The 113860-nt window shown below is 66.9% G+C and carries 105 protein-coding genes and 1 riboswitch (1 of these 106 cut by a window edge); of the genes, 77 read left to right on the forward strand and 28 right to left on the reverse strand.

Translation table 11 applies throughout. The annotated features are described in order from the left end of the window. Positions 1 to 439 (reverse strand): contractile injection system protein, VgrG/Pvc8 family (locus BM144_RS02650; RefSeq protein ID WP_281246078.1); only part of this gene is annotated, 439 nt, incomplete at its 3' end. 246 nt (positions 440 to 685) lie between these two features. Between BM144_RS02650 and BM144_RS02655 the strand changes: the two genes are divergently transcribed. Continuing rightward, complete coding sequence (locus tag BM144_RS02655) at positions 686 to 1573, forward strand: CorC family transporter (protein WP_092949585.1); 888 nt, start codon at positions 686 to 688, stop codon at positions 1571 to 1573. A 2-nt stretch (positions 1574 to 1575) separates the two neighbouring features. After that, positions 1576 to 3195 (forward strand): apolipoprotein N-acyltransferase, encoded by a 1620-nt coding sequence (gene lnt / locus BM144_RS02660; RefSeq protein ID WP_092949588.1) that lies wholly within the window; start codon positions 1576 to 1578, stop codon positions 3193 to 3195. Positions 3196 to 3204: 9 nt separating this feature from the next. Here the strand turns inward: lnt and BM144_RS02665 are convergent, their stop codons facing one another. Next, complete coding sequence (locus tag BM144_RS02665; protein WP_092949590.1) at positions 3205 to 4140, reverse strand: LysR family transcriptional regulator; 936 nt, start codon at positions 4138 to 4140, stop codon at positions 3205 to 3207. 142 nt (positions 4141 to 4282) lie between these two features. Here BM144_RS02665 and BM144_RS02670 point away from each other — a divergent pair, with 142 nt between their 5' ends. The 3 genes from BM144_RS02670 (at position 4283) to fabB (ending at position 7404) form a co-directional block, all read left to right on the forward strand. Next, on the forward strand, positions 4283 to 5371 hold the full coding sequence (locus BM144_RS02670) for a type II asparaginase (RefSeq protein ID WP_092949593.1): 1089 nt from the start codon (positions 4283 to 4285) through the stop codon (positions 5369 to 5371). A 264-nt stretch (positions 5372 to 5635) separates the two neighbouring features. Beyond that, positions 5636 to 6178, forward strand: coding sequence for a 3-hydroxyacyl-[acyl-carrier-protein] dehydratase FabA (gene fabA / locus BM144_RS02675; RefSeq protein WP_092949595.1), 543 nt, complete (start codon positions 5636 to 5638; stop codon positions 6176 to 6178). Continuing rightward, positions 6175 to 7404 (forward strand): beta-ketoacyl-ACP synthase I, encoded by a 1230-nt coding sequence (gene fabB, locus BM144_RS02680; protein WP_092949597.1) that lies wholly within the window; start codon positions 6175 to 6177, stop codon positions 7402 to 7404. The genes fabA and fabB overlap by 4 nt, the downstream gene beginning before the upstream one ends. Here the strand turns inward: fabB and BM144_RS02685 are convergent. Then, positions 7398 to 8444 carry a c-type cytochrome gene (locus BM144_RS02685; RefSeq protein ID WP_092949599.1) on the reverse strand — a complete coding sequence of 349 codons (1047 nt, stop codon included), beginning with the start codon at positions 8442 to 8444 and terminating at the stop codon, positions 7398 to 7400. The two genes, fabB and BM144_RS02685, sit on opposite strands and share 7 nt — an antisense overlap. Before the next feature lie 286 nt (positions 8445 to 8730). Here BM144_RS02685 and glyQ point away from each other — a divergent pair, with 286 nt between their 5' ends. From glyQ to BM144_RS02720, 7 genes are all read left to right on the forward strand, one after another. Beyond that, positions 8731 to 9678 (forward strand): glycine--tRNA ligase subunit alpha, encoded by a 948-nt coding sequence (gene glyQ / locus BM144_RS02690; RefSeq protein WP_092949601.1) that lies wholly within the window; start codon positions 8731 to 8733, stop codon positions 9676 to 9678. Positions 9679 to 9711: 33 nt separating this feature from the next. After that, positions 9712 to 11838 (forward strand): glycine--tRNA ligase subunit beta, encoded by a 2127-nt coding sequence (gene glyS / locus BM144_RS02695; protein WP_092949603.1) that lies wholly within the window; start codon positions 9712 to 9714, stop codon positions 11836 to 11838. 16 nt (positions 11839 to 11854) lie between these two features. Further along, complete coding sequence (locus tag BM144_RS02700) at positions 11855 to 12547, forward strand: hypothetical protein (RefSeq protein WP_245783499.1); 693 nt, start codon at positions 11855 to 11857, stop codon at positions 12545 to 12547. Between the two features lie 8 nt (positions 12548 to 12555). Then, entirely contained in the window at positions 12556 to 13116 is a 561-nt protein-coding gene (gene gmhB, locus BM144_RS02705) for a D-glycero-beta-D-manno-heptose 1,7-bisphosphate 7-phosphatase (RefSeq protein ID WP_092949605.1), read from the forward strand. A gap of 105 nt (positions 13117 to 13221) precedes the next feature. After that, positions 13222 to 13977 (forward strand): lysophospholipid acyltransferase family protein, encoded by a 756-nt coding sequence (locus BM144_RS02710; protein WP_092949607.1) that lies wholly within the window; start codon positions 13222 to 13224, stop codon positions 13975 to 13977. Next, complete coding sequence (locus tag BM144_RS02715) at positions 13977 to 14927, forward strand: M48 family metallopeptidase (RefSeq protein WP_092949609.1); 951 nt, start codon at positions 13977 to 13979, stop codon at positions 14925 to 14927. Before BM144_RS02710 ends, BM144_RS02715 begins: the two co-directional genes overlap by 1 nt. Before the next feature lie 47 nt (positions 14928 to 14974). After that, a complete protein-coding gene (locus BM144_RS02720) occupies positions 14975 to 15427 on the forward strand; it encodes a rhodanese-like domain-containing protein (RefSeq protein WP_092950089.1) in 453 nt (150 codons plus the stop codon). A 24-nt stretch (positions 15428 to 15451) separates the two neighbouring features. Here the strand turns inward: BM144_RS02720 and BM144_RS02725 are convergent, their stop codons facing one another. Further along, positions 15452 to 17599 (reverse strand): OmpA family protein, encoded by a 2148-nt coding sequence (locus tag BM144_RS02725; RefSeq protein WP_139225621.1) that lies wholly within the window; start codon positions 17597 to 17599, stop codon positions 15452 to 15454. A gap of 160 nt (positions 17600 to 17759) precedes the next feature. Then, positions 17760 to 18257 carry a peptidoglycan-binding protein LysM gene (lysM, locus tag BM144_RS02730; protein WP_092949614.1) on the reverse strand — a complete coding sequence of 166 codons (498 nt, stop codon included), beginning with the start codon at positions 18255 to 18257 and terminating at the stop codon, positions 17760 to 17762. 200 nt (positions 18258 to 18457) lie between these two features. Here lysM and BM144_RS02735 point away from each other — a divergent pair, with 200 nt between their 5' ends. Beyond that, positions 18458 to 19228, forward strand: a complete 771-nt coding sequence (locus BM144_RS02735) for a type III pantothenate kinase (protein WP_092949616.1) — start codon at positions 18458 to 18460, stop codon at positions 19226 to 19228. Between the two features lie 44 nt (positions 19229 to 19272). Here BM144_RS02735 and BM144_RS02740 read toward each other — a convergent pair whose 3' ends face one another. From BM144_RS02740 to BM144_RS02750, 3 genes are all read right to left on the reverse strand, one after another. Continuing rightward, positions 19273 to 20049: a tetratricopeptide repeat protein gene (locus BM144_RS02740; RefSeq protein WP_092949618.1), complete on the reverse strand. Its 777-nt coding sequence runs from the start codon at positions 20047 to 20049 to the stop codon at positions 19273 to 19275. 41 nt (positions 20050 to 20090) lie between these two features. Continuing rightward, positions 20091 to 20759, reverse strand: a complete 669-nt coding sequence (locus BM144_RS02745) for a TetR/AcrR family transcriptional regulator (protein WP_092949620.1) — start codon at positions 20757 to 20759, stop codon at positions 20091 to 20093. Between the two features lie 189 nt (positions 20760 to 20948). Beyond that, positions 20949 to 21434 carry a phasin family protein gene (locus tag BM144_RS02750; protein ID WP_092949622.1) on the reverse strand — a complete coding sequence of 162 codons (486 nt, stop codon included), beginning with the start codon at positions 21432 to 21434 and terminating at the stop codon, positions 20949 to 20951. Positions 21435 to 21559: 125 nt separating this feature from the next. On the opposite strand from BM144_RS02750, the gene rfbB reads away from it, so the two are divergent. From rfbB to rfbC, 4 genes are all read left to right on the forward strand, one after another. Continuing rightward, on the forward strand, positions 21560 to 22645 hold the full coding sequence (gene rfbB, locus BM144_RS02755) for a dTDP-glucose 4,6-dehydratase (RefSeq protein WP_092949624.1): 1086 nt from the start codon (positions 21560 to 21562) through the stop codon (positions 22643 to 22645). After that, on the forward strand, positions 22642 to 23532 hold the full coding sequence (gene rfbD, locus BM144_RS02760; protein ID WP_092949626.1) for a dTDP-4-dehydrorhamnose reductase: 891 nt from the start codon (positions 22642 to 22644) through the stop codon (positions 23530 to 23532). The genes rfbB and rfbD overlap by 4 nt, the downstream gene beginning before the upstream one ends. Before the next feature lie 25 nt (positions 23533 to 23557). Beyond that, entirely contained in the window at positions 23558 to 24433 is an 876-nt protein-coding gene (rfbA, locus tag BM144_RS02765; protein ID WP_092949628.1) for a glucose-1-phosphate thymidylyltransferase RfbA, read from the forward strand. A 122-nt stretch (positions 24434 to 24555) separates the two neighbouring features. Then, positions 24556 to 25101 carry a dTDP-4-dehydrorhamnose 3,5-epimerase gene (gene rfbC, locus BM144_RS02770; protein WP_092949630.1) on the forward strand — a complete coding sequence of 182 codons (546 nt, stop codon included), beginning with the start codon at positions 24556 to 24558 and terminating at the stop codon, positions 25099 to 25101. A gap of 25 nt (positions 25102 to 25126) precedes the next feature. Here the strand turns inward: rfbC and BM144_RS02775 are convergent, their stop codons facing one another. After that, positions 25127 to 27010, reverse strand: coding sequence for a hypothetical protein (locus BM144_RS02775; protein WP_245783500.1), 1884 nt, complete (start codon positions 27008 to 27010; stop codon positions 25127 to 25129). Between the two features lie 166 nt (positions 27011 to 27176). On the opposite strand from BM144_RS02775, the gene gspE reads away from it, so the two are divergent. The 17 genes from gspE (at position 27177) to BM144_RS02865 (ending at position 45584) form a co-directional block, all read left to right on the forward strand. Then, positions 27177 to 28913, forward strand: a complete 1737-nt coding sequence (gene gspE / locus BM144_RS02780; protein WP_092949632.1) for a type II secretion system ATPase GspE — start codon at positions 27177 to 27179, stop codon at positions 28911 to 28913. After that, positions 28906 to 30177, forward strand: a complete 1272-nt coding sequence (locus tag BM144_RS02785) for a type II secretion system F family protein (RefSeq protein WP_092949634.1) — start codon at positions 28906 to 28908, stop codon at positions 30175 to 30177. The genes gspE and BM144_RS02785 overlap by 8 nt, the downstream gene beginning before the upstream one ends. Before the next feature lie 28 nt (positions 30178 to 30205). Continuing rightward, positions 30206 to 30661, forward strand: coding sequence for a type II secretion system major pseudopilin GspG (gspG, locus tag BM144_RS02790; RefSeq protein ID WP_092949636.1), 456 nt, complete (start codon positions 30206 to 30208; stop codon positions 30659 to 30661). 26 nt (positions 30662 to 30687) lie between these two features. Next, positions 30688 to 31134 (forward strand): GspH/FimT family pseudopilin, encoded by a 447-nt coding sequence (locus BM144_RS02795; protein ID WP_092949638.1) that lies wholly within the window; start codon positions 30688 to 30690, stop codon positions 31132 to 31134. Next, the gene (locus BM144_RS02800) at positions 31131 to 31538 is read left to right on the forward strand and encodes a type IV pilus modification PilV family protein (protein WP_092949640.1); all 408 of its coding nucleotides are present in this window, start codon (positions 31131 to 31133) and stop codon (positions 31536 to 31538) included. Before BM144_RS02795 ends, BM144_RS02800 begins: the two co-directional genes overlap by 4 nt. Beyond that, on the forward strand, positions 31538 to 32212 hold the full coding sequence (locus BM144_RS02805; RefSeq protein ID WP_245783502.1) for a prepilin-type N-terminal cleavage/methylation domain-containing protein: 675 nt from the start codon (positions 31538 to 31540) through the stop codon (positions 32210 to 32212). Before BM144_RS02800 ends, BM144_RS02805 begins: the two co-directional genes overlap by 1 nt. Positions 32213 to 32256: 44 nt before the next feature. Beyond that, positions 32257 to 33072 (forward strand): general secretion pathway protein GspK, encoded by an 816-nt coding sequence (locus BM144_RS02810; protein ID WP_245783503.1) that lies wholly within the window; start codon positions 32257 to 32259, stop codon positions 33070 to 33072. Positions 33073 to 33077: 5 nt separating this feature from the next. Beyond that, a complete protein-coding gene (locus tag BM144_RS02815; RefSeq protein ID WP_092949646.1) occupies positions 33078 to 34391 on the forward strand; it encodes a PilN domain-containing protein in 1314 nt (437 codons plus the stop codon). Continuing rightward, positions 34388 to 34948, forward strand: coding sequence for a type II secretion system protein GspM (gene gspM / locus BM144_RS02820; RefSeq protein WP_092949648.1), 561 nt, complete (start codon positions 34388 to 34390; stop codon positions 34946 to 34948). The genes BM144_RS02815 and gspM overlap by 4 nt, the downstream gene beginning before the upstream one ends. Positions 34949 to 35697: 749 nt before the next feature. Further along, entirely contained in the window at positions 35698 to 38064 is a 2367-nt protein-coding gene (gspD, locus tag BM144_RS02830) for a type II secretion system secretin GspD (protein ID WP_353615064.1), read from the forward strand. A gap of 99 nt (positions 38065 to 38163) precedes the next feature. Beyond that, positions 38164 to 38502, forward strand: a complete 339-nt coding sequence (locus BM144_RS02835) for a hypothetical protein (RefSeq protein ID WP_245783504.1) — start codon at positions 38164 to 38166, stop codon at positions 38500 to 38502. Positions 38503 to 38994: 492 nt separating this feature from the next. Then, complete coding sequence (locus BM144_RS02840; RefSeq protein ID WP_092949656.1) at positions 38995 to 40608, forward strand: cell surface protein; 1614 nt, start codon at positions 38995 to 38997, stop codon at positions 40606 to 40608. A 100-nt stretch (positions 40609 to 40708) separates the two neighbouring features. Further along, a complete protein-coding gene (locus tag BM144_RS02845; protein WP_092949658.1) occupies positions 40709 to 41608 on the forward strand; it encodes a peptidylprolyl isomerase in 900 nt (299 codons plus the stop codon). Positions 41609 to 41697: 89 nt separating this feature from the next. Then, positions 41698 to 42498, forward strand: coding sequence for an ABC transporter permease (locus BM144_RS02850; protein ID WP_092949660.1), 801 nt, complete (start codon positions 41698 to 41700; stop codon positions 42496 to 42498). Continuing rightward, positions 42495 to 43772: an ABC transporter ATP-binding protein gene (locus BM144_RS02855; RefSeq protein WP_092949662.1), complete on the forward strand. Its 1278-nt coding sequence runs from the start codon at positions 42495 to 42497 to the stop codon at positions 43770 to 43772. The genes BM144_RS02850 and BM144_RS02855 overlap by 4 nt, the downstream gene beginning before the upstream one ends. A 4-nt stretch (positions 43773 to 43776) precedes the next feature. Then, entirely contained in the window at positions 43777 to 44730 is a 954-nt protein-coding gene (locus BM144_RS02860) for a hypothetical protein (protein WP_175525928.1), read from the forward strand. Continuing rightward, the gene (locus BM144_RS02865) at positions 44727 to 45584 is read left to right on the forward strand and encodes an SAM-dependent methyltransferase (protein ID WP_092949664.1); all 858 of its coding nucleotides are present in this window, start codon (positions 44727 to 44729) and stop codon (positions 45582 to 45584) included. The genes BM144_RS02860 and BM144_RS02865 overlap by 4 nt, the downstream gene beginning before the upstream one ends. 82 nt (positions 45585 to 45666) lie before the next feature. On the opposite strand, the gene BM144_RS02870 is transcribed toward BM144_RS02865, so the two are convergent. Continuing rightward, positions 45667 to 49578 carry a methyltransferase domain-containing protein gene (locus BM144_RS02870; RefSeq protein ID WP_092949666.1) on the reverse strand — a complete coding sequence of 1304 codons (3912 nt, stop codon included), beginning with the start codon at positions 49576 to 49578 and terminating at the stop codon, positions 45667 to 45669. Positions 49579 to 49752: 174 nt separating this feature from the next. On the opposite strand from BM144_RS02870, the gene BM144_RS02875 reads away from it, so the two are divergent. The 16 genes from BM144_RS02875 (at position 49753) to BM144_RS02950 (ending at position 67993) form a co-directional block, all read left to right on the forward strand. Further along, positions 49753 to 50463 carry a glycosyltransferase family protein gene (locus BM144_RS02875; protein ID WP_092949668.1) on the forward strand — a complete coding sequence of 237 codons (711 nt, stop codon included), beginning with the start codon at positions 49753 to 49755 and terminating at the stop codon, positions 50461 to 50463. Continuing rightward, on the forward strand, positions 50460 to 51563 hold the full coding sequence (locus BM144_RS02880; protein ID WP_092949670.1) for a glycosyltransferase family 4 protein: 1104 nt from the start codon (positions 50460 to 50462) through the stop codon (positions 51561 to 51563). Before BM144_RS02875 ends, BM144_RS02880 begins: the two co-directional genes overlap by 4 nt. Positions 51564 to 51690: 127 nt before the next feature. Continuing rightward, a complete protein-coding gene (argB, locus tag BM144_RS02885) occupies positions 51691 to 52581 on the forward strand; it encodes an acetylglutamate kinase (protein WP_092949672.1) in 891 nt (296 codons plus the stop codon). A gap of 76 nt (positions 52582 to 52657) precedes the next feature. Continuing rightward, a complete protein-coding gene (locus BM144_RS02890; RefSeq protein ID WP_092949674.1) occupies positions 52658 to 53377 on the forward strand; it encodes a response regulator transcription factor in 720 nt (239 codons plus the stop codon). A gap of 92 nt (positions 53378 to 53469) precedes the next feature. After that, positions 53470 to 54921: a sensor histidine kinase gene (locus BM144_RS02895; protein WP_092949676.1), complete on the forward strand. Its 1452-nt coding sequence runs from the start codon at positions 53470 to 53472 to the stop codon at positions 54919 to 54921. Between the two features lie 64 nt (positions 54922 to 54985). Further along, complete coding sequence (slmA, locus tag BM144_RS02900) at positions 54986 to 55672, forward strand: nucleoid occlusion factor SlmA (protein ID WP_092949678.1); 687 nt, start codon at positions 54986 to 54988, stop codon at positions 55670 to 55672. 144 nt (positions 55673 to 55816) lie between these two features. After that, complete coding sequence (locus BM144_RS02905) at positions 55817 to 56479, forward strand: TetR/AcrR family transcriptional regulator (protein ID WP_175525929.1); 663 nt, start codon at positions 55817 to 55819, stop codon at positions 56477 to 56479. Between the two features lie 73 nt (positions 56480 to 56552). Further along, positions 56553 to 58358: an acyl-CoA dehydrogenase C-terminal domain-containing protein gene (locus tag BM144_RS02910; RefSeq protein ID WP_092949683.1), complete on the forward strand. Its 1806-nt coding sequence runs from the start codon at positions 56553 to 56555 to the stop codon at positions 58356 to 58358. Between the two features lie 49 nt (positions 58359 to 58407). Further along, on the forward strand, positions 58408 to 58842 hold the full coding sequence (locus tag BM144_RS02915; RefSeq protein ID WP_092949685.1) for a DUF2147 domain-containing protein: 435 nt from the start codon (positions 58408 to 58410) through the stop codon (positions 58840 to 58842). Between the two features lie 137 nt (positions 58843 to 58979). Then, positions 58980 to 61400 (forward strand): 3-hydroxyacyl-CoA dehydrogenase/enoyl-CoA hydratase family protein, encoded by a 2421-nt coding sequence (locus BM144_RS02920; protein WP_092949687.1) that lies wholly within the window; start codon positions 58980 to 58982, stop codon positions 61398 to 61400. Between the two features lie 107 nt (positions 61401 to 61507). Beyond that, positions 61508 to 62704 (forward strand): acetyl-CoA C-acyltransferase, encoded by a 1197-nt coding sequence (locus tag BM144_RS02925; protein ID WP_092949689.1) that lies wholly within the window; start codon positions 61508 to 61510, stop codon positions 62702 to 62704. An 87-nt stretch (positions 62705 to 62791) separates the two neighbouring features. After that, on the forward strand, positions 62792 to 63643 hold the full coding sequence (locus BM144_RS02930; RefSeq protein ID WP_092949691.1) for an acyl-CoA thioesterase: 852 nt from the start codon (positions 62792 to 62794) through the stop codon (positions 63641 to 63643). 94 nt (positions 63644 to 63737) lie between these two features. Beyond that, positions 63738 to 64511, forward strand: a complete 774-nt coding sequence (locus tag BM144_RS02935; protein WP_092949693.1) for an enoyl-CoA hydratase — start codon at positions 63738 to 63740, stop codon at positions 64509 to 64511. 215 nt (positions 64512 to 64726) lie between these two features. Further along, complete coding sequence (gene purB, locus BM144_RS02940; protein ID WP_092949695.1) at positions 64727 to 66112, forward strand: adenylosuccinate lyase; 1386 nt, start codon at positions 64727 to 64729, stop codon at positions 66110 to 66112. Positions 66113 to 66207: 95 nt separating this feature from the next. After that, positions 66208 to 67221, forward strand: coding sequence for a tripartite tricarboxylate transporter substrate-binding protein (locus BM144_RS02945; RefSeq protein WP_092949697.1), 1014 nt, complete (start codon positions 66208 to 66210; stop codon positions 67219 to 67221). A gap of 181 nt (positions 67222 to 67402) precedes the next feature. Next, positions 67403 to 67993: a bactofilin family protein gene (locus tag BM144_RS02950; RefSeq protein ID WP_092949699.1), complete on the forward strand. Its 591-nt coding sequence runs from the start codon at positions 67403 to 67405 to the stop codon at positions 67991 to 67993. A gap of 147 nt (positions 67994 to 68140) precedes the next feature. Here BM144_RS02950 and BM144_RS02955 read toward each other — a convergent pair whose 3' ends face one another. Then, positions 68141 to 68596, reverse strand: a complete 456-nt coding sequence (locus BM144_RS02955) for an acyl-CoA thioesterase (RefSeq protein ID WP_092949701.1) — start codon at positions 68594 to 68596, stop codon at positions 68141 to 68143. 43 nt (positions 68597 to 68639) lie between these two features. On the opposite strand from BM144_RS02955, the gene BM144_RS02960 reads away from it, so the two are divergent. Continuing rightward, a complete protein-coding gene (locus BM144_RS02960; protein ID WP_092949703.1) occupies positions 68640 to 70460 on the forward strand; it encodes an ABCB family ABC transporter ATP-binding protein/permease in 1821 nt (606 codons plus the stop codon). A gap of 11 nt (positions 70461 to 70471) precedes the next feature. Here BM144_RS02960 and BM144_RS02965 read toward each other — a convergent pair whose 3' ends face one another. From BM144_RS02965 to BM144_RS02975, 3 genes are read right to left on the reverse strand one after another with little or no spacing between them, the layout of a single operon-like run. Then, positions 70472 to 71506: a DctP family TRAP transporter solute-binding subunit gene (locus tag BM144_RS02965; RefSeq protein WP_092949705.1), complete on the reverse strand. Its 1035-nt coding sequence runs from the start codon at positions 71504 to 71506 to the stop codon at positions 70472 to 70474. Positions 71507 to 71564: 58 nt separating this feature from the next. Then, on the reverse strand, positions 71565 to 72863 hold the full coding sequence (locus tag BM144_RS02970) for a TRAP transporter large permease (RefSeq protein ID WP_092949707.1): 1299 nt from the start codon (positions 72861 to 72863) through the stop codon (positions 71565 to 71567). After that, positions 72860 to 73432: a TRAP transporter small permease gene (locus BM144_RS02975; RefSeq protein WP_092949710.1), complete on the reverse strand. Its 573-nt coding sequence runs from the start codon at positions 73430 to 73432 to the stop codon at positions 72860 to 72862. The genes BM144_RS02970 and BM144_RS02975 overlap by 4 nt, the downstream gene beginning before the upstream one ends. 191 nt (positions 73433 to 73623) lie before the next feature. Here BM144_RS02975 and BM144_RS02980 point away from each other — a divergent pair, with 191 nt between their 5' ends. The 8 genes from BM144_RS02980 to BM144_RS03015 all read left to right on the forward strand — a co-directional run bounded on the left by BM144_RS02980 (position 73624) and on the right by BM144_RS03015 (position 80849). Further along, the gene (locus tag BM144_RS02980; RefSeq protein WP_092950092.1) at positions 73624 to 74562 is read left to right on the forward strand and encodes a LysR substrate-binding domain-containing protein; all 939 of its coding nucleotides are present in this window, start codon (positions 73624 to 73626) and stop codon (positions 74560 to 74562) included. Between the two features lie 183 nt (positions 74563 to 74745). After that, positions 74746 to 75636 (forward strand): amino acid ABC transporter substrate-binding protein, encoded by an 891-nt coding sequence (locus BM144_RS02985; RefSeq protein WP_092949712.1) that lies wholly within the window; start codon positions 74746 to 74748, stop codon positions 75634 to 75636. Between the two features lie 123 nt (positions 75637 to 75759). Next, the gene (locus BM144_RS02990; RefSeq protein ID WP_092949714.1) at positions 75760 to 76662 is read left to right on the forward strand and encodes an amino acid ABC transporter substrate-binding protein; all 903 of its coding nucleotides are present in this window, start codon (positions 75760 to 75762) and stop codon (positions 76660 to 76662) included. A 121-nt stretch (positions 76663 to 76783) separates the two neighbouring features. After that, a complete protein-coding gene (locus tag BM144_RS02995; protein ID WP_092949716.1) occupies positions 76784 to 77515 on the forward strand; it encodes an amino acid ABC transporter permease in 732 nt (243 codons plus the stop codon). Position 77516: 1 nt separating this feature from the next. Then, positions 77517 to 78185: an amino acid ABC transporter permease gene (locus BM144_RS03000; protein WP_175525930.1), complete on the forward strand. Its 669-nt coding sequence runs from the start codon at positions 77517 to 77519 to the stop codon at positions 78183 to 78185. A gap of 22 nt (positions 78186 to 78207) precedes the next feature. Continuing rightward, positions 78208 to 78945 (forward strand): amino acid ABC transporter ATP-binding protein, encoded by a 738-nt coding sequence (locus tag BM144_RS03005; protein WP_092950094.1) that lies wholly within the window; start codon positions 78208 to 78210, stop codon positions 78943 to 78945. Positions 78946 to 79232: 287 nt separating this feature from the next. Further along, complete coding sequence (locus tag BM144_RS03010) at positions 79233 to 79664, forward strand: hypothetical protein (protein ID WP_434802639.1); 432 nt, start codon at positions 79233 to 79235, stop codon at positions 79662 to 79664. Positions 79665 to 79886: 222 nt separating this feature from the next. Next, positions 79887 to 80849, forward strand: coding sequence for a Bug family tripartite tricarboxylate transporter substrate binding protein (locus BM144_RS03015; RefSeq protein ID WP_092949718.1), 963 nt, complete (start codon positions 79887 to 79889; stop codon positions 80847 to 80849). 44 nt (positions 80850 to 80893) lie between these two features. Here the strand turns inward: BM144_RS03015 and BM144_RS03020 are convergent, their stop codons facing one another. From BM144_RS03020 to BM144_RS03055, 8 genes are all read right to left on the reverse strand, one after another. Continuing rightward, positions 80894 to 81784 carry an HAD-IIB family hydrolase gene (locus BM144_RS03020; protein ID WP_175525931.1) on the reverse strand — a complete coding sequence of 297 codons (891 nt, stop codon included), beginning with the start codon at positions 81782 to 81784 and terminating at the stop codon, positions 80894 to 80896. Beyond that, the gene (locus BM144_RS03025) at positions 81781 to 83682 is read right to left on the reverse strand and encodes a beta-galactosidase (RefSeq protein ID WP_139225622.1); all 1902 of its coding nucleotides are present in this window, start codon (positions 83680 to 83682) and stop codon (positions 81781 to 81783) included. Before BM144_RS03025 ends, BM144_RS03020 begins: the two co-directional genes overlap by 4 nt. Before the next feature lie 14 nt (positions 83683 to 83696). Beyond that, the gene (locus BM144_RS03030) at positions 83697 to 85511 is read right to left on the reverse strand and encodes a glycosyltransferase family protein (RefSeq protein WP_092949720.1); all 1815 of its coding nucleotides are present in this window, start codon (positions 85509 to 85511) and stop codon (positions 83697 to 83699) included. After that, positions 85508 to 86509 carry a glycosyltransferase family 2 protein gene (locus BM144_RS03035; RefSeq protein ID WP_092950098.1) on the reverse strand — a complete coding sequence of 334 codons (1002 nt, stop codon included), beginning with the start codon at positions 86507 to 86509 and terminating at the stop codon, positions 85508 to 85510. Before BM144_RS03035 ends, BM144_RS03030 begins: the two co-directional genes overlap by 4 nt. Before the next feature lie 20 nt (positions 86510 to 86529). After that, positions 86530 to 86883 (reverse strand): DMT family transporter, encoded by a 354-nt coding sequence (locus BM144_RS03040; RefSeq protein ID WP_092949722.1) that lies wholly within the window; start codon positions 86881 to 86883, stop codon positions 86530 to 86532. A 34-nt stretch (positions 86884 to 86917) separates the two neighbouring features. Continuing rightward, positions 86918 to 88396, reverse strand: coding sequence for a hypothetical protein (locus BM144_RS03045; protein WP_175525932.1), 1479 nt, complete (start codon positions 88394 to 88396; stop codon positions 86918 to 86920). A gap of 18 nt (positions 88397 to 88414) precedes the next feature. Beyond that, a complete protein-coding gene (locus tag BM144_RS03050; RefSeq protein WP_092949724.1) occupies positions 88415 to 90055 on the reverse strand; it encodes a peptide chain release factor 3 in 1641 nt (546 codons plus the stop codon). 194 nt (positions 90056 to 90249) lie between these two features. Beyond that, complete coding sequence (locus BM144_RS03055) at positions 90250 to 91281, reverse strand: acyltransferase family protein (RefSeq protein WP_092949726.1); 1032 nt, start codon at positions 91279 to 91281, stop codon at positions 90250 to 90252. A gap of 124 nt (positions 91282 to 91405) precedes the next feature. Further along, a riboswitch (S-adenosyl-L-homocysteine riboswitch) is annotated at positions 91406 to 91487 on the forward strand. Positions 91488 to 91556: 69 nt separating this feature from the next. On the opposite strand from BM144_RS03055, the gene ahcY reads away from it, so the two are divergent. The 5 genes from ahcY to BM144_RS23355 all read left to right on the forward strand — a co-directional run bounded on the left by ahcY (position 91557) and on the right by BM144_RS23355 (position 96318). After that, entirely contained in the window at positions 91557 to 92984 is a 1428-nt protein-coding gene (ahcY, locus tag BM144_RS03060) for an adenosylhomocysteinase (RefSeq protein ID WP_092950099.1), read from the forward strand. Between the two features lie 123 nt (positions 92985 to 93107). Continuing rightward, a complete protein-coding gene (locus BM144_RS03065) occupies positions 93108 to 94109 on the forward strand; it encodes a TlyA family RNA methyltransferase (RefSeq protein WP_092949728.1) in 1002 nt (333 codons plus the stop codon). Next, positions 94106 to 94954, forward strand: coding sequence for a methylenetetrahydrofolate reductase [NAD(P)H] (gene metF / locus BM144_RS03070; RefSeq protein ID WP_092949730.1), 849 nt, complete (start codon positions 94106 to 94108; stop codon positions 94952 to 94954). The genes BM144_RS03065 and metF overlap by 4 nt, the downstream gene beginning before the upstream one ends. 289 nt (positions 94955 to 95243) lie before the next feature. Next, the gene (locus BM144_RS03075; protein ID WP_245783507.1) at positions 95244 to 95693 is read left to right on the forward strand and encodes a hypothetical protein; all 450 of its coding nucleotides are present in this window, start codon (positions 95244 to 95246) and stop codon (positions 95691 to 95693) included. 142 nt (positions 95694 to 95835) lie between these two features. Continuing rightward, positions 95836 to 96318 carry a septal ring lytic transglycosylase RlpA family protein gene (locus tag BM144_RS23355; RefSeq protein WP_245783508.1) on the forward strand — a complete coding sequence of 161 codons (483 nt, stop codon included), beginning with the start codon at positions 95836 to 95838 and terminating at the stop codon, positions 96316 to 96318. 34 nt (positions 96319 to 96352) lie between these two features. On the opposite strand, the gene BM144_RS03085 is transcribed toward BM144_RS23355, so the two are convergent. Further along, positions 96353 to 97249: a 23S rRNA (adenine(2030)-N(6))-methyltransferase RlmJ gene (locus BM144_RS03085; RefSeq protein ID WP_092949732.1), complete on the reverse strand. Its 897-nt coding sequence runs from the start codon at positions 97247 to 97249 to the stop codon at positions 96353 to 96355. Positions 97250 to 97468: 219 nt separating this feature from the next. On the opposite strand from BM144_RS03085, the gene BM144_RS03090 reads away from it, so the two are divergent. The 7 genes from BM144_RS03090 to mdtD all read left to right on the forward strand — a co-directional run bounded on the left by BM144_RS03090 (position 97469) and on the right by mdtD (position 103646). Continuing rightward, positions 97469 to 99376: a serine/threonine protein kinase gene (locus tag BM144_RS03090; protein ID WP_092949734.1), complete on the forward strand. Its 1908-nt coding sequence runs from the start codon at positions 97469 to 97471 to the stop codon at positions 99374 to 99376. A gap of 162 nt (positions 99377 to 99538) precedes the next feature. After that, positions 99539 to 99967: a 50S ribosomal protein L13 gene (gene rplM, locus BM144_RS03095; protein ID WP_092949736.1), complete on the forward strand. Its 429-nt coding sequence runs from the start codon at positions 99539 to 99541 to the stop codon at positions 99965 to 99967. Between the two features lie 9 nt (positions 99968 to 99976). Then, positions 99977 to 100369, forward strand: coding sequence for a 30S ribosomal protein S9 (rpsI, locus tag BM144_RS03100; RefSeq protein WP_092949738.1), 393 nt, complete (start codon positions 99977 to 99979; stop codon positions 100367 to 100369). 122 nt (positions 100370 to 100491) lie between these two features. After that, complete coding sequence (locus BM144_RS03105) at positions 100492 to 101202, forward strand: DUF6776 family protein (RefSeq protein WP_092949740.1); 711 nt, start codon at positions 100492 to 100494, stop codon at positions 101200 to 101202. Positions 101203 to 101295: 93 nt separating this feature from the next. Then, positions 101296 to 101697, forward strand: coding sequence for a bactofilin family protein (locus BM144_RS03110; RefSeq protein ID WP_092949742.1), 402 nt, complete (start codon positions 101296 to 101298; stop codon positions 101695 to 101697). 66 nt (positions 101698 to 101763) lie between these two features. Beyond that, positions 101764 to 102129 carry an iron-sulfur cluster insertion protein ErpA gene (gene erpA / locus BM144_RS03115; RefSeq protein ID WP_092949744.1) on the forward strand — a complete coding sequence of 122 codons (366 nt, stop codon included), beginning with the start codon at positions 101764 to 101766 and terminating at the stop codon, positions 102127 to 102129. A 65-nt stretch (positions 102130 to 102194) separates the two neighbouring features. Further along, the gene (gene mdtD, locus BM144_RS03120) at positions 102195 to 103646 is read left to right on the forward strand and encodes a multidrug transporter subunit MdtD (RefSeq protein ID WP_092950101.1); all 1452 of its coding nucleotides are present in this window, start codon (positions 102195 to 102197) and stop codon (positions 103644 to 103646) included. A gap of 34 nt (positions 103647 to 103680) precedes the next feature. Here the strand turns inward: mdtD and BM144_RS03125 are convergent, their stop codons facing one another. After that, the gene (locus tag BM144_RS03125) at positions 103681 to 104805 is read right to left on the reverse strand and encodes an anhydro-N-acetylmuramic acid kinase (RefSeq protein ID WP_092949746.1); all 1125 of its coding nucleotides are present in this window, start codon (positions 104803 to 104805) and stop codon (positions 103681 to 103683) included. A gap of 175 nt (positions 104806 to 104980) precedes the next feature. After that, positions 104981 to 106342 (reverse strand): peptidoglycan DD-metalloendopeptidase family protein, encoded by a 1362-nt coding sequence (locus BM144_RS03130; RefSeq protein WP_092950102.1) that lies wholly within the window; start codon positions 106340 to 106342, stop codon positions 104981 to 104983. Between the two features lie 185 nt (positions 106343 to 106527). Between BM144_RS03130 and tyrS the strand changes: the two genes are divergently transcribed. Further along, positions 106528 to 107760: a tyrosine--tRNA ligase gene (gene tyrS, locus BM144_RS03135; protein WP_092949748.1), complete on the forward strand. Its 1233-nt coding sequence runs from the start codon at positions 106528 to 106530 to the stop codon at positions 107758 to 107760. A gap of 61 nt (positions 107761 to 107821) precedes the next feature. Here the strand turns inward: tyrS and BM144_RS03140 are convergent, their stop codons facing one another. Together BM144_RS03140 and BM144_RS23070 are read right to left on the reverse strand one after the other, a co-directional pair. Continuing rightward, entirely contained in the window at positions 107822 to 108814 is a 993-nt protein-coding gene (locus BM144_RS03140; protein WP_092949750.1) for a LysR substrate-binding domain-containing protein, read from the reverse strand. Beyond that, complete coding sequence (locus BM144_RS23070; RefSeq protein ID WP_175525933.1) at positions 108811 to 109041, reverse strand: hypothetical protein; 231 nt, start codon at positions 109039 to 109041, stop codon at positions 108811 to 108813. Before BM144_RS23070 ends, BM144_RS03140 begins: the two co-directional genes overlap by 4 nt. A 39-nt stretch (positions 109042 to 109080) precedes the next feature. Between BM144_RS23070 and BM144_RS03145 the strand changes: the two genes are divergently transcribed. Together BM144_RS03145 and BM144_RS03150 are read left to right on the forward strand one after the other, a co-directional pair. Continuing rightward, entirely contained in the window at positions 109081 to 109476 is a 396-nt protein-coding gene (locus BM144_RS03145; protein WP_245783509.1) for a DUF2917 domain-containing protein, read from the forward strand. 138 nt (positions 109477 to 109614) lie between these two features. After that, the gene (locus BM144_RS03150) at positions 109615 to 109986 is read left to right on the forward strand and encodes a DUF2917 domain-containing protein (RefSeq protein WP_092949754.1); all 372 of its coding nucleotides are present in this window, start codon (positions 109615 to 109617) and stop codon (positions 109984 to 109986) included. A gap of 138 nt (positions 109987 to 110124) precedes the next feature. On the opposite strand, the gene BM144_RS03155 is transcribed toward BM144_RS03150, so the two are convergent. Continuing rightward, positions 110125 to 110538 (reverse strand): BLUF domain-containing protein, encoded by a 414-nt coding sequence (locus BM144_RS03155; protein WP_092949756.1) that lies wholly within the window; start codon positions 110536 to 110538, stop codon positions 110125 to 110127. A 135-nt stretch (positions 110539 to 110673) separates the two neighbouring features. Between BM144_RS03155 and BM144_RS03160 the strand changes: the two genes are divergently transcribed. From BM144_RS03160 to BM144_RS03170, 3 genes are all read left to right on the forward strand, one after another. Continuing rightward, on the forward strand, positions 110674 to 111447 hold the full coding sequence (locus BM144_RS03160) for a Crp/Fnr family transcriptional regulator (RefSeq protein ID WP_092949758.1): 774 nt from the start codon (positions 110674 to 110676) through the stop codon (positions 111445 to 111447). A 185-nt stretch (positions 111448 to 111632) separates the two neighbouring features. Further along, complete coding sequence (gene glmU, locus BM144_RS03165) at positions 111633 to 113063, forward strand: bifunctional UDP-N-acetylglucosamine diphosphorylase/glucosamine-1-phosphate N-acetyltransferase GlmU (protein ID WP_092949760.1); 1431 nt, start codon at positions 111633 to 111635, stop codon at positions 113061 to 113063. Between the two features lie 17 nt (positions 113064 to 113080). Beyond that, on the forward strand, positions 113081 to 113860 hold the 5' portion of the coding sequence (locus BM144_RS03170) for a sensor histidine kinase (RefSeq protein ID WP_092949762.1). It continues 60 nt past the right edge of the window; only the first 780 of its 840 coding nucleotides appear in the window; its start codon is at positions 113081 to 113083; the stop codon falls past the right edge of the window.

The raw sequence follows: 113860 nt of genomic DNA on the forward strand, positions 1-113860 counted from the left end.
CGCTCTCCCCATATTGCACGCAGTAATCCCACGTGCGGTAACTGCGGCTGAGTTTCTTGTCCAGCGGATATCCGTAGACCCCCAGCACCTCCTCGATGATCTGCGGCACGCTCTTGTTCTGGAATATCCGGAAGTCGCTCTTGCGCGACGCCAGCCACACCCACGGCTGCAGCCTCAGCCGGTACGAGTAGTACCGGTGGTCCTGACCCTGCATCCCGAACCGCGTCACGATCCCGTCGATGTAGCGCCGCCCACCACCCTCCGTCTCCACCACCACCGTCGCGTTCTTGCCCAACAGCGCCTTCGGGTCCACCTCCCGGCTCTCGCTTTGCAGGTCGATCTCCAGGCTGTACACCTCGCTCAACCCCTCACGGCCCCGCATCTCCCGGAAATGCAGCGCATCCCCTACCGGCGTTTGTATGGTGACTCGACGTGTCATGGCGTGTGCAACCTCCCGTGCTCTTGTGGCGTACCCGGAAAAGGCCGGGATCATAGGCAGCGTTGCGGGTTTTCCGCATCCTTCCGGGGGCGGAAGTTTGTGTCCGAATGTGAGGGGTCGGAGGGCAGGGCGGTGCGCACGGCGGGCGCCGCGGGCGGCCCGGCGGATGCCGGCGGGGGGAGGCGCCGCGGGCATCCGCTATCCTTGGAGCCCTGTCCACCACCGCACGTCCTGCGCACCAAGACCGTGTCCGACCCCCACCCCGCGCGCCCGTCCGAACGCGAAGACAAGCGCACGTTCCTCCAGCGGCTCATCGAATTCATCCATCCCGGGCCCGATTCCAAGGATGAGCTGATCGCCACCCTGGCCGAGGCCGAGGACAACGACGTGATCAACGCCGATGCCCGCGTGATGCTCGAACGCGTGCTGCGCATGGCCGAGATGACGGCCAGCGACGTGATGGTTCCGGCCACGCGCATGGACCTGATCGACATCGATTCGCCGTTCGAGGCGCTGCTGCACCACGTCATCGACACGGCGCATTCGCGTTTCCCGGTCTACCAGGGCGAGCGCGAGAACATCATCGGCATCCTGATGGCGAAGGACCTGCTCAAGCTGCAGCGGGCGCCCGAGCTGAACCTGCGCGCGCTGCTGCGCACGGTGGTGTACGTGCCCGAGAGCAAGGGCCTCAACGACCTGCTGCGCGAGTTCCGCGCGAACCGCATCCACATGGCGGTGGTGATCGATGAGTTCGGCCGCGTGGCCGGGCTGGTCACCATCGAGGACGTGCTGGAGCAGATCGTGGGCGAGATCGAGGACGAGTTCGACATCCCCGAGGACGAGGGCGACATCTTCGCGCTGGCCGACCGCACCTACCGCGTGAGCGGCGACACGCCCGTGGAGCGCGTGGCCGAGGCCTTCGACGTGCCCGCGATCGAGGGCAGCGACCGCGACGAGGAGTTCGAGACCATCGGCGGCCTGATCGCGCACGAGCTGGGCCACGCGCCGCGCCGCGGCGAATCGCTGGACCTGGCCGGGCTGCGCTTCGTGGTGCTGCACACCAAGGGCGGGGCGGTGCGCTGGTTCAAGGTGTCGCCGGTGCCGGCGGATGCCGTGGGCCCGGACGCCGACTGACCATGTCCACCCTTCACGCTTTCGGCGGGCGCGCCTCCCGTGCGCCCGCGGCGCTCCTGTGGACGGGCGCGGTGCTGGCCGGGCTCGCCCAGGCGGCTTCCATCGCCTGGCCCTGGGGGGGCGAGCCGCTCTGGTGGCTGCAACTGGCATCGCTGGCCGCCTTCGCGCGCATCCTGCTCGCCGCGCGCGGGGCCTGGCAGGCGGCGGGGTTCGGCGCAGCCTTCGCCACGGCCTGGCTGGCGGGCACGTTCTGGTGGCTGTTCATCTCGATGCACACCTACGGCGGGCTGGCCGCGCCGCTGGCCGTGCTGGCGGTGCTGGGCCTGGCGGCCTTCCTGGGCAGCTACTACGCGGCAGCCGCCGCGGCGTTTCAGCGTTTTCATGCCCATGCCGCCGGAAACAGGACCTTTCTAGCTATCATTTTCGGAGCGTTGTGGCTGCTGGCCGAGCTGGCGCGCGGCGTGTGGTGGACGGGTTTCCCCTGGGGCGCCGGAGGCTATGCCCACGTGGAAGGTCCGTTCGCCGTGCTGGCGCGCTGGGTGGGCGTGTACGGCATCGGTGCCGTCGCGGCCGGGCTGGCGATGCTGGCGGTGCAACTGCGCTGGGCAGACCTGCGCCGGCCGCGGTGCTGGGCGGCGGGTGCCGCGCTCGCGGTCGCCTGGACCGGGCTCGCGGCGCAGCGCCACTGCGCGGTGGAGCTGTGCCACACCCCGATGCGCGCGCCCGCGAAGCTGTCCGTGGCGCTGCTGCAGGGCAACATCCCGCAGGACGAGAAATTCCAGGCCGGCAGCGGCGTGCCGCTGGCGCTGCGCTGGTACGGCGACGCGCTGCGCAGCGTGCAGGCCACGCTGGTGGTGGCGCCGGAGACGGCCGTGCCGCTGCTGCCGCAGCAATTGATGCCGGGTTACCTCGAATCCATCGCGGCGCATTACACCGGCAGCGCAGGCGAGGGCGGCGGCGCCCCGCCGCGCGCGGCGCTGCTGGGCATTCCGCTGGGCGATGCGGAGCAGGGCTACACCAATTCGGTCATCGGCTTCGCGCCGGGGCAGCCCGTGCGCTACCAGTACGACAAGCACCACCTCGTGCCGTTCGGCGAATTCATCCCGCCGCTCTTTCGCTGGTTCACCGAGCTGATGAACATCCCGCTGGGCGACTTCAACCGCGGCGCCGTGGGGCAAGCGCCGTTCGCATGGGCAGGCCAGCGCATCGCGCCCAACATCTGCTACGAGGATCTGTTCGGCGAGGAACTAGCGGCGCGCTTTCGCGACCCGGCCGCCGCGCCCACGGTGTTCGTGAACGTGAGCAACATCGCCTGGTTCGGCGATTCGGTGGCCATCGACCAGCATCTGTCGATCAGCCGCATGCGGGCGCTGGAGTTCGAGCGGCCGATGGTGCGCGCCACCAACACCGGCGCGACGGCGCTGATCGACCACCGCGGCGTGGTCACGCGGCGGCTTGCGTCCCTGGAGCGCGGCATCCTGCTGGGCGAGGTGGAAGGCCGCGATGGCGCGCCCACGCCCTTCGCATGGTGGGCTGCCCGCGCGGGCCTCTGGCCGCTCTGGGCGCTGGGCGCGCTCGTGGTGGCGGGCGCCTTCCTGGCGGCCCGGCGCCGGCAGCGCTGACCGGGCGCGTCAGCCGGGCATCCCGCCCGTGTCGGCATGCTGCGGCCGTGCGAGCACGGCGTGCAGGAGCCCTGGCAGCAGGCCCAGCATGCGCGTTGCGTGCCGGTCGGGCGGGCGGTGTTCGGCGTGGTAGGCGTAGAGCGGGATGGGCGCCAGGTCGCGCAGCGGCACGGCCACCACGGCGGCCGGGTCCAGGTTGCCGGCCGTGAGGAAATCCACCACCGTCCAGCCCAGGCCCCGCCGCACCAGCTCGACGGCCAGCTGCGAGGTCTGGACCTGGATGCCCAGCTCGGTGTGCACCCCGAGGCTGCGGGCCAGCTCGGTCATCGGAGCGCGCATGGGGTCGTCCCCCAGCAGCTGGATCATGGGCGTGTTGGCCAGGAACGAGATCGGGTCGTTGCGGTTCACGCGCACGGCGCGCTGCCAGATGTCGCGGCCCACGGCGATCGAGAGCGGCCCGCTCACCAGCATGCCGCTGCCCACCTGCGGGTGCGGATGCGGGTAGAAGCCCAGCGCGAAATCCACCGTGCGCGTGAGCAGCGCCTGGGCCATCTGGTCGGGGTGCAGGGTCCGCACCTCCACCTTCACGCGCGGCGATTCGCGCGCATGCAGTTCCAGCACCGTGGGCAGGAAGGTGTGCGTGATGGACGGGATCGCACCGAGGCGCACCTGCCCGCCCTCGGGCTGGCGCAGGTTGAAGGCGGTGCGGCGCAGTTCGTCGAGCTGGCGGTGGATCTGGCCCGATGCCACGAACAGCGCCTGCGCTTCGGGGGTGGGCACCAGGGCCCCGCGCACCCGGCTGAAGAGCGGGTAGCCGAGCTGCAGTTCCGCATGGGCGATGGTCTTGCTGACGGCCGAGGGCGTGATGCTGACCAGGCGGGCGGCGGCGCTCATGTTGCCCGCCTGCATGACGGCCTGGAAGACTTCGAGTTGCCGGAGGTTCATGGCATGGAAAGGGGGGATCGGAAGGGTATGAATTCCATTCATACCTCGCGGCGGATTATTCCCCACTGCCGTGTTGCCGCCTTCCTACCATACGGCACCCCTGCAACGGGGCGTAACAAGTACTCTAGGAGATGACCAAGCCATGTTCTCGCAACTGAATTTCAAGCACCTGCTGGCCGGAGCGGCCTTCGCCGCGTGGGGCCTCGTCGCCGGCGCGCAGACGACCGCCCAACAGCCTCCGGCCAAGCCCAACGTCGTGGTGCTGGCCACCGGCGGCACCATCGCCGGCGCAGGCGCCACGGCCGCCAACAGCGCCTCGTACGCCGCGGCCAAGGTGCCGGTCGACAAGCTCCTGGCAGGCCTGCCCGAGCTGGCCAACGTGGCTGCCGTCAAGGGTGAGCAGGTCTTCCAGATCGCCTCCGAGAGCTTCACCAACGACCACCTGGTGCAACTGGGCAAGCGGGTCTCCGCGCTGTCCAAGCAGTCCGACGTGGACGGCATCGTCGTCACCCACGGCACCGACACCCTCGAAGAGACCGCCTACTTCCTGAACCTGGTCGTGCACACGAGCAAGCCCATCGTGGTCGTGGGCTCCATGCGCCCCGGCACGGCCCTCTCGGCCGATGGCGCGCTGAACCTGCTGGAGGCCGTTACGGTGGCCGCCAGCAAGGATGCGGTCGGCAAGGGCGTGCTCGTGACGATGAGCGACGAGATCCAGAGCGGCCGCGACGTCACCAAGGGCGTGAACATCAAGACCCAGGCGTTCCGCAGCCAGTGGGGCCCGCTGGGCATGGTCGTGGAAGGCCAGACCTACTGGTTCCGCGCCCCCGTCAAACGCCACACGATGCAGTCGGAGTTCAACATCGACGAAATCACCGCGCTGGCTCCGGTGGACATCGTCTACGGCTACGGCAACGTGCCCCGTTCGATTCCCGACTTCGTGGGCAACTCGGGCGTGAAGGCGCTGATCCATGCCGGCACCGGCAATGGCTCCGTGGCCGACCGCGTCGTCCCCTCCCTGCAGGAGCTGCGCGGCAAGGGTGTGCAGATCGTGCGTTCCGCCCGCGTGGCCGACGGCTTCGTGCTGCGCAATGCCGAGCAGCCCGACGACAAGTACGACTGGGTGGTGGCGCATGACCTGAACCCCCAGAAGGCCCGCATCCTGGCGGCCGTGGCCCTGACCAAGCCGCAGACCAGCAAGGAACTGCAGCGCATCTTCTGGCAATACTGATCGGTGATGGCGCCCCGCGGGGCGGCGGCTTCGGGCCGCCGTGCCCGGGGCCCCAAGCCGCTTTCCACCCCCTCCAGGCCGCTCCATGCGGCCTTTCTTTTTGCATCGCATGAATCCGCCGCGAGGCTGCGGCGCGTGGTTTGTCGCATTGGCAAGGGGGGAGGACTCTCCGCAGACTGGATAATGCGTGTTTGCGACCGCCGGTCCACCGGCTCGCGCGCACACGAAACGCGGCGCCCGCGCCCATCTGGAGCACGACTGACAATGGCTGAATCCTTTTCCTATGAACAACTGATCGCCTCGGGTGAAGGCCGGCTGTTCACCCCTGACAGCGGACGACTGCCGCTGCCGCCCATGCTGATGTTCGACCGCATCACGCACATCGACGCCGACGGCGGCGAACACGGGCTGGGAAAGATTCGCGCCGAACTCGACGTTCGCCCCGACCTCTGGTTCTTCGACTGCCACTTCCAGGGCGACCCCGTCATGCCCGGCTGCCTGGGCCTGGATGCCATGTGGCAGCTCATCGGCTTCTACCTCACCTGGCTGAAACTGCCGGGCCGCGGCCGTGCCCTGGGCGCCGGCGAGGTCAAGTTCACGGGCGAGGTGGGCCCGGGCGTGAAGCTCGTCACCTATGAAATCGACATCAAGCGCGTCATCAAGCGCAAGCTCGTGATGGCCATCGGCGACGCCCGCCTGCTGGCCGACGGCCAGGAAATCTACGTGGCATCGGACCTGCGCGTGGGCCTGTTCAAGCGCGACGAAGGCGGGAAGGACGGCGCACCCGCGGCGGGAGCACAGGCATGACCACGAAGAAGCGCGTCGTCATCACGGGTGCGGGCATCGTCTCGTGCATCGGCAATGACCAGCAGGCCGTGACCGCCTCGCTGCGCGAGGGCAAGTCCGGCATCCGCGCGATGCCCGAGTTCGCCGAACTCGGCCTGCGCAGCCAGGTGGCGGGCGCACCCCAGATCGACCTGGACGCGGTCATCGACCGCAAGCAGCGCCGGTTCATGGGCGATGCGGCGGCGTATGCCTACCTGTCGCTGAAGGACGCCATCGCGCAGTCGGGCCTGGCGCCCGAACAGGTCTCGAACCCGCGCACCGGGCTCATCATGGGCTCGGGCGGCGGCTCGCCGGCCAACCAGATCGAGGCGGCGGACACGCTGCGCTCCAAGGGCATCCGCCGCGTCGGGCCCTACCAGGTGACGCGCTGCATGGGCTCGACCGTGTCGGCCAACCTGTCCACCGCGTTCGCCATCAAGGGCATCAACTTCTCCATCACCTCGGCCTGCAGCACCTCCGCGCACTGCGTGGGCATGGCGGCGCAGCAGATCGCCTTCGGCCTGCAGGACGTGATGTTCGCGGGCGGCGGCGAAGAGCTGTCCTGGGGCCTGGCCACGCTGTTCGACGGCATGGGCGCCATGTCCAGCAAATTCAACGGCACGCCCGAGAAGGCCTCGCGCCCGTACGACGCCGAGCGCGACGGTTTCGTGATCGCCGGCGGCGGCGGCGCGCTGGTGCTCGAAAGCCTCGACCATGCGCAGGCCCGGGGCGCCACCATCCTGGCCGAGATCGTCGGTTTCGGCCTCTCGTCGGACGGCGAGGACATGGTCGCGCCGTCGGGCGACGGGGCCATCGCCTGCATGCGCCAGGCCATCGCGGAAGCGGGCGGCGGCACGATCGACTATGTGAACACGCACGGCACCTCGACCCCCGTGGGCGACCTGCCCGAACTGCGCGCGCTGCGCGAGGTGTTCGGCGATGCCGTGCCCCCGTTCTCCAGCACCAAGTCGCTCACCGGGCATTCGCAGGGCGCGACCGGCGTGCAGGAAGCGATCTACTGCCTCTACATGCTCCAGGGCGGCTTCATCGCGGGCTCGGCCAACGTCGAGACGCCCGACCCCGCCGTGGGCGACCTGCCCCTGGTGACGGCCTCGCGCGAGGCGCCGCTGCGCACCGTGCTGTCCAACAGCTTCGGCTTTGGCGGCACCAACGCCAGCCTGGTGCTGCGGCGCTGGGATGGTCAGTAGTTCTCGTTGACGTCGCGGAACGGCCCGAACTTCGCCCGGCGGTAGGCCTCGGGCTGCCCCGGGAAGTGTTCCGGGATCGCGAAGCCCTGCGGGCGCAGCGCGGGGTCCGGGTAGAGGCGCTGGCGGTTCGGGTTCTGCAGGCGGGGCGTCGCGTCGTCGTTCAGGAACGCCGCGATGTCCAGCGCCTGCTCCGGCGTGAGCTGGGGCCTCTCGTGCGTGGTACCCAGGGGCATGGACGCGCGGATGTAGCGTGCGAGCAGCGGCACCGCGAACATGTGGCCTGCGTTGTCGTAGGTATCGGTGCCCGCGATCGGCGGGAACAGGTACCCGCCCCCGGCGTTGAAGTCGGGGCGCCGCTGGCCGGCGGCGTCCGCGCCATGGCAGGCGCTGCACAGCGCAGCGAACTGCTTCGCTCCGCGCACGGGGTCCGCCGCACGCGCAACGGCGGGCAGGGGCTGCAGGCCCGTGCGCTCCATGGCCGAGTGCGGCGGCGTGCCCAGCGCCAGCCAGCGCAGGTAGGCTACGATGGATTTCACTTCGGGCGATTCCGGCGTGACCGGTACGCTGCCGGGGCCGAACATGCCGATCACGCGCTGCTCCAGCGAAATGATCTTGCCGGACTTGATGTCGAACTTCGGATAGTCGTTGACGGCGTTCACCAGCGGCAGCGCGAAGGGCTTGGTTCCGGGCAGGCCGGACGGGCCTGCCGCGTGGCAGTGCACGCAGTTCAGGCTGTTCCAGCCCATGCGCTTCGATGCATCGGGCGCGAGCTTGCCGACGCGGGACGCGGTGCGGTTCAGCAGGTCGATGCCCTCGCGCACCGCATCGCCCTCTGGCCCCTCCGGGATGCGCGCCGCATCGGGCTCGCGCCAGGGCTGGGGCGGGCGGGCCGCGTAGCGCTCCAGCAGGGCGCGTGCCTGCGGCGTGGGCAGGGCATCGCCGACCCGGTGCGGCGCGATGTCGAAGGCGCCCGCAGAGAGCGCGAAGGTCCAGAGGCCGAGGAAAAGCGGCAGTGCGCCCACCCGTTTCATGCGTGTCATGGTTGTGGTTTTTTCGAGGAAGGCCGAGCCTTGCGGGGCATCCGCCGGTCGGATCGTGGATTCTGCACGGTGGAATGTTGGATTTTTCGATGCCGATGCGCAAATACCACGGTGCGCCGCGGGCCCTGCCGGCCGGGCCGGGGCGGTGCGCCGCGCCCCCTGCAGGCTGCCAGGGCCTGCGGCCCGCCCCCGTAGAATCTGCGGTCCCGCGCTTGGCGCGGCCCATTCTCATGACCGCGCCCGGGCCCCTGGCCATGCAGTCCCGCGCGCCAGGACACACACACGCATGTTGACCTTCCAGCAAATCATCCTGAAGCTGCAGTCGTACTGGGACGCCCAGGGCTGCGCGCTCCTGCAGCCCTACGACATGGAAGTGGGCGCGGGCACCTCGCACACCGCCACGTTCCTGCGCGCGCTGGGCCCCGAGCCCTGGAAGGCCGCCTACGTGCAGCCCAGCCGCCGCCCCAAGGACGGCCGCTACGGCGAGAACCCGAACCGCCTGCAGCACTACTACCAGTTCCAGGTGGTGCTCAAGCCGGCGCCGGCCAACATCCTGGAGCTGTACCTGGGTTCGCTGGAGGCCCTCGGCTTCGACCTGAAGAAGAACGACATCCGCTTCGTCGAGGACGATTGGGAGAACCCCACGCTCGGCGCCTGGGGCCTGGGCTGGGAGGTGTGGCTGAACGGCATGGAAGTGACGCAGTTCACCTACTTCCAGCAGGTGGGCGGCATCGACTGCAAGCCCGCCACAGGCGAGATCACCTACGGCCTGGAGCGCCTGGCGATGTACCTGCAGGGCGTGGACAACGTCTACAACCTCGCCTGGACCGACACGCTCAAGTACGGCGACGTCTACCACCAGAACGAGGTGGAGCAGTCCACCTACAACTTCGAGCATTCGGACGCCGACTTCCTCTTCGTCGCCTTCGCTGCGCATGAGAAGCAGGCCAAGTACCTCATGGAGCAGCAACTGGCGCTGCCGGCCTACGAGCAGGTGCTCAAGGCCGCGCACAGCTTCAACCTGCTCGACGCGCGGGGCGCCATCTCGGTGACGGAGCGGGCGGCCTACATCGGCCGCATCCGCAACCTGGCGCGCGCCGTGGCCCGCAGCTACCTGGACAGCCGCGCGCGCCTGGGCTTCCCCATGGCGCCCAAGGCCTGGGCCGACGAAGTGCTGGCCGAGATCGCCAAGGCCGGGCAGCAACAGCAGCAGCAGAAGAAGGACGCCGCCTGAGGCGCCGCCCGCGGACCGAGAGACACCACCACCATGACCCATCCGAATCTTCTCGTTGAACTGTTCGTCGAAGAGCTGCCCCCGAAGGCGCTGCAGAAGCTCGGCGATGCGTTTGCCGGCGTGCTGCTGTCGCAGCTGCAGGCCCAGGGCCTCGCATCCTCCGCCTCGCGCGTGACGGCCTACGCCTCGCCGCGCCGGCTGGCGGCCCACATCACCGAAGTCGCGCCGCAGGCCGCCGACAAGGCCGTTTCGCAGAAGCTCATGCCCGTGACCGTGGGCCTGGACGCGGCCGGCAATGCCACGCCCGCGCTGCTCAAGAAGCTCGCTGCGCTGGGCGCCGATGCGTCCGCCGTGCCGGGCTTGCGCCGCGCGCCCGACGGCAAGGCCGAGGCACTGTTCCACGACAGCACGGTGCGCGGCGCCACGCTGTCCGAAGGGCTGCAGAAGGCATTGCAGGAATCGGTGGCGAAGCTGCCGATCCCCAAGGTGATGCGCTACCAGCTGGAATCGGGCTGCGAGCAGCCGGGCTGGACCAGCGTGAGCTTCGTGCGCCCGGCGCACGGCCTCGTCGCGCTGCACGGCACCGAGGTGCTGCTGTCGGTCTCGGTGCTGGGCCTCACGGCCGGCAACGCCACGCACGGCCACCGCTTCGAGGCCGCCGTGGACCCGGTGGTGGTGCGCAGCGCCGACACCTACGCGCAGCAGCTGGCCGAGGAGGGCGCCGTGATCGCCGGCTTCGCCGAGCGCCGCGCCGAGATCGTGCGCCAGCTGCAGGCCGCCGCCGAGCGCGTGGGAGGCGGCGTGCGCCCCATCGACGACGACGCCCTGCTCGACGAAGTGACGGCCCTGGTCGAGCGGCCGAACGTGCTCGTGTGCGAGTTCGAGAAGCAGTTCCTGGATGTGCCGCAGGAATGCCTCATCCTCACGATGAAGGCCAACCAGAAGTATTTCCCGCTGCTCGATGCCGAGGGCCGGCTCACGCACCGCTTCCTCGTGGTGAGCAATATCCGCCCCGACGATGCGAGCGCCGTGACGGGCGGCAACGAGCGTGTGGTGCGCCCGCGCCTGGCCGACGCCAAGTTCTTCTTCGACCAGGACCGCAAGAAGACGCTCGAATCGCGCGTGGCCTCGCTGGCCAAGGTGGTCTACCACAACCAGCTCGGCACGCAGGGCGAGCGCGTGGAGCGCGTGCGGGCCATCGCGCGCGCCATCGCCCAGCAGATCGGCGACGTGGAGCTGTCGCGCCACGCCGACCAGGCCGCGCAGCTCGCCAAGGCCGATCTCGTGACCGACATGGTGGGCGAATTCCCCGAGCTGCAGGGCACGATGGGCCGCTACTACGCCCAGGCCGACGGCCTGCCCGCCGCTGTGGCCGACGCCATCGAGGACCACTACAAGCCGCGCTTCGCGGGCGACACGCTGCCGCGCGGTGATGTGGGCGTGGTGGTGGCGCTGGCCGACAAGCTCGAGACGCTGGTGGGCATGTTCGGCATCGGCAACCTGCCCACGGGCGACCGCGATCCGTTCGCGCTGCGCCGCCACGCGCTGGGCGTGATCCGCATGCTGGTCGAGAAGGACCTGCCGCTGGATCTGGAGACCCTGCTGCACAGCGCCTTGCCGGCCTTCGGCGACAAGGTGCAGGACGCGACCGCCGCGCTGGCCGATTTCATCTACGACCGCCTCGCCGGCAGCCTGCGCGAGCAGGGCTACAGCGCCCAGGAGGTCGATGCCGTGCTGGCCCTGCGCCCGCAGCGCCTGGCGCTCGTCGAGAAGCAGCTCGCCGCCGTGCGCGCCTTCGCCGCGCTGCCCGAGGCGCCCGCGCTCGCCGCGGCCAACAAGCGCGTCACCAACATCCTCAAGAAGGCCGGGGACGTGGATGCGCACGTCAACCCCGAGCTGCTGCGCGAGCAGGCCGAGAAGGACCTGTACGCGGCCCTGCAGCGCTTCGTGCCCGAGGCCGACGCGCTCTTCGCCCGCGGCGACTACACGGGCAGCCTGCAGACGCTGGCCGTGCTGCGCGCGCCGGTGGACGCGTTCTTCGACGACGTGATGGTCAATGCCGAGGAGCTGGACCTGCGGCTCAACCGCCAGGGCCTGCTGCAGAGCCTGCACGCGGCGATGAACCGCGTGGCCGACCTCTCGCGCCTGGCCGCGGCCTGACGGCTCCCTCCTGCCCATGACCCCGCCGCCGGCCCCGCTCCTGCCGGGCGCCCCGGAGGGCGCCACCCGCACGGCGTGGTGGCTGTTCGCGCCCCCGGCCGCCCTCATGGGCCTGCGCTGGCTGCTGGAGTGGCACGGCGACCGCTGGCCCGGCCCGGATGCCTGGGCGCTGGCACCGTTCGCCGGCACGCGCGATCCGGGGCTGGGCTTGGCCGCGCTGGGTGCCGGTGCCGCCGCCATCGCGGCGGTGGGCGTGCTGCTGCGCTGGACGGCGCGCCGCCGGGGCCGCCCGCATGCACGGCGCGTGGCGGCCGGATTGTGGGTGCTGGCCTGCGTGGGCGGCGCGCTGGCGATGGCCGCGCGCCACTGGGATGCCCGCTGGCTGCAGCCGCTGCCGGAGGCCCGCGTGTCCGTGGCCGGCAGCCGGGTGCAGCCGCCCAGCCTGCGCGGCCCGGGCGGCACGCAGGTCGTGCTGCGCTGGGAGGATGCCGACCCGTCCGCGCCGGTGGCTCCAGGCACACCGCCGGAGGCGGGTGCCGCGCCGGTGCTGCGCCAGGCCACGCTGCCCGGCAGTGCCGCTGCCGCGTGGCGGCCCGGCCAGGCACTGCGGCTGCAGTGGGCGCGGGGCCGCTTCGGCGGCCTCTACGCCACGGGCTGGCAGCCGCTGGCGGCGGGCGGCACCGCGCCCGCGGCGCCGCATCTTCCATAATCGCGCGCATGAAACTCGCCATCCTCGACCGCGACGGCACGCTCAACGCCACGGGCGAGGGCTTCATCTCCACGCCCGACGAATGGGTGCCCATGCCCGGGGCGCTCGAAGCGGTCGCGCGGCTCAACCATGCGGGCTGGCACGTGGCCGTGGCCACCAACCAGCCGGGCCTGGGGCGCGGTCTGTTCGATGTGCTGGCGCTCAATGCCGTCCACGCGCGCATGCACCGCCTGCTCGCCGCGGTGGGCGGGCGCATCGACGCGGTGTTCTATTGCCCCCACGCGCCCGACGAAGGCTGCGCCTGCCGCAAGCCCGCGCCCGGCCTGCTGGAGCAGATCCGCGACCGCTACGGCATGGAGGGCGAGGACATCCTCGTGGTCGGCAACTGCGCGGAGCACCTCCAGGCGGGCGCCGCCATCGGCGCGCAACTGCATGCGGTGGGCGCGGGCGCGCACGAGGGCCTCGGCGACCCCGCCGCCTGGCCCGGGCTGCAGCGCCACGCCAGCCTCGCGGACTTCGCCGACCGCGTGCTCGCGGGCGGCACGCGGCTTCCGCCGGCCGGGGGCTGACCCGGACGCAGCGCGCATACGCTATGTTTTTAATAGCAGCATGTCCAGTGAATACGGCGGCATGCAGGCAAAAAGACCTCTGAAACTCTCTCTTTTCCGATCCGCATGGCCCTGATCCGCTCCATCGCCCATCTGCTCTGGATGGCCCTCACCGTCGTGCCCTACACGCTCGCCATCCTGGTGGCGCGCGCCTGCGGAGCCCGCACGCGCACCCGCTACCGCATCGCGCGTGCGTGGCTCAAGCTCAGCGTGGACGCGGCCAATGCCATCATGGGCATCCGCCCGCGCGTCACCGGCATGGAGCACCTGCCGCAGGATCCCCAGCAGGGCGTGGTGCTGCTGGTCAAGCACCAGTCCACCTACGAGACCTTCCTGATGCCGGCGATCATGCCGCGCCCCCTGGCCTACGTCTTCAAGAAGGAGCTGCTGCACATCCCGTTCTTCGGCTGGTCCATCGGCAGCCTGGACATGATCCACATCGACCGCAGCCAGCGAGCGCGCGCCTTCGTCAAGGTGCTGCAGCAGGGCCGCGCGCTGCTGGCGCAGGGCACGTGGGTCATCATGTTCCCCGAGGGCACGCGCATCGAGCGCGGCCAGAAGGGCGAGTACAAGAGCGGCGGCTCGCGGCTGGCCATCGAGGCCGGCGTGCCCGTGGTGCCGATCGCCGTCACGTCGGCGAAGGTCTGGCCGCGCAAGGCCTTCGTCAAGCGGCCCGGCACGGTGGATGTCTCGATCGGCCGCCCGATCCCTTCCACGGGGCGCAAGCCCGACGAACTCATGGCCGAGGCCGAGGCCTGGATCGAGGCCGAGATGCGCCGCCTGGACCCCGAAGCCTACGGAGCGCCCGGCGCGCGGCCCTGATGCAGCGGCTGGTGCAGCTCGCGCTGGATTTCTTCGGCGGCGGGGCGGAACCCGCGGCCCCGGCGAAGCCGCCGCGGGTTTCTGTGCCAAAACGCACGGATGCCGCCGGATCCATTGAAAAGTTTGCTCCTGAAATAATAGCAAATCCGCACGCGCCGGCGCCTGCCGTGCCGCTGGACACGCTGCTTTCCCCGGCGCAGTTCCGCCACCCCCGCGCGAACCGCGAGGTGCTGCTGGGCGAGGCGCTGGTCGCCTACGCGCTGCAGCGCTCGCGGCGGCGCACCATCGGCTTCACCGTAGGGCCGGACGGGCTCGCGGTGCGCGCGCCCGGCTGGGTGTCGCTCGCGAACGTGGACGAGGCCGTGCGCGGCAAGGCCGACTGGATCCTGCGCAAGCTCGGCGAGGCGCAGGAGCGCCAGCGCCGCCAGGAAGATGCGCGCATCGCCTGGGGCGACGGCGCCGTGCTGCCCTACCTGGGCGAGCCGCTCACCGTGGTGCTCGACCCCACGCACGGTTTCCGGGGGCAGGGCGGGGCGCTGGTGCCCGGCCCGGACGGCGGGCGCTGCCTGCACGTCGGCCTGCCGCACGCGGCCACGCCGGCCCAGGTGCGCGACGCCGTGCAGGCCTGGCTCATGCGCGATGCACGCCGCCACTTCATCGCCCGCCTCGACCACTACGCGCCCCTGCTGGGCGTGCAGTGGCGCACGCTGCGGCTGTCCAGCGCCCACACGCGCTGGGGCAGCGCGCGCGCCGATGGATCGATCCGCCTCAACTGGAGGCTGCTGCACTACCGGCCGTCCATCATCGATTACGTGGTCGCGCACGAACTCTCCCACCTGCGCCACATGGACCACAGCCCGCGCTTCTGGGACACCGTCGCCACCGTGGTGCCCGACTACGCCGCGCTGCGCGACCGCCTGCGCGACGAGCCGGCGCCGCGCTGGGAGTGACGCGGGACGCCGCCAGCGGCCGGCCGGGATTGGCACAGAATGCGGCCATGACTGCTTCTTCCTCTTCCTCTTCCTCTTCCTCTTCTTCTTCCATCACCGCCATTCCCGCCGAGGGCTACGCCGGCGACGTCCCGCCTCCGCTCGCCTGGCAGTGGGTGCAGAGCGGGCAGGCCGTGCTCATCGACGTGCGCACCGACGCCGAGCGCGACTGGGTCGGCTTCGTGCCCGGCGCCGTGGCCATCCCGTGGAAGGTCTATCCCGGCATGGCCCTGAACCCCGGGTTCGACGAAGCGCTGCGCGCCGCCGTGCCCGAGGGCGGCCGGGCCGTGCTGCTGTGCCGCAGCGGCGTGCGTTCGGTGGCGGCGGCGCGGCGCGCCACCGAACTGGGCCTCACGGCCTTCAACATCCTCGAAGGCTTCGAGGGCGACGCGGACGCCGACGGCCACCGCAACCGCACGGGCGGCTGGCGGTTCCGCGGGTTGCCCTGGCGGCAGGGGTGAGGCTCTGACCGCTGTGCCCCGCTTTCAGAAGCGGGGCCTGCTGCGCCTGTTCGACGTGCACGCCACGGGCCTGTCCGCCTCGGCAGATGCCCGTTCGGCCTGCCTGAACAGCGCATGCTGCACATCGTCGGAGAGGGGCGGCTTCCTGGCCAGGATCAGGCGCACGGTCACTCTGCGGTTCTTCTCGTGGCATTCGTGGAGATTCGCAGTGCGGCCTTCCTGCGGACACTGCCCGGCCGACAGGTCGCGGCTTCCTCGGCCTGGTGTTTCGAGCCGGTAGTCGCCCGTCAACTGCGTGCCTTTCAATGCCTTGCGGGTCACCCATTCGGCCACGCAGGCCGCGCGGCGCTCGGACAATCCCTGGTTGCCCGCATCCGACAGAGGCAGGGGGTCCGAGTGGCCGGTGACCACCACCTTGTCGAGGCGCCATGCGTTTCCGCGGGAGTCGCCGGGTGACGCGAGTGGCGACAGCGACTCCTGCACGCGCGCCACTTCGTCGACGAGGTCGTCGATGCTGTTCACGGCCTTCACGGAGTCCGACTGGAAGTAGACGGCGTGTTCAATGTCATGGCACCGCGCACGCGCGTTGCGCACGATCTTCACCTCTTCGCTGCTCACCTCGATGTCGGTGCGCGGGTCTGCCCGGCCCGATTTTTTTCCGCCGTCGGGTTCTTTCCCGATCCGCAGCAGCGATCGCGTACCCATGCCGTGCCAGAGCGCATCCACGGGCGTCACCAGTGCCGCACCGCCGGGCTCCGCACAGAAGCTGAGGAAGATCCCTGCATGGTCGGCTTGCGAGCGCACGAGCGCGAGCGCCTCGCCTTTCAGCCGCAGCGTCTGCTGCTCGGCGCGCAGGCCCAGGCTGCGGAAGATTCCGGAGCTCAGCTTTCCATCGATCTGGGAGTCCACCCAGAGTACGGTGCCATAGATCACCAGCAGGAGCAGCAGGGAAAAATAGATCCGCGATTCCAGCGCATAGGCGTTTTGGATGGGCGGCATTGCCACAGGCTCACCAATGGCCTCGGGGAGAGTCGCTCCACCGCTTTCCGGCGCGTGGGTAGGGCGGTCGGACGCGCCTGCGCTCTCCGGCCGGGAGACCGTCTGGGCAAAGAAAGCCCCGAACAATGCCATGAGTGCGGCGCAGGAAAACCAGAAATCCAGGGATCCGTGCGTGGTGCCGTTGTCTGCGTGTGCCGGCGCGGGCTCGAACGGCCATGCCATCGTGCCAGCAGCCATCGCCAGGATCAGCGCGACGCCTCCAAGGAAGAGCGCGACGATCGCCGCGGGTGGGCGTGGGCGGCGTGTGGGTTCGTCACCGCCCGTGTCTTTTTTCAGGGCGCCGGTGGGGCGTGTCCATGCCGAGATGAACACCCATGCCAGCAGACCGGCGATCCAGGGAAACACGAGAACATAGAACGCATACTGGGGCAGAACCACACCGAGCCAGGGCAGCAGCCACAGTTCGACGACTCCGTAGCAGCAGCCCAGGAAGATCCATTCGGAGCCCTTCAGGATGCCCGCGCCCGTTCCGCTTCTCCAGGCGCACCCTGCCATCAGGCCTCCCAGCGCCATGGCGGCGAACGCATGGCTGGCAATGAGTCCAGAAGTGGCGGAATCCGAAGGCGCAAACGGTGACGCGTAGAGCGTCCAGAGGAACAAAAACGAAGCAGCCTTGGAGAGCGCAGGGGCCAGGATCCAGAACTCCGCCTGGCCCTGCCAGCCTTTTTTGGCCGCGTTCCTCTTCTCCGCAGCCTCGAAGATCATGAACGGGATGAAAGCGGCGAGCCCCAGCCCCGCCAGGACCAGGGCCAGCAGCCCGAATCCCAGGGCCACGAACACGAAGAGCAGGTTGTCCCCCACCGACAGCCCCGAGGGAAAGAATTGGATGGCCATGAAGCAATACAGGAACGTGGCCAGTACGCCGTACCCCGCAGCGATGAGCGGAATGGCCGTCTTCGCGGTATCGATATATCCCGTCAACCGCTTCGAGTGGCTCTCCAGCGCCTGCCTGCGCTCCTTCTCCGCGGTGGCTCTGCGCAGCTCGGCCTCTGCCAACTGATTGGCGGCGCGGGCCTCGCGCAACCGGTCCATGACCCCGGATGGCGGCATGGCAGACGGTGCGGCCTCGCCCAGCGCGGCACGTAGCAGCCATGCGCGAATGCGTCGCAGCATGTATTCCTCCCTCTCGTATCGTTTCTTTTTGGGTTGCCGTCATGCGGCGGACGGCCGAGCAGGAATGTAGCCGGGACGTGCACGGCGGCTGATGTCCCACCGTGCGACGGCATGAAAAAAGGGACCGCAAGGTCCCTTTGGTGCCGATCCGTACCGTTCTTCAGAGCGGTGGAATCCGCAGCTTCTGCCCCGGATAGATCTTGTCCGGGTGCGTCAGCATGGGTTGGTTGGCTTCGAAGATGCGGGGGTACTTGTTGGCATCGCCGTAGTACTTCTTGGCGATGGCCGAGAGCGTGTCGCCGCGCACCACGTCGTGGTACTGGCCCTCGGGTTCGGGCGTGTCCACGGCGAGCTGGTTGTCCACGCTGGTCACACCGGAGACGTTGCCGCAGCACAGCGTGACCTTCTCCTTGACGGCCTGCGAAGGCGCTTCGCCCTTGACGGTGACCTTGCCCTCGGGGCCTGCGAACGTGACCTGCACATTGCGCACGCCGAGGTTCTGGGAGGCGATGTAGGTTTCGATCGCCTTGCCCGCCGTGGCGTTGAGTTGATCCTGGCTCGGTGCGGCGGCTGCGGGGGTGGCGGCCGGCGCAGCGTGCGCCTCCTTGCCGCCGAACAGCTTTTCTCCGGCTTCCTTGACGAAGCTGAAAAGACCCATGGCATTGCTCCTTTTTCTCTGGTGAAGACCGGCCTGGTAGCGGCCGGCGCCAACCAATGTAGCGTCCGCCTCCGCGGGGGCCGTGTCGGACATCGGCCCGACCCCGCCGCGGGCCGGTGCATGGCCGGGAGTGTGATGCGGTGTCCCTCGCGTGTCGGCGCGAAGGGGACGCGTTCGTAAAACTCGTGATAATCCGCCGCATGACTTTTCTGGCCATCGACGTCGGCAACACGCGCCTGAAATGGGCCATGTACGACGCTCCCCAGCCAGGTGCCGCCGTCCTGGCCCATGGCGCCGAATTCCTCGACCACATCGAACGCCTCGCCGATACCGCATGGGCAGGGCTGCCCGCACCCACGCGCATGCTGGGCTGCGTGGTGGCGGGTGACGCGGTGCGCCGCCGTGTGATAGAGCAGATGGAGTGGTGGGACGTGCCTGCGCATTGGGTCGTGCCTTCGGCGCAGGAGGCCGGGCTCGTCAACGGCTACGACCATCCGACGCGCCTGGGCTCTGACCGCTGGGTGGCGATGATCGGTGCACGCCACCGGTTGCTGAGCGAGGGCCCCGCGCGGCCGCTGGTGGTGGTGATGGTCGGCACGGCGGTGACGGTGGAGGCGATCGACGCGCAGGGCCGCTTCCTGGGTGGTCTGATCCTGCCGGGGCACGGCATCATGCTGCGCGCGCTGGAGTCCGGCACGGCCGGCCTGCACGTGCCCACGGGCGAGGTGACGCTCTTTCCCACCAACACGAGCGATGCGCTCACCAGCGGTGGCACCTATGCCATCGCGGGGGCGGTGGAGCGCATGGTGCAGCACGTCATGCAGCACTGCGGCGCGGAGCCGGCGTGCATGATGACCGGCGGTGCGGGCTGGAAGATGGCGCCCAGCATGACGCGGCCGTTCGACCTCATCGAGAACCTCATTTTCGAGGGCCTGCTCGCCATTGCCGCCGAACGCTTTCCGGAAGGCTGAGGCGGCGGTTCCCGGGTTGCCCGGTGCGCGCGTCGGGGCGTGCCTCAGCCGTCGGCGAGTTCGAGGCGCGCCAGTTCCACCGCCAGGCGTTCGGCGGCATCGGCCGCCTCGGCCTGCGCGGCGTCTTCGTAGAGCCGCGTGGCTTCGGCCCCGCGGCCCTCGCCTTCGAGCATGACCAGGGCGTTGGCGTACTCGATGCGTCCGATCACCGAATGCGGGTTGAGCGCGAACGCTTCCTCGAACAGCCGCAGGCTTTCTTCACGGCGCGCGCCGTGCGTGATGCTGCCCACCATCTCGCCCACCTTGTCGATCACTTCGGCGTGGAACACCGCGAGCGCGAGCCGCGCGTCGGCATGCCGGTCGCTCAGATCGATGGCCCGGCCCAGCGCGCTGCGCACTTCGCGCGGGAGCCCCTGCGCCAGCGCCTTCGCAACGCTGATGCCCTGGCTGTAGCGGCCCAGCGCGTAGGCATGCCAGAACCATGCGTTCGCATTGCCGGGCTCGGCCTGCGCCTGTGCCCGGGAGCGGTGCGAGGCCTCTTCCAGCAACTGCAGCCGCGTGGCTTCGCTGGGTTCGAGGTAGGTGGCATACACGATGGTGGCCTTGTTCGCAGCCGTGACGCCCGCACCGCCGGCGGCCAGTCCGGCGCGCGCGGCTTCCTCGAACCGGCCGCTGTGGAACAGCGCCCAGGCCTGCAGCACGGCGGGGTCTTCCGGGCAGGGTTCGGCATCGCCCTGGTGCAGGCGGCTCCACTGCCGGCGCACCTCGTCCGGTGTGAAGGGATAGTCGTCGGCGTGGGGAAAGGGGGACCAGGATTCCATGGTGTCTCGTAAGGGGCGGCGAAGAGGCGCTGCGCCGGCGGTCATCCGGTGACGGCGGGTGTGCCGTAGCCTTCCGACAGTGCCTTCAGGTGCGTGCGCTGGCCTTCGTCCAGATAGGGGAGCAGCAGGCCTAGCACCTGCTGTGCGCCGCGCAGCAGCGCGGTCTGTTCGTTGCCGGGCTCCAGGGCGTGCCGCGGATCGCGCACGTATTCGAAGCTCAGCCAGTAGGTGATCACCACCATGGTGCTTTCGGCGACCGTGTCGAGGTCGCGGGGCGCAATGCGCAGGGCACCCGAGCCCTCCATGCCGATGAGCATCGCACGTACCGCGCGCGCCTTGCGCGCCAGCAGGTCCTGGAAATGCGTCTCCAGATGGCGGTTGCGGGAGAGCAGGTCGTTCAGGTCGCGGTAGAGGAAGCGGTACTGCCAGATGCGCTCGAACAGCGAGTGCAGCAGAAACCATGCGTCTTCGACGTCGCGCACGCCGTCGGCGGCAGCCAGCAGTTCGCCCAGTTCCGCTTCATAGCGGGCATAGAGCGCCGTGACGAGTTCTTCCTTCGCGGCATAGTGGTAGTAGAGATTGCCGGGGCTGATGCGCAGTTCTGCCGAAATGGCCGTGGTGGACACATTGGGTTCGCCGAAGCGGTTGAACAGCTCCAGCGTCGTCTCCAGGATGCGCTCGGCGGTGCGGCGCGGCGCTTTTTTGGCCATCTCTGCCTCCCCTTGTCTCGTGGGTGGTTGTTCGAGGGCCTGCACGCTCGCCAAGCCCGGGGGCTGTGAATCGCCCTCTCTCTCTCTTTCTATCTCTCTCTCTGCCGTTCACTCTAACCGACCCCGCGGAGCCCGCTCTTTTGCAGTGCACCATGCGGGGTCTTCGGGGCGCAGCCCGGGGGCGGATCGTCAATCCGCGGAGGATTTCGCGGAAGGCGGTGCGGAGGGGGATGGGCCGCCATTCCCTGCCTGCGTCGCCTCCAATGCCCGGGTGAGTGCATCGATGCGGTCGTGAAGCGCCTGCAGTTCCTGGCGCGTCGGCACGCCCAGGCGGGAGAGCGCCTGGGCCACGCGGTCTTCGAAGACCGATTCCAGCTGGCGCCAGGGGCCGGCCGCGCGCGCTCCCAGTTCGCTCGCAACGCCGCCCACGCGGGAGGCGGCTTCGGCCAGATGCTGCTGTGCCGTCGATTGGGTGCGTTGCTGTAGTGCCAGCCCCTCCTGGACCAGCGCCTCAAAGACCTTGCTGCCCTCCTGCTGCGCCTTCGCGAAGGCGCCCAGGCCTGCCAGCCAGACCTGCTGGGCGGAGTCGCGCGCCGAGCGCGCCGCGGCGGAAGCGTTGCCGCCGGCCTCGTCGGCCGGCGAAGGGGGGGCATCATGCGGAGGGCGAGGGATCATTTTCGGGGCTCCTTTTCCGGTGCGCCCGACACTCTACGCCCGTCCTTTGCGCTTCGTTACGGCGGTTTGTAACGCGATGGGATAATGACCCGCTTTGCCACACGGCACTTTTGCAAGAAAAACCCATGATTCTGGTCACCGGCGGCGCGGGCTTCATAGGCGCCAATTTCGTCCTCGACTGGCTGGCCTGCGGCAATGAGCCCGTGGTCAACCTCGACAAGCTCACCTACGCGGGCAATCTGCAGAATCTCGCCTCGTTGCAGGGCGATGGGCGGCATGTCTTCGTTCAGGGGGACATCGGCGACAAGGACCTCATCGACCGGCTGCTGGCCGAGCACCGTCCGCGCGCGGTCGTGAACTTCGCGGCCGAATCGCATGTGGACCGGTCCATCCACGGCCCGGAGGACTTCATCCAGACCAACGTGGTCGGCACCTTCCGGCTCCTGGAGTCGGTGCGCCAGCATTGGCAGGGCCTGCCGCAGGAGGAGCGGGATGCCTTCCGATTCCTGCACGTTTCGACGGACGAGGTGTATGGAACGCTCGGCCCGAAGGATCCCGCCTTCACCGAAACGCATGCCTGCGAGCCCAACAGCCCGTACTCCGCGAGCAAGGCCGCCAGCGACCACCTCGTGCGCGCATGGCACCACACCTACGGCCTGCCCGTGCTCACGACCAACTGCAGCAACAACTACGGGCCCTTCCATTTCCCGGAAAAGCTGATCCCTCTCATGATCGTGAACGCGCTGGCCGGCAAGCCGTTGCCGGTGTATGGCGACGGCATGCAGATCCGCGACTGGCTCTACGTGCGCGACCATTGCAGCGCGATCCGCCGCGTGCTGGAAGCCGGCCAGCCCGGCGAGACCTACAACGTGGGCGGCTGGAACGAGAAACCCAACATCGAAATCGTGCAGACGATCTGCGCGCTGCTGGACGAGCTTCGGCCGCGTGCCGACGGGCAGCGCTACGGCGGCCAGATCAGCTACGTCAAGGATCGCCCCGGACATGACCGGCGCTACGCGATCGACGCACGCAAGATCGAGCGCGAACTGGGCTGGAAGCCGGCGGAGACTTTCGAAACCGGCATCCGCAAGACCGTGGAGTGGTATCTCCGCCATGGCGATTGGGTCGAGGCCGTGACGAGCGGCGCCTACCGGGACTGGGTCGATCAGCACTACCAGCAGCCTGCCGCTCAGGAAGCCGCCGCGGCATGAACATCCTTCTCTTCGGCAAGGGCGGGCAGGTGGGCTGGGAATTGCAGCGCAGCCTCTCCGTGCTGGGCACGGTGACGGCGCTGGACTTCGACAGCACCGGCCATTGCGGCGACTTTTCCCGGCCGGGCGATATCGCAGACACCGTGCGGGCCGTGCGTCCTGACGTCATCGTGAATGCCGCAGCCCATACCGCGGTGGACAAGGCGGAGAGCGAGCCCGAGCTGGCGCACACCCTCAATGCCGCCACGCCGGGCGTGCTGGCCGAAGAGGCCGCGCGGCTGGGCGCCTGGCTGGTGCACTACAGCACCGACTACGTTTTCGACGGCAGTGGCACGCGGCCGTGGGTGGAATCCGATACCCCCGCACCGTTGTCGGTGTATGGCCGGACCAAGTTCGAAGGCGAGCGGCGCATCCAGGCCAGCGGTGCGCGCCACCTGATCCTTCGCACGAGCTGGGTGTACGGGGCCAGGGGCGGCAATTTCGCCAAGACCATGCTGCGGCTGGCACAGGAGCGCGACCGCCTCACCGTGATCGACGACCAGTGGGGCGCCCCGACGGGTGCCGACCTGCTGGCCGATGCCACCGCCCATGCGATACGCCATCTGCAGCAGCGGCCCGAGGACGCCGGCCTCTACCACCTCGTGGCCGCCGGCGAGACCCATTGGCATGCGTATGCGAGCTATGTATTGCAGGAAGCGAAGCGGCTGCAGCCGGGCCTCCAGCTTGCAGCCAGGGACGTGGTCGCCGTGCCCACCAGCGCCTTCCCCACGCCCGCGGTGCGGCCGCACAACTCGCGGCTCGACACGCGCAGGTTCCAGACCGCTTTCGGCCTGACGCTGCCGCACTGGCAGGCAGGCATCGCCCGCATGCTCGCGGAAATCCTTTGAGACGCAACCTCTTTCACACAGCACCATGACCGCACGCAAGGGCATCATCCTGGCCGGAGGCTCGGGCACGCGCCTGCACCCCGCGACGCTCGCCATCAGCAAGCAACTGCTGCCGGTGTATGACAAGCCGATGATCTACTACCCGCTGAGCACGCTGATGCTCGCGGGCATCCGGGAAATCCTCATCATCAGCACGCCGCAGGACACACCGCGGTTCGAGCAGCTGTTGGGCGATGGCAGCCAGTGGGGTATCCAGCTCAGCTACGCCGTTCAACCCAGCCCCGATGGGCTGGCCCAGGCTTTTCTCATTGGCGAGAAGTTCCTGGACGGCAGCCCCAGCGCCCTGGTGCTCGGCGACAACATCTTCCACGGGCACGATTTCGAGGATCTGCTGCGCAGCGCCATGGGCCGGGACGACGGCGCGAGCGTCTTCGCATACCACGTGCATGACCCCGAGCGTTATGGCGTGGCCGAATTCGACGGGCGCGGGCGGGTGCTTTCCATTGAGGAAAAACCTACTGCACCCAAGTCGAGCTACGCGGTGACGGGACTGTATTTCTACGATCGGCAGGTGGTCGAACTCGCCGCCAGCCTCAAGCCATCGGCGCGCGGCGAACTCGAAATCACCGATCTCAACCGCCTCTATCTGGAGCGGGACGCGCTGCATGTGGAGATCATGGGGCGGGGCTACGCCTGGCTCGACACCGGCACGCACGAAAGCCTGCTGGAGGCCGGACAGTTCATCGCCACGCTGGAGCATCGCCAGGGCCTGAAGATCGCCTGCCCGGAGGAGATCGCGTGGCGCAACGGGCTCATCGACGATGGGCAGCTTCAACGCCTCGCCGCACCGTTGGCCAAGAGCGGCTACGGCGCCTATCTGCTGCGCTTGCTGGGGGCCTGAGCCCTGTTCGTTGACCGGTTTCGGCCTGCGGCGGACGCGGCGCGGGTGCCGGCGATGCAATGCCTGCTTTCCTGTTTCCGTATGTCCGCCCCAGTCCTGTTGAACGTCCGATTGCCACACCCATGAACGCCATTCCCACCCGCATCCCCGATGTCGTCGTCATCGAGCCCAAGGTCTTCGGCGACGCACGGGGCTTTTTCTTCGAGAGTTTCAACCAGCGCGCCTTCGACGAAGCCACGGGGAGCCGCCATGCATTCGTGCAGGACAACCACAGCCGCAGCACCCGCGGCGTGCTGCGCGGCCTGCACTACCAGATCCAGCAACCCCAGGGAAAGCTCGTGCGCGTGGTGCGAGGCACGGTCTTCGATGTGGCGGTCGACCTGCGCAAAAGCTCGCCCACTTTCGGCCAGTGGGTGGGGGAAGAACTGAGCGAAGAGAACCAGCGGCAGATGTGGGTGCCTCCAGGGTTCGCCCATGGCTTTGTAGTGCTCAGCGAAAGCGCTGACTTTCTCTACAAGACCACCGATTACTACGCGCCGGAGCACGAGCGTTGCATCGCCTGGAACGATCCTGAACTCGCGATCGACTGGCGGTTCGGCGGGGAGCCCAGCCTGTCCGCCAAGGACGTGAAAGGGCTCTCTCTTCGCAAAGCCGAAGTGTTCGCCTGAGCCCCCGCCCGGGCGGTGAGCGGCCTCACCGTCCGGGTGGCGCCAGGGCTTCCTGAGTGGCGCGGTAGAGCTGGTCGGAGGCGAACAGCGCGTTGTCGGGATCGAACGAGAAAATGTTGTGCCCGCGTGGCACGAGGTGGCCATTCCACCGGGGCTCCAGGAAGAAAGAAAGGAACTCCGCGCCATGCCGCGCATGGGTCTCCATCACGCGTCGCACTTCGGCCGCATCCATGGGCCTGAGCGGATGGAACTCCGTGATGCCATAGCGTGACGCGCCCCTTCCCGACAACCAGTCGAAATAGGATTGGCCGTAGGTCGGTTCTCCATAGAGGCTGACGCCCAGGCGGATGCCCTTCAGCGGGCGCAGCGAGCCCTCGATGGCAAACTTGTTCGCATCCCAGCTCGGGTTGGTGAAGGGGATGATCTGGTGCGTGTAGCGTGGCACGTTCGACAGGCAAGACCCCTCCACTACACCGTCGAAATGGCGCAGGTAGTCGACCACCTGCTGTCCGCGATATGCGTGCCACAACGGCACCAGCGGATTGAAGTAGTAGGAAGAGGCGGGTTGCGGGAAATCGATGTGCGCCTGGATCGTTGCGTCGGGCGTCGTCGCCGGCAGCGGCCGTTGCGGGAGCAGGCGGGGCGTTTTCTGCTGGCGATCCATGATGGCGATGTCGCGCTGCCCGAGGTGGGTCAGCTTGCCGGGGGCGGTTTCCAGAAAGACATCCAGGCGGTGAAGGCCGGCAGGCAACCGCCGGAAGTCCAGATCCATCCGCCAGCCGGTATTGGCGTCTCCGAACTCGGGTTTGGCGGCCAGCACATCCTGCCGGCCCCAGTGCACGGCTGTCTCACCAATGGGTTCGCCGTTGCGGTACACGTGGATGCGCAGCGGCTGCCCGGTCTTGGATTTCGGAGCATAGGCCCATCCCGAGACGGGCAGGGTGCCGTGGGCGAATCCGTCGATGTGCTCGGTGAATCGGCGCAGGGGTTCGGTGCGGATGTCGCGCGACGGCGGCATCACTTCGTCGAACGATGCATAGTCTGCTCCGACCACGCGGTTGAACTGATCGACCCGTTTGAACGCAGTGCGCAGGTACTCCCGGAATCCTGCAACCGATGCGGGGCTGTAATCGGTCACCCGGTAGAGCCCATCGAATCCCATGCCGGCCTGAAAGTTCGGAAACAGATGGTGCAGTTCTCCCAGAAGGGTGATGCCGCGAATCTTGGACCGCTCCTTGGGGTCCAGCTGGCAGGCCGCATCCAAGACCGCGCGCACGGCTTCGGCCCGGCGTTCTGTCAGCGCGTTGTGCGTGGTGGCAAAGGTCCAGTTGAAAACCTTCGTGTCGTAATAATCGTCCTGGCCCATGGGGCCGTCTCGGGTCTGGCCCATGTTCGCAGGGTCGGCGGCCAGAGCTTCCTCGATGGGCGAGTGGGCTGAGAAATGGGTCGAGAACAGATACAGGATGGCTGGGCGCGGTGTATCTCGGAGGGTGCGCACCAGTCGGTTCACCATGTCTCCATCGATCTGCCAACGTCCATCCGCTTCCTGGCGGAATAGCTTCAGCAACGGGACTGGAAGCGTGTAGCCGAGTTCGACCGGAAGGTCGGGCCGTGCGGCCGGTTGCAAAGTCTTCAGCGTGGATTCGACGAGTGCCGCTGCCGATCCTTGGGGGCCTGTGCAGGTGGCACTCAGGCTTTCAACGGCCTCTGGCAGGCTGGTTTCGGACAGGATGCATGGCTCGATCACGCCGATCATCGGTGCCAGCAGCAGGGGCGTCGATGGTGCCTGCTGCGACGCGGGTGCGATCTGGTGCAGAAGCCTGGCGCCCCCTGCGCCGGCCAGCAGGACACCGGCCGCGGCGAGGCCCAGGGCGGAATGCAGAAGGTTCAGGCGGGGAGGACGGGACATGGGTGCGTGCATCGGGCGTAAGGTGTGCGGGCAGAGACTGTAAGCGACACAGCGGAGCTGCCAGGGAGGCTTCGCGACCCGCGCGGCTACACTTGCCGGCTTCGGGCGCCACGAGGGCCATTCCCTTTCGGCGCCGCCTCCAGCGGGGCATCCCCAGCACGTTTTCATGACGATAACTACCCTCCCTGACCGTACAGAGCCGACAGCCGACGCGACCGCCGTGCAGCGCCCTCCGCTGGGCGAATTGCTTGTCCATTCGGGCAAGCTGAGCGCGCGGGATCTTGAGCGGGCCCTGTCTGCCCAACAGGAAATGGGCGGGCTGCTGGGCCGTGTGCTCGTCCGCCTCGGATTGGTGTCCGAACTGGATGTCATCCAGGCGCTGTCACGGCAACTGGACATCCCGCTCATCGCCGCTGCTGAATTTCCTGAATTGATGCCGGAGGTGGAAGGCTTGCTGCCGGAATTCCTGCAGGCCAACAGCGTCTATCCCCTTTATGTCAGCGAGGGGCGCCTGCACGTGGCGATGGCCGTGCCGCAGGACCCCTTCGTGGTCAAGGCGCTCCACCTTGCCACGGGCCATGTGGTGGTGCCCCGCCTGGCGCTCGAAAGCGACATCGAGAAGGCGCTCGCAGAGCCTGTGGAGCAGGCCGGGGACGACGAGACGGACGACGGTTTCGGCGACGGCTCCGATGGGGGCGACTTCGTCGAGCATCTGAAGGACCTTGCCAGCGAGGCGCCGGTCATCCGGCTGGTGAACACCATCATCGGCCGCGTCATCGACCTGCGCGCTTCCGACATCCACCTGGAGCCCTTTGACGATGGACTGCACGTGCGATATCGGGTGGATGGCGTCATCCAGCTAGGGGAACTCGTTCCCCCGCGCCTCAGTGCCGCGGTCAGCTCGCGGGTGAAGTTGTTGGCCCACCTCGACATCGCGGAGCGGCGCCTGCCGCAGGACGGACGCATCAAGACACGCGTCAAAGGCCGCGAACTCGACTTGCGCGTGTCCACCGTGCCGACCGTGCACGGGGAAAGCGTGGTCATGCGGGTGCTGGACCGTGCGAGCGTTCGGCTTCAGCTGGAAACCATGGGTTTCGAGAAGGACACGCTGGAACGCTTCAACATGCTGCTGGCCAAGCCGCACGGCATTCTGCTGGTGACGGGGCCGACCGGTTCCGGCAAGACCACCACGCTGTATGCAGCACTGTCCAAGATCGATGCGGAGTCCAACAAGATCATCACCGTGGAGGACCCGGTCGAGTACCAGTTGGAAGGCATCAACCAGATCCAGGTCCATCCGCAGATCAACCTCACGTTCGCCAATGCGCTTCGCTCCATCCTGCGGCAGGATCCGGACATCATCATGATCGGTGAAATGCGGGACGGCGAAACTGCGCAGATCGCGGTGCAGTCGGCCCTCACCGGGCATCTGGTGCTTTCCACGCTGCACACGAACACTGCCGCGGGCGCGGTCATCCGCATGAAAGACATGGGGGTGGAGGGCTACCTGATCACTTCCTCGGTCAACGGTGTGCTGGCGCAGCGGCTGGTGAGAACCCTCTGCAGCCATTGCAAGGAGCCCTATGAGCCGGGCGATGAAGTGCGGCAAAGCACTGGGTTGGCGCGATTTAGCAGTTTCGGGCAGGCGATCTTCCGGGCCGTGGGTTGCGAGCATTGCCGCGGCTCCGGCTATCGCGGGCGAACGGGGATCCACGAGCTGTTCGTGCTCGACGAACCCATGCGCCGCGCCATCATCGATGGCAAGGATGCCAATGCCCTCAATGCCCTCGCTGCGCAGGGCGGCATGCTCAACCTGCACGAGGACGGCCTTCGCAAGGTGGCTGCAGGGATGACCACGCTGGACGAACTTGCCCGCGTCACCCAGGACCAGGGCGATGCCTGATTACGCATGGCGTGCCGTCGCCGCAAGCGGCAAGGTTGTCGAGGGATTCTTGAGTGCTCCCGGCGAGGCGCACGTGCTCAAGCAATTGCGTGAGCAGGGGTTGACGCCGCTGAGCATCGGCGGCGGCGCCGCCGGCGCTGCTTCGCCCGCGTCGCGGGCCCCCTCTGCCGCGGCCACTGCCGGGGTCAAGGGCTTGGTCCCGGAGGCGAAAGGCCGTGGCGGCAAGGGGCCTGTGAAGTCCGCAGACGTGCTGGCACTGACCTCGGAGCTTTCCATCATGCTGCGCGCCGGGCTGGCGCTCGACAACGCTCTGCGTGTCCTCATCGACATGAGCCACAAGCCCAGCATGGCATCGCTGCTGCAGGGCATTTTGGATGCGGTGAAGGGGGGCACGCCACTCAGCCGGGCTCTGTCGCAGCACCGAGAGTTGTTTGGTGATTTCTACATCAACATGGTGCGTTCGGGCGAGGCGAGCGGGCAGATGTCGGCAGTGCTGGAGCGACTGGTCGAACACATGGAGCGCCAGCGGGCGCTGAGGGACAGCGTGATCTCCGCCACCATCTATCCGGCCATTCTGCTGGGTGTCGCCGTGCTGTCGCTGATTGCAATGCTGGGCTTTGTGGTGCCTCAGTTCGAGAAGCTGTTCACCGACATGGGCGATGCGCTCCCCATGCCCACGCAGATGGTGATGGCATTGGGGCATGCCTTCACTCGGTATGGAATTTTCATGGGAATTGCCGCAGCAGGAATCGTGTTTCTGCTGCGTCGCTGGGCGTCTTCGCCTTCTGGGCGACTGTGGTGGCAATCGCGTCTGCTGAAACTGCCCCTCATGGGACGGCTGGCCCTCAAATACCAATTGACCCTGTTCTCCCGTTCATTGGGAACCTTGCTGGGCAATGGGGTGCCTATGCTGACTGCGCTGCACATCGCGACCGAGACCGTGGGCAATACCGTGCTCAGGCAGGCGCTCTCCAAAGTGGCTCCGGTGGTGAAGGAAGGCGGCAAGGTGGTTCAGGCCATCGCCTCCACCGGTATTTTCGAACCCATCGCGGTGAACCTGATCCGCGTGGGCGAAGAGACCGGGCGCATCGGACAAATGATGCTCGAGTTGTCCAACATATTGAACCGGGAAGTGGAAACAGGGATCAAACGGCTGCTCACGCTGGTCGAGCCGGTGCTCATTCTGGTGTTGGGCATTCTTATCGCTGCCATCATTGTTTCCATCCTTCTCGGGATCCTGTCCATCAATGACCTCGCCGTATAATTTTCGTTTGTCCAAGGAGTCCTCTCTCATGGCGCATTCCCGTGCTGGCCGCTCCTGTGGCATTTCCATGCAACGCAAATCCGCTCGCGGCTTCACCCTCATCGAACTGTTGGTCGTGCTGGCCATTCTCACGCTGCTGGCGGGCCTGGTTGGCCCACGCGTGTTGAATCAGCTGGGCGGTGCCAAATCCAAGACAGCGGGCGTCCAGATCGCGGATCTCGACAAGGCCCTTGAGTTGTTCAAGCTGGACGTCGGTCGTTACCCCAGCACTGAAGAAGGCCTGGATGCTCTCGTCAAACGTCCAGGTTCTGCGAATGGTTGGGCCGGCCCCTATCTCAAGGGTGGCGTCCCCTCGGATCCCTGGGGCCATCCGTACCGCTATGCCAATCCAGGTCCGAACGGTGGCATCGAAATCCTCTCCCTGGGCTCCGATGGTGCGCCTGGCGGTGAGGGTGAAGCGGGCGATATCCGCAACACGCCCTGATCCCTCCGCTTTTCTGCAGTTCTGCCATGCGGCGCGAGCGCGGCTTCACGCTGGTTGAATTGTTGGTGGTCTTTGCCATCATGGCGCTCGTGGTGGGGCTGGCTCCAATAGCGTTCGAACGGTTGCGTGAAGCGGCGTCGTACCGCGATACCGTCCGCACGATGACCAGCCAGATGCGTTCAGCCCGGCTGAGGGCGATGGCTGAAGGACGAGAAGTGCGTTTCTCGGTGGACCTCAGAAATCGTGCTTATGGCATAGATACGGCGATGAAGCCGCTGCCCCAGCCGTTGCAACTGCGCGCGATAGTGGCGGGCTCGGAATTGAGTTCGCCAAGCCAGGCGGCCATCCGTTTTTTACCCAGCGGAGGCGCCACCGGCGGAAGCATAGAAATCTTGCGTGCCCCTGGCGTAGGGACGCGGTTGCGGGTGGACTGGCTCTCCGGTCGTGTAACGCAAGAGGCTCTGACGCGATGAGGCGGGGTAAGGGCCGTGCACAGCGGGGGTTGACCCTGCTGGAGTTGCTCGTGGCATTCGCCATCATGGCCTTGTCGTTGGGCATGTTGTATCGCGCCATGGGTGGCAGTGCCCGCAGCGTGGCCGACGTGGACCGTTACCAGCGGGCCGTGGTCTTGGCGCAGTCGCTGCTCGCGCTGCGCGATGCTGTGCCGGAGCAGGGCTGGAATCAGACGGGGGATTCTGCTGGATACCAATGGCGCATCGCCAGCACACCCTATGCCACCGAATTCAACGGGCCGAACATTCCGCCGTTGCACGAGGTAAGCATCACGATTTCTTGGTCGGATGGCACGCGGCTGCGCAGCTTTGAACTCAGCACCTTGCGTCCTCAGCGTCGCTTGCCTGAGCCGGGGCGTTCCTGATGGCATTTCCCATGATTCGGAAAAACGACCACGCTGGCGGCTTTACCCTGGTGGAGTTGTTGGTCGTTATCTCACTGCTTTCTTTGGTCATGCTGGCCATGGGCTCGGCTTTGAGAACCACTGCGCAGACGGAGGAGCGCGTCGATGCGCGGCTTCGAAAAATTGACGATTTGCGCGTAGTGGATAGTTTCCTGCGGTCGGTACTGGGCCGGGTATCCCTGCGGAAAAGACCACCGCCGGTAGCGATAGACGAGAGCCCTTATTTCTTTTTTGGAAGACCCCAGGAAATGGTCTGGGTGGGAATCATGCCGGCCCGGTACGGGGCAGGGGGGCGCTATTTTTTCCGGTTGGGGCTGGAGGATGGAAGTTCTGGGAAAGCACTGGTACTCAGATATCTTCCCTTCGTGGATGGTGGTGGCGGTCCTGACTGGGGACAGGCAGAAAGCTATGTGCTCGTACCAGCTGTGACCGGATTCGAACTTCGCTATGAAGATCCGTCGCAGGAGCCGCCCCAGTGGGGCGCTCCTTGGACGCCGACCGATCGATTGCCCCAACGCGTAGCGCTGCAGATAAGAAGCACTACCGATGTGTGGCCGGACATCATCGTGGCGATGCGAACCCTGCCGAACAGCGATCCTTCCATCGGCGGTGCGACTTTTGGGGGTAACCGATGAGTAGGCATTCTCATGGTCGCTTGGCTCAGCGGGAGTCGAGTGGCATGGTCTTGATCGCCGTGCTTTGGATCGTTGCGTCTCTGAGCATCATCGTTACGGGAGTTACGCGGTCCATCCGCGAAGAGGCGCGCACGATGGCGCTCGCACGGCAGAGCGTTCAGGCCCAGGCGCTTGGTGATGCCGTCATACAGATGGCGTTGCAGGCCATGGTCGCCAGCAATACGCCCATCAACCGTATGCTGCTTGCACAGCTTCAGTACCGTGGCGTGGCGATGGAGGTGCGCGCCATGCCATTGAACGGGTTGATTGACATCAACAGCGCCCCTGTTCCTCTGTTGGCCAAGATGTACACCGTTGCTGGCGGGCTAAGCCCTGGGGATGCCGAAACCCTGGCTCAGGCAACAGTTCAGGTGCGCGAACAGCGAAGCGCCTCAGGGACACAAGAACGTTTCGAAGCCGAGGAAGACCTCCTCAAAGTGCCCGGAGTCGATTACAGCCTCTATGCTAGACTTTTCCCTCTGATCACCGCTGACCTGCGAGGCCGGGGGCTTGTGAATCCCATGTCGGCTCCTCTCGAGGTCCTTGTCGTATTGGCTGGTGGAAACGTGGCTGCAGCCAAGAGCGTGGCCGATAAACGTGACACAGGGGCCCAAGGCGTTGATACGTCGGCGCTTGAAGCTGCATTCCTCGATAGCTCTTCGGTGCGTCGGATTCGCATGCAGGCACGTGTGCCCATGCTGGATGGCACGTGGCTGCGTGTCTCGCGCAGTGTCGATCTGACCGTACGTGCCCGAGACGGAGCACCGTGGTATTCCTTCCGTACCGGCGCCAGCGTGGAGCCGGTCGTCCGCAATCCCTGACAACCATGCCATCTCTTTCTTCCGAGGCCCGTTTTCTGGGAGTTGATCTACGTGCGCTTTGGCGTGAGATTCGTCAACCTTGGTTGCGAATGCACGACTGGCCTGCGTTGGCTTGGCTGACTCCTGCGGCCTCTGTGCGCGTGCTTCACCCCGATGGGCAGCAGACCTTTTGGCTGGGAGATGAACGCCAGGGAGGTTTGGCTGGAGTTGGCAAGCCTCCTTTTGTAGCTGTTGAATTGCCGGAAGAGTTGGTGTTGCGGCGCTCCCTGGCTTTGCCGGCGATGGCGGCTGTGGATGTCGCCAATGCCTCAGCGCTGGAAGCGCGGGCGATCAGCCCCTTTGTCAATGATGACCTGGCTTGGGGGCATCGAGCGCACTGGCTGTCCAGTGGGAATGTTCGCTCGGATGTGGTGTTGGCCTCCCGCCGACAGATCGCTCAGTATCTGGCGACGCGGTTGGATGGCTTGGGAGATATCGAGCCTGAGGTCTGGGTCCTTAATGGCGAGGGACAGCCGGTAGTTTTGGAGGGTTATGGCGAGAGTCTGCGCTACGCCCATGCCTTGCGGTGGCGGCGCGCGGGTTATGCCCTTCTGGTTCTGATAGGTCTTTTGTCTCTGGCGGTAATGATCACGCCGAGTCTGCAATTGCGCTTTCGCGCATTGGAGGCGGCGCAGTCCTATGCAGACGTTGCCAAGCGCACTGCTCCCGTAGTGCGGCAGCGGGAGCTGCTCATGCAATCTGCAGAGAAGCTGACTCTGTTATCTGAATTGGTAGCCACACGGATAGAGCCCTTGAAGGTGCTCGAGAAACTGACCCAGTTGCTGCCTGACGATACCGCCCTTCAAAGCTTTCGCCTGCAAGGCTCGAAGGTCACCATCGCCGGAATGACGTCCAATTCATCGGCGCTTATGCAATTGCTGGGAAATGAGGCAGGTTTCAAAGAGGTTCGGGCACCCTCTGCGGCGACCCGAATGGGGAATACGGGCAAAGAAGCGTTTTCCATTGAGTTTCAGCTGGATCCCCAGGTATTCGGCGCGCCTGTCAGCATGCTGCCGAAGACCGGTGTTCCGGGTGCCAATGCACTGGCGCCGATGGCGTCAGCTCCCTCTGCATCCGTTTCTTCTACTCCACGGGCTGAAAGCATGCCTTCGCCTGCAGCCTCGGTGGCTGCAAGTGCCGCTACTGCTACTGCTGCCGTGCCTCGGCCACCTGCCGCTCAGGGAGGGGCTACTTTCGGAGGCACGGCAGCAGCATCCACTGTAAGCGTGACTAAAAGTGCTTCGTCTTTTCCTGCTTCCGTGACGCGCGACAAACCATGAAACGCATGCCTCATCGCGAGAAGTTGATTCTTGCTGGTACCCTTTTGCTGGGCCTGATTCCTCTGGCCTCTATGGGATGGTATGTCGCACAGCGTCATACGGAAGCGGAGGCGCGCCTTGAGCAATTAGAGCCCCGCTATGCACGGCTATTGGGTTTGGAGGCTCAGAAATCTGAGATCGAAGTTGCGTTGGCAAGTGCGGGCGAAGCGCGGACGCAATACATCTATCCTGCCAGCCAAGACGCCAATCAGACCGGGAACGTGGCGCAGCAGAAGATTCGGGACATTTTCAGCGCCGCCGGGCTTCAGGTGAGCAGCAGCCAGGTCTTGCCCGCCAAAGAAGAGAAAGGCTTTGATCGCATACCGCTCAGCGTCCGCGCCGAAGGGGACATGCTGGCCCTGCAGAGTGCGCTTGCCGTGTTGAACAGCCAACTTCCGCTCATTCTCATCAATGACTTGGACGTCCAGGTCATCGGAGCGTTTGGAAACCTGGATCCAAAAAACGCACCGAGGTTGTCTATCGCCTTCGGCTTGAGCATCTTGCGGGAGCGGTCATGAAAAGATACGCCCTGCATATCCTGCTGTTCTTGAATGTGGCCCTGGCGCTGCTTCTGCTATGGATGTGGGTATCCGTAGATGGCACTCTGCGCAATGTCCGTTGGATACCGCCCGAGCCTCGCAAAGCCGACCTTGGCGGTTTGGTTCCTGCATTGCCCGTCGTCGGCACTGCAGATACCCAGGCTTTCGTAGCCATGCTGGACAGACCTCTTTTTTCCAGCAACCGTCGCCCACCTCCTCCGCCTCCGCCACCTTCTGCAAATGAGCCCCCACCTGACAATCTGTCTTCTGCGCGTTTGTCGGGCGTGTATTCGGGAGGTAGTGAAGGAGGGGTCATCATTCTGGTGGCGGGAAAGCAGAGGCGCCTGAAGCTGAACGACAACATTGATGGTTGGGTGTTGACCTCCATTCAGGACCGAGTCGTCACTTTTGGCAGGGGCGGCGAGGTGCGCACGCTATTGCTACCGAGAGCCACGGTAACTGTCTATTCCGGCGCACCTCTTCCTGCTTCTGTCGGCAGGGGAGCACAGCCTTCCGCCGCTCCGCCTGGTGGAGGAGGTGCCGGCGGGGCCCAGCCACCTCCGCGTCGTGCCACCTTTGGTGGTAGCCGAACCCCTTGAATTGCGCACGCTGATGCGCTTTCCCTGTTTTCTGGGCACGTAGTCATGATTTCTTATCGATACGCTCTTACTTCTATCAGCTTGGCCGTTTGCCAGATGGCTGCGGCCCAAGCGCCCAGCCCCGAGGCCGTGACCGGAACCAACATCACGACCGAATCAGCGGCGACAGGCACTAGAGCCGCCGCGGCACCAGAAGGTGGCAATGCCATGGATGCCAAAACCGGACTTGATGCGGGTGTGGGCCAGGGGGAGGAGGAACGCACAATTCAGCCGCGCATCATGCGCGGCAACGACAGAGTTCTGGCGGACCCCAAATCTGTGCCTCCAATCACAGGGGCTCCCATGTCGTTCAGCTTTGAAGAAGCACCCGTTGCAGAGGTGGTGCGTACCATCCTGGGGGATATAGGCAAGGCCAACTACGTGCTGCATCCGCCTCTGAACGGCACCGTCACCTTGTCGACGCGAACCCCCATACCGCCTGACCAGGCAATGTTCTTGCTGGAGAGCGCTTTGCAAGCCAACGGTTTGGGGATGCTGCGAGATGCCCGAGGGACATATCACGTCGGGCGTCCAGATGCATTGCGGGCGATTGGGGGAACTTTGCGTCAGGTTCGTAGTGGAGAACCGTTGCCCCCCGGGAACGGAGCGATCATCGTCCCGCTACAGTACATTGGCGCTGCAGAAATGGCGTCCATTCTGAGGCCGATGGTTGCTCCAGATGCCATAGTGCGTGTGGATAACTTGCGCAATCTGTTGGTTCTTTCCGGGACCCGCACTCAGGCTGAAAGCTGGCTGGATCTGGTCAACACTTTCGATGTGGACTTGCTCAAAGGCATGTCCGTGGGGGTGTTTCCGCTCAAATATGCGTCCATCAAAGAAGTGGAGGCTGCGCTTCGTGTGGTGAGCGGTGGTGGGGCTGGGCCGACACCATCTTCGGGCGCCGCTACTGGATCTGCTTCTGCTGCGGCGGCTGTCGCCAACCAGGCAAGCGCCGCTCCGGTGTTGCTGGGTGAGGGCAATCCCTTGTTTGGGGCATTGCGCATAATGCCGATCGAACGGATCAACAGTCTCTTGGTGGTTACGCCACGGGCATCGTATCTGGATGAGGCGCGTCGCTGGATCGAGAAACTTGATCAGCCCAGTGACAATGGCGCCGAGCCTCAGCTTTTCATCTACCACGTACAGAATGGCAATGCCAAGCATCTTGCCGGCGTGCTGGCAGGCATTTTCGGTGGGCAGAGCGGGGGCAATACCGCCAACAGCGGCGTTGCCCCGGGGCTTGGTGGTGCTTACTCCAACTCGTTTGGGCAAGGAAACTTTGGTAGCGGCAGCTCCGGGTTTGGGAACTCGGCATTTGGCAACTCCACTTTCAACAGTTCTGGATTTGGCTCCTCAGGTGGATTCGGCAATCGCAGCGGCTTGAGTGGCAACAGCTTCGGCTCCATGCAAACCAATCGTACCGGGCAAGCGCAGGGCAGCACGACGCCTGGTGTGGTGGGCGCCAACATTGGCGGTATCCGAGTGATGGCAGATGAATTGAACAACTCGGTGCTGATCTGGGGGACAAAATCCGAATACTCCAAAATCGAGGCAACACTCAAGCGTCTCGACTTGCCGCCCACTCAAGTGCTGATTGAAGCATCTATCGTGGAAGTGACGTTGGATGACACCCTGCAATATGGTTTGCAATGGGCTTTCAACAATAGCGGCCCTTCCGGATACAGCGGTACTGGGCAACTGCTCTCCAATAGCAATACCAGCGGAGTCATCGGGACCATACCTATCGCTGCTGCCTCGGGATTCACGTACTCATTGGCAAATTCGCTGGGCAGGGTCAGGGTGGTCTTGAATGCTTTGGCCACCAAAAGGCTGCTGAAAGTCATATCCAGCCCGTCGTTGATGGTGCTGGATAACCATACGGCCATGATGAGCGTAGGTAATCAGCAGCCGGTTCAAACGGCTTCTACAACCTTCGCTGACAACTCGAACTCCGTCACGAGCACAATCCAATACCGCGATACCGGTGTGAGCCTGGCCGTCACGCCCTCAGTGAATGCAGGCAATCTTGTGACGATGCAGATTGATCAATCCGTGACAGACGCGGTGGCTGACAGTTCTGGAAGTGTCTCCTTGCAGCCTGTATTCCAACAGCGGCAGATCACAAGCAAAGTGGCGGTGCGTTCAGGGGAGGCGATTGTCCTCGGGGGATTGATTCGCGACACCAGCAACGCGTCGAAGTCCGGCGTGCCCCTTCTTCAAGAGCTTCCCCTCGTTGGAAGCCTGTTCAGCAATAACGGCAAGACAGGGAACCGTACTGAGCTGCTGGTAGTCATTACTCCCAAGGTCGTTCGGACGGACATCGACATCCGTGAAGTCAGTGACGAACTGCGAGATCGACTGAAAGGACTCCAGGTGATTGAATTGCGTGAAACAGGGAGAGGCGGCTCCCCATCACAAAGTGCCCCGGTCACAGTGCAGCCCTTGCAGCCACAGTAATTCTTTACTATTTTTCCTATGACTCTTAAGACTACCTTTTCCAAAGCTAAGTGGACCGGAGCTGCCTTGTGCGCTGTGGTCTTGGCAGGATGTGCATCCATGTCCCCAGCAACTCCAGAGCAGGTAGTGAAACAGCGCGCTGCCGAGTACTGGAAAGCGCGCATCGCAGGGCAATACGATAAGTCTTATGCACTGACCCCCCCTTCCTACCGGAAAGCATATACGAGCGAGCAATTCGCGCGTCAGTTCGGTACTGCCGCTTCGGTTATCAGTGCCGAAGTCACGGGGGTGCAATGCGAACTGGAGAAATGCTCGGCCAAGATCAAGCTTACCGCCAAGCCTTTTATCATTGGCCTCAAGCTGGATGCCATAGATACGTATCTTGATGAGGCCTGGATTTTAGAAGACGGACAATGGTGGCGGTTTCAGGATCTTTGATCTGAACAGCCAGCCCTGCTGTGATGGCGGGGCATAGCTGTCTTTCTTCTCGGCAACCCGACAGGGAGTGGTTGTTGAAGTGAGTGAGACGACTTCTGGCGTGTCCACGCCGTGTGGATGCACCAGTCCCAGGCAAGATGCTCGAATGTGTACGGATTCGGGATTTTTTGCTTGGGAATGCAGGCTTCTTTTGGTATTGTTCGGCCCCAAGGTTTGTAGAGGTCGGAGAGTGCAGACCCGCTGTTCGCCACACGTTCAGCGCAGGCTCTTCCGCATCCACAAGCCCTGCCCAAAGAATGGTCGGGCTCATCCCCAGCCGTGCTCGGGTGGGCTGTACGCGAACGAGCTGTCTTTGTACTGTTGCATTTCATCAACAGCCGAAGGTTTGGCAGATGTTCCGCAGTACAGGCCTTGAATGTGCTGTGCTACTATTCTTTGGCGTAATCAATCGTGGTAGTTGCGCTTACCAACTTTTTAACTGGAGTTCTCGATATGAAGAAAAATGTTCTGGCCCTGAGCATTGCTGCCATGATTGGTGGCCTGGGCTTCGCTGGCGCCGCATCCGCTGATGTGGTCGTTGGCGCCGCTCCGCTGACGGCTACGACTGCTACGCAGCTGTCGTTCGCCGAAGGTGGCGTGGGCCATGCACTGCTGGTGCCTTACTTCAACGCGCAAAACGGCAACATGACCGTTCTGCACGTGGTGAACACCGACACCTCCCGCGGCAAGGCCGTGAAGGTCCGTTTCCGCGGCGCTCTGAACTCTGACGACATTCTTGACTTCCAAGTCTTCATGTCGCCTGGTGACGTGTGGACTGCTGCAGTGACGGCTGGTTCCGACGGCGTTGCTCAAATCGTGACCGCTGACGGCACCTGCACGCTGCCCAAGCTGTCCAAGGGTGTGAACCAACCGTTCGTTCTGGACCGTCTGAACCCTGGCATCGCCACGGCTGACAAGGCCAACAACACGCGTGAAGGCTACGTTGAAATTTTCAACATGGCTGACATTCCTCCGACGCTGGCTGGTTCCGCTACGGTTAACCCCCTGTACACGGCTATCAAGCACGTGAACGGCGTGGCACCTTGCACCCAGACCGCTCTGGACGCAACGCTGAACAACTTCACGACCCCTGCTGCCGTGGCCGCTGCTGGCTTCGACACGCCTTCGACGGGTCTGGTGGGTGACTGGTACATCATCAACGTCGCACAAACCACGACGTTCTCCGGTGGTGCAACGGCCATCCGTGCTGAAACCGCTGGTGGCGTTCCTGCCGTCGGTAACTTCGTGCACTTCCCTCAGCTGTCCACGAACGCTCCTACGCCTGACAACTTCACGGCTGACCCGCTGTTCCGTACGCTGAACGTGTACAACGCGTCGAACGTGGCTGCAACGGGCCTGCCTAAGGTCGCTGCCGCTAACTACGACCTGCCCGACATGTCCACGCCTTACATCACCGCTGCTGGTGTTGCTGTGTCGCCTCTGGTGCAAGCCACGCGCCTGACGGACGCTCTGGCCGTGACGTCGATCTCCAACCAGTACGCCAACGATGCAAGCATCTCGGCCAAGACTGACTGGGTGTTCTCGATGCCTACCCGTCGTTACAACGTGGTTGCCAACTACGCTGCTGCTAACTCCAGCCCTGTGGACACGGCCAACATCCGTCTGTTCACCGACCTGAACGTTGACGGCACGGTGGCTACCGAGCGTTTCAACCCCAGCAACACCTCGCTGCTGGCTTCGGGCGGCGCGATCTGCGTGAGCTCCACTGGCCAAGCGTTCTACGATCGTGAAGAGCAAACGCAATCCAGCGGTGCAGTGTTCTCGCCTGGTTCCGTGACGCAAACCCGCTTCTGCGGTGAAACCAGCGTTCTGAGCTTCGCTGATGCTGGCAACTCCGTGCTGTCGGCTTCCGTTGCTCGTCAAAACCTGACGACCGGTTCGTTCACGAACGGCTGGAGCCGCGTTGCTGTGCCTAACAACAACCTGGGTCTGCCAATCCTGGGCTCTTCGTTCATCAAGCTGACGAACCCGCAAGCTTCGGCTGGCACGTCCGGTACCTACGGTATCACGTGGCCCCACCGCTTCACGCGTCCTTCCGTTCAGTAATAACGGATAGGTTGCTACGGCACTTTTCACAGAAATGTGATCCAAAAAAGGCGGGGGTCTCCCCCGCCTTTTTTTATTTTCATTGAGGGTTGACTCACACATGAAACGTTTCCCATCCCGTCTCTGCGTTGGTGCCATGCTTTCGGTACTGGCTCTGTATGCCAATGCACAAGAACCCGCGTTGATCCAAGGCCCCAATGTCACTATTGACGGTAGCGATATGCGCGCAGACTCGCTGCGTATGCCGCCGGAAATGCGGGATTCTGTGCTGTCTCGCCCCCAGACAGTGACCCAGATTGCCTCTAATCTGTATGCACGCCGGGCAATGGCCCAGCGGGCCGAAGCCAGCGGTTTGGAGAAAGACTCGGAAGTGGCAGCGGCACTGCGAATCGCTCGCGACAAGGTGCTTTCAGACGCCTACCTTGCCAAAATGGACAAGGACAAGATGCTGTCGGATTCGGTTGCCGAGGGAATCGCACGCAACATCTACAAAGCCAAGCCGGAGCGATTCAAGTCCCCTGAGCAAGTGCAGGTGCGCCATATCTTGATTGCGGGAAGTGATGCCGACGCCCGAGCGCAAATCGAGAAGATCCAACAAGAACTCAAAACGGGTGCAGATTTTGCACAGCTGGCAAAGGAACGGTCTGCGGACAAGGGCAGCGCTACCAAGGGGGGAGACCTCGGTTTCTTCGAGGCTGGCAAGATGGTGCCTGAGTTCGATAAGGCCGCCTTCGCGTTGACCAAGCCCGGCGAACTCAGTGACATCGTTCAGAGCAAATTCGGTTATCACATCCTCCAACTCCAAGGACGCCATCCGGCCAGGACCCGGACGTTCGATGAGGCAAAGGACGAATTGGTCCAGGAAGTGCGGAACAATGCCCAGCAAGAAGCGCGGGTAGCCGATGCGCAGGCTCTGCAGAAGGAAGCCAAGATCAACAAAGAAGCCATCGAAACTTTTGCAGCCGGGTACACACCCAAGCCAGCCAAAGCGGCTCCATAACGCATAAGCTTTGAGATTGCTTCAGGTGCGCGCAAGGGGAGACCCTTGCGTCTTGTTTGGCGGGTACTCCGCCATGGATTGATTTCTACATGCAGACTTTGCGGAACGAGTGGCGCGCAGTATGGAGCGCCCGCTCTTTGGTATGGGTTCTGACTTTGCGTGAGGTGGCGGCGCGCCACGCAGGCACTGCCGTCGGGATTCTCTGGCCCTATTTGCAGCCCCTGCTGACCGTTGCAGCCTATTACTTGGTTTTCGACGTCGTGTTCTCCATGCGTTTGGGCAATGGAGCACCAACGCATGCCGTAGGCACCTTCCTGGTGGTGGGGGCCCTGCCGTGGATGGCATTCTGCGACGCGGTGTCGAGGGGAATGAACAGCTTGATAGAGGCCGGTGGCATGTTGCAGAAGAACCCTCTGCCGCCAGTGCTCTTCACCACGCGTGCCGTGCTGGCCAGTGGAGTCATTTTCGTTCCCCTGCTGCTTCTGGTCGCCTTGGTCTACATGCCATTGCACGGCTTTCGTGTGGCAATGTTGGCCATGGGCCCTCTGCTAGTACTGCAGCTGCTGCTAAGCCTCTTTATCGGATATCTCCTGGCCATCCTCGCGGCTGCATTGCGCGATACGGTGCAGATCGTGGGCTTTCTTCTTTCGGTGGGTATCTATCTCACCCCCATCCTGTTTCCGCTCACCATGTTCCCTGAGAACTGGCGATGGGTTCTCTGGCTCAACCCGATGACTGCCCTTGTCATAGGCTATCAACAGGTTTTGTTGTTGGGGGAATGGCCGCCGTTGAGCGTTTGGGTGGCAGGGTCTGCCTGGCTGCTCGTCGTTGCAGCGGCTCTGAGCGTGGTGGTGAAGCGTAGCCGAGATCAATTGGTGGATTGGTTATGACTGCGTTGCAATCGTCTTCTGAAACCGTGCTGCAAGTGAGGAATGTCAGTAAAGAGTATCGCCTCTACGCATCCCCGCGCCAGCGGCTGAAATCCCTCATCACGGGACGATCCCAGCATCGCAGCCACTGGGCATTGAAGGACGTTTCGTTTGAATTGCGGCGCGGCCAATGTATCGGAGTCATCGGCGACAACGGAGCCGGCAAGAGCTCGCTGCTGAAATTGCTGGCCGGTACGCTGCAACCTTCCTTAGGCTCGATTGAGCGAGTGGGCCGTGTGACGGCTATTCTTGAACTGGGGGCGGGTTTTCATCCGGACTTCAGTGGCCGGGACAATCTCTACTTCGGCGGTAGCCTGATCGGGATCGACCGTGAGGAAATGCAGCGCCTGGAGCCCGAGATCGTCGAGTTCTGCGAATTGGGCGAGGCGTTGGATCGGCCCGTCAAGACGTACTCGTCGGGGATGGCCGTTCGGTTGGCTTTTGCGCTGGTGACGGCGGTTCAGCCCGATGTGCTCATCATCGACGAAGCGCTTGCTGTGGGCGATCAGCATTTCCAAAAGAAATGCGTAGATCGGATCATGGCTTTCAGGGATGCAGGTTGCACGATCCTGTTCTGTTCCCACAGCCCCTACCATATCCGGCACCTGTGCGATCTTGCCTTATGGCTCAAGGGGGGTCAGGTAGAGCAGTTCGGCGAAACAGAACCCGTACTTGCAGCCTACGATCTGCACACCCGCCAGCGTGATGGCGAGCAGGAAAGCTATGCCTTGCCTGATGAGGCTGTTGCGGTTGATTCTGCACTATCCGAGGCACCCGCCGCCGTTGCTTCCGTCGCGGGCCATAAAGTTGCTGCGGCCGACGCTGGCAGCGCCTGTATTCTCGCTGTGGATGTTCGCGACCTTGCCGAGCCCAAGGGAGATCGGCCCGGGGTACTGCAGAGCAATGACTTGGTCGTTTCCATCCGTGTTCGCGGCCGCGGTGAAGAGCGGCCGAACATCGGGTTCATGATTGAACAGTCTCGCGGGGTGGGTATCACTTCGTTGGCCACCCACGAGGAGGGAGCGATTCCCGTGCGGCTCGAGGACGGGTCGTGGCAGTCGGTTCTGACATTTCCCGATTTGCCGCTGCACAGCGGAGACTACGTCATCAGCGCCTACCTTTTCGACGAAACAGGGCTGGTGGTGTACGACGAGTGGTTCCAATTCCTGCACTTCCACTTTTCTTTCCCCAAGCCCTTGCCTGGATTGGTCCGCCTGCCGCATCGCTGGGAATGATCTGGTGACGACGCTGCTGAAGCGCGCTTGGTCGCGTTGGAAGAGAGAAAGCCGGGATGCGGTGGAGGTGGTGGTGCTTCCGGGACTTGCGGCACTGCTGCCGTGGCCTGTGTGCTTTCGGCTGTTTCGGCGGATGGCGCAGTGGGCCTGGCTCTACCGGGAGAGTTGCGATGCTGCTCTGGTGCAGGCCCAGGCGAAAGGGTGGAGTGGTGCGCGTTCCGCGGAATGGCTGGCCGAGCGGAGGCTGGTGACGTTGGTCGACCACGCCGATCACTATCTCTTTCGCACCCGTTCCGCGCGATGGATGGCCCGGCACATCGATGTGGAGGGCGCATGGGAGGGCCAGGGGGGCGCCGGATTGCTGCTCACCTTCCACTGGGGTGCGGGAATGTGGGCACTCTGCCATGCACACGCAGCAGGAATGCGCGGCAACATGGTGCTGGCGGCTCCCGGCGGGCGTGATTTCGATGGGCGCTGGATCTTCGGCCGCTACGTGCGTTCACGCATGCGGTCCGTGCGGATGGCGTTGGAGCGTCCGGTGATTTTTGTGCCGGGGGGCATGCCAACCTTGCGCGAAGCCTTGCAGCGGCAGGAGCAGGTCGTCGTGGTGATCGATGTACCCGAAGACCAGGTGAACGTGACGCGGATCGCGACCATTCTGGGAGAGCCGGTCAGCGTGCCAGCCGTCCTTCCTCAACTCGCCGTCGAGCGCTCCTTGCCCACCACGGTTTTCCACATGGGGATCGACCCCGATTCGGGGCGCAGGTGTCTGAAGATCGCGCCCTTGGGGGTGTTCGACGATCCGCAGTTGCTGACCGATAAAGTGTTCGAACATTTCGACGCGGTGCTCAGGCAGCGGCCTGCGGCATGGCACTTGTGGACCGAAGCCCCCCGCTTTTTCCGGGCGCGGCCCGAAGACCGGGAGAATGCAATGACTCAGAAGGCGGTGAATTCTTGAACTGGATGAATCAGTTGCGTGAGCGTTTCGTCGGCCTGCCCCACTGGGACGCCAGCCAGATCACGGATGAATGGTTCCGCGCGCATTTCGAATACGCCGCTGACGTGGTCAACCATTGGGTCGGCGACGTGCTGAACCTCCGCGAGGCCCGCCTGCTGAATTTCGGTTGTGGCGACGGCATCACGGACTTGGCGTTGGTCCTGCGGCACGGAGCTACGGGTATCCATGGCATCGATATTCGCCAGGAATATGCGAAGCTGCCCCGGATCGCGCGGGAGCAGCTCGGAATGCCGCGCCTTCCGGCCGCGCTGACGTTCGAAACCATTGCCCCCGGTGCGCCGCTGGCGGGCCGGCGTCCATTGGTGGACGGCATCATGAGTTGGTCCACGTTCGAGCATGTGCAGCGTGGGCAATTGCTGCCGATCCTGCAGGACCTCCATGCCTGCCTGCGCCCTGGGGGATATTTCTTCATCCAGATCGAGCCGCTGTTCTATTCACCTTTCGGCTCGCACTTGCGCCGGTACGACGATGTGCCGTGGCACCACCTGCTGGTGGATGAAGAGGCGCTGTGGGAGGTGATTCGTACCCACGAAGGCCCGATCGACGCCGCCGAAACCGATTTCGGTTTTGCCGACTTCGGGCCGGAGGGCTACAAGCGGTTCGTGTTCAACGAGTATCGCGCGCTGAACCGCCTGACTGCGGATGAGTTGGTCGCGCTGACTGCGGAGGCCGGATTCCACGTCGTGCGGCAGGAGCGCCGCAATGTGCAGATGGCCATCCCGGAAGCCCTGCGTGACCGGTACCCTGAAGAATTGCTGCTCAACAACGAGATATTTCTGCTCCTGGGCAAGTAAGGGGTGCGAATTTGGTAGGGAAGGCGTGCGCTGCATGCCGCCCCTTTCCGCCTCTGCCACTGGCCTTATGCCCGATGCCGCGTCAGGCCTGCAGCCAGTTTTTCACGCGCCTTTGCCAATGCGGGGGAATGCTTCGCGCCACTCCACGCAGAACGGGCAGTGAGCGAAGGTAGACGACCGCCGACAGCAATCCCGATTTCGCTGCGGCCACAGGCGTTTCCTGGGGCAGGAAGCGTTGCAGCTCATCCGGAGAACAGGGTTGGGATTGCGTGATTGCAACCATGCCTGCGAGGTAGTCACTTGCGTATTGGAAGGAAGCAGGCGACACATACCGAGGTGGTTCGGAAGGCTGCGATTCGGACAGCGCGGGAGCTTCTCCGGTAACGAAATTCCGCTCACGCACATCGTCGAACCACGCAAGCCACTGTGCCGCCGAAGCGTCCCAGGCATGCACCCAGCTCCAAGGACGTCCGGTCAGCCGTTCGCGGAATGCGCCGATGTCAGGCACGGCGACCGGCAAGCCCGCCAGCAACGCGGCGCTCAGCGTATAGCTGTAGGTTTCCGGCCATTGGGCGGGGAACCATACCAAATCAGGCTCGAGCCATTCCAGCAACCGCTGGAGGTCTTTCTCGGCGTATTCGCCATGCACCGTGAGCCGCGCCCGCGGCTGCGTTTGCAGGCTTCGATACCCATAGCCGATCAAGTGGAAATCCACCAGTGCGTCGCGTCGTGCCGCTTCCGCCGCAACGGCCTCGAGCAGATCCGCTCCCTTGATGGCGCTGAGTGCGCCGATAACGACCACTTTCAGCCGCTGGCCACCGTGAAGTGGGCGAGGTGAGGGCGCAGGAAGTGCCAGCCGGTCCGGCAGGTCGGTATGGGGCACCGCATACACCTTGGCGGTGGGAGCGAAGGCCGCGATGCGTTGCGCTGTGTCGTGGCTTGGTGCCAGCACATGGCGGGCGCCACTCAGAAGGAGCGCATTGGCATGCCGCCATTGCGCCACCGACCCGCCCAGCGGTGCCTGCATGTCGGGGGGGCAGCAGAGGCACTGCCCCGGTCCCGCTTCGCCGACGTAGCGGTGGGCGGTACCGGTCATGGAGATGTGCGTGCAGTAGCTGTAATAGTCGTGTGCCGTGAAGTCGTAGGCCACGTCCAGCAGGTGAGGGAGGTTGCGTACCTCCTGGCCGTGCCCCAGCAGGTGGTGGAAGTGCACATGGCACACGCCGAGGCGCTGGAGCATGTGGATCAGATCGTCCTGCTGGTCGTGCAGGCGGAAGGTCAGTTCGAACCCCTCCTCCTCGCGCGCCATGCGCAGCCGCACGCTGTGCCCCGGTGCGGGCGTGAGCGTCAGGAAATGGGCCTTGTCCGCCAGGTGGGCCGCCAGTTCCCGGACATGCCGTACGGTGCCACCCGCGCGATCGTGCAGGATGTTCAGCACCACCGGCCGACCGCCTTCTGCGATGCGTGCCGCATCCAGGGCCAGGCGGTGGGGCTTTGCGGGGTCCCGCTGCACGAAGGCGTGCACATCGCGGTCATAGCTGGGGTGCAGCCGGCGCAGTGTTTCCATGGCTGCGAGCTCACGCGGGCTCTTGCTGTCGCCGAAGCTCACGCCTCCGGTGTGCAGCACGAAGGTATCCAGCAGATGCAGATTGCGCCAGCCCGCCGCCTGCGCGCGCTGGCAGAAATCGTTCTCTTCGCCGTAGCCCTTGCCGAAGTGTTCCGTGTCGAACAAGCCCACCTGCTCCAGGCAATCGCGGCGGATGTACATGCAGAAACCCACGCCCGTTGGAACGTCGACCACCGCGCCGGGGTTGGTGCGCGCGCACAGCGCATCCAGCCGGGCGGTGTCGTAGCCTGGAGGCAGACCATTGTCCTTGCAGAAGAGCGGATAGCTGCAGATCGTGGCGTTGTTGGAGAAGGGCGTCACCGACGCTACCTTCGCGTCGCCATAGGCGGCTTGCCGGATGCGGTCGAGCCAGTCGTTGGCGACTTCCGTGTCGCTGTTGAGCAGCAGCACATCGTTGCTGTCGCTGAGGGCCATCCCGCGGTTCACCGTGCCGACGAAGCCCAGGTTCTCGGCGTTCTCCAGCAGCAGGATGCGCTGGTCTCCCGCAGCGCGTTCGCGCAACCAGGCGGTCACTGCGGGTTCAGGGCTCGCGTCGTTGATGACGATGAGGCGATAAGGGGTGCGACAGGCACTCGCGAGCACCGATTCCACGCAAAGCTGCGTGTCGGCCAGCCCTCGGTACACGGGCACGATGACGTCGACCAGGTGTGCCGCCGGGGTGACAGGAACCGGCACATGCTGAGCAGCCGCCTGGACCGGGCCCGGGGCGCGGCCCAGCAGCCGGTCGATTCGCATCTTGGCGTGGACGATGGGGCGTGTCGCTCGGAACACTGTGGAGCTTTCGATGGTTCTCAGGTGGTGGGCCAGGGCGCCGAAGTCGCGTTGCATGCAACCCAGCGCATGGTGGAGCCGGGTGAGGTCGCGCTGGTACTGGGACGCGCGGGACTGCAGAGCGGACCGCTGCTCCAGCAGGGTGGCGTACTCCTGCTGCAATGCCAGATGATTCGATTCCAGCAGGCGTTTCTGCTCTTCCACCGCGTTCTTCTGCTCTTCCACTGCACGTTTCTGGTCTTCCACCGCGCGTTTCTGGCCTTCGACAGCACTTTTCTCCTGGGTCAATGCCTGCCGGATCGCATCCATCTCTGCATTCAGGCGCACTTGCGTCGCATGGTTTTCGTCCTGGAGGGCGGCAATGCGTTCCTGAAGCGGCAGCACGGTGCCGGAGAGCGCGACGTAGTCGGCCGACATGGGCCAGCCCAGGTCCACCTCCAGGCTCGCGCCTTCGCCAGCACTGCCAAAGGCATCGACCGGAATGGGCAACTGCATCCAGGGGTCTTCACCGGTCAGCAGCAACAGGCTTGCCGCGGAAGCCGCCGGCATGGCCTGGAGGTCCCAGGCGATCTGCTGGTGCGGCATGCTTGCGAGCAGCGGCCGGGCATCGGGCGTGGCCTGCCAAGACCATGCGGCGCTGCCATCCGGAGCGCGGAGCGTGAGCCCGTGCAGGTGCAGGAAACCCGGCCGGTCGGCCGGATCCAGGCGCAGCTGCGTGATGGGGTCGGCGGATGCCGGCAGATCGAACCGCAGGGTTTGCCGGTGCGATCCGATCACTCCCCGGGCCGTGAGTTTGTGGTCTTCCGCGAAACCGTCGCGCGTGCCCCAGTACAACTGGGCCGTGAACAATGCCTGGGCGGGCGAGGTCTCCGCATCCGTGCCTGCAGTGTTGGCGACCACTTCGTCCGCTGGCCGCGCGATGCCGATGAACTGGTAGGCCATGGCATCCGGGGCGGCCAGCAGGTGCCGCGCCACGGCGGGAGGCAGCTTGTCGAACGCGGCGTCGAATTCAGACTCGGGCACTTCGCGCCGGATGGTGTCGATACCGTCGAGTGCCCACCGCTCTTCGCCCAGGAAACGGGCCAGCGAACGCCGGGTGAAGAAGCGCAGATGGGTGCGGTCCAGCAGGCCTTCTTCGCGGTAGCGGAATTCACCTTGCAGCAGTTCTGCCACCAGGCCGCAATAGCCCGCGTTGGGCACGGAAATCAGCAGGCGGCCTGCCGGGGCCAGAAGCTGGCGGCACTGCTCCAAGACCTGCTCGGGGCGGCGCAGATGTTCCAGCACGTCGGCGCAGACGATGTAGTCGTAGCGTTGCCCGGTAAAAACGGTAACGAGGTCGCAGGTTTCGAGGTCATCGACCACCACGCGGCGGTAGTGGGGCCGTGCGTGGACGGCTTCGGCTTCGCTCCAGGTCACGCCATCGCTGGTCGCGCCGCGGGTTTCCTTGAGATATTGCCCCAGGGCGCCGCTGCCGCAGCCCAGGTCCAGCACGGTGGCGCCTTCGTGGATCTGATCTGCCAGGACGGAAAGGGAGGTGCGTTCATCGGGTCGGATGCTGCGCAGATAGACGTGCAGATCCTCGATTGTTTGGGTCATCCCGGGATTATGACGGGCGCATGAAGTGCGCCTGCCGGGCATACGTAGCGTCCTCCTACAGGGCTGTCGGCCGAGGGAGACGACAATACCCGGTTCATGACAATAAACTCCCACACGGCTGGCGGCCTGGCGGTATCGGTCGTCAGCCACGGCCACGGCCCGCTTCTGCGCGACATGCTCCACGGCATGGCGCGCTGCTGTCGGGGCAGTGTGACCCGTGTGGTGCTGACCTTGAACATCCCCGAGCCGGTGCCTGCGCCGCCCGATGGAGCAGGATGGCCCTTCGTCCTGGAGGTGCGCAGCAACCCCGCGCCGCTGGGTTTCGGCGCCAACCACAACCGCGCTTTGGCCGGAGCCGGCGAGCCCTACGTGGGCGTCGTGAACCCGGACATCGCCTTCCTCGATGACGATCCCTTCGCCCCGCTGCGCCGCGCGGCTGCCGCGCCGGGCGTCGGTTGCGCCTACCCCGAGCAGGTGGACGGGCAGGGCGCCGTGCAGGATGCCGAGCGTGAACTGCCGACCCCGTCCGCGCTGTGGCGCAGGCGCGTGCTGAAGCGTTCGGACCGCCGGCGCGACTGGGTGAATGCGGCATTCCTGCTTTTCCCGACGGCTGCCTGGAAGGCTGCCGGTGGCTTCGACGAGCGGTATTTCATGTATTGCGAGGATGTGGATCTGTGCCTGCGACTGCGCCTGCAGGGCCTGTCCCTGGTGAAGGTGCCCGTGCGGGTGGGCCACGTGGGGCAGCGTGCGAGCCGCCGCCGCGGCGCGCACCTTGCCTGGCATATCCGGAGCCTCTTCCGGCTGTGGGCGTCGCCGGTGTATCGCCAGGCGCGAGCTTTGTTGCGTGCGGATACAGCCGAACCGCGTAGGATCGGCGCCCCATGATCTGGTTGTCTCTGGTCAGCTTTCTGGTGACGGCCCTGACCGCTGCCTGCATCGTCCGTTGGGGGCGGGGGCACGCCGCGAATTATGGCGAGGCCATGCCGCAGCGTTTCCATCTGGGCGATGTGCCCCGGCTCGGTGGCGCTGCGCTGCTGGCCGGCATGGGCGTCAGCTGGGCGCTGGGTGCGTTCCAGTCGCTCTGGCTGGGAGACCCGGGTTCGCTGCGGCTCGGCTCCTGGGTGGGCTGGTGGCTGGCGTCCCTGCTGCCCGCGGCCATCGGCGGCCTGCTCGAAGACATGACGCAACGGCTCACGGTGCGCTACCGGCTGCTGCTCACGGCGATGTCCGGTGGGGTGGCGCTGATGGTGCTCAACATGAACCTGCCCCGGCTGGGCCTGCCCTGGCTCGATGCCCATCTGGTCGAGATGCCCTGGGTGGGCATGGCCATCGTGGTGTTGGCCGTGGCGGGGCTTCCGCATGCGTTCAATATCATCGACGGCTACAACGGGCTGGCCGCGATGGTGGCGCTCATCGTCTGCCTGGCGCTGGCCCACGTGAGCCTGCAGGTGGGTGACCGCGCGCTGGCATCGCTGCTGATCTGCACGGCGGCCGCCACCATGGGGTTCCTGGTATGGAACTACCCGCGGGGGATGCTGTTCGCGGGCGACAGCGGGGCCTATATCTGGGGGGTGATGATCGCCCTCAGCAGCATCGCGCTGGTGCAGCGCAACCGCGAGGTTTCTCCGTGGTTCCCGATGCTGCTGCTGATGTATCCGGTGTGGGAGACCCTGTTCTCCAGCTACCGCAAGCTGGTGAGGGGGGTGTCGCCGGGCGTCGCCGATGCGCTGCATTTCCACCAGTTGATCTACCGCCGCATCGTGCGCGGCGTCTTCCACGACGACGAATCGCGGCGCGTGCTCATGCGCAACAACCGCACCTCGCCCTACCTGTGGGGTTTCACCATGCTCACCGTGGTGCCGGCCGTGCTCTTCTGGAGCAACACGCCCATGCTGATGGTGTTCTGCGGCCTGTTCGGCCTGACCTACGTGACGGCGTACCTGGCCATCGTGCGATTCAAGGTGCCAGCCTGGCTGCGGCACTGAGCCCCGGGCCTGGCACCCGCCCGACCCGCGCGGGTGGCCGCGCCCGACGCCGCCGCGGGTGGAGCGGGCACAATGCGGTTTTTCCAACCCCCGTGCAGCCCCTGTTTTTCACGTCGAGCGTTCCTCCATGACCGATCTGCAATCCATCGCCCCCCGGGACAAGGCCGAGATCCTGGCCCAGGCACTGCCCTACATCCGCAAGTTCCACGGCAAGACCATCGTCATCAAGTACGGCGGCAATGCCATGACCGACCCGGCGCTGCAGGCCGATTTCGCCGAGGACGTGGTGCTCCTCAAGCTGGTCGGCATGAACCCCGTGGTGGTGCACGGCGGCGGCCCGCAGATCGAGACCGCGCTCAAGCGTCTGGGCAAGCAGGGCCACTTCATCCAGGGCATGCGGGTGACCGATGCCGAAACCATGGAAGTGGTCGAGTGGGTGCTGGCCGGCGAGGTGCAGCAGGACATCGTGGGCCTGATCAACCAGGCCGGCGGCAAGGCCGTGGGCCTGACGGGGCGCGACGGCGGCCTGATCCGCGCGCGCAAGCTCAAGCTGGCCGACAAGGACGATCCGACCAAGGAGCACGACATCGGTCAGGTGGGCGACATCGTCTCCATCGATCCCAGCGTGGTCAAGGCACTGCAGGACGATGCCTTCATCCCCGTGATCAGCCCGCTGGGCTTCGGCGAGGACAACGAGAGCTTCAACATCAACGCCGACGTGGTCGCCAGCAAGCTGGCCTCGGTGCTCAAGGCCGAGAAGCTCATGATGCTCACCAACATCCCGGGCGTGCTGAACAAGGCGGGCGAGCTGATCACCGAACTCACGGCCCGCGAGATCGACGAACTGGTGGACGACGGCACCATCTCGGGCGGCATGCTGCCCAAGCTGGCCGGCGCCATCGATGCGGCCAAGAGCGGCGTCAATTCGGTGCACATCGTGGATGGCCGCGTACCCCATGCCATGCTGCTGGAGATCCTGACCGAACAGGCGTACGGCACCATGATCCGCAGCCACTGATAGGCATGGCTTCCACGGTGGCTGCCGGCGGACCGGGACCGACCCGCCGGCTCCACGGATAGGGCCGGCGAACGCGATGCGCCTCCTGCTGGTCGAAGACGACGTGATGCTGGCCAGCGGGATCAAGCTGGGCCTGACCGATGCCGGCTATGCCGTCGACTGGGTGGGCAGCGGCGAGCGCGCCGAGGAAGTGCTGCGCGGCGAAACCTTCGACGCCGCGATCATCGACATCGGCCTGCCCGGCATGGATGGCCTGGAACTCACCCGCTGCCTGCGCCGCCCGGACATGGCCAACCCGTCGATGCCGGTGCTGATCCTCACTGCGCGCGATGCCTTGCACGACCGCGTGCAGGGCCTGGACCTGGGCGCCGACGACTACATGGTCAAGCCCTATGAACTGCCCGAGCTGCTGGCCCGGCTGCGGGCGTTGCTGCGCCGCTCGCAGGCGGCCACCACCGCGGTGCTGAGCTTCGGGCCGCTGGAGCTGGACACCGCCGGCCGGAGCGTGAGCGTGCGTGGCCCCGCGGCGGAGGGCGGGCTGGCCGTGCGGCAGACGATCGAGCTGGGCCCGCGCGAATGGACGGTGCTGGAGTACCTGATGATCCATGCCCCGAAGCCGGCCAGCAAGGAGAAGCTGGTGCAGGCGCTGACCGGCTGGGACAAGGAGATCACGCCGAACGCCGTGGAGGTGTACGTGTCGCGGCTGCGCGGCAAGCTCGAGCCCAGCGGCGTGGCGCTGCGCTCCATCCGGGGCTTCGGCTACCGGCTGGAGCTGCGCCTGCCGGGGGCCGCCTGAGCGCTCTGCACGGCAACGGGCACGCGGGCATTCCGGCAGCCGCTGCCCTACTTTTTTCTCTGCCTGCCCTTTTTCCAGCCCATTCCCCCACCATGACGTCCGCCCTGCGCAATCGCCTGCTGCTGCTGCTGGTGCTGCCGCTGTGCGTGCTGGCCCTCGTGGGGGCGTGGCTGGACTACCGGTCTGCGGACGAGGCGGCCAGCCGCCACGACCAGCGGCTGATGCGCCTGTTGCCCGCGCTGGCCGATTCGGTCGTGGCGCCCCCGCTGCGCGACGGCGGGGCGCCGGTGCTGCTGCTGGCCCCGCCGGTGGAAGAGTTCCTGCGCCAGAACGCCGGCTACGCGGGCTACAGCGTGCAGGACCTGTCGGGCCGCATCCTGCTGGGCGACCACTGGGTCTACAGCGCGGTGCCGCCCACGCACGATCCGGAATTCCACAGCGCCGAGTACGACAGCGTCACGTACCGCATCGCGGTGCAGCGCACCCGGACGGGGGCCGGCGAGCTGGTGGTGGCGCTGGCCGATGGCTCCGATCCGCGGCAGCAGTGGGGCAAGCAGATGCTGCTGCGCGTGCTGCTGCCCAACCTCGTGCTGGTGGCGGCGGCGGGTCTGGCCATCCACTGGGCGGTGCGGCGGGCCTTCAAGCCGCTGGTGGACTTGGCCGAGGCGGTGGAGCGGCGCTCTCCGCGCGACCTGAGCCCGATTTCCGAGGCAGCGTCCCCAGCCGAAGTGCGGCCCCTCGTGAATTCGCTCAACCGGCTGTTCGCCCTGGTGAACGCGCAGACCGAGGGCCAGCGACGCTTCGTGGCCGATGCCGCCCACCAGCTGCGCACCCCGTTGGCCGGGCTGCAGGCGCAGGTGGAGGCCTGGGCCCTTTCTGCGCGGGCGGCGGGCAGGGTGCGGGAGGGGGCAGTGCAGGGTTTGGAGTCAAAAGGCATCCATGCCGCCGGATCCATTGAAAAGTCTGCTATTGTTTTGGGAGCAGAGGAGATCGAAAAGCTCCGGCATGCAGCGCGCCGCACCTCCAAGCTGGCTCACCAGTTGCTGGCCCTCTCGCGTGCCGATGCGGGCGGGCTGGACGGCCAGCCGATGCAGCGCGTGGACCTCAAGGCCCTGTGTGAAAGCATCCTGGAGGCGTTCCTCGATGCCGCCACCGCCAAGGGCCTGGACCTTGGCCTGGAGGTCGCCCCCGCCCAGGCGAGCGGCCATGGCTGGCTGCTGCGGGAGCTGCTCTCCAACCTGGTGGACAACGCCATCAAGTACACGCCCGAGGGCGGGAGCGTGACCCTGCGCTGCGGCCTGGGTGCCGGTGGCGCCGCCTTCCTGCAGGTCGAGGACGATGGGCCCGGGATCGCCGAATCCGAGCGCGGCCGGGTGCTGCAGCGCTTCTACCGTGTGCCCGGGGCGGCCGGCGAGGGCACGGGCCTGGGGCTGGCGATCGCCGACGAGATCGCCCGGGTGCATGGCGGTGCGCTGCAACTCGGCGCCGGGGCGCAGGGGCGCGGGCTGCTCGCCACCGTGTCGATTCCCACGGGGTCGGCCTAGCGGGTGCTGCAAAAAGAGGCAGCAGGACCCTGTGCGAGAATCAATTGCACACAGCTGTTGCTCCATGCAAGACACCGTTCCATCCCCTTCCGACGACAGCGCCGTGGCCGAGGCCGCGACGGCCTCCGGGCCCGCGCCGGCGCCCCGCCGCAGGCCCAAGCCCGGCGAGCGGCGGGTGCAGATCCTGCAGGCGCTCGCCGCCATGCTGGAGCAGCCCGGCTCGGACCGCATCACCACCGCCGCGCTGGCGGCCCGGCTGGAGGTCAGCGAAGCCGCCCTGTACCGGCACTTCGCCAGCAAGGCGCAGATGTTCGAGGGACTGATCGATTTCATCGAGCAGTCGGTGTTCTCGCTGATCGGCCAGATCATGGAGCGCGAAGGCCCGGCAGCGGAAGATGCCGTCCCTGCGGACGGCGCGCGCCGCGCGGCCCGGGTGGTCGCCATGGTGCTGCAGTTCGGCGAGCGCAACCCGGGCATGGTGCGCGTGATGGTCGGCGACGCGCTGGTTTTCGAGCACGAGCGCCTGCAACAGCGCATGAACCAGTTCTTCGACCGGATCGAATCCACGCTGCGCCAGTGCCTGCGCCCGGCCGCCGAGGCCGCGGGCTCTGCCACGCCGACGGCCGATGCCCATCTGCGCGCCGCCGCGCTCTGCGACCTCGTGCGCGGCCGGCTCCAGCGCTACGCGCGCACCGGCTTGCGCCGCGTGCCCACCGAACACCTCGACGCCACGCTCGCGCTGCTGCTGTAGCGCCTCCCTGCAGGCGCGCAGGCGGGTGCGTGGGCATGTCTCGGTGTTTACCCTGAAACCCGGCCAGCCGCCCGCCCGGGGCTGGCGTGCGGGATTCCTTTTGCTGCAAAATAGCACGATCGTTCGTTTTATTTCGTGCTACCTGTGTCGTCCACCATCTCCATCAAAACCCCGCGAGCGGCCACCACGCGGGAAGGCCGTGCGCTCCAGAAGGGCCAGCAGACCAAGGCGGCCATCGTCGATGCCGCGCTGGGGCTGGCCACGCACATCGGGCTGGAGGGGCTGTCCATCGGCGCGCTGGCCGACGTGACCGGCATGAGCAAGTCGGGCGTCTTCGCGCACTTCGGCTCGCGCGAGGAGCTGCAGATCTCCGTGGTGCGCGAATACCACATGCGCTTCGAGCAGGAAGTGTTCTATCCCGCCATGTCGGCGTCGCGCGGCCTGCCGCGCCTGCGCGCGCTCTTCGACAACTGGATGAAGCGCACGTCCATCGAAATCGATTCGGGTTGCATCTACATCAGCGGCGCGGTGGAGTTCGACGACCGCACGGGCCCCGTGCGCGACGCACTCGCCAATTCCGTGCTGACCTGGCATGCCGCCATGCGCCGCGCCATCGACCAGTGCAAGGAGCTGGACGAAGTGCGCGCCGACGTGGATTCCGACCAGATGCTCTTCGAGATCCACGGCCTCATCCTCGCGCTCCACTACGAGGCGCGCTTCCTGCAGACGCCCGGCTCCATCGACCGCGCCAACGCCGGCTTCGACAACATCCTCGCCCGCTGCGCCGTCCGGCCCGCGGGCGGCTGAGTTCCTGTTTTCGCGTTTTCCCCAGACATCCGCTTCCACCCATCCAAAAGCACCGTTCCAAGGAGTCCCCCACATGCCGATCTACACGCCCCCCCTGCGCGACATGCAATTCGTCCTCCACGAGGTCTTCCAGGTCACGGAGGAGTTCAAGGCGATCCCCCGGCATGCGGAGGTCGATGCCGACACGGTCAATGCCGTGCTGGAAGAGGCCGGCAAGTTCGCTGCGGGCGTGGCGTTTCCGCTGAACATCAGCGGCGACGAGGAAGGCTGCCACCTCGACAAGGCGACGCATGAAGTCACCACGCCCAAAGGCTTCAAGGAGGCCTACGGGCAGTACGTGGAGGGCGGCTGGGCGGCGCTGTCGTGCGAGCCCGAGTACGGCGGACAGGGCCTGCCGTTCGTGCTCAACCAATGCCTCTACGAAATGCTCAACAGCGCCAACCAGGCCTGGACGATGTACCCCGGCCTGTCGCATGGCGCGTACGAAGCCCTGCATGCGCACGGCACGCCCGAGCAGAAGAAGCTCTACCTGCCCAAGCTGACCAGCGGCGAGTGGACCGGCACGATGTGCCTGACCGAGCCCCACTGCGGCACCGACCTGGGACTGCTGCGCACCAAGGCCGAGCCCGTGGCGGGCGCGCCCGAAGGCACCTACAAGATCACCGGCAACAAGATCTTCATCAGCGCGGGCGAGCACGACTTCACCGAGAACATCGTGCACCTGGTGCTGGCCCGCCTGCCCGATGCGCCCAAGGGCAGCAAGGGCATCAGCCTGTTCGTCGTGCCCAAGTTCAACGTGAACGCCGATGGCTCGCTGGGCGAGCGCAATCCGATCTTCTGCGCGGGCCTGGAGCACAAGATGGGCATCCACGGCAACGCGACGGCGCAGATCGCCATCGACGGTGCCATCGGCACGCTGGTGGGCCAGCCGCACAAGGGCCTCGCCGCGATGTTCGTGATGATGAACGCCGCGCGCCTGGGCGTGGGCAACCAGTCGCTGGGCCTGACGGAAGTGGCCTTCCAGAACGCGCTGGCCTACGCGAAGGACCGCACGCAGATGCGCAGCCTCTCGGGCACCAAGGCCAAGGACAAGGACGCCGACCCGATCATCGTGCATCCCGACGTGCGCAAGATGCTGCTCACGGCCAAGGCCTATGCCGAGGGGGCGCGCGCGCTGCAGATCTACTGCACGCTGCTGCTGGACAAGGCGCACAGCCATCCCGACGAGAAGGTGCGCAAGGACAGCGACGAACTCGTCGCGCTGCTCACGCCCATCGTCAAGGCCTTCATCACCGACAACGGCCACATCGCCACCAACGCGTGCATGCAGGTCTTCGGCGGCCATGGCTTCATCAAGGAATGGGGCATGGAGCAGTTCGTGCGGGACAACCGCATCAACATGATCTACGAAGGCACCAACACCATCCAGTCGCTGGACCTGCTGGGCCGCAAGATCCTGGGCAACAACGGTGCGACGCTCAAGAAGTTCGGCAAGCTGGTGGGCAAGCTGGTCGAAGAGGAGGGCGTGAACGAGAAGATGGCCGAATTCATCAACCCCATCGCCTACCTGGGCGACCAGATGACCAAGTTCACCACCGAGATCGGCTTCAAGGGATTCCAGAACCCCGACGAAGTCGGCGCTGCCGCCGTGGATTACCTGCGCGTGGCGGGCCACCTCGTGTTCGGCTACATGTTCGCGCGCATGGCGCAGGTGGCGCTGCGCAAGATCGCCGCCGGCGACACCGATCCGTTCTACCAGGCCAAGCTGCAGACGGCACGCTTCTATTTCGCCAAGCTGTTCCCCGAGACGGCCACCCTGATGCGCACGGCGCGCGCCGGCTCCAAGCCGCTCATGGACACCGACGCGGCCCTGGCCTGACGCCGGAAGCCTCCCGCCCTTGTTTGAACAAAAACGCACGGATGTCGCCATGAAATCTACATTGTTTGCTATTGTTTTGGTAGCGTCCGCGCTGCCGTCCTGGGCCCAGGTCTCCCCGGTGGGGACCTGGCGCAGCATCGATGACAAGAGCGGCGAGGCCAAGGCAGAGATCCGTATCGCCGAGGCGGACGGCACCCTGTCGGGCCGCATCGAGAAGTCGCTCAAGAAGGACACCAAGCCCGATGCCACCTGCACCGAATGCTCGGACGACCGCAAGGGCCAGCCCATCGCCGGCCTGGAGATCATCCGCGGCGGCAAGAAGGCCGAAGGCAAGGACGTCTGGGAGGGCGGCAAGATCCTCGACCCCGAGAACGGCAAGGAATACCGCGCCAGCTTCACGCCCATCGAGGGCGGCGCCAAGCTGGAAGTGCGCGGCTACCTGGGCCCGTTCTGGCGCACCCAGGTCTGGCAGCGCGTGCAGTAGGCGCGGCCCGCAAAACGCTTCCGGCGCCGTTGCCGCGCGTTGCTGACCGACCGGCGCTGCCTGCGGCGCGGAGCCCCGCCAGAACCGCTTTGCCGCGTCGTGCCGACCGCTCTCCACCAATCCACAAGAAATCCACCATGTCCCGATTCCAAGTGAAGAAAGTCGCCGTGCTCGGCGCGGGCGTGATGGGCGCGCAGATCGCCGCCCACCTCGCCAACGTGAAGGTTCCCGTGGTGCTGTTCGACCTGCCTGCCAAGGAAGGCCCGAAGAACGGCATCGTCACCAAGGCCATCGAGGGGCTCAAGAAGCTCAAGCCCGCGCCGCTGGGCGTGGTGGACGATGCCGCCCTCATCGGCCAGGCCAATTACGAAGAGCATCTGGAGCAGTTGCGCGAATGCGACCTCATCATCGAGGCCATCGCGGAGCGCATGGACTGGAAGCTCGACCTCTACCGGAAGATCGCTCCGTTCGTCGCGCCGACCGCCATCGTGGCGTCCAACACCTCGGGGCTGTCGATCACGAAGCTCAGCGAGGCGCTGCCCGATGCCATCAAGCCGCGCTTCTGCGGCATCCACTTCTTCAACCCTCCGCGCTACATGGCGCTGGTGGAATTGATCGACACGCCCACGACACGGCCCGAAGTGCTCGACCAGCTCGAAGCCTTCGTGACCAGCGGCCTGGGCAAGGGCGTGGTGCGCGCGCACGACACGCCCAACTTCATCGCCAATCGCGTCGGCATCGCCGGCATGCTGGCGACGATGAAGGAAGTGGAGAACTTCGGCCTCACCTTCGACGTGGTGGACGACCTCACGGGCAAGAAGCTCGGCCGCGCCAGCAGCGGCACCTTCCGCACGGCCGACGTGGTGGGCCTGGACACCATGGCCCACGTCATCAAGACCCTGCAGGACAACCTGACCGAGGAGACCGACCCGTTCTACGGCAGCTTCGGCACGCCCGAAGTGTTGGCCAAGCTCATCGAGATGAAGAACCTCGGCCAGAAATCCAAGGCCGGCTTCTACAAGAAGGTGGGCCGCGACATCCTGCGCTTCGACCTGGAAAGCGGTGAGTACGTACCCGGCGGCCAGAAGGCCGACGAGGTCTATGGCCGCATGCTGAAGAAACCCGCGGGCGAGCGCCTGAAGCTGCTGCGCAACGCCGAGGGCGCGCAGGGCCGCTTCCTGTGGGCCATCCTGCGCAACAGCTTCCACTACGCCGCCGTGCACCTCGCCACGATCGCCGACAACGCCCGCGACGTGGACCAGGCCATGCGCTGGGGCTTCGGCATGAAGCAGGGCCCGTTCGAGCTGTGGCAGGAGGCCGGCTGGCTCGATGTGGCGAAGATGATCCAGGAGGACATCGACGCCGGCAAGGCGCTCAGCAAGGCGCCGCTGCCCGAGTGGGTGTTCAAGGGCCCGGTGGCCGAAGCCGGTGGGGTCCACACGGCCGAAGGCTCGTGGAGCGCCTCGAAGGGGGCGTTCGTGCCGCGCCGCCAGTTGCCGGTGTATGGGCGCCAGCACTTCCCCGAGAAGCTGCTTGGCGAAAGCCTGCCCGACTGGCGCAAGGCTGGCACCACGGTGGCCGAGTCCGATGCGCTGCGCACCTGGACCCTCGACGGGCACGCGAGCCCCTCCGGCAGCCGGATCCTCATCGCGAGCATCAAGAGCAAGATGCACGCGATCAGCCCCGACGTGATGGAAGGGCTCGTCGAAGCCGTCGATACCGCCGAGCGCGAATACGACGGCCTGGTGATCTGGTCCGGTGACGCGCCCTTCAGCGTGGGCGCCGACCTGGCCGCCACGATGCCGGCCTTCGTGGTCGCGGGCATCTCGGCCATCGAGGGCGTGGAGCAGGAACTGCAGAACCTCATGCTGCGCCTGCGCTATGCCCAGGTGCCCGTGGTGTCCGCCATCCATGGCATGGCGCTGGGCGGCGGCTGCGAGCTGGCCGTCTATTCGGCGCGCCGCGTGGCGCACATGGAGAGCTACATCGGCCTCGTCGAAGTGGGCGTGGGTCTGGTGCCGGGCGCCGGCGGACTGACCTACATCGCCCGCCGTGCAGCCGAGAACGCGGCCGCCTCCACGGGCAAGGACCTGCTGCCGTTCCTGACCGAAGGCTTCACCGCCGCGGCCATGGCCAAGGTGGGCACCAGCGCGCTGGAGTCCCGCAAGCTCGGCTACCTGCTGGAGAGCGACGTCGTCGTGCCGCACAAGGACGAGGTGCTGTTCGTCGCGCTGAACGAAGCCCGCGCCATGGCCGCGAGCGGCTGGCGCGCGCCGCACCGGCGCCTGTTCCCCGTGGCGGGCCGCAGCGGCATCGCCACCATCCGCGGCTCGCTGGTGAACATGCGCGACGGCGGATTCATCAGCGACCACGACCAGCACATCGCCACGCTGATCGCAGAGATCGTCTGCGGCGGCGACGTGGATGCCGGCACGCTGGTGAGCGAGGAATACCTGATGGCCCTGGAGCGCAAGGCGTTCTGCAGCCTGATCCAGCATCCGAAGACGCAGGAGCGCATCCTGGGCATGCTCAACACCGGCAAGCCGCTGCGCAATTGAATGCAAGCCCCGAGCCGCCTCGCGCCGTTCGCCGGCCCGCCGCTGCAGCGCGGTGGATGCCGCGGCCACGGCGCCGGCTGCGGGACCAACAGATAAGGACATCGATCATGAAGCAAGTGCAAGACGCATACATCGTCGCCGCTACGCGCACGCCCATCGGCAAGTCGCACCGGGGCTACCTCCGCAACATGCGGCCCGACGACCTGCTGGCCACCACCCTGAAAAGCGCGCTGGCCCAGGTGCCCGGGCTGGACCCGGCCGCCATCGAGGACATCGTCTGCGGCTGCGCCATTCCCGAAGCCCAGCAGGGCTTGAACGTGGCCCGCATCGCCGCCGTGCTGGCGGGCCTGCCCACGGGCGTGGGCGGCATCACCGTGAACCGTTTCTGCGCCTCGGGCCTGTCGGCGGTACAGATGGCCGCCGACCGCATCCGTGTGGGCGAGGCCGAGGTGATGATCGCCGCGGGCGTGGAGAGCATGAGCATGGTGCCCATGATGGGCAACAGCCCCAGCCTCTCGCCGAGCATCTTCGCGCGGGACGGCGACGTGGGCATCGCCTACGGCATGGGCCTCACGGCCGAGAAGGTGGCGCAGCAGTGGAAAGTCTCTCGGGAAGACCAGGACGCGTTCGCGCTGCAGTCGCACCAGCGTGCGCTGAAGGCGCAGCAGGCCGGCGAGTTCACCGACGAGATCACGCCCATCGAGGTGACCGATCGCACGGCCGACCTGGCCACGGGCGAGTCCGTCGCCAGGACGCGCACGGTGTCGCTCGATGAAGGCGCACGCCCGGACACCAGCCTGGAAGGCCTCGCCAAGCTCAAGACCGTGTTCGCGGCGCGTGGCTCGGTGACGGCGGGCAACAGCTCGCAGACCAGCGACGGGGCGGGTGCGCTGATCCTGGCCAGCGAGTCGGCGGTGAAGCGCTTCGGCCTGACCCCGCTCGCACGCTTCGTGAGCTACGCCAGCAAGGGCGTGCCGCCGGCCATCATGGGCATCGGACCGATCGAGGCCATTCCGGCCGCGCTGCGCTATGCGGGTCTGAAGCAGGACGACATCGACTGGTATGAGCTGAACGAAGCCTTCGCGGCGCAGTCGCTCGCCGTGGTGCGCCAGCTGGGCCTGGACCCCTCCAGGGTCAATCCGATGGGCGGCGCCATCGCGCTGGGCCACCCGCTGGGCGCCACGGGGGCCATCCGCTCGGCCACGGTGGTGCATGCCCTGCGGCGCCACAACCTCAAGCGCGGCATGGTGACCATGTGCGTGGGCATGGGGCAGGGCGCTGCAGGCATCTTCGAGCGCGTCTGAGCGAGAAAGAAAGCCCCCGCCGGGCCGGGCGCGTCACTTGCATGACGGCCCGGCCCGGCGTTCGTCGGCACACTGGAGCCCCACACCATGACCGTTGCTGCTGCTGCCTCTTCCCCTCCCACCCATCCGCTCGACGACGCGCTGGTGCTCGGCGCCGTGGCCCCGGGCCAGTACACCGCACGCACGTCGCCGGCCTACTGGAACATGGTCGGACCGTTCGGCGGCATCACGGCCGCCACATTGCTGCGCGCCGTGCTCCAGCACCCGGACCGGCTGGGCGATCCGCTGTCGCTCACCGTGAACTACGCGGGCGCCATTGCCGAAGGCGAGTTCACCGTGCAGGCGTTGCCCGTGCGCACCAACCGCTCGACCCAGCACTGGACCCTGTCCATCCTGCAACCCGGAGCCGACGGTGCGCCGGTCGTGACCACCACGGCCACCGCCGTGACCGCGGTGCGGCGCGAGACCTGGAGCCTTCCGGACACGCCCATGCCGGAAACGCAAGGTCCCGAGGGGCTGGAGCGTGTCACGCGCGGCATGCCCGTGCAATGGCTGGACCGCTACGACCTGCGGCCCGTATCGGGAGCATTGCCCGTGCATTGGGACGGCGGCAGCGGCGACAGCAGCCTGAGCCGGCTCTGGATGCGCGATGAGCCTGCGCGCCCGCTCGACTTCTGCGCGCTCGCCGCCCTGGCCGATGTATTCTTCCCGCGGGTGTGGCTGCGCCGCGCACGCCAGGTGCCCGCCGGAACCGTGTCGCTCACGGTGTACTTCCATGCCAGCAGCGAGCAACTGGCAGCCACGGGCAGCGGCCACCTGCTGGGGCAGGCGCGGGCGCAGGAGTTCCGCAACGGCTTTTTCGACCAGACGGCGCAGCTCTGGAACCAGCGCGGCACCATGCTCGCGAGCAGCCACCAGATCGTCTACTACAAAGAGTGAGCCGCTCCGGCGGGCCAGGCACGGTGCCGGTGCCGTGGGCGCGCCATCTTGCTCTTTCCCTCTTCTTTTTTCTCCCGTTCCGCAGGAGCCCCGCATGACCGAAAACCAGGACATCCTCGTACACACCGAATCGGGCGTGACGACCATCACCTTCAACCGTGTGGAGAAAAAGAACTCCATCACACGCGCCATGTATGCCGCGCTCGCCGACGCTTTCGAGGCCGTGGCCCAGGATGCTGCCGTGCGCGTGGTGGTGCTGCAGGGCGACGTGGCCATCTTCAGCGCCGGCAACGACATCGGGGACTTCCTCAACAACCCGCCCTCCACGCAGGAGTCGCCGGTCTTTCGCTTCCTGCGCGCCATCGCGACCTTTCCGAAGCCGGTGGTGGCGGCGGTGTGCGGACCGGCCGTGGGCATCGGCACGACGATGCTCTTCCATTGCGACCTGGTCTACGCCGGAGACAACGCGGCTTTCTCCATGCCGTTCGTGAACCTGGGGCTCTGCCCCGAAGCCGCTTCCAGTCTGCTCGTACCCCGCATGATGGGTTACCACCGGGCAGCCGAAGCGCTGTTGCTGGGCGAACCGTTCATGGCGGAGGCCGCGCTCGAAGTGGGCCTGGTCAACCGCGTCGTGCCGCCGACGGAATGCAACATGGTGGCGCAGACCCAGGCCCGCAAGCTGGCCTCCAAGCCGCTGTCGTCGCTGGTGGAGACCAAGCGCCTCATGAAGAAGGACCAGACCGCTGCCGTGCTGGAGCGCATGGCGGAAGAGGGCGCCAGCTTCGGCCGCATGCTCCAGGAACCCGCCGCCCGCGAAGCCTTCACCGCGTTCATGGAAAAACGCCGCCCTGACTTCAGCGCCAGCTGAAGGCAGGGGCCCGCAGGGCCGGCCGGCGCGGCCGGCGGAAGGTTTTTGTCGAAAACGTCGCCTGACCTCGCCAACGGCTCAGAGCCAGGAATGTGCAACGCCCTGCAACTCGACAGGTTGCGAACGCCAAGGCATCGCGTAGGTATGTGAGAATGCGGACTATCAAAATTCCGCAATGAGGAATCTTCGTTTTTCGGGGGCCTCACGCATTGCCCATGGCCCAAAACGTTTCCGTCTTCGACATGCTCGCGCTCCAGCATTTGTGGAGCAGCGCGGAAATGCGCACCATCTTCTCGGAGGAAGAGCGCATACGGGCATGGCTGAAGGTCGAGAGCGCGGTAGCGCGCGCCCAGGGCAGCCTGGGCATCATTCCTGCGCAGGCCGCCCGGCGCATCGTGGAGGGAGCGGCCGATTTCTGTCCGGACATCGAATCCATGGCGAGCGGAATCCGCACGCTGCGGCACTCCCTGGTACCGTTCCTGAGGCAGCTGCAGGGCCACATCGGCGAAGAAGGTGAGTGGCTGCACCACGGCATCACGACGCAGGACGTGATCGATACCGGCATGGTGCTGCAGATGCGGCAGGCGCACCGGGTCTATCTGCGGGATATCGACCGCGTTGCAGACCAACTCATCCGGCTCGCGCGGCTGCACTGCGACACCATCATGGTGGGGCGCACCCACGGCATGCACGCCCTGCCCACCACCTTCGGGCACAAATGTGCGGTCTGGCTCGATGAGATGTCGCGGCACCGCGCCCGGCTGTTGGAATGCGAATCCCGGGTGTTCGTCGGCATGCTGGGCGGAGCGGTCGGAACGCAGGCCGGCCTGGGGCCGAAGGCGCGCGATGTCGAGGTGCGAGTGCTGCAGGACCTGGGGCTTGGCGTGCCGGACATCTGCTGGGCCAGTGCCCGGGACCGTTTCGCCGAGTATGCTGGTCTGCTGGCGATGCTGGGGGCGACGCTGTCCAAGATCGGCAATGAGTTGTTCAACCTGCAGCGGGACGAGGTGGGCGAACTTGCCGAGGCCTGTGCCGAAAGCGCGGTCGGCTCCTCGACCATGCCCCACAAGCGCAATCCCGCTGCGGCTGAGAACCTGGCTGGCCTGGCACGGAGCGTGCGGTACAGCGCCGCGATGATGACGGAAGCCATGGTGCAGGAGCACGAGCGCGATGGCGTGGCCTGGAAAACCGAATGGAAGGCCCTGCCCGAGTGCTGCCTGGTGGCAGGGGCCATGCTGGAACAGGCGGTCCAACTGCTGAGCGGATTGGCCGTCGATGCCGAAGCGATGTCGCGCAATCTGGACAGGCGCCAGGGGTATCTGTTGTCCGAGCGGGTGATGCTTTCGCTCGGCCCACGGCTGGGCAAGCAGACGGCGCACGCCTGGGTGCACGAGGCCTCCATGGACGGTTTGGCGCAGAAACTGGATTTCCGTTCGGCGATGGCGAGGCATGGCGGCCTGGCGCGAGCGGTGTCCCCGCAGGAACTGGACGAGTGGACGGATCCCCGGAGCTATCTGGGCAGCGTGCGCGAAAGCATCGATCGGACCATTCGCCGCTATGAATCCATGAGATACGAATCTCGGTCGAAGTCCTCGCGCTGAACGTCCGCCGCCTGGCGGCACCCGGAATAACGCTATCTGCCGTGCGGTGCTGCCGGCGCTAAAGTTACGCCAGTCTCACTGATGGGCTTGCCGCGATGACCGGTTCTTCCTGCTCTTCCTTCTCTCTTCGACGCCGGACATGGCTGCAATGGCCGCTGGCCGGTGCGGCGGTGGCCGCGCTGCCCTCCCTGACCCAGTCCCAGCCCCAGGCTGCGCCGCTGGATGGCGGTGCGGTGCGGTTGGTGGTGCCCTATCCTCCCGGTGGATCGTCCGACCGCGCGGCCCGGCTGCTGGCCGATGCGCTCGCCCCCCGCCTGGGCGTGCCGGTGATCGTGGACAACCGTGTGGGCGCCGGCGGCCGGCTCGCCGCGCAGCAGGTGCACCGGGAAACCTCCGGCCAGAACGTGGTGCTGCTGGCCAACCCCGCCACCATGCTGGTTGCGCCCCTCGTGTTCAAGGACAGCGGCTACGACCCCGACAAGGATTACGTGGCGCTCTCGCAGGTGACGCGCTATGCGTTCGGTGTGGCCGTGTCCGCGGGCGTGCCGGTCCGGGAGTTTTCGCACCTGCACGCCTGGATGCTGGCCAACCAGGACAAGCTCTCCGCAGGGGTGCCGGCCACGGGCAGCCTGCCCCACTTCTTCGCGCTCATGCTCGCCGAGCAATTGGGCCTGACGCTGCCGGTCGTGGGCTACCGGGGCTCGGCCCCTTTGCTCAATGACCTCATGGGCGGGCACGTTCCGCTGGCCATCGATACGCTGGACACACTGGAGCCGCTCCACAAGGCGGGAAAGCTGCGCATCCTTGCGATTTCAGACGAGCAGCGCGCGCCCGGCTTGCCGATGGTGCCCACCTTCAAGGAAGCGGGGCTGGCCCTCTCTGCCCAGGGGTGGAACGTTCTGTATGCGCCGACATGGCTGCCTGCCGCACGGGCGCGCCGCATCGGCGATGCCGTGGTCCAGGCCATGGGCGACAAGGGGCTGCAGGCCCGTTTCGAAGCGGCGGACATGGTGCCGGTGGCCAGTTCGCGTGAGCAGACCGCGAAGATGCTGGCGTCGTACCGCGCGCAATGGGCCCCTGTGGTGCGGCGCTCCGGCTTCCAGCCTTGAGAGGCATCGGCCGACATCGCGCCGCGGTGCATGCCGACCCGATGTGCCGGCGCTGTATGACGCTGCAAACCCTGCAAGTGCATGCAACCATCGAAGGGTTTCGTTACCGTTCTTGCGTAACGCGTGGATTTCCCGTGCGGAGTGGCTCCTAGCATCAGTGAACTTTTTCCAAGGAGATCTGATGGCCGTGCAAAACCCTTTCTTTGGCAAGCGTGAACCCGATTCCTTCCAGCCCCGCCAGCCCACTTCGGTGCTCGGTGGCGCTGGAAGCGCCGCCAGCGGCGCCGGTACCAGCGCTGCCCCGTCCCATTCCGTGAGCAGCGGCAAGCCAGCGGCCGGCACCACTGCCACAACCCCCCCCGGCGAAGGCGCGGGCAGCAAGCTCACCGTCGGCCCCAACATCAAGCTCAAGGGCGTCGAGATCACCGATTGCGACACGCTCGTGGTGGAGGGCACGGTCGAAGCCACGATGGATTCGCGCGTCATCCAGATCGCGGAGCAGGGCGCCTTCCGGGGCTCCGCTGAAATCGACATCGCCGAGATCCACGGCGAATTCGACGGCACGCTCACGGTACGGCAGAAACTGGTCATCTACAGCACGGGCAAGGTCAACGGCAAGATCCGCTACGGCAAGGTCGTGATCGAAGAAGGCGGCCAGCTCGCTGGCGAAATCGAAGCCGGCATGTCGGGCGCGCTGCGCTCCCACAGCACCAGCAGTGCGGGCAACAACGGCAACCTGTCCCGCGGCGAGGCCCAGCCACTGGCGGCCTGACCGCTGCGGACAGCCGGGGCGCAGGGCTCCGTAAAGAAGGCCCGGAGGCAAGGCTCTGCGGCCTTCTGGATGGCGGGCCGCAGGGTTTCGGCCTAGCACTGCCGGCCAGTGCATCGCGCGGCGACCCGGTATCTGCAGGCTTCCTGGTCAGGCCGTGGTGCTGCCGCTTTCCGCGCCGGGCTGTGCCTGCGTGGACGCGTCGCGAGGGATCGGGCGCGGCCGGCCGGAGGCATCGATGGCCACGTAGGTGAGCCGGGCCTCCGTCACTTTCACATAGCGTCCCTGCGCCGCGAACCGCTCGGCGTACACCTCCACCTCGACCGTCACGGACGTGCGGCCGATGCGCGCGACGGTGGAGAAGAACGACAGGATGTCTCCCACCCGGACGGGTTGCTTGAAGACGAACTCGTTGACCGCGACCGTGGCCATGCGGCCTTGCACATGGCGCGCAGGCAGTACGGACCCCGCGAGATCCACCTGCGCCATCACCCATCCTCCGAAGATGTCGCCATTGGCGTTGCAGTCCGCCGGCATCGGGATCACTTTCAGGACAAGCTCCTTGTCCGTGGGCAAGGCACTCTGCGCAGCTGGAGTGGAGGTCATGGGCACAATCTCTCGGTAAGAACAACGACCGGGATTGTCCCCCATGCGCCCCCACGGCGATTCCCCCATACCTTCCTCCATGGCGGCTCAGGCCACCGCTGCACCCCGCAGCGACCGGGCCACGCTGGCCCGCCTCATCCCCTACCTGCTCCATTACCGCTGGCGCGTGCTGGCTGCGCTGGTTTTCGTGCTGGTGGCCAAGCTGGCCAATGTCGGCGTGCCGCTGCTGCTCAAGCGCATCGTGGATGCCATGGCGCCGTCGCCGGGAACGGCTGTCGCGCTGGTCGTGGTGCCGGTCTCCCTGTTGGCGGCATACGGGCTGCTGCGCCTGAGCACGTCGGTCTTCACGGAATTGCGTGAACTGGTGTTTGCCAAGGCAACCCAGGGCGCGGCCCGCCGCATCGCGCTGCAGACCTTCGAGCACCTGCATGCGCTCAGCCTGCGCTTCCATCTGGAGCGGCAGACCGGGGGCATGACGCGCGACATCGAACGCGGCGTGCGTGGCATCGAGTCGCTGATCTCTTTCACGCTGTTCAACATCGGCGCCACGTTGATCGAAGTGTTCCTGGTGCTGGCGGTGCTCGGCGGGAAATTCGATGCGTGGTTCGCGTGGATCACCCTGGGTGCCTTGGCGCTCTACATCCTCTTCACCGTGCTGCTGACGGAATGGCGCACGCGCTTTCGCCACGAGGCCAATGCCTTCGATTCCGCCGCCCACACGAAAGCGGTGGATTCGCTGCTGAACTACGAAACCGTCAAGTACTTCAACAACGAAGCATTCGAGGTGGAACGCTACGACGAGAGCCTGGAGCGGCTGCGCCGCGCGCGCCTGAAGAGCCAGACCTCGCTGTCGCTGCTCAACACCGGCCAGCAACTCATCATTGCCACAGCGCTGGTGGCGATGCTGTGGCGCGCGGCGCAGGGCGTGGCCGACGGCCGGATGACGCTGGGCGATCTGGTCATGGTCAACGCTTTCATGATCCAGCTCTACATTCCGCTCAACTTCCTCGGCGTGATCTACCGGGAGATCAAGCAGAGCCTGACCGATCTCGACAAGATGTTCACCCTGATGGACCGTGAGCGGGAGGTGCGCGACGCACCCGGCGCGCAGCCGCTGGTCCTGGGCGATGACCCGCCTGCCGTGCGTTTCGAGAACGTGCACTTTGCCTACGAGCCCGCGCGGCCCATCCTGCATGGCATCGACTTCGAGATCCCATCGGGCAGGACCGTGGCGGTGGTGGGACCCTCGGGTTCGGGGAAGTCCACGCTGGCGCGGCTGCTGTTCCGGTTCTACGACGTGCAGCAGGGGCGCATCGCATTCGGCGGTCAGGACATCCGCGATGTCACGCAGGACAGCCTGCGCCGCGCCGTCGGGGCGGTGCCGCAGGACACGGTGCTGTTCAACGAAACGATCGCCTACAACATCGCCTACGGGCGCCCTGGCGCATCCCAGGACGAGGTGGAGGCCGCCGCCCGCGCCGCCCGCATCCACGATTTCATTGCTGGAATCCCGGCGGGCTATGCCGCGCAGGTCGGGGAGCGGGGGCTGAAGCTTTCAGGGGGCGAGAAGCAGCGTGTGGCCATCGCCCGCACGCTGCTGAAGAATCCGCCCGTCCTCGTTTTCGACGAGGCCACGTCCGCGCTGGACACGGCCAATGAACGGGCGATCCAGGCCGAGCTGCGCAGTGCGGCGCAGGGCAAGACGGTGCTGGTCATCGCGCACCGGCTTTCCACGGTGGTGGATGCGCACGAAATCCTCGTGATGGATTCCGGGCGCATCGTGGAGCGGGGCACCCACGCGCAGTTGCTGGCGAGGGGCTCGCGGTATGCCGACATGTGGCGCCAGCAGGCGCACGAGGCCTGAGGAGCGCCCCGTCAAGGCTTGCGGGAAGCCACGGCCTTTTCGGCGGCGGACACGAGGTCGGCACCGATCTGGCCTTTCCATTTCGTGAAGACCGGGCGGGTCGCCTGGACGAAGGCCTCGCGCTCCGCAGGGCTGAGTTGCGTCACGGTGACACCGTGGCTGGCGATTTCCTTGAGCAGGGGCTTGTCGGCTTCGATCATTCCCTTGCGCGCAATGGCGATCTGCTCCTTGCCGGCATCCAGCGCGGCCTGCCGGACGATGTCGCGGTCCGCGGGCGTCCAGGAGTTCCAGATTTCCTTGTTGACCACGAAGATCAACGGATCGTTCATGTAGCCCCACATCGTGATGTGCTTCTGCGCGACGGTGTAGAGCTTGGCTGCCATGTACACGGACACGGGATTCTCCTGGCCGTCCACCGCACCGCTCGCCATGGCCGGCTGTGCATCGGCCCAGCTCATCTGCGTGGGATTCGCGCCCAGGGCCGTGAACGTATCAAGGAAGAGCGGCGAGCCGACGACGCGGATCTTCATCCCCTTGAGGTCGGCCGGGCTCTTGATGGGTTTTTTGGAGTTGGAGATCTCGCGATAGCCGTTCTCGCCCCAGGCCAGCGGCACCACGCCCGCTTTTTCGAGGGTCTGGAAGATGCTCTGGCCGACCTCGCCCTGCGTGACGGTATCCACGGACGCGTAGTCCGGGAAGAGAAAGGGCAGGGAGAACAGATTGAGCGCCTTCACCTGTGGCGACCAGTTGATGGTGGAGCCCACGGCCATGTCGATCACACCCTGGCGCAGCGCGCTGAATTCACGGGTCTGGTCGCCCTGGATGAGCGACACACCGGGGTAGAGCTTGATGTTGATGCGGCCCTGCGTGCGCTCGCGCACCTTGTTGGCCCAGAGTTCGCCGCCCTTGCCCCAGGGGAAGGCCGTGCCCAGCACCAGCGACATGCGGTACTCGCTCTTGTAGTTCTGCGCGAAGGCCGGGGCCGCGGAGAAAGCGAGGGTGGCGGCGGCCGCCACGGCGGTGGCGAGGAAGGTGCGCAGTTGCATGGGTCGTCTCCTTGTCAGGGTCTTGTTCGGAAAGGGATGCGCCGGTCGGAGCGCGGTATCAGTAGCCCAGGCGGGCCGGCAGCCACAGGGCCAGTTGCGGGAAGGCGATCACGGCCACCATCACGAGGAACATGGCCAGCAGCATCGGCCCCACCCAGCGCACGGTGGACTCCATGCGCACGCCTGCGATGCGGCACGAGACCATGAGGTTCACCGCCAGCGGTGGAGTGAACTGGCCCAGCGCCACCTTGAGCGTGAGGATCACCCCGAACCACACGGGATCCCACTGGTAGTGCTGCATGATGGGCAGCAGCAGGGGCACGAAGATCAGGAAGATCGAGATGCCGTCCAGGAACATCCCCACGGTGATCAGCAGCAGGATGAGCAGCGACAGCACGCCCCATTCGCCCAGGCCCGAGTTCACGATGGCGTTGGCGATCGGATCGATCACGCCCAGGGTCGACAGCGAGAACGCGAAGATGCCGGCCAGCGATACCACCAGCAGGATCACCGCCGAAAGCTCGCCCGCCTCGCGAAGGATCGGAAAGAGGTCGCGGATACCGATCGTGCGGTGGATGCACATGCCCACGAAAAGGCCATAGAACACGGCGACGACGGCCGCCTCGGTCGGCGTGAACCATCCCGCGCGCATGCCGCCCAGGATCAGCACCGGCGCTGCCAGGCCCCAGGCGGCTTCGCGCAGGCTTTTCCAGAAGGGGGGGCGCGGCATCGTGGCTTCCAGTGCGCCCATGCGGTGGCGCCGCGCCAGCCACACCGCGGGCACGACGAGGGCGATGCCGGCCAGCACGCCGGGCACCATGCCGGCCGCGAACAGGGCCGGCACGGACGCGCCGGGGACCAGCACCGAATAGATGATGAACGCCACCGACGGCGGGATCAGGATGTCCGTGGCGGCGGCGGCGCCCACCACGCTCGCCGAGAAGGAGCCGGGATAGCCGGCGCGGGACATGGCCGCGATCATCACGCCGCCGACGGCCGCCGCGTTGGCGGGCCCCGATCCCGAGATGCCGCCGAGGAACATCGCCACGGCGATGGCGACGAGCGGCAGCATGCCCGGCCCGCGGCCCACGATGGCGACCGCGAAGTTCACCAGGCGCAGGGCCACGCCGGAGCGGTCGAAGATCGAGCCCACCAGGACGAACATGGGGATCGCCAGCAGCGGGTACTTGCCGAGCCCCGCATAGAAGTTCTGCGGCACGGCCAACAGGCCGAACCAGGGGCTGTCGGCATTGGCGATGGCGATGGCGGCCGTGCCGGCCAGCCCCAGCGCCGCCCCGATGGGCACGCCGGCGGCCATCATGCCCAGGAACACCGCGAACAGCAGTGCCGCGATCATGGCCGTGCGTCCTGTGGGGGGGCGTCCGCGGCACTGCGGCGGCGCAGCAGTCCGATGGCGCGGAAGGTGATCAGCGCCGAGAGCACCGGCAGCCAGGCCGAATACCACCATTGCGGTACGCCGATGCCGGGCGACGTTTCGCCGAAGCGCCAGTCGTCCCACGCGACGCGGGCGCTCAGGATGGCGATCCCCGCGAACAGCAACGCGACCGCCAGGGCCCCGAAGCGGGCCAGACGGCGGCGGCGCTCTGGCGAGCCTCCCTCGGCGAAATATTCGATGCGGATGTGCACGTCGCGCGCCACGGCGGCCGAGCCTGCCACGAGGGCCAGCACGATCATGAGGAAGACGGAAATCTCTTCGGTCCAGGCGAAGGACGAATTGGTGAAGTAGCGCACGAGCACATTGGCGAACGTGATGAGCGCGAGCAGCGCCATGACGATCACGGTCATGGCGTCTTCGAAGCGCAGCGATCGCGGAAGAGGGCTCTCGGGGGAGGGGGCCATGCCGGGGAGCGCGGATTCGGGGGCACGGTTTTCGGCGTCGGGGCCGGGAGAAGAGGAGGCGGGCATGGAGCGGGCGGCGGACGGGCGAAGGGCGGCATCGGCGGTCCGGAGGCCGTGGCGTCGTGTGCCCCGGGCTGGACGGTATGGGCGCCGGTGGGGCGCCCCGGCATTGTGCAACCGGATGTGCGCGAAGCTGGTGCAGGGTTTCCCGAAGTGGCTCCGGCAACGGCCGGGCCGGCGCGCAGATAATGCGCGCCATGGAAACCAAGTGGCTCGAGGATTTTGTCAGCCTCGCGGAGACGCGCAGCTTCAGCCGGTCGGCGCAGCTGCGGCACGTGACCCAGCCCGCGTTCTCGCGGCGCATCCAGGCGCTGGAAGCCTGGGCTGGGACCGATCTCGTGGACCGAAGCTCCTACCCCACCCGGCTCACGCCGGCGGGCAAGACGCTGTACGAGGAGGCGCTGGACGTCCTGCAGTCGCTGCAGAACACGCGTGCCATGCTCCGTGCGCACACCAGCGCCGACAAGGACATGGTCGAGTTCGCGGTCCCGCACACGCTGGCCTTCACCTTCTTTCCTGCCTGGCTGTCCGGGCTGCGCGAGCGTTTCGGGCCCGTCAAGAGCCGGCTGATCGCCCTCAACGTCCATGACGCCGTCCTGCGCCTGGTGGAAGGGGGTTGCGATCTGCTGATCGCCTACCACCACCCGTCCCAGCCGCTTCAGCTCGACTCCGACCGGTACGACATGGTCACGCTGGGGCAGGAGATCCTCTCCCCCTATTCGCGGGCCGACAGCGACGGCCGGCCGCTCTACACGCTGCCGGGCGAGCCGGGCCAGCCGCTGCCCTACCTCGGCTACGCACCGGGGGCCTACCTGGGCCGCGTGACGGAATTGATCCTCAAGCAATCCGGCACCGCGATCCATCTGGACCGCGTCTATGAGACCGACATGGCCGAAGGCCTGAAAGCCATGGCACTGGAAGGGCACGGCATCGCCTTCCTGCCGCACAGCGCGGTCAAGAAGGAACTGCGCTCGCGCCGGCTGGTGAGCGCGGTGCGCGACGGCATGCAGGACATGCAGATGGCCATGGAGGTGCGTGCCTACCGGCAGAAGCCCTCGGCCAAGGAGCGCGTCAAAGGCACTGCGGAATCCTTGTGGAGCTATCTCCAGGCCCACGGCACGGACAAGCCGCTGTAGCGTAAGCTATCGGCGTTATGTGCCGATTGCATGAAGCAAGCCTGCAATCGGCATTGGAAAGCGGGTGTGACAGGACGTACATTCCGGTCCGGCATCCGGGTGGTAGTTACTGAACTGCCATTGAAAGAGAGGCCCGGCTGGCGCAGTTTTTGCGTTGGCTCGTATTCCATGCCGAGACAAACCATGAATCCTGTTCGCCTGTGGCGTGCCGTGCTGGGCACGGCTGCTTTCTGCTGTGCTGTGGCGTCCCATGCGGGGGTTCTCGAACGCATTGCCTCGGGTGGCAAGCTGGTCGTGGCGTACCGTGATGCGTCGATTCCTTTTTCGATCAAGGACGCGAAGGGCCAGCCCGCAGGCTATGCGGTCGACCTGTGCCAGCGGATCGCTGAAGCCGTGCGCCGCAAGACCGGCCGCAAGGACATGGAGATCGAGTACCTGCCGGTCGATCTGGTCACGCGCATGGACGCCATCAGCAAGGGGCGGGCCGACCTGGAATGCGGGTCCACGACGAACAACGCCGAGCGGCGCCAGATCGTCGCATTCACCATCCCCCACTTCATCACGGGCTCCCGCCTGCTGGTGAAGGCGTCCAGCCCTATCGACCGCATCGAGGACATGACCGGCAAGAAGCTGGTATCCACCCGAGGCACGACACCGCTCAAGACGGTGCAGCAGCTCAACCGCGAGCGGGCCTTGCAGATGACCATTCTCGAAGCACCGGACGACGTGCATGCGGTAGAGATGGTGGAGAAGGGCGAGGCCGATGCCTTCGCGATGGACGACGTGCTGCTGTTTGCGCTGGCGGCGAGCCGCCCCGATCCGAAGTCCCTCAAGGTCGTGGGTAAATTCATCACGGCCGAAGCCCTGGCGATCATGCTGCCCAAGGGCGATGCCGAGTTCAAGAAGGTCGTCGACGACGAGATGCGGCGCCTCATCACGAGCCGCGAGATCTATCCCATCTACGACAAATGGTTCAACCAGCCGATTCCGCCGGCCAACCGGGCATTGAACTTGCCTGTGAGCTATCTGCTGCGTGAATTCTGGAAATACCCTTCCGACCAGGTTCCGTTCTGACACCCCCGTGCCTCCGGCACGCGTGTTTCCCCCATTCGGGATATTCCCTGCAACGGCAAGTACTTTGCAGGCGTCTATCTAGAATGAGCCTTTCCCTTGTATCCATAAGCTAAGGAGATTCTGATGAAGAAACATTTGTTGGCAGTTGCCGTGACGGCCCTCGCTGCAGGCAGCGTGTTCGCCCAGGCGAACGACACGCTGGCCAAGGTCAAGGCTTCCGGCACGATCACCGAAGGCGTGCGCGAGTCTTCCGGTCTCTCCTACACCCTGGGCGACGGCAAGTACACGGGCTTCCACTACGACGTGTGCGCCCACGTGATCTCCGACATCCAGAAGCAGCTGGGCCTGGCCAAGCTCGAAGTGAAGTACCAGCCGGTGACTTCCCAGAACCGCATTCCGCTGGTGCAGAACGGCACGGTGGACATCGAGTGCGGCTCGACCACCAACAACCAGGCCCGCCAGAAGGACGTGGCCTTCGCCGTGACCACCTACGTGGAAGAAGTGCGCATCGCCGTCAAGGCCAATTCCGGCATCGCCGGCATCAAGGACCTGAACGGCAAGACCATCGCCACGACGACGGGCACCACCTCGGTGCAGACGCTGCGCAAGAACAAGCGCGCCGATGGCCTGACGTTCAAGGAAGTGTTCGGCAAGGACCACTCCGACAGCTTCCTGCTGCTCGAATCCGGCCGTGCCGACGCGTTCATCATGGACGGCTCCATCCTGGCTTCCAACATCGCCAAGTCCAAGGCTCCGAACGATTTCAAGATCGTCGGTGAAACGCTGAGCGTGGAACCCATCGCCATCATGATCCGCAAGGACGACGCAGGCTTCAAGAAGGCCGTGGACGACAGCATCAAGGGCATGATGAAGTCGGGCGAAATGGCCAAGCTGTACGACAAGTGGTTCCTGCAACCCATTCCGCCGAACAACGTGAAGGTGGGCCTGCCGGCCAGCGATGCGACCAAGGCTGCCTGGGCGAACCCCAACGACAAGCCGATGGAAGAGTACTCCCTCAAGGATTGATGCGAACGGACGTGCCCGTCCCTGCGAACGCCCACCTGACGGTGGGCGTTTGTTTGTCGCTCCGGCAGGGGCGGGCACCCGCTGGATTTCAGGACGTATGACGATTTGAGAAGGAATTCCCATGGGATCGAATTGGGATTGGCAGGTTTTCCTGCAGGACCCGGGGGGCGAATATCCGACCTACCTCCAGTGGATGCTCTCCGCTTGGGGGTGGACCGTGTCGGTGGCCCTGCTGGCGCTGGTGATTGCGCTCGTGGCGGGCTCGGTCGTCGGTACGCTGCGCACGCTGCCCGACAACAAGGTGCTGGTCGGTTTCGGCAACGCATGGGTGGAGCTGTTCCGCAACATCCCCCTGCTGGTACAGATCTTTCTCTGGTACCACGTGGTGCCGGCCATCTTCCCGGTGATGAAGAACGTGTCGGGCTTCATCCTCGTGGTGCTGGCGCTGGGATTCTTCACATCCGCCCGGATCGCAGAGCAGGTGCGCTCGGGCATCCAGGCATTGCCGCGCGGCCAGCGGTATGCGGGCATGGCGCTGGGCTTCACGACGGTGCAGTACTACCGCTACGTGCTGCTGCCCATGGCTTTCCGGATCATCATCCCGCCGCTCACGAGCGAGACGATGAACATCTTCAAGAACTCGTCCGTGGCGTTTGCCGTGTCGGTCACCGAACTGACCATGTTCGCGATGCAGGCCCAGGAAGAAACCTCGCGCGGCATCGAGATCTACCTGGCCGTCACGGGGCTCTACATGGTTTCCGCTTTCGCGATCAACCGGATCATGGCTTTCATCGAAAAACGTGCACGCGTGCCGGGCTTCATCGTGGCGGGTGGCGCCGGCGGGGGGCACTGACATGATGTCGCTCGATTTCTCCTTCTACAGCTGGGACATCATCAGCAAGTTCGTGCTGAAGGGTTTCTACTTCAGCATCGTGCTCACGATCGTGGCCACGCTCGGCGGCATCCTGTTCGGCACGTTGCTGGCGCTCATGCGCCTGTCGGGCCGCAGCTGGCTCGTCGTGCCGGCAACGATCTACGTCAACGGCATGCGCAGCATTCCGCTGGTCATGGTGATCCTGTGGTTCTTCCTGCTGGTGCCGTTCCTGGTGGGCAAGCCCATCGGGGCCGAGATGTCTGCGGTGATCACGTTCATCGCCTTCGAGGCCGCGTACTTCAGCGAGATCATGCGTGCGGGTATCCAGTCGATCTCGCGCGGGCAGGTGTTCGCCGGTCAGGCGCTGGGCATGACCTACGGGCAGAACATGAAGCTCGTGATCCTTCCGCAGGCGTTCCGCAACATGCTGCCGGTGCTGCTCACGCAGACCATCATCCTGTTCCAGGACACCTCGCTCGTGTATGCCATCGGCGCCTATGACATGCTCAAGGGCTTCGAGACCGCGGGCAAGAACTACGGCCGCCCCATCGAGGCCTACCTGCTGGCGGCCGTCGTGTATTTCGTGATGTGCTTCGCGCTTTCCTGGGCCGTGAAGCGCCTGCACCGGAAAATCGCCATCATTCGCTGATGTGCTCTGAGGAATGAACCAAATGATCGAACTGAAAAACGTTTCCAAGTGGTACGGCAGCTTCCAGGTGCTCAACGACTGCTCCACCCGCATCAGCAAGGGTGAGGTGGTGGTGGTGTGCGGTCCCTCGGGATCGGGCAAGTCCACGCTGATCAAGACCATCAACGCGCTGGAGCCGATCCAGAAGGGCGAGATCTACGTGAACGGCGTGGCCGTGCATGACCCCAAGACCAACCTGCCCAAGCTGCGCAGCCAGGTGGGCATGGTGTTCCAGCATTTCGAGCTGTTCCCCCACCTGTCGGTGACGGAGAACCTCACGATCGCGCAGATCAAGGTGCTCGGCCGCAAGACCGACGAAGCCCGCCAGCGCGGCCTCAAGATGCTCGACCGGGTGGGCCTTTCCGCGCACAAGGACAAGTTCCCGGGCCAGCTCTCGGGCGGCCAGCAGCAGCGCGTGGCCATCGCGCGCGCGCTGTCGATGGACCCCATCGTGATGCTGTTCGACGAACCCACCTCTGCGCTGGACCCGGAAATGGTCGGCGAGGTGCTCGACGTGATGGTGAGCCTGGCCAACGAAGGCATGACCATGATGTGCGTGACCCACGAAATGGGTTTTGCCCGCAAGGTCAGCAACCGCGTCATCTTCATGGACGTGGGTGGCAAGATCCTCGAGGATTGCTCGCGCGACGACTTCTTCAACAACGCCGACGCACGCCAGCCCCGCACCAAGGACTTCCTCAACAAGATCCTGCAGCACTGACCGGGGCATCCGGCAGGGCCCTGGCCGCGGCACCCTCGGGCCGCGCGGGCCGTGGGCCTTGCTGTTCCGCTTGGGAAAGCGCCTTCGGGCGCTTTCTTTTTTGGGCGGGCGGCATCGGTAGCCGCCCCGCGGGCCTGCGGATTCCCTTCGCGGCCGGTCCCGCGATGGCCGCGCATGGTCGGTGGCGACCATGGCACGCGGCATCTCCGCCCGGCTTGCCGCCGGAGCCATGGCGCCGGATCATGGGGCCTCCGGCACGCCGCCGCTTCGCTTCCCTTGCCCTGCCCATGCGCCCGACCGACCCCGCTCCCGAACCGCAGCGCCCGCCGCCGCATGCGCGGTTGCGCCCCGGTGGTGTGCGGGAGCAGGTCGTGCTCTGGCATCCGGAGGCCCCTGCGCAGCCGGCCATGGGGACGCCCTGCAATGGCTGCGGGCTGTGCTGCCTCGCCGAGCCCTGCCCGCTGGGCATGCTGGTGTCCCGCCGCCGCACCGGTGCCTGCGTGGCATTGCGCTGGAGCCCCGCCGAGCGGCCGGGGCAGGGCGGGCGCTACGTATGCGGCATGGTGGCGGATCCGGCCGGTGTCACCGGCTGGCGCCATGCCTGGGCCCTGCGCTGGCTGAAGGCGCTGTCGCTGCGCTGGATCGCCGCGGGGCGGGGGTGCGACGCGCTCCCGCTGGAGGCGGTGCGGCCGCCCGGGGGCGAACCGCCGCCCGGGTGAGCCGTGGACGCCCATGCCGGATGCGCGGTGTGCAGGGCCCCCCCGGCGCTTGCTGCCGGGCATGGGCGGTAACCCGTATCGAGCGCGGCAGCGCCGCGCCGCCGCCGCAGGTCACGTGACACCCCCGCGACAGGAGGTCAGGGTTTGCGTCGTTGGCAGCGGGCCGGTGCCGCGCTGCAATGGCCGGATTGCCTTTTCCTTTCTCGATCAGGAGTTACGTACATGCAGCGACGCCGTTGGATCCAGTGGGGGGCCGCCGCCGCCCTCGCGCCCACCCTGTCCGCCCGGGCCCAGGGTTTTCCGGCACGGCCGGTGAAGCTCGTGATCGCGTTCCCCGCGGGCGGCCCCACGGACATCACCATGCGGGTGCTGGCCGACAACGCGTCCAAGGTGCTGGGCCAGCCGGTCATCATCGACAACAAGCCCGGTGCGGGCGGCACGCTGCCGGCGCAGATGCTGCAGTCGTCCCCGGCCGACGGCTACACCGTGGCGCAGATCCCGCTGGGCGTGTTCCGCATGCCCTACACCACCAAGATCAATTGGGACCCGGTCAAGGACATCAGCTACATCGTCAACGTGACCGGCTATGCCTTCGGTGTGGTGGTGCCGGCCGATTCGCCGTTCAAGACCTGGGCGGATTTCGTGGCCTATGCCAAGGCCAACCCGGGCAAGCTCAGCTATGGCTCGACCGGCGCGCTGACCAGCCCGCACCTGACCATGGAGCGCGCGGCCCAGCAGCTCGGCCTGCAGCTGCTGCACGTGCCCTACAAGGGCAGCGCGGACCTGATGCAGGCGATCCTCGGCGGGCAGATCATGGCCGCGGCCGATTCCACGGGCTTCGCGCCGCAGGTGGAGGCCGGCAAGCTGCGGGTGTTGAACACCTGGGGGGCCGAGCGGCTCGCGAAATTTCCCGACGCCCCGACGCTGCGGGAGCTGGGCATCGACATCGTGCAGAACTCACCCTTCGGCATCGGCGCGCCCAAGGGCACGCCGCCGGAGGTGGTGCGCCGCCTGCACGATGCGTTCAAGGCCGCGATGGACCAGGAGAGCTACCGCAGCGCCCTCGCGCGCTACGACATGGTGCCGATCTACATGGACACCGCCGCCTACCGGCAGTTCGCCCAGGACACCTACGCCCGCGAGAAGGCGGTCATCGACAAGCTGGGGCTGGCCAAAGCGCAATAGCCAGCAGGCCGCTGCCTGCAGTTTGCTATTAAATTAATAGCAAACTATTCAATGGATACGGCGGCATGGAGGCGATTTGGCTTCAAGATGGCCTGCGCCACCTCCGCAAAGCCCGCCCCGCGCTCCGCGCGCGTGACGAAGCGCGGCCGGTGGGCAAGCTGCGGCACGAAGCGCGCGATGTTGGCCACGCCCACGCTGTGCGGGAAGGCCTCGAACATCGCCTGGTCGTTGGTGGAATCACCCACGTAGACCCAGCGGCCGATCTCCGCGTCCAGCGCGCGGCCGAACAGCGTGCGCACGATCCAGCGCGCACCGGCGAGCTTGTCGTGGTCGCCGTACCAGCCGTTGATGTGGATGCTGCTCACCGTGGCGTGCATGCCCTCGGCGAGCATGCGCTGCACGACCGCGTCGATGGCGGCCTGCGGCAACTGCGTGAACTCGCTGTGGTCGATGGCGATGTCGCACTCGCGGCCCGCAGAATCGGTGGCCCGGCGCGCGCCGGGGACTTCGCGCTCGATGCGCGCGAGCACCTCCTGCATGCGCGCGTACTGCGCAGCGCGCGTGGCGGCGTCCTGCTGGTAGAGCTTGTGCAGCGCGGCGGACTGCGGCGGACCGCCCACGCCCGACGCGGCCGCGGCCGCTGCCAGGGGCTCGCGGGACATCGCCACGGCGCCGTTCTCGGCCACGATCGCGTTCACGGGCCATGCCAGGGCGAAGGGCTCGCTCCAGCCGGCCGGCCGGCCGGTGACGGGGATCACCGCCAGGCCGGCGTGGCGCAGGGACTGCAGGGACTGCAGCGCGTCGGTGGTGATGGCGCCTTCGGTGGTCAGCGTGTCGTCGATGTCGGTGAACACGCCGATCAGGTCGGCTGGGGCACGCCACTGGTCCAGCGGCTGCAGGTTGGGAGCGGGGCGCGATAGCGTGGCGGGCGTCATTGGCGGGCGAATTCGATGAGGGCGCGGTAGAAGCGGTCGGAACCGTCCTGCGGGTTGCCGGGCGACAGCTCCATGCGGTCGATGCCCTGCCCGGTGTTTTTCTTGAGCCGTGCAGGGATCACCGAGAAGAAGTAGGGGCTGATGAACCGCGCGCCGCTGGCACGCTGGAACTGCAGCGCGGAGAGCGCCACGCCGTCGCGCTTCCACTGCTGGGGGTGGAATTCCGGCACGCCGTATTCCTGGATGCCGCGCTCCGCCAGGAAACGCTGCACCCAGGCGTTCTGCGTCGCGCCGCCGTACAGGTTGATGCCGTGCTTCCAGGGCGCGGTGCGCTCCAGCGTGGCCTCGACCGCGAACAGCTGCGGGTTCCACGACGAATTCACGGCGGGCAGGATCTGGTGCGAATAGAGCTTCGATGCCGGCAGGCCCGCGTCCCGCGCGATGCCGTGGAACGCCTTGAGCCACTCGGCGACCTGCTCGGCGCGGTAGTCGTTCCAGTCGCGCGCCAGCGGGTTGAAGAGCACCGCGGGCTCGGTGTGGGGAATGGGCATGTCGATGTGCGCTAGCAGGCCTTGCAGCGTGCCGGCGTCCGCCATGCCGAACACGCCCGGTGGGCGGCGCGTCGGGACGGCGGCGGTGCGGTCCCGCGGGAGCACGGTGAAGGGCACTTCGAACACGCGGTAGCGCGCCGGGCCGCTGCGGGCCACGATCTGAGCGCGGTGCCGGCCGGGGGGCAGCGCGCGGTAGTCCAGGTCGAGCCGGAAGCCCACGTTCGGGGTGTCGACGGCCTCCAGGGCCCGGTAGACGTCCAGCCGGTGCAGCTCGCGCGGGATCGGCCCCACGTGCCGCGCGTCGAGGTAGAGGTCGAGCCCGTCGATGCGCCCGCGCGGATCCCACAGCCAGCCCGCCACGGCCAGCGTGCCGGCGGCCGCGGCGTCGTAGTGCTCCAGCACGGGGGCCTGCGGGTCCGCCCGGGCATCGCGCCGCGGTGCCTGGATCTGCGCGAACGACGAGAAACGGGCACCCAGGCGCTCGTTCAGTGCCGCGAGGCTGCCGTAGCGGCGTTCGAGGTAGCGGCGGAAGCCCTCGACGGACGCGGCGCTGTAATCGGTGGTCTTCTGCGCCCCGTGGTCGCCCATGCCGTTCTCGAAATCGGGGAAGAACTGGTGCACTTCTCCGGCCAGCGTCAGGGCCACGATGCGGTCCTGCACGGCCGCGGGCAGGGCCTGCAGGCGGCGCGCCACGTAGCGCAGCGCCTCGAAGCGGTAGCGGTTGACGGGAATGTCGGGATCGGTGAGCAGTGTGTAGGGCACGACGCGGTGGCCGAAGTAATCGACCTCCGGCGCGCGGCCGTCCGGCAGCAGCATCAGGTTGCGCGGGTCTTCCGACAGCTCGCGCGTGAGCGGGCCGACGGCGTCGAAGTGGTTGGCGGCCAGGTACACGACGACGGGCCGCTGCACCTCGGTGATGAGGCGCAGGTAGCTGTCCACCAGCGCCGGATCGATCTCCCATCCGCGCGGCGTGCGTCGGTAGAGGCCGAGCAACTGCAAAGTGGCGGTGAATCCGACCTGCACGTCGCCGGCCGGGCCGCCGGGCTCGAGCGTGTCCAGCAGTTCGCGCACGGCGCGTGCGCCGGTGCGTCCGAGCTGCCGGCAGCGCGCCGCGGCCGCTTCGAAATCGGTGATCGCGGGGTCGGAGGCCACGTCGTCGCAGACCTCCATGCCGACGATCGTCGGGGCCAGGATCAGGGGTGGGCGGGGCGCGCCCGCGCCGGCCGCGGCAGGCGCCGGAGCGGCGGCCCAGGCCTGCGGCAGGCCGGCCGCCAGCCACAGCAGCGCCGCGGCCGTGCGCAGGCGGCGGCCGAAAGCCGGCCGGGCCGGGCGCGCGCTGCGGAGCATGGGCCGGTCCGCCTTCACTCGCCCAGGGCCTGTTGGCGGAAGTGCCGCCCGGGGCTGGCCTGGTAGAGCCCCATCACGTCGAATTGCATGAGCGTGCCGGGATCGCATTCGAAGCGCAGCAGCATGCGCCGCGCGCCGCCCTCGGGCAGGATCACGTGGTGCATGCCCCAGTTGATGTCCTGGCCCTGGCGCAGGCCCTCCAGGCGGATGAGCGCCGAGCGCTCGGCGCCGTCGGCGCGTCGCTGGAACAGCCAGGCGCGGCTGCATCGGCCCTCGAAGCGCGGCATGCCCAGGTGCACAAGCGAGATCATGTCCTGCGGCGGGGGCTCCGCGGGGGCCCATTCCACCGTGGCGGTGCCGCCCACCATGCGCACGGGGGCGCGGAACGGATCGCCGTCCCAGCCTTCGGTGTGCAGATCGTTGCCGTCCGCGATGGCCACGGCCCGTGGCGGGATCAGGGCGAAATCGGGCAGCAGGGCACGGCTGTGGCGCTGGTGGTAGGCACCGATGGCGATGCCCGCCACCACGGCGGCGAAGGCGCACGGCAACGCCACGCGGCGGCGCGGCCGGCTCCAGAGCCAGGCCACGCCCTGTGCCGCGAGCAGCACGAAGAGGATGTCCAGCGCGCTGATGCTATAGCGCGGGTTGTAGAGCACCGGCACGTGCACGGCGCACTGGTAGGCGGCGGCGCCCCCCACCACCCAGCCCATCACCTGCCGGCGGCTGCCCCAGAAACCGAGCACCGCCAGCAGCACGAGCACCACGCGCCAGGCGCGGTCGTTCATCACGTGCCACTCGAGGTGGGCGCGGCTGAAGAACAGCACGGCCCCGAGCTTGCGCACGTACATCTTCATCAGCTCGCCGGTGGGCAGCTCGCGCAGCATGGTCTTGGCGACCTCCATGAGCCGGCGGTCGCCTTCCATCGAGAGGTGCCCCGCCGTTCCGCCCACGATGGTGGATTCGTCGTGCGCGAGCCCGAAGAAGGGCGGCTCGTAGCCCGACAGCACGGGGTTGCTGCCGAAGTACAGCGCCGCTCCGCTGCCCGTCGCCACCATGGGCCGGCCGAAGGCCTCGTTCTGCCGCACCATGTAGGCGCCCACGAGCAGCGCGGCGATGAGGTGGATCACGGCGATGCGCACGGCCGCGCCGCGCGCATCGCCGCGCAGGCGCCACGCTGCCACGAGGAAGGCCACCACCGCGAACGGGAGCCAGTACATGTAGGTCGCGCGTGTCAGCGTCGCCGAAGCCAGGGCCAGGCCGGCCAGCACCACCGCACCGATCCGGGCCGCGGAAGGGCGCGGTGCCTTGCCGGCCGCCGTGGCCGGCACCGCCCGCGGCTGGGCCGCGCAGCTCGTGGCCCACAGCCACACCGCCACCAGGAAGATGAACGGGGATTCGCCCATCAGCGTGGCTCCTGCCTCCACCAGCATGTGGGGCAGCGCGTACAGCCAGCCCGCCGCCACGGCAGCCACGCGGCCGCCCATGCGGCGTGCCGCGTCGAACGTGAGGACCATCGCGGTCAGCGAGATGGCGAGGTTGGCGGTCTTCACGGCCACCGGATTCGCCCCGGCGAGCGCCATGTACACCACCGCGCCCGGTGCCACCTTGTAGGAATCGGGATGGTTGAAGAGGCGCGACGAATCCTCCAGCAGTTGCCGCGCGAGCGGCAGGTACGTGTGGAGCGAGTCGAAAGGGATGTCGGTGCGCGCCAGCACATCGACCATGCGGGCGGCGTAGAAGATGAGGGGGACGACGAGTCCCCAGAACATCCAGGTGGCGGTCAGCGGCGCGCTGTCGTATGGCGTGCGGGCGGGGAACGGGCGGCTCACTGCACTGCCTCCGCCGGCGCGGCAGGGGCGGGTTCCTCCACATCGTAGTCCGCCAGTTGCGGACTCAGGGGCTCGGTCGGCACGCTGCTCACGTCGTGGTGCAGGAAGGCGACCAGGAACTGGATACCCACCAGCACGGGCAGCGCGGCCAGCATCACGGTGCCGCTCGTCGCGGGGTGGTCGCCGACGGCGCTGCCGATCCAGCGCACGGCCCCGAACACGCAGCCCCAGACCAGCAGGAGCAGGCCGAAGATGCTGTAGATCGAGCCGGCGTTGAAGTCGCGCACGAAGTAGCTGTAGGTGTAGCGGCGCAGCAGCCGCGACGCGTGCTTCTTGAGGAATTCGGGCAGCACGCGGCCGATCTTGAGGTTCGATTCCTCGTCGGCGTACACCGAGTCCATCGGTACGTCGCGCACCACCGCGCGCAGCGTGTTGAGGCGGAACAGCATGTCCGTCTCGAAGAAATAGCGGCGTTCCAGCTTGTCGAGCGGCAGCTCGCGCAGCACGCTGGTGTGGATGGCGGTGTAGCCGTTGGTCGGGTCCATGATGGGCCAGTAGCCGCAGCTCAGCTTGGTCATGAACGAGAGCACGGCGTTGCCGAAGAGGCGCACCGGCGGCATGCCGCGCACCGATTCGGGCCGGAAGAAGCGGTTGCCCTTGGTGTAGTCGGCGCGCCCGGCCTGGATGGGCCGCACGAAATGCGGCAGCAGCAGCGGGTTCATCTGGCCGTCGCCGTCGATCTTCACCACGATGTCCATGCCGTCCGCGATGGCCTGGTGGTAGGCGGTCACCACGGCGCCGCCCACGCCCCGGTTCTCGGGGTTGAACAGCACGCGCACGCGCGGATCGGTGCAGTTCGCCTGGATGAACGCGCCGCTGCCCTCGGGGCAGGCATCGTCCACCGCGTAGATGCGGGTCACCGACGCCGGCACCGTGCGGATCACCTCCAGCACGTGCTGCGTCACCTTGTAGCAGGGGATCGCCACCGCGATCGCCATCGCGCGCTGCTGTGCCGTGCTCATGCCCCGGCCCTCCCTGCCACGGCGATGCCCACGAGGATCAGCGCGCCGCCGGCGAAGGTCTGCAGGTGCAGGGGCTCGTCCAGGAAGAACCATCCCATGGCCGGCACCAGCAGGAACGCCAGGCCCATGAACGGGTACGCCAGGTGCAGGGGCGCGCTGCGCAGCACCCAGATCCAGAGCAGCGTGGTGACGCCGTACAGCGCCAGCGCCACGATGAGCCAGCCGTTGAACAGCCAGTCGGTGAGCGCGGGCTGCGCCGGCAGCATCATCGCGGCCTTCTTGAACAGCAGCTGCCCGACGGAGATGCCGAACACGCACAGGAGCGTCAGGGAGGTCAGTAGCAGGGACATGGGCGACGGGAAGGTTGGAAGAAGATGGAAGAAATCAACGGACGGGCTGCGGCGCGGGAGCGGCGAACGCGGCCGCTTCGCGGCGCAGCACCCAGGCCGGGAGCAGGGCGAGCGGCAGCACGAAGAAGGGCAGCAGGTAGCGGTACTCGCCTGCGGTGGAAAGCAGGAAAATGGCACCGCACTGTATCGCCATCGGCAGCGCGACGACCAGCAGGGCCGCGTCCCGCCGCCGAACGCCGCGCACGAGCGCCCAGGCGAGCAGCGCGAAGCCGGCCCATGGCGTCCAGAGCAGCCAGCGGAGGTGGTAGCTGGCCTTCTGGAGCGCGATGAAACCGCGTTCCACCTCTTCGAGGTCGAACCGCCGGTAGGTCGAGTCGGAATGGATGCGCGGGAGCACCTGGGTCGCGTAGGTCACGGCGGGGAAGCCGCCCTCGGCGAGCGCCGCCGTGAGGAACACCGTGGTCCGGCTGCCCGCGAAGACGGGCAGGTTGTGCCAGAGGTTGTAGCGGAAGAACTCCCGCACGAGCGTGCGGCGGTCGTCACCGGGCAAGCCGCCCAGTTGCGGCCCCTCGGGGTGGAACACCAGCATGTCCCAGTAGGCGGGGTCCGAATAGGCGTTCATCGACGCGATGGGCCGGTGGCGGCGCAGCAGCTCCAGCGTGGCCGGCGAGACGCGCGGCTCGGCCAGCACCCAGGGGTCGTTCATGTGCGCGAACTGCGTCCACAGGTCGTGCATCGCATGCGGCCGCAGGAAGTTCACGGTCTCGAACACCGCCATGGGGTAGACGGCTTCCTGCGTCTGCGCGGGGTGCGCCCGGTGCGCCGCGGCCATCAGCGCGCACCACGCCAGCAGGATGGCGCCGAGCACCCGCCGGGCGCGGCCGCGCACGAACGGCAGCACGGCCACCACCGGCAGCAGGAACACGAGCCCGTTGGGCCGGCCGAAGGCTGCGAAGGGCAGCACCACCGCCACCATCGCGAGCGAAGCGGCATCCATGCCGCGGCGGCGCACGGCGAGCCACAGCTCGAACATCAGTCCGCAGGACGCCACCGCGAAGATGGCATCGGGGTAGAGCGTGCCCGTGAAGGCGATCATGTGCGGCGCGAGCGCCACGGACACGAGGCCGAAGAGGCTGGTCTTGCGCAGGCCCGCGCTCCAGCTCCAGGCCAGCATGCGCGCCAGGACCAGCGCGCACAGCAGCATGAGCGCCAGCACCGGCACTTCGACCAGCCGCGTGCCGCCGTAGAGCAGGCGGATGGCGTAGTACCAGAACACCGTCTTGCCGGAGCGGAACGCGCCGTCGCCCTCGACCTCCAGCAGGATCGCCACGCTGTCCTCGCCGAGGATGCCGGGCCAGAAGGCCAGCAGCCACAGTCCGTAGGCCGCGGCGAGCGCCGCCCAGAACGCCAGAAAGACCGCGCCTGCCCGCCGCGGGGACGCGGTGCCCCGCCACGCAGCGTCAGCGCGCGCCGGTGCTGTGGCGGCGGGGGAGGGCGGGTGGGTTGCGGACATGGGCGCTCGGGGAACCGGTCAGCCCGCGGCCTGCAGTGCCAGGCCCGCGTGCTCGCGCAGCGGGTGGAAGTGGATCTTGGGGAAGCGCTCCTGCGCCAGCCGCACGTCGTAGGGGCTGGTGCACAGGTAGGCCAGCGTGTCGGCCGCGTCGTGCGCCATGCGCAGCGGGTAGGCATCGGTGAACGCGCGCAGCTCGGCGGGGGTGTCGGCCGTGATCCAGCGCGCGCCCGTGTACTGGCAACTCTCCAGCCGCACGTCGCAGTCGTACTCGGCCTTCAGGCGGTGCTGCACCACTTCGAACTGCAGCTGGCCCACGGCGCCCAGCAGCATGTTGCCGCCGGCATCGGGCTTGAAGACCTGGATCGCGCCTTCCTCGCCGAGCTGGGCGAGGCCCTGCTGCAGCTGTTTGGTGCGCAGCGGGTTCTTCAGCACCACGGTCATGAACATCTCGGGCGCGAAGAACGGCAGGCCCGTGAACTGCAGGCTGGCCCCGTCGGTGATGGTGTCGCCCAGCTGCACCCCGCCGTGCGTCGTGAAGCCGATGATGTCGCCCGCATAGGCCTCCTCGACCGCCTCCCGGCGCTGGCTCATGAAGGTGACGACGGAAGTGGGCCGCAGCTCCTTCGCCGTGCGCTGCACCTTGAGCTTCATGCCCGGCGTGTACTTGCCGGAGGCCACGCGCACGAAGGCGATGCGGTCGCGGTGGTTGGCATCCATGTTGGCCTGCACCTTGAACACCACGCCGGCAAAGCCCGCTTCTTCGGGCAGCACCGTCTTCTCGACCGCCTGCCTGTTCACCACCAGGCTGCTGGTGCGCGGGCGCGGCGGGGGCGCGAGGTCCACCAGGGCGTCCAGCACTTCCATCACGCCGAAATTGTTCACGCCGGAGCCGAAGAACACGGGGGTCTGCTTGCCGGCGAGGAAGGCCTCGTGGTCCCAGGCCGGAGAGGCGCCGACGGCCAGCTCCATGCTCTCCAGCGCCTCGTCGAACGTGCTGCCGAAGCGCGCGCGCAGGGCATCGGCGTCGGTGAGCGGAATGGCCTCGAAGTCCTGCGGACGGCGTTCGCTGCCGGATTCGAACACCGTCATGGCATGCGTGCGCAGGTTGATGATGCCGCCGAAGCTCTTGCCCTGGCCCACGGGCCAGGTCATGGGCACGCAGGGCATGCCCAGCTCGCGCTCCACTTCGTCGAGGATGTCCAGCGGCTCGCGCACTTCGCGGTCCATCTTGTTGACGAAGGTGATGATCGGCGTGTCGCGCTGGCGGCAGACCTCGATCAGCCGCCGCGTCTGCGACTCGACCCCGTTGGCCGCATCGATCACCATCAGCGCCGAGTCCACGGCGGTGAGCACGCGGTAGGTGTCTTCGGAGAAGTCCTTGTGGCCGGGCGTGTCGAGCAAATTCACCACATGGTCGCGGTAGGCCATCTGCATCACCGAAGAGGCCACCGAGATGCCGCGCTGCTTTTCGATCTCCATCCAGTCGGAGGTGGCGTGGCGGCTCGCCTTGCGGCCCTTCACCGCGCCCGCGATCTGGATCGCGCCCGAGAACAGCAGCAGCTTTTCGGTGAGCGTGGTCTTGCCCGCGTCGGGGTGGGAGATGATCGCGAAAGTGCGGCGGACCCCGACTTGCGGGGCATAAGGGGTGGCGGTGGCCATGGCGTCTGGGTCCTGTGGGAAAACGTGGCACGTCCGTCGTGGGAGTGCCGGGCCCCGGCGGGTGGCTGGGGCCCCGGGGGCGTGGCCGGGTGGCTGAGACCTGCTCCGCGCCGCGGCAAAACCCGCGATTCTAGAGTGCTGCCGCCGTGCAGGGCTCGAAGGCGGGCCCGGCCGGCGCCGGGATCCCGCGGGTGTCAGGCCGTGCGCAGCGGCCAGGCCGCGCCCGTCCAGCGCTTGAGCCGCAGCGCCGGGGATTCGAAGAGGTGCCACGAAGCCATGCCCGCGGCGAACGCAAGCGCCGTGGTCAGCAGCAGGCTCGGGCCGAACGGCAGGGCCGGCCACAGCGCCACGACCGCCTGGGCGATCGGGAAGCCGTAGAGGTAGATGCCATAGGACGGGTCGCCCACGCGCCGTGCGAGTGGCAGGGGAGCGGTCTCGCGCGAGCCCACGTAGAGCAGCAGCGGCGGCAGCACCAGCAGGCCGGCCGAATGCTCCAGCTCCAGCCCGAAGAACAGCAGCACCCCCACCGGCGCGAGCATGCACAGCAGTTGCGGCGCCCGCGCGAGGAAGGCGTCGCGGTGCAGGGCGATCAGCGCTCCGCAGGTGAAATACGCCGAGTATTCGAACCAGTGCCGCATCTCGCCGGTGAAGTCGGCATTCTGCGCGGCGAGGAAATAGCCGAGATAGGCCAGGCCCGCGAGCGTGGCGGCGAGGCGCGAGCGCAGGATGCCCAGCACGCCGAGGGCGGCGAGCACGGCGTAGCACATCGTCTCCATGGGGATGGTCCAGAGCGGCCCGTTCATCACCTGCGGGTAGGGGTTGGACAGGAACACGCCGGGCAGGTTGACGTATTCCCGATAGAGCAGCAGGTTGCGGTAGTAGTCGAGCGTGCCCGGGTGCGACAGGAACTCCGCGGCCGGCAGCCGGGTGAACACGAGCCCGAACACGAAGATGTTGGTCAGCACGGCCAGCAGCACGCCGGGCCAGATGCGCAGGAGGCGTTTCCACAGGAAGGCGAGCACGCGCGGCTCGCGCAGCCAGCTCAGCGTCACGAGGTAGCCGCTGATCGTGAAGAACGTCATCACGGCCACGCCGCCCACCATGCTGGAGTGGAGCCAGGAGGGCGGCTCCGTGCGCGTGAGGGCGAAGTGGTGGCTGAAAACCACGGCCACCGCCGCGCAGATGCGCAGCGCGTCGAACAGGTTGCGGGGTTGCGTCGGAGACATGGTGCGGGAGGGGCAATGGCCGCGCCGTCCAATGGACCGGCGGACGGGGATCACGGTGCCGTGCGGACGCCGCCGCAAGGCGGGCCGAACTCCGGCCCGGGAAGGGTTGCTTTTATAATCGATGTTTTCCGAGGAGCGTTGCAGCGTCCCCCGCCTGGCGGGACGCGAGGCTCGGAATCATCCCTTTGCAACGACGCTCGCCCACGCTGTCCGGTGCGGTGAGTGTTCCATTCCCCTTCGAACGCGTGGTTTTTGCCCCTTGAATGGAGAAAACCATGAGCGCAGTTCTCAAGACCTCGGCCGATCAGGCCATTGCCGACATTTCCCTGGCCGATTGGGGCCACAAGGAAATCCGCATCGCCGAAACCGAGATGCCCGGCCTGATGGCCATCCGCGAAGAGTTCGCGGCCAGCCAGCCCCTGAAGGGCGCCCGCATCACCGGCTCGCTGCACATGACCATCCAGACGGCCGTGCTGATCGAGACGCTCAAGGCCCTGGGCGCCGACGTGCGCTGGGCCTCGTGCAACATCTTCTCCACGCAGGACCATGCCGCTGCCGCCATCGCGGCGAGCGGCACCCCGGTGTTCGCCATCAAGGGCGAGTCGCTCGAAGACTACTGGGACTACACCCACCGCATCTTCGAATTCGGCGCCAAGGGCACGCCCGGCGAAGGCCCGAACATGATCCTGGACGACGGCGGCGATGCCACGCTGCTGATGCACCTGGGCCAGCGCGCCGAGAAGGACCTGTCCGTGGTGGCCAACCCCACCAGCGAGGAAGAACGCATCCTGTTCGCCGCCATCAAGGCCAAGATCGCCCAGGACGCCACCTGGTACACCCGCAAGTCGGCCGAGATCATCGGCGTGACCGAGGAAACCACCACCGGCGTGCACCGCCTGAACGAGATGTCCGCCAAGGGCACGCTGCTGTTCCGCGCGATCAACGTGAACGACTCGGTCACCAAGAGCAAGTTCGACAACCTGTACGGCTGCCGCGAGTCGCTGGTGGACGGCATCAAGCGCGCCACCGACGTGATGATCGCCGGCAAGGTGGCCCTGGTGGCCGGCTACGGCGACGTGGGCAAGGGCTGCGCCCAGGCGCTGGCCGCCCTGCGCGCCCAGGTCTGGGTGACCGAGATCGACCCCATCAACGCCCTGCAGGCCGCGATGGAAGGCTACAAGGTCGTGACCATGGAATACGCCGCCGACAAGGCCGACATCTTCGTGACCACCACGGGCAACAAGGACGTGATCCGCCACGAGCACATGGTGGCGATGAAGAACGAGGCCATCGTCTGCAACATCGGCCACTTCGACAACGAGATCGATGTCGCGTCGATCGAGAAGTACCAGTGGGAAGAAGTGAAGCCCCAGGTGGACCACGTGATCTTCCCCGACGGCAAGCGCATCACGCTGCTGGCCAAGGGCCGCCTCGTGAACCTGGGCTGCGCCACGGGCCATCCGAGCTTCGTGATGTCCAGCTCGTTCGCGAACCAGACCATCGCCCAGATCGAGCTGTTCACCCGCCAGGATGCCTACCAGGCCGGCAAGGTCTACGTGCTGCCCAAGATCCTCGACGAGAAGGTCGCGCGCCTGCACCTGAAGAAGGTCGGCGCCCAGCTCACCGAACTGACCGATACCCAGGCCGCCTACATCGGCGTCAAGAAGGAAGGGCCGTACAAGCCCGACACCTACCGCTACTGAAGCGCAGCGGCGCCCCTGCCGGCCGCTCCGTGCGGCCCGGCAGGCGTTTGCTATTAAATTGATAGCTGACTCGCCAATGGATCCGGCGGCATGCGGCTTGTTTGACTTGAAAAGGACGGGCGCATGCGCGCGGATGTGTTTTTGGTGGAAAGCGGCCAGGCCGCGACCCGGTCGCAGGCGCAGCGCCTGGTGGCTGCCGGCGTGCAGTGGCGCTTCGCGCCCTCCATGCCCTGGCACAAGGTGTCGAAGAACGGCGACGACATCCCGGAGGGCGCCGAAGTGCAGCTGCTCGACGCGGCCGAGGCGAAATACCTCTCGCGCGGCGGGCTCAAGCTCGAAGGGGCATTGCAGGCCACGGGGCTGTCGGTGGCCGGCTGGCGCTGCCTGGACGTGGGCCAGAGCACCGGCGGCTTCACCGACTGCCTGCTGCAGCAGGGCGCGGCCCAGGTGATCGGCGTGGACGTGGGGCACGGCCAGTTGCACGAGCGCCTGCGCAACGACCCGCGCGTGGTGGGCGTGGAAGGAATCAATGCCCGCTCGCTCACCGCCCACGACCTGCAGGAAGCCTGCGAGGAAGCGCTCTCCGAACGCGTCGAGCGCGACCCCGAGGACAACGACACCCAGCCCATCGCCCCCTATAGCTGGATGCGCAACGGCGGCATGGTCGATGACGAATACGACGACAGCGACGACGCCAAGGAGCACGAGGTGGAGGCCTTCAAGGCCGAGCGCGATGCCAGGGCGCGTGCGCGTGCCGATGGCGCCCTGCCCACCGTGCGCCGCCGCAGGCCGGGGCGGGAGAACGTGGAAGTGACGCCCGTCTTCGACTTCATCACCGGCGACGTGTCCTTCATCTCGCTCACGCTGATCCTGCCGGCCGTGGTGCCGCTGCTGGCGGCCGGCGGCGCGCTGTTGATGCTCGTCAAGCCGCAGTTCGAACTGCAGCCCGGACAGGTGGGCAAGGGCGGCATCGTGCGCGACCCCGCGCTCTACGCCCAGGTGGAGCAGCGCCTGCGCGAGAGCTGCGCTGCGCTGGGACTCGACGTGCTCGGCTGGCACGGCAGCGCCATCGAGGGCGGCGACGGCAACCGCGAATTCTTCATCCACGCACGGAGGACGGCATGAGCCTTTCCGCAGGGTCGCCGGCCTTTCCGGTCAGTTTCGAATTCTTCCCGCCCAAGACCCTTGAGGGCGCGGACAAGCTGCGCGCCGTGCGCCAGCAGCTCTACGTGCGCAAGCCCGAGTTCTGCTCGGTCACCTACGGCGCAGGCGGCTCCACCCAGGAGGGCACCTTCGGAACCGTGCGCGAGATCCTGGAGGAGGGTGTGCAGGCCGCATCGCACTTCTCGTGCATCGGCGCCACGCGCGAAAGCGTGCGCACGCAGCTCGCGCAGCTCAAGGCCATGGGCGTGTCGCGCCTGGTGGCCCTGCGCGGCGATCTGCCGAGCGGCTACGGCGCGGGCGGCGAGTTCCAGTACGCGAGCGATCTCGTCGCCTTCATCCGCGCCGAGACGGGCGATGATTTCCACATCGAGGTCGCGGCCTACCCGGAAGTCCATCCCCAGGCCCGATCCCCGGAAGCCGACCTGCAGGCCTTTGCCGCCAAGGTGCGGGCGGGCGCGCATTCGGCCATCACCCAGTATTTCTTCAACGCCGACGCCTATTGGCGCTTCGTGGACGACGTGCGCGCCTTGGGCCTGGACGTGCCCGTGGTGCCGGGGATCATGCCGATCCTCGGGTCCACGCAGCTCATGCGTTTCTCGGACGCGTGCGGCGCGGAGATTCCGCGTTGGATCCGCCTGCGGCTGCAGGGCTTCGGCGACGATTCCGCCAGCATCCGTGCCTTCGGGCTCGACGTGGTGAGCGCGCTTTGCGAGCGGCTGCGCGCGGGCGGCGTTCCCGCGCTGCACTTCTACACCATGAACCAGAGCGCGGCGACGCTGGAACTCTGCCGCCGGCTGGGCCTGTGAACGCGGCGGCAACGGCGACCGGCGAGGGCGGCGGGAAGGCGGCAGGGCGGCGCGGCCGGCTCGGCCGTGCTTTGGGTAACATGGCGCCTCCTTAGCGTGACCGCTCCATGATTCCCGCTCTTGCTCCTCTGCTGGTGGCCGCCGTGCTGTGCGCCACGCTTTCACCTTTTGCCAGTGCCCAGGCCCGGTACAGCTGCCGTGACAGCGCGGGCAACGTCTTCTCGCTCTCCCGGCCCTGCCCCGCAGGCACGGTCACCACCGCGGTCATGGCCGGCCCCGTGGCGGCCCCGTGGCGGCCCCGCCCGCGCCGTCCCCGCGGTACGAACCCGCGCCGGTGCGGACCGCCGTGCCCGACGGGCCGGACTACCGCAAGTACATGAGTGCCCAGTGCCGGTCGCTGCACGACACGCTCCGCACGGGCCCCTCCCGCGGCCTGCCGTACGACGTGCTGACCGGCATGCGCCGCGAATACGAACGCGACTGCCGCGAGGATGAAAGCGAGGCCTCGATGCGGCTTTCCCGCGAACAGCGCGAGGCCCGCCAATTGCGCCGCGACGAGATCCGGCAGGCCGAGGTGGCCGAGCAGGTCGCGCGCGCGGACACCGTCCGCCGTGCGGAGCAGTGCGCCGAGTCGCGCCGCATCCTGGCGGCCAAGCGTGCCCGCACCGATCTCACCGAAGGTGAAAAAAAGGATTTGACGCGTTTTGAAGAGGCTTTTGCATCGCGCTGCCAGCGCTGAACCGCTGCGGCATCGCGCCGGGTTGGGGGCTTTCGTGCTGTGCGCCATGCTCACGGCCTGCGCTGTCGCGCCCACGCCCGTCCCCGAGTCCGTGCCGCCATCCGCTCCGGCGCAACCGGAGGCTGCCGGGGAAGGCCGGGCCGTGAAGCCCGCGCCCCGCTCGCCGCGCCCTGCGGCACCGCGCGCCGTGCCCGGCAAAGAGCAGGACGGCACGCCCCCTGAGCGGGAGTTGCCGCCGAGGGAGCGGGCGCCTGCGGACGAGCGGCCCGGCGCCGCTCGCGATCCGGAAGGCGATCTGTCCGACTTCGGTGAAGAAGGCATGGCCTCCTGGTACGGCGCGCGCTTCCATAGCCGGCGCACGGCGAGCGGCGAACGTTTCGACATGAACGATTTCACCGCCGCCCACCGCACGCTGCCCTTCGGCACCCGTGTGTGCGTGCGCAGCCTGGTCACGGGGCGCTCGGTGCAGGTGCGCATCAACGACCGCGGCCCGCATTCCCCCGGCCGCATCGTGGACCTCAGCCGGGCCGCGGCCCAGTCGCTGGGCCTGCTGGGGCTGGGCATCAAGCCCGTGGTGCTGAGCCCGGCGCCCTCCGACCCGGACGAGCCCTGCCCGGGCTCGTGAGCCTGCGGGGCTGCGGCCCCGCTGCCGTTCCCGCTCAGCCGCCGGATTCGAGGGTGTGGGTGGCGTGCTCGTCCTGCGCCAGCAGTTCCGCCATCTGCGGCAGAGCCGGCTGCAGGGCGGCTTTCAGGGTAAAGGGTGGGTTGACCAGGAACATCCCGCTGGCCGGCAGCCCGGGACGCCGCTGCGTACCGTCCGCACCGGCCGTCATCTTGCTGGACTTCACCGTCAGGGTGGCGTGCAGCCAGGGCTTGCCGGCGCGTACCGCCAGGGTCTTCAGGCGCTTGGGCAGATCGTGGGCTTCCGGCCGCGGAATGATGGGGTACCACACGGCATAGGTGCCCGTGGCGAAGCGCCGCAGGGCCTCCGCCAGCATGTCCTGCACGCGCCCGTAGTCGCTCTTGATCTCATAGCTCGGATCGCACAGCACGAGACCGCGCCGTGAGGGCGGAGGCAGGAACTTGCGGATGCCCTCGAAACCGTCTTCGTGCAGCACCGCCACCTGCCGCCCGGCTTCGAGCTGGGCCACATTGCCCGCCAGCGAGCGCAGGTCCGTCGGGTGCAGTTCGAACAGCTTCAGCTTGTCGTGGCCGCGCAGCAGCCGCTGCGCGATGAACGGCGAGCCCGGATAGACCTTGGAGGCGCTGCCGGTGTTGAACTCCTTCACCAGGTCCACATAGGCCTGCAGCGCAGGGGCCAGAACGGTGCCCTGCGGCAGGGCAGAGGCCGCAAGGCGCAGGATGCCCTCGGCCGCTTCGCCGCTGGTGGCGGCATAGTCCCCGTCCAGACGGAAGAGGCCCGCGCCGGCATGGGTATCCAGCACGGTCAGTGCTGCGTCTTTCTGCGTCAGGTGTTGCAGGGTGGCGATCAATACCGTGTGCTTGAGCACATCGGCATGGTTGCCCGCATGGAAGGCGTGGCGATAGCTGAACATAAGCCCCGATGGTAACCAGCCCGCCGGGCGTCCCGGGTGGCGAAAACCGGACGAAGAACGCAGATTGCCGGGCGCTTTGCGCTCGCCGGGATGCGCTTTGTTGCCCGTCCGGGGTCCGGTTGCTGCATGATGGCGGCCATTCGTGCGCTCCGAAACCCGCGGCGCGCGGTGGCGCCGCCTCGCCGCGCTGCCCGGTTTCCTGATTTTCTGCCGCTGCCTATGTCCGCTCCATCCCTTGTCACCGAACCTCCGGGCGATGTCCACCACGTGGATGCCTTGTCGGCCGGGGCACGCCTGGGCGAATTCGAGGTGGTGTCGCTGCTCGGTGTCGGGGGCTTCGGCATGGTCTACAAGGCCTTCGACCATTCGCTGCTGCGGTTCGTGGCCATCAAGGAATACATGCCCACGGCGCTCGCGGCCCGGGCGCAGGGGCAGTCGCTCTGGGTGCGTTCGTCCTCCCACGAGCAGTCGTTCCAGGCCGGGCTGGCCTCCTTCGTGGCCGAAGCGCGGCTGCTGGCGCAGTTCGACCACCCGTCCCTGGTGAAGGTCTTCCGGTTCTGGGAGGCCAACCAGACCGCCTACATGGTCATGCCGCTCTACACGGGCATGACCCTCAAGCAGGCACGCGCCCACATGCGGACGCCACCGCCCGAAGCCTGGCTGCGCAAGGTGCTGTGGTCCGTGCTGGGCGCCCTGCGCGTGCTGCACGACGGGCAGACGCTGCACCGCGACATCTCGCCGGACAACATCTTTCTGCAGGACACGGGGCCGCCCGTGCTGCTCGACCTCGGCGCCGCACGGCATGCGATCACCGACCATTCGCACCGGCTCACGGCGGTGCTCAAGGTCAATTACGCCCCCATCGAGCAGTACAACGACGAAGGCAACGACCTGCGGCAGGGGCCCTGGAGCGATCTGTATTCCGTGGGAGCGGTGATGCACGGCTGCCTGTGCAACGACACCCCGCTGCCGGCCACGCTGCGCGCCATCCGCGACCGGATGGTCCCTTTTTCGCGCGTCGCGAAGACGGTGCGCCGGCAGTTCGGTGTCGATTACTCCGCTCCGTTCGTCGCCGGGATCTCGCAGGCGCTCGCCCTGCAGCCGGAAGAGCGGCCACAGAGCATCGACGAATTCCTGCGCGCCATCGACATGACCGTGCCGCCCGAAGGCATGGAACAGTTCGATTTCCGCGCCGAGCTGGGCGATATCTGGGTCGAGCCGGCGGATCGCCGCGGGGCAGGCGTCGCCGTGCCGATGATCGACATCACGTCGGTGCCCGCGCCGATGTCCGGTGTGTCGATACCGGCGCCCATGGCGGCCGTCCTGTCCACTCCCGCGCCTGCGGCGACCGTGGTGGCTAGGCGGAGCGCAGAACCCCCTGCGGCACCCGTTCATGCCCAGGACACGGGGGGCGACACGGTATTTCTCGACAGTGCGGTGGATGCGGGAGACTCGGTGTTCGAGCCCACGGTGGTGCACGGAGCGCACCGCCCGGCAGCCAGCGAGGCGCCCGAAGGCGGCCCCCGCCAACGCGCCCCCGGCAAATGGCCTCGCGCATGGTTCGCCGCCGCGGCCCTGGCCCTCCTTGCCGTGGTGGCAGGCGCCGCCGTGTGGATGCAGCAACCCGAGGCGAAGCCGGTGGCTGCACCGCGTACGCCCGAAGAGGAAATCATCGTCGAGACGGCCGAACCGGCGCCTGCAGCCGGGGCGCCGTCCGATGCGGCATCCGGCGCTGCGGTGGCCGTGGTGGACGATGCACTGCCCGCAGGCGCGGCACCCGCCGCATCGTCGCCGGTGTCGGCGCCGCCCGGGCTTGCCCTGGCCGCAGCCTCGGCCCCACGCGCCCGTCCGCCGGCCCGCAAAGCCTCGGAGCCCGGAGTGGCGGCTGCGGCTGCGCCGTCCGCGCCAGCAGCCCCGGCGGAGTCGGCTGCGCCCGTGGCCGCCGCGCGCCCTGCGCCCCGTGTGGCGGGCCCCGACGAGGCCTGCGCGGATGCGGGCTTCCTGGCAAAACCCATGTGCATCCACCAGGAATGCCAGCGGCCTGCCGTGGCGAATCACCCCCTGTGCGTCGAGAACCGCCGCCGCCTGGAGGCTGAGGAGCGCCGCAGGCTCATGCTGTCGCAATGAGCCTGCTTGCCTCCTGGTGAGACGGTTTCGTATAATGGCGGGCTTCGCAGCGAATACCAGGTCCCGCGGCGAGGTTTCACAGCCACCTAAGAGGCTTCCACCCAGAGAAGCACCGACCGTGGAAAAGGACCGCCAAACCCTCTCCCTCGAAAAGAGAAACTCATGACTACGTTCAGCGCAAAGCCCGCTGAGGTCGTGCACGAGTGGTTTGTGATTGACGCGACCGACAAGGTCCTCGGACGAGTAGCCAGCGAAGTTGCTCTCCGTCTGCGCGGCAAACACAAGGCCATTTACACGCCTCACGTCGATACCGGCGATTTCATCGTCATCATCAACGCCTCCAAGCTCAAGGTCACCGGCACCAAGTCCCTGGACAAGGTGTACTACCGCCATTCCGGCTATCCCGGTGGCATCACGGCGACGAACTTCCGCGATCTGCAGGCCAAGCACCCCGGCCGCGCACTCGAGAAGGCCGTCAAGGGCATGCTGCCCAAGGGCCCCCTGGGCTACGCCATGATCAAGAAGCTCAAGGTCTACGGCGGCGCGGAACACCCGCACACCGCTCAGCAGCCCAAGGCGCTGGAAATCTAAGGAGCCGACATGATTGGTGAATGGAACAATGGCACCGGCCGTCGCAAGTCCAGCGTCGCTCGTGTGTTTCTGAAGAAGGGCTCCGGCAAGATCACTGTGAATGGCAAAGACATTCAGCAGTATTTCGGCCGCGAGACGTCCATCATGATCGCCAAGCAGCCGCTCGCGCTGACCAACCATGTCGAAACGTTCGACATCCAGGTCAACGTGCACGGCGGCGGTGAGTCCGGCCAGGCCGGCGCTACCCGCCACGGCATCACCCGCGCTCTGATCGACTACGACGCATCCCTGAAGCCCGCACTGAGCCAAGCCGGCTTCGTGACCCGCGATGCCCGTGAAGTCGAGCGTAAGAAGGTCGGTCTGCATTCCGCACGCCGCGCCAAGCAGTTCTCGAAGCGCTGATCTTCGTTGCCCTGCAACCGGCCGCACAGCACTCCGCATGGATGCTGTCGGCTACGAAAAACCGCCGTCACGGCGGTTTTTTGCTTTGCGCGAACCGTTGTCCCTGAAGGAGAGGTATCGACATGCGACTCAAACTGCTTCGGCGCCGGCTGACGGTCAGTGCGGCGCGGGTTTCGGTCCGCAGTGCCATGCCCTGGCCCTTGCGGTGGATGGCTCTGGCGGCCTTCATCGGACTGTGCGCTGCCGTCGCTCTGTGGGTCTTCGAGTTCGGCAAGAGCATCGCGGGGCTGGATGCGCGCTCGCGCGACGAATTGGTCCAGTTGAGGCGGGAGGTGATCCGGCTGCGCGAGGAAACGCGGGTCCGCCACGATGCGACCAGCGCTGAAGGCTCCCTGCTGACAGCCGAACGGGCGGCACTGGAGCGGGTGATGGCACGCACCCGCCAGTTGGAAGCCGACAACCGGACGCTGCGCGATGACCTCGGATTCTTCGAGAAGCTGATTCCTGCAGGCAAGGCGGATGGCATCAGCATCCGCGGACTGCAGGTCGAGGCCATCGGCGCGGGCCAGCTGCGCTGGCAGATCCTGGTGATACAGCCGGTGCGCAATGCTCCCGAATTCAAGGGCCGGATGGAACTGCAGGCCGAGGGAACCCGGGACGGCAAGCCGTGGACACAGCCGTTGCCGGGTGGCAGCCAGGCCCTGCAGTTCGAACACTACCGGCGGGTGGAGGGGCTGTCGGAGATTCCTGCCAATGCCGTGGTAAAAACCGTGACCGCCCGGGTCCTGGAGGGCAACGCGGTGCGCGCCACCCACCATTTCCCTATGCAGTGAGCCGCATACCCTGCATGCCGGCCCGTCGGCGCCGGACCCCTCGCGTGGGAGCGCGGACAGGGCGGGCCGGTATCCAACCAGGAGATTTCAGCCATGTTTTCCCGCAAGAAGCAGCCCCCCATCAAAAGCCTCATCGCCCATGGCACCCGCATCAATGGCGAGGTGGTGTTTGCCGAAGGACTGCGCATCGATGGCGAGGTCGCGGGGGATGTCCGCGCCCAGAGCGGGGAGCAGCCCACGATCCTCGTGGTGTCGGAGTCGGCGCGCGTGGAAGGTGCGGTGCATGCCGCCCACGTGATCATCAACGGCACGGTCATCGGCCCGGTGCATGCGGCGGAACTGCTCGAACTGCAGCCCAAGGCGCGGATTACGGGCAACGTGCATTACAAGGCCCTGGAAATGCACCAGGGCGCCACCATCGCCGGGCAGATGAGCCCGTCGTCCGTTCTGGTCGAGGAAAAGCCCACACTCAAATTGGCGTCAAACGCCGGCTGACCGGTCACGAAAACGACCTTGCAGTAGTATCGGAGGCCATTTCCTCCCCCACCGGAGACATCCCCCATGAGTGCAGTAGCCGATAACGTCCAGACCGAAATGCCCGCCCCCATTGTCTTCACCGACAGTGCCGCCGCCAAGGTGGCGGACCTCATCGCCGAGGAAGGCAATCCCGATCTGAAGCTGCGTGTCTTCGTGCAGGGCGGCGGTTGCTCCGGCTTCCAGTATGGCTTCACGTTCGACGAGATCACGAACGAAGACGACACGACCATGACCAAGAACGGCGTGTCGCTGCTCATCGATGCCATGAGCTACCAGTACCTGGTGGGCGCCGAGATCGACTACAAGGAAGACCTCCAGGGCGCGCAGTTCGTCATCAAGAACCCCAATGCAACTACCACCTGTGGTTGTGGATCGAGCTTCTCGGCCTGATCCGTGCCGAGGTAATCCAAGCCGCCCGAGGGCGGCTTTTTTGTTCGCGGATGAGGGTCATGTCCATGTCGCCCAGTGCCCATACCGAATTGCCCGTGCCACCGCCTGTCCAGGCCCCGGAGCGCCGCATCCTGCTCTGGATCGTGGCCGTGGGTTTTTTCATGCAGACCCTGGATGCGACCATCGTCAACACGGCCTTGCCGGCCATGGCCGCCAGCCTCGGTGAAAGCCCGCTGCGCATGCAGTCGGTGATCGTTGCCTATTCGCTCACGATGGCCATGCTGATTCCTGCGTCGGGCTGGCTGGCGGACCGCTTCGGCACGCGCAAGGTGTTCCTGTTCGCCATCGCGGTGTTCTCGCTGGGTTCGCTGGCGTGCGCGGCATCGCGGCACCTTGGAGAACTGGTGGCGGCGCGGGTGCTGCAGGGGTTGGGCGGTGCGCTGCTGCTTCCCGTGGGGCGGCTCGCGGTGCTGCGCACCTTTCCGCGCGGCGAATTCTTGGAAGCCATGAGCTTCGTCGCCATTCCCGGGTTGATCGGCCCGTTGCTCGGGCCGACGCTCGGCGGCTGGCTGGTGCAGAGCGCTTCGTGGCATTGGGTGTTCCTCATCAACCTGCCGGTGGGGGTGGCCGGTTTCCTGGCCACCGCGCGGTTCATGCCCAATGTGCGGGCGCCGAAGGTCGATGGTTTCGATCTGGCCGGGTATGTGCTGTTGGCTTTCGGCATGGTGTCGATCTCGCTCTCGATCGAGGCGGCCGGGGTGGTGGGGCGCGGCGGGGCCGCGGCGCTGGGCGTCGGCGGGCTCGTGGCGCTGGTGGTGTATTGGCTGCATGCCGCCCGGCACGAGCGGCCGCTGTACTCCCCGCAGCTATTCAGGGTGCGCACGCTGTCGGTGGGACTGCTCGGCAATCTGTTCTGCCGGCTGGGCAGTGGTGCCATGCCGTTCCTGATCCCCGTGTCGCTGCAACTGTTGCTGGGGTATTCGCCCCTGCATGCCGGCCTGATGATGCTGCCTGCGGCCCTGGCAGGCATGGCCATGAAGCGTGCGGCGGCCCCGCTGATCCGGCGTCATGGCTACCGCAATGTGCTGGTCGGCAACACCGCCGTACTGGGGCTGTTGATGGCGAGTTTCGCTCTGCGCGATCCTGCCTGGCCACTGGCCTGGCAGGTTCTCCAACTGGCTGCCTTCGGCGCCGTGAACTCGCTGCAGTTCACTGGCATGAACACCATCACGCTCAAGGACCTGGATGGGGCCAGTGCCAGCAGCGGCAACGGCCTGCTGTCGATGGTGCAGATGCTGGCCATGAGCCTGGGTGTGGCGGTGGCTGGCGCGGTGCTGTCGGAGTGGAGTCAGGCGTACGGTGGCGCGCAGGTGCCGGGCGCGGTGTTGCATGCGTTCCAGTCCACCTTCCTGACGGTGGGTTTCATCACCGTGGCTTCGGCGGCGGTGTTCTGGCAGTTGCCGCAGGAGGCCCGCGTGCCGCCGCGGGAAGGGCCCGAGGTGTCCGGCCAGGGCTAGTGGTCGCTGGTGTTGTGCCCGCGCCGTGGCGGAGTCAGGCAGGGTAGATCGCGCCAAGGATCCGGGGGCCGGCGGCGCCCGTTACCTGGGGCAGATTGCCGGGCTGGTGCCCCAGGGCGCGGTGGGCGAGCCAGGCGAATGCAGTGGCCTCGACCTGTTGGGACGGCAACCCCAGCGCGTCGGTCGCCTGCACCTGCACGGCGGGCAACAGGGCCGCCAGACGGCGCATCAGGTGCCCGTTGCGTGCTCCGCCCCCGCAGACCGCCAGCTGCCCGGTGGCACGGCCATGGCGTTCGACGTCGAGCGCGCACGCGCGCGCGGTCAACTCGGTGAGGGTGGCTTGCACGTCCACCGGCGCCGCGGCAGGCAACGCCTGCAGATGGCGGTGGAGCCATTCGGCGTGGAACAGGTCCCGGCCCGTGCTCTTGGGGGGGGATTGGTGCAGGTAGGGCTCTGCCAGCAAACGGTCCAGCAGCGCGGGAATGACCCGACCCTGTGCCGCCCAGGCGCCGTCGGCATCGTAGGGCTGGCCGGTGTGGCGCTCGCACCAGTGGTCCATCAGCGCGTTGCCCGGCCCGCAGTCGAAACCCAGCACGCCGCCATCCGCGCCCAGCACGCTGAGGTTGGCGATGCCGCCGATGTTCAGCACGCACGTCGTGGTCCCGGCGCGTCCGAAAACGGCCTGGTGGAAAGCCGGAACCAGCGGCGCTCCCTGGCCGCCAGCCGCCACGTCACGGCTTCGGAAATCGGCCACCACGGAGATGCCCGTGCGCTCGGCGAGCAGGGCAGGACTGTTGAGCTGGATCGTGTAGCCCGTTCCGTCGTAGAGGCGCGGCCGGTGCCGCACGGTCTGCCCGTGTGCGCCGATGGCGCGGATGTCGGCAGGGGCAAGGCCGGCGGCTTGGAGCAACCGCTGAACGACGTCGGTGTACGTGCGCGCCAGGGCGTTGGCGGCCAGCGCGGCGCGGTGCAGCTCATCGGAACCGGCGGTGTTGAGCGCAAGCAACTCGGCTTTGAGATCCGCAGCAAATGGCGCGGACTGGAATCCGGCCACGCGCAACTCCGTGCCCGAAAACTCCACCAGCGCGCCATCCACCCCATCGAGCGAGGTGCCTGACATGAGGCCGATGCAGCGTTCGGTGGCTACGGAAGAGGTCAAAACTGGAACCCGAAAAAAAGGGTGGCGGGGCCGCCAAACCCGCACGCTGCCTCAAGGTGGCGCGGCCCGGGCCGGCAGGTGCCGCTGAACCCGGTCCTGCCGGGCGGTGGCGCCGCCCCTTACCGACAAAGCTGAAAGAAGGGGGGCGGCGCGTACAGCGCCCAGTCGGAGGCGCTTACTGCGCGCTGGCCTGGAGCACCTGCGACGCCGCGGACAGCTGCACGCGCATGTTGGATGCCAGCCGGGTGAAGGCGGCGCGCGAAGCGGCGGAGACCGGCTGCGCGGCTTCGCTCTGCTGCGCAATGGTCATCGGGTCCTGGTGCTGTCCGTTCACACGGAATTCGAAGTGCAGATGCGGGCCCGTTGCCCAGCCCGTGGCGCCCACGGCCCCGATCGTCTGGCCCTGGTCTACCGACTGGCCTTGCCGGACGTCGATGCGGCTCAGGTGGGCATATACGGTCACGTGCTGGTTGCGGTGCTTGATGTAGACCACGTTGCCATAACCGTTCTGCACGCCGGCGAAATCGACCGTGCCATCGCCGACGGTGCGCACGGCCGTCCCGGTCGGCGCCGCGAAATCGGTGCCAAGGTGGGCGCGCCACTTCTGCAGGATCGGGTGGAAGCGCATCTTGAAGCCGCTGGTGACGCGCGAGAACTCCACGGGCGAGGTGAGGTAGGCGCGGCGCATGCTTTCGCCTTCGAGGGTGTAGTAAGCCCCCTTGGCAGCTCCCGGTTCCTGGAACCAGACGGCGTCGTACGTCTTGCCGTTGTTGTGGAACTCCGCACTCACCACGCGTCCGCTGCGCAGCGGTTCGCCATCGGCCTCAAGGGTTTCGTACACCACCGAAAAGCGGTCGTCCTTGCGCAGGGCCCGGTGGAAATCGATGTTGCTCGCGAACACTTCGGCCAGCTGGATGGCCACGCCGTCCGGAATGCTGGAGGCGTCGGTGGCGGCGAAGAGGGAACTGCGGATGACGCCGCCGGCCAGCCGGGTGCCCACGGTCAACGGGGCCGTTTCGATGCGCGATGCGAAGGCGTTGCCCTGGCGCTCGACCACGAGGCGGCGGAAATTGCCGCTGTCGTCCTGCACCCAGCGTGCGGTGAGCTTCAGCAGGCGATGGTCATCGGTGGTCTCCGCGGAGACCGAGCGGCCGCCGCGGCCCAGCAGCGTCTGCCGGACCTGCCCGTCGCCGCGCAGGAACGCGGCGGCTTCAGGGTCGGCCACGCCCAGGCGTTGCAGGATGGCCTCGGCCGTGTCGCTGCTGCGGGTCTGGTCGGTGCGGTAGAGCGAATAGCTGGGGATGTCCACCAGTGCGGACAACGGCTGGTCGCCCGCGAGCGAATCCACCGGGTACTCGACAAGGCTGCGCGGCAGGTCGCCCGGATCGGGGGCGAAGGACGCCACGGCGAAAGCGCCACCGCCGCCGGTCAGCAGGACGGCGGCCACGGCTGCGGTGATGCGTTTGGGATGGTTCCGGGCAATGCGCGATAGCCGGTCCAGCAAAGCGAGGCCGGCGGATGTCAAGCCGTTGTTCAAGAGTCTGTACCCCAGGGTGAGGTGCATGCGGGCCATGGGCGGCATGCACGGGCTGTCTGTGGGTTGCAGCGGCACGGGAGGGGCGGGCCGGAGAGCCGGGGCCGGCAGGCGCACTAGAATCCGCCGCTGCAAACGTGGCCGGAAGTATAGCCACTGACCCCCTCGCCGAACCCTGCAAAACCCTTATGAATCAATCCGCTGTTACAACATTCCCGATCACCGATGGTGTAGGACAGGCGCTGGAGGTTTCGTTGCGCGGGGCTGACGAACTGCTGCCCCGGGAGGAGTGGACGAAGAAGCTGGCGAAGGCCGAGGCCACGGGGGTTCCGCTGCGCATCAAGCTGGGGCTCGACCCGACCGCGCCGGACATCCACATCGGCCACACGGTGGTGCTCAACAAGATGCGGCAGCTCCAGGATCTGGGGCACCAGGTGATCTTTCTCATCGGAGACTTCACCACGCTCATCGGCGATCCGTCAGGGCGCAATTCCACCCGTCCGCCGCTCACCCCCGAGCAGATCAAGGCCAACGCCGAAACCTATTACCGCCAGGCCAGCATGGTGCTGGACCCCGCGAAGACCGAGATCCGCTACAACAGCGAATGGAGCGAGCCGCTCGGTGCGGCCGGCATGATCCAGCTCGCGGCCAAGTACACCGTGGCGCGCATGATGGAGCGCGACGATTTCCACAAGCGGTTCACGGGCGGGCAGTCGATCAGCCTGCACGAATTCCTCTACCCGCTCCTGCAGGGGTACGACTCGGTCGCGCTCAAGAGCGACCTGGAACTCGGCGGCACCGACCAGAAATTCAATCTGCTGATGGGGCGCCACCTGCAGCAGGAATACGGACAGGAGCCGCAGTGCATCCTGACCATGCCGCTGCTCGTGGGCCTGGACGGCGTGGACAAGATGTCCAAGTCGAAGGGCAACTACATCGGCATCACCGAAGACGCCAATACGATGTTCGCCAAGGTGCTGTCGATCTCCGACACGCTGATGTGGGATTGGTACACGCTGCTGTCCTTCAAGTCGCTGGCCGAGATTGCCGCGCTCCGGAAGGAAGTCGAGGGCGGACGCAATCCCAAGGATGCGAAGGTGATGCTCGCGAAGGAAATCACCACCCGGTTCCACAGCGCCGCGGCGGCGGAGGCGGCCGAGGCCGACTTCGTGAACCGCAGCAAGGGCGGTGTGCCGGACGAGATTCCCGAGGTCGCGCTGCAGGGTGCTCCCCTGGGAATCGGTGCGCTGCTGAAGCAGGCCAACCTCGCACCGTCCACGAGCGAGGCGAACCGCCTCATCGATGGCGGCGGTGTGCGGGTGGACGGCAGCGTGGTGAGCGACCGGGGGCTCAAGCTGGAAGCCGGCACCTACGTGGTCCAGGTCGGCAGGCGCAAGTTCGCCCGCGTGGCTTTGGGCTGAACGGCTTGCGGCGGCGGGGCGCCCCGTCGCCTCACCGCTCGGGCGAGGCGCTGCCCGGCATTCAATCGAGGTTGTCGTTCAGGTCGGGATCGGGCACTTCGCCCACGGCTTCGCGCGTGAGTTGCGCTTCCTGCAGCAGCCAGGCGCAGAACGCCTTGATTTCCGGACGCTGACCGCTGCGCGGCCCCACCAGCAACCAGTACACCAGTGGCGAATCGAGCCGGTAGCCGGGCAGGACCTCGACGAGGTCGCCCGAGGCGAGGCTGTCCGCGATGAGCGGCATGCGCGCCAGTGCCAGCCCCTGGCCCGTCAGGGCGGCCTGCACGATCTGGTGGGCGTAATTGAAGTACAGCCAGCGCTTGGGCTGCAGCTTGGACTGGCCGTTCTGCTCGAACCAGCGGCGCCACGTCAGCCATTCGAGGTGCATGGTGCGGTGCGCGTCGCCCGCCTCGATGAGCGTGAACTGCGCCACATCGGCAGGGTTGCGGATCGGCGGCCCGCTCTTGATGAGCCAGGGGCTCGCGACCACGGCAAGCTGCTCGCCGTAGAGGCGCTGCGCTCCCTGCACGTGCGCGCCCGGCGCAGCGTAGCGCAGCGCGAGATCGACATCGGCCGTTTCGAGGTCCACGGGGGCGTCGGTGGCGTCGATGCGGATGTCGATGTCGGGATTGTCCCTTTGGAACGCCTCCATGCGCGGAATGAGCCACATGGATGCGAAGCTCGCCCAGGTGGTGATCGCCACGCTCTTGCGCCCCGCCGTCTGCCGCACGAGCCGCACGGAGGCATCGAGCCGTTCCACGGCGGGCGCCACGGCGCGATGCAGTTGCGCCCCCGCTCCCGTGAGTTCCACCGCCCGCGTGTGCCGCAGGAACAGCGGCACGCCGACCTCGTCTTCGAGGGCCTGGATCTGCCGGCTCACGGCCGACTGCGTCAGTGCCAGTTCCTCGGCAGCCGCCCGGAAGTTGAGGTGGCGGGCCACGGCCAGGAACGCGCGCCAATGTCCGACCGCAACGGGCCGGGTTCGCAGATGGGTGACGGGGGCGGGGAGGTTCATGGCGTCGGATTGCGCGAGCGCAAGGCATTCATGAGGAGGCTGCATGAAATTATGGCGACCTTTTCATTGGACCGCACCTGTCGGTAGAGCAGAAACTCTTTTTCCATCAACGGTTTGGATTGGAAAGGGGGCTGGCTGTGCAGGATTGCAACGTTCCGGATTCGCAACAATGTCAACAGGTCGCGGCGCCGTATCCGGCGGGCAGTTGGCGGCTGGTGCGCGGTCATGCGGTCAGCCTGCAGCCCTGCCGTGCAGGGTGGCTGGCCGTGGCGCAGGGAAGCGTGTGGCTCACCGTGTCGGGGCCCGGCACGGTGGCGGAAGACCGTGTCCTGCTGGCGGGGCACGGCTGCCGGCTGCTGCCGGGGCAGCATGCAGTGGTGGAACCTTGGGCGCCGGGTGGCGAAAGGGGAGACGCTGCTTTCCGCTGGTCCGAGCAGCCTGTCGCCTCTGCGCGGCGCCGGCGGGCGTGGGCCGGCAGGGTGCAGCCCGCCGGCCAAGCCTTCGCCACGGCCTTCCACGAAACCCTGCGGTCCCACGCAGCGATGGCCCGGGCCATGGTGGGCCTGGGGCAGGCACTGGTGTCCTGGCTGGCCTCGCGAGCAGCCGTGGAGGTCGCCGGGTGCGCGGCCACCGGCCCGTGCGATGGCCGGCGCGGCCATTGATGCGTCTTCCGCATTGAAAGGCCGAGGTTTGCGCATTGATGCGATCGGCGCATGGATGTGCAAATCGCAATTCATTGGACGAGGGTCCTGCTTCAGAGGAAAAATAACGCCATATTTAGGGTTTACCAGGAGCATCACATGGCTGCATCACATGTTCTGAATTTTCAACAATCTTCTGTCCGCGATCGCTCTTCGGGCAAGGATGTCTTCCAACTCGACGCCGGCAAGGCCCACAGCCTGCGCCCGCGTGTGCCCATGGCCCTGCGCATTGCCTCGGGCCATGCCTGGGTGACCTTGCAGGGCGGCTCCAAGGATGTCTGCGCGCCTGTTGCGGGCGATGTCTTCCTGCATGCCGGCCAGAGCCTCTGGGTGGCTGCCGGCCAGCACGCGGTGATCGAATCGCTGGGCCGCGATGCGGTGCAGTACCGGTTCAGTGCGTCGCGTGCCGTGAAGGACGACACCGTGGCGCACGGCACCGTCTCGGCTCAGGGCGCTGCCTGCTGCGCCTGAGGCCCCGGGCCTCGCGCGGGCTGCGGCCCGGTTGTCGTTCGATGGTGTGCGCATGAAAAAAAGCCGTGGGTGCCTCCCAGCACCCACGGCTTTTCCACGTCTGCGCGCTCCGTTCCAGCGCTGCGGCTCCAGCTACCGCTAAAGCTCGAGGTCGATGGCGAGGGCTTCGAACGCCGCCATGGCGGTGGACCCTTGCATCGATTCCATGCGGGAGAGTGCGTCCTCGTCTTCCAGGGTGCTGAAGGCGAGGCTGAAACGCTGGAACCGGCGCTGTGCGAGCGGCCCCTGGTGCAGCACTTCCATGTCGGTGTGGCGCACGTCGCCGCGGATGCGTTCCAGCAACGTGGTCAGGGGTTCGCGGGGACCCTCTAGCTGCTGGCAGAAGCGTTGCCCGTCGAAGACCAGCAGTCCGGTGATGCGTTGGCGGGTGTTGGAGAGCCGGGCATGCGCGGCGATGGTGGCGACGACGCCCAGGGGCTGCCCGGGAGCCAGGGTGCTGACGTAGAGCACCTCGTGGAGGGGCGACGCCAGCGGAAGATGAGAAAGGGTCATGAACCGCCCACTCTAGGGCTGGCCCTGTTGCATCGCAATGTCAAAAGACATAGCGCGACCCTGCAGCCAGTGCCTAGAATCGCCGCCGCGTTATCGACTGCCCACTACTATTATTTCTATCATTCCGCAGGCCTCATGAGTACCGATGTCGTCGTCCCCCAATGGCCTTCCCCGGAGATTCCGCGCCACTGCAGCAGTTGCCGTCTGCGCCGGGGCACGCAGGCGTTCACTGCCGTCACGGCCGAGGAGTTGGCCTTCATCGAATCCTGCCGCAGCGGCACCGAGATGGTCGCGGCGGGCGGGGCACTGATCCGGGAGCGCCAGCCGGGCGGCAGGCTCTACACGCTCTACAGCGGCTGGGCCTTCCGCTACAAGACCCTGTCGGACGGGCGCCGGCAGATCCTGAACTTCCTCCTGCCCGGGGACCTGGTGGGCCTGCAGCAGGAGTTTTCCGACACGGCCCTGCACGGCGTCGAAGCGGTGACCGACAGCACGTTCTGTGCTTTCGATACCGACAGCCTCTGGCCCCTGTTCCGGGAGCATGCGCGGCTGGCGTACGGCATCACCTGGCTCGCGGCACGCGGCGAGGGAATGGTGGACGACAACCTGCTCACCGCCGGCCGGCGCACGGCGATCGAGCGCGTGGCGGTGCTGCTGGTGCACCTGCACCGCCGCATGGACCGGCTCGGGCTGGCGCGGGAGGGCTCGGTGGAGTTCCCCATCAACCAGCAGCACATCGCCGACGCGCTGGGACTGTCGCTGGTGCACACGAACAAGACGCTGCGGCGCCTGGCGGACATGGGACTGCACGAGATCTCGGGCGGGCGGCTGCGGCTGGTCAATCCCCGGGCCCTGGCGCGCATCGCGGAGTACTACGACAACATTCCCCGGCCCGTCCCGCTGCTGTGAGGGAGTTTGGGGTGTTTCAGGCCCCATGCCGCCGGATCCATTCAATAGTTTGCTATTGTTTTTGTAGCAAATGGATGGGCTTGCCCGCGGTGCGGCGGGAGGGCGCCGGCGGCGGATAATCGGCCTCTCCCGCAGGACGGCCGGGTCTTGCGCATCCTTTCCCGTCACCCACCCCTTCGATTCTCATGACAGCACTGGACATCATCATCATGGCCGCGGGCAAAGGCACGCGCATGAAAAGCCGCATCCCGAAAGTCCTACAGCGCCTGGCGGGAAGACCGCTGCTGGGCCACGTGCTCGGGCAGGCCCGCAGCCTGCAGGCGCGCCGCGCGGTGGTCGTGACGGGCCATGGCGCCGCCGAGGTGGAGGCCGCCATCGCCGGGGCGGCCGCAGGGCTGGACGTGCAGTGCGTGCGGCAGGAACCGCAGCTGGGCACGGGCCATGCGGTGCAGCAGGCCGTGCCGGCCCTGGCGGGCGATGGCACGGTGGTGGTGCTGTCGGGCGACGTGCCGCTCACGCGCCCTGAAACCCTGCAGGCCCTGGTGGCTGCCGGCGCAGGCGAGCGCCTGGCGCTGCTCACCGTGACGCTGCCGGACCCGGCCGGCTACGGCCGCATCGTGCGCGATGCCCACGGCGCGGTGCGAGGCATCGTGGAGCACAAGGACGCGAGCGACGCGCAGCGCGCGATCGACGAGGTCTACAGCGGCATCATGGCCGTGCCCGCCCGGCTGCTGGCGGGCTGGCTCGCTCGGCTGACGAACGACAACGCGCAGGGCGAGTACTACCTGACCGACATCGTCGCCATGGCCGTGGCCGACGGCGTGCCCGTGGTGGCGCACCGCATCGCCGACGCGCTGCAGGTGGCCGGCGTGAACAGCCCGCTGCAGCTCGCCGAGCTGGAGCGGGCCCACCAACTGGCGCAGGCCCGCGCGCTCATGGAGCAGGGTGTGCGCCTGGCCGATCCCGCGCGGTTCGACCTGCGCGACGACCCGCGCACGGGCGCGCGCGGCGAACTCGCGTGCGGCCAGGACGTGGACATCGACGTGAACTGCATCTTCGCGGGCCGCGTGGAGCTGGGCGAGGGTGTGCGCATCGGCGCGCACTGCAGCATTGCCAACGCGCGCATCGCCGCAGGCGCCGTGATCCACCCCTACACCCACATCGACGGCGAGCAGCCGGCCGGCGTGCAGGTGGGCGAGGGCGCTCTGGTCGGCCCGTTCGCCCGGCTGCGCCCGGATGCCCGGCTGGGCCGCGACGTGCACATCGGCAACTTCGTGGAAGTGAAGAACTCGCAGCTGGCCGATGGTGCCAAGGCCAACCACCTGGCCTACCTGGGCGATGCCACCGTGGGCGAGCGCGTGAACTACGGCGCCGGCAGCATCACCGCCAACTACGACGGCGCGAACAAGCACCGCACGGTGATCGAGGCCGATGCGCACATCGGCAGCAACTGCGTGCTGGTGGCGCCGGTGACCATCGGCGCGGGCAGCACCGTGGGCGGCGGCTCCACCATCACCAAGAACACGCCGCCCGGTGTGCTGAGCGTCTCGCGCGGGCGGCAGGTGAACATCGAGCACTGGAAGCGGCCCGCCAAGGGCGCCAAGCCCGCCAACTGACGCAGGAAGCGCACCCCATGTCCACGGGCGACCCGGATCCAGGCCTCGACGCCGCGCAGCTGCGCGCCGAACTGCAGGCCGTGCGGCAGGAGCAGGAAGCCTTCCTGCGTGCGGTGTCGCACGACCTGCGCGCGCCCCTGCGCCACATCCTGGCCTACGGCCGGCTGGTGCGTGAACTGGTGGCGGAGAGCAATGCCGATACCGAGGCGCTGGAGTTCCTGGACACCATGGCGCAGTCGGGGCAGCAACTGGGCGAAATGATCGACGGCCTCATCCTGCTGGGCCGCGCAGGGCTGGTGCCGCTGCAGGCGCAGCCGGTGCCGGTCGAGGCCGCGCTGCGGTCGGCCGCTGCCGCGGCGATGGCGGCGGCGTCGGCAGGCGGCGTGCCGGAGCAAGGGACCTTCGCATGGCCGTCCACCGTGCAGTGGCAATGGCCCGACGGGGAGAGCGAGGAAGGCGCGAAGGGCGCAGGAACGGCGCTCGCCGTGCAGGCCGATCCGGCGCTGCTGGGCGACGTGCTGCTGGCCGTGCTGGACAACGCGCTCAAGTTCTCGCGCCCCGTGGCGCATCCGCGCATCGTGCTGGCGGCGCGGCCGTTGCCGGACGGGCAGGCGGAAATCCGCGTGCGCGACAACGGCGTCGGCTTTGCTCCGGCGCGGGCGGACCAACTCTTCGGGGTCTTCCAGCGCCTGCACCCCGTGAGCCAGTTCAAGGGCCTGGGCCTGGGCCTCGCGCGCGCGCGGCGCTACGTGGAGCGCATGGGCGGCCGGATCGGCATCGATGCCGTGCCCGCGCCG

The organism is Paracidovorax konjaci, from assembly GCF_900112675.1.
GTDB lineage: Bacteria > Pseudomonadota > Gammaproteobacteria > Burkholderiales > Burkholderiaceae_C > Paracidovorax > Paracidovorax konjaci.

Coding starts and splice junctions, on each gene's coding strand:
- lnt (WP_092949588.1), top strand. CDS start 1,576: ATGTCCACCCTTCACGCTTTCGGCGGGCGCGCCTCCCGTGCGCCCGCG.
- BM144_RS02665 (WP_092949590.1), bottom strand. CDS start 4,140: ATGAACCTCCGGCAACTCGAAGTCTTCCAGGCCGTCATGCAGGCGGGC.
- BM144_RS02670 (WP_092949593.1), top strand. CDS start 4,283: ATGTTCTCGCAACTGAATTTCAAGCACCTGCTGGCCGGAGCGGCCTTC.
- fabA (WP_092949595.1), top strand. CDS start 5,636: ATGGCTGAATCCTTTTCCTATGAACAACTGATCGCCTCGGGTGAAGGC.
- fabB (WP_092949597.1), top strand. CDS start 6,175: ATGACCACGAAGAAGCGCGTCGTCATCACGGGTGCGGGCATCGTCTCG.
- BM144_RS02685 (WP_092949599.1), bottom strand. CDS start 8,444: ATGACACGCATGAAACGGGTGGGCGCACTGCCGCTTTTCCTCGGCCTC.
- glyQ (WP_092949601.1), top strand. CDS start 8,731: ATGTTGACCTTCCAGCAAATCATCCTGAAGCTGCAGTCGTACTGGGAC.
- glyS (WP_092949603.1), top strand. CDS start 9,712: ATGACCCATCCGAATCTTCTCGTTGAACTGTTCGTCGAAGAGCTGCCC.
- BM144_RS02700 (WP_245783499.1), top strand. CDS start 11,855: ATGACCCCGCCGCCGGCCCCGCTCCTGCCGGGCGCCCCGGAGGGCGCC.
- gmhB (WP_092949605.1), top strand. CDS start 12,556: ATGAAACTCGCCATCCTCGACCGCGACGGCACGCTCAACGCCACGGGC.
- BM144_RS02710 (WP_092949607.1), top strand. CDS start 13,222: ATGGCCCTGATCCGCTCCATCGCCCATCTGCTCTGGATGGCCCTCACC.
- BM144_RS02715 (WP_092949609.1), top strand. CDS start 13,977: ATGCAGCGGCTGGTGCAGCTCGCGCTGGATTTCTTCGGCGGCGGGGCG.
- BM144_RS02720 (WP_092950089.1), top strand. CDS start 14,975: ATGACTGCTTCTTCCTCTTCCTCTTCCTCTTCCTCTTCTTCTTCCATC.
- BM144_RS02725 (WP_139225621.1), bottom strand. CDS start 17,599: ATGCTGCGACGCATTCGCGCATGGCTGCTACGTGCCGCGCTGGGCGAG.
- lysM (WP_092949614.1), bottom strand. CDS start 18,257: ATGGGTCTTTTCAGCTTCGTCAAGGAAGCCGGAGAAAAGCTGTTCGGC.
- BM144_RS02735 (WP_092949616.1), top strand. CDS start 18,458: ATGACTTTTCTGGCCATCGACGTCGGCAACACGCGCCTGAAATGGGCC.
- BM144_RS02740 (WP_092949618.1), bottom strand. CDS start 20,049: ATGGAATCCTGGTCCCCCTTTCCCCACGCCGACGACTATCCCTTCACA.
- BM144_RS02745 (WP_092949620.1), bottom strand. CDS start 20,759: ATGGCCAAAAAAGCGCCGCGCCGCACCGCCGAGCGCATCCTGGAGACG.
- BM144_RS02750 (WP_092949622.1), bottom strand. CDS start 21,434: ATGATCCCTCGCCCTCCGCATGATGCCCCCCCTTCGCCGGCCGACGAG.
- rfbB (WP_092949624.1), top strand. CDS start 21,560: ATGATTCTGGTCACCGGCGGCGCGGGCTTCATAGGCGCCAATTTCGTC.
- rfbD (WP_092949626.1), top strand. CDS start 22,642: ATGAACATCCTTCTCTTCGGCAAGGGCGGGCAGGTGGGCTGGGAATTG.
- rfbA (WP_092949628.1), top strand. CDS start 23,558: ATGACCGCACGCAAGGGCATCATCCTGGCCGGAGGCTCGGGCACGCGC.
- rfbC (WP_092949630.1), top strand. CDS start 24,556: ATGAACGCCATTCCCACCCGCATCCCCGATGTCGTCGTCATCGAGCCC.
- BM144_RS02775 (WP_245783500.1), bottom strand. CDS start 27,010: ATGTCCCGTCCTCCCCGCCTGAACCTTCTGCATTCCGCCCTGGGCCTC.
- gspE (WP_092949632.1), top strand. CDS start 27,177: ATGACGATAACTACCCTCCCTGACCGTACAGAGCCGACAGCCGACGCG.
- BM144_RS02785 (WP_092949634.1), top strand. CDS start 28,906: ATGCCTGATTACGCATGGCGTGCCGTCGCCGCAAGCGGCAAGGTTGTC.
- gspG (WP_092949636.1), top strand. CDS start 30,206: ATGGCGCATTCCCGTGCTGGCCGCTCCTGTGGCATTTCCATGCAACGC.
- BM144_RS02795 (WP_092949638.1), top strand. CDS start 30,688: ATGCGGCGCGAGCGCGGCTTCACGCTGGTTGAATTGTTGGTGGTCTTT.
- BM144_RS02800 (WP_092949640.1), top strand. CDS start 31,131: ATGAGGCGGGGTAAGGGCCGTGCACAGCGGGGGTTGACCCTGCTGGAG.
- BM144_RS02805 (WP_245783502.1), top strand. CDS start 31,538: ATGGCATTTCCCATGATTCGGAAAAACGACCACGCTGGCGGCTTTACC.
- BM144_RS02810 (WP_245783503.1), top strand. CDS start 32,257: ATGGTCTTGATCGCCGTGCTTTGGATCGTTGCGTCTCTGAGCATCATC.
- BM144_RS02815 (WP_092949646.1), top strand. CDS start 33,078: ATGCCATCTCTTTCTTCCGAGGCCCGTTTTCTGGGAGTTGATCTACGT.
- gspM (WP_092949648.1), top strand. CDS start 34,388: ATGAAACGCATGCCTCATCGCGAGAAGTTGATTCTTGCTGGTACCCTT.
- BM144_RS02835 (WP_245783504.1), top strand. CDS start 38,164: ATGTCCCCAGCAACTCCAGAGCAGGTAGTGAAACAGCGCGCTGCCGAG.
- BM144_RS02840 (WP_092949656.1), top strand. CDS start 38,995: ATGAAGAAAAATGTTCTGGCCCTGAGCATTGCTGCCATGATTGGTGGC.
- BM144_RS02845 (WP_092949658.1), top strand. CDS start 40,709: ATGAAACGTTTCCCATCCCGTCTCTGCGTTGGTGCCATGCTTTCGGTA.
- BM144_RS02850 (WP_092949660.1), top strand. CDS start 41,698: ATGCAGACTTTGCGGAACGAGTGGCGCGCAGTATGGAGCGCCCGCTCT.
- BM144_RS02855 (WP_092949662.1), top strand. CDS start 42,495: ATGACTGCGTTGCAATCGTCTTCTGAAACCGTGCTGCAAGTGAGGAAT.
- BM144_RS02870 (WP_092949666.1), bottom strand. CDS start 49,578: ATGACCCAAACAATCGAGGATCTGCACGTCTATCTGCGCAGCATCCGA.
- BM144_RS02875 (WP_092949668.1), top strand. CDS start 49,753: ATGCTCCACGGCATGGCGCGCTGCTGTCGGGGCAGTGTGACCCGTGTG.
- BM144_RS02880 (WP_092949670.1), top strand. CDS start 50,460: ATGATCTGGTTGTCTCTGGTCAGCTTTCTGGTGACGGCCCTGACCGCT.
- argB (WP_092949672.1), top strand. CDS start 51,691: ATGACCGATCTGCAATCCATCGCCCCCCGGGACAAGGCCGAGATCCTG.
- BM144_RS02890 (WP_092949674.1), top strand. CDS start 52,658: ATGCGCCTCCTGCTGGTCGAAGACGACGTGATGCTGGCCAGCGGGATC.
- BM144_RS02895 (WP_092949676.1), top strand. CDS start 53,470: ATGACGTCCGCCCTGCGCAATCGCCTGCTGCTGCTGCTGGTGCTGCCG.
- slmA (WP_092949678.1), top strand. CDS start 54,986: ATGCAAGACACCGTTCCATCCCCTTCCGACGACAGCGCCGTGGCCGAG.
- BM144_RS02910 (WP_092949683.1), top strand. CDS start 56,553: ATGCCGATCTACACGCCCCCCCTGCGCGACATGCAATTCGTCCTCCAC.
- BM144_RS02915 (WP_092949685.1), top strand. CDS start 58,408: ATGAAATCTACATTGTTTGCTATTGTTTTGGTAGCGTCCGCGCTGCCG.
- BM144_RS02920 (WP_092949687.1), top strand. CDS start 58,980: ATGTCCCGATTCCAAGTGAAGAAAGTCGCCGTGCTCGGCGCGGGCGTG.
- BM144_RS02925 (WP_092949689.1), top strand. CDS start 61,508: ATGAAGCAAGTGCAAGACGCATACATCGTCGCCGCTACGCGCACGCCC.
- BM144_RS02930 (WP_092949691.1), top strand. CDS start 62,792: ATGACCGTTGCTGCTGCTGCCTCTTCCCCTCCCACCCATCCGCTCGAC.
- BM144_RS02935 (WP_092949693.1), top strand. CDS start 63,738: ATGACCGAAAACCAGGACATCCTCGTACACACCGAATCGGGCGTGACG.
- purB (WP_092949695.1), top strand. CDS start 64,727: ATGGCCCAAAACGTTTCCGTCTTCGACATGCTCGCGCTCCAGCATTTG.
- BM144_RS02945 (WP_092949697.1), top strand. CDS start 66,208: ATGACCGGTTCTTCCTGCTCTTCCTTCTCTCTTCGACGCCGGACATGG.
- BM144_RS02950 (WP_092949699.1), top strand. CDS start 67,403: ATGGCCGTGCAAAACCCTTTCTTTGGCAAGCGTGAACCCGATTCCTTC.
- BM144_RS02955 (WP_092949701.1), bottom strand. CDS start 68,596: ATGACCTCCACTCCAGCTGCGCAGAGTGCCTTGCCCACGGACAAGGAG.
- BM144_RS02960 (WP_092949703.1), top strand. CDS start 68,640: ATGCGCCCCCACGGCGATTCCCCCATACCTTCCTCCATGGCGGCTCAG.
- BM144_RS02965 (WP_092949705.1), bottom strand. CDS start 71,506: ATGCAACTGCGCACCTTCCTCGCCACCGCCGTGGCGGCCGCCGCCACC.
- BM144_RS02970 (WP_092949707.1), bottom strand. CDS start 72,863: ATGATCGCGGCACTGCTGTTCGCGGTGTTCCTGGGCATGATGGCCGCC.
- BM144_RS02975 (WP_092949710.1), bottom strand. CDS start 73,432: ATGCCCGCCTCCTCTTCTCCCGGCCCCGACGCCGAAAACCGTGCCCCC.
- BM144_RS02980 (WP_092950092.1), top strand. CDS start 73,624: ATGGAAACCAAGTGGCTCGAGGATTTTGTCAGCCTCGCGGAGACGCGC.
- BM144_RS02985 (WP_092949712.1), top strand. CDS start 74,746: ATGAATCCTGTTCGCCTGTGGCGTGCCGTGCTGGGCACGGCTGCTTTC.
- BM144_RS02990 (WP_092949714.1), top strand. CDS start 75,760: ATGAAGAAACATTTGTTGGCAGTTGCCGTGACGGCCCTCGCTGCAGGC.
- BM144_RS02995 (WP_092949716.1), top strand. CDS start 76,784: ATGGGATCGAATTGGGATTGGCAGGTTTTCCTGCAGGACCCGGGGGGC.
- BM144_RS03000 (WP_175525930.1), top strand. CDS start 77,517: ATGATGTCGCTCGATTTCTCCTTCTACAGCTGGGACATCATCAGCAAG.
- BM144_RS03005 (WP_092950094.1), top strand. CDS start 78,208: ATGATCGAACTGAAAAACGTTTCCAAGTGGTACGGCAGCTTCCAGGTG.
- BM144_RS03010 (WP_434802639.1), top strand. CDS start 79,233: ATGCGCCCGACCGACCCCGCTCCCGAACCGCAGCGCCCGCCGCCGCAT.
- BM144_RS03015 (WP_092949718.1), top strand. CDS start 79,887: ATGCAGCGACGCCGTTGGATCCAGTGGGGGGCCGCCGCCGCCCTCGCG.
- BM144_RS03020 (WP_175525931.1), bottom strand. CDS start 81,784: ATGACGCCCGCCACGCTATCGCGCCCCGCTCCCAACCTGCAGCCGCTG.
- BM144_RS03025 (WP_139225622.1), bottom strand. CDS start 83,682: ATGCTCCGCAGCGCGCGCCCGGCCCGGCCGGCTTTCGGCCGCCGCCTG.
- BM144_RS03035 (WP_092950098.1), bottom strand. CDS start 86,509: ATGGCGATCGCGGTGGCGATCCCCTGCTACAAGGTGACGCAGCACGTG.
- BM144_RS03040 (WP_092949722.1), bottom strand. CDS start 86,883: ATGTCCCTGCTACTGACCTCCCTGACGCTCCTGTGCGTGTTCGGCATC.
- BM144_RS03045 (WP_175525932.1), bottom strand. CDS start 88,396: ATGTCCGCAACCCACCCGCCCTCCCCCGCCGCCACAGCACCGGCGCGC.
- BM144_RS03050 (WP_092949724.1), bottom strand. CDS start 90,055: ATGGCCACCGCCACCCCTTATGCCCCGCAAGTCGGGGTCCGCCGCACT.
- BM144_RS03055 (WP_092949726.1), bottom strand. CDS start 91,281: ATGTCTCCGACGCAACCCCGCAACCTGTTCGACGCGCTGCGCATCTGC.
- ahcY (WP_092950099.1), top strand. CDS start 91,557: ATGAGCGCAGTTCTCAAGACCTCGGCCGATCAGGCCATTGCCGACATT.
- BM144_RS03065 (WP_092949728.1), top strand. CDS start 93,108: ATGCGCGCGGATGTGTTTTTGGTGGAAAGCGGCCAGGCCGCGACCCGG.
- metF (WP_092949730.1), top strand. CDS start 94,106: ATGAGCCTTTCCGCAGGGTCGCCGGCCTTTCCGGTCAGTTTCGAATTC.
- BM144_RS03085 (WP_092949732.1), bottom strand. CDS start 97,249: ATGTTCAGCTATCGCCACGCCTTCCATGCGGGCAACCATGCCGATGTG.
- BM144_RS03090 (WP_092949734.1), top strand. CDS start 97,469: ATGTCCGCTCCATCCCTTGTCACCGAACCTCCGGGCGATGTCCACCAC.
- rplM (WP_092949736.1), top strand. CDS start 99,539: ATGACTACGTTCAGCGCAAAGCCCGCTGAGGTCGTGCACGAGTGGTTT.
- rpsI (WP_092949738.1), top strand. CDS start 99,977: ATGATTGGTGAATGGAACAATGGCACCGGCCGTCGCAAGTCCAGCGTC.
- BM144_RS03105 (WP_092949740.1), top strand. CDS start 100,492: ATGCGACTCAAACTGCTTCGGCGCCGGCTGACGGTCAGTGCGGCGCGG.
- BM144_RS03110 (WP_092949742.1), top strand. CDS start 101,296: ATGTTTTCCCGCAAGAAGCAGCCCCCCATCAAAAGCCTCATCGCCCAT.
- erpA (WP_092949744.1), top strand. CDS start 101,764: ATGAGTGCAGTAGCCGATAACGTCCAGACCGAAATGCCCGCCCCCATT.
- mdtD (WP_092950101.1), top strand. CDS start 102,195: ATGTCGCCCAGTGCCCATACCGAATTGCCCGTGCCACCGCCTGTCCAG.
- tyrS (WP_092949748.1), top strand. CDS start 106,528: ATGAATCAATCCGCTGTTACAACATTCCCGATCACCGATGGTGTAGGA.
- BM144_RS03140 (WP_092949750.1), bottom strand. CDS start 108,814: ATGAACCTCCCCGCCCCCGTCACCCATCTGCGAACCCGGCCCGTTGCG.
- BM144_RS23070 (WP_175525933.1), bottom strand. CDS start 109,041: ATGACCGCGCACCAGCCGCCAACTGCCCGCCGGATACGGCGCCGCGAC.
- BM144_RS03150 (WP_092949754.1), top strand. CDS start 109,615: ATGGCTGCATCACATGTTCTGAATTTTCAACAATCTTCTGTCCGCGAT.
- BM144_RS03155 (WP_092949756.1), bottom strand. CDS start 110,538: ATGACCCTTTCTCATCTTCCGCTGGCGTCGCCCCTCCACGAGGTGCTC.
- BM144_RS03160 (WP_092949758.1), top strand. CDS start 110,674: ATGAGTACCGATGTCGTCGTCCCCCAATGGCCTTCCCCGGAGATTCCG.
- glmU (WP_092949760.1), top strand. CDS start 111,633: ATGACAGCACTGGACATCATCATCATGGCCGCGGGCAAAGGCACGCGC.